The 103,206-nt window shown below is 70.2% G+C and carries 82 protein-coding genes and 2 riboswitches (2 of these 84 only partly in view); of the genes, 36 read left to right on the forward strand and 46 right to left on the reverse strand.

Annotated elements, in window-relative coordinates; all coding sequences use genetic code 11:
- Positions 1-1,357 carry the 5' portion of a magnesium-protoporphyrin IX monomethyl ester anaerobic oxidative cyclase gene (gene bchE, locus RC1_RS01325; RefSeq protein ID WP_012565523.1) on the reverse strand. It extends 416 nt beyond the left edge of the window, so 1,357 of the gene's 1,773 nt are visible here — the first part of the coding sequence; its start codon is at positions 1,355-1,357; its stop codon lies beyond the left edge, outside the window.
- 159 nt (positions 1,358-1,516) lie between these two features.
- Between bchE and RC1_RS01330 the strand changes: the two genes are divergently transcribed.
- Together RC1_RS01330 and RC1_RS01335 are read left to right on the forward strand one after the other, a co-directional pair.
- The gene (locus RC1_RS01330; RefSeq protein ID WP_234703816.1) at positions 1,517-1,951 is read left to right on the forward strand and encodes a CopG family transcriptional regulator; all 435 of its coding nucleotides are present in this window, start codon (positions 1,517-1,519) and stop codon (positions 1,949-1,951) included.
- A 25-nt stretch (positions 1,952-1,976) separates the two neighbouring features.
- A complete protein-coding gene (locus RC1_RS01335) occupies positions 1,977-3,095 on the forward strand; it encodes an extracellular catalytic domain type 1 short-chain-length polyhydroxyalkanoate depolymerase (protein ID WP_012565525.1) in 1,119 nt (372 codons plus the stop codon).
- Here the strand turns inward: RC1_RS01335 and RC1_RS01340 are convergent.
- The 3 genes from RC1_RS01340 to RC1_RS01350 form a co-directional block, all read right to left on the reverse strand.
- The gene (locus RC1_RS01340; RefSeq protein WP_012565526.1) at positions 3,086-4,093 is read right to left on the reverse strand and encodes a cytochrome d ubiquinol oxidase subunit II; all 1,008 of its coding nucleotides are present in this window, start codon (positions 4,091-4,093) and stop codon (positions 3,086-3,088) included. The genes RC1_RS01335 and RC1_RS01340 overlap by 10 nt on opposite strands.
- 8 nt (positions 4,094-4,101) lie before the next feature.
- The gene (locus tag RC1_RS01345) at positions 4,102-5,448 is read right to left on the reverse strand and encodes a cytochrome ubiquinol oxidase subunit I (RefSeq protein ID WP_012565527.1); all 1,347 of its coding nucleotides are present in this window, start codon (positions 5,446-5,448) and stop codon (positions 4,102-4,104) included.
- A 210-nt stretch (positions 5,449-5,658) separates the two neighbouring features.
- Positions 5,659-5,973, reverse strand: a complete 315-nt coding sequence (locus tag RC1_RS01350) for a hypothetical protein (protein WP_041785058.1) — start codon at positions 5,971-5,973, stop codon at positions 5,659-5,661.
- Positions 5,974-6,148: 175 nt separating this feature from the next.
- Here RC1_RS01350 and RC1_RS01355 point away from each other — a divergent pair, with 175 nt between their 5' ends.
- On the forward strand, positions 6,149-7,282 hold the full coding sequence (locus RC1_RS01355; RefSeq protein WP_012565529.1) for a glycerophosphodiester phosphodiesterase: 1,134 nt from the start codon (positions 6,149-6,151) through the stop codon (positions 7,280-7,282).
- Between the two features lie 28 nt (positions 7,283-7,310).
- Here RC1_RS01355 and RC1_RS01360 read toward each other — a convergent pair whose 3' ends face one another.
- Positions 7,311-9,413: an alkaline phosphatase D family protein gene (locus RC1_RS01360; protein ID WP_012565530.1), complete on the reverse strand. Its 2,103-nt coding sequence runs from the start codon at positions 9,411-9,413 to the stop codon at positions 7,311-7,313.
- Positions 9,414-9,426: 13 nt separating this feature from the next.
- The gene (locus tag RC1_RS01365; RefSeq protein WP_012565531.1) at positions 9,427-11,700 is read right to left on the reverse strand and encodes a TonB-dependent receptor; all 2,274 of its coding nucleotides are present in this window, start codon (positions 11,698-11,700) and stop codon (positions 9,427-9,429) included.
- Positions 11,701-12,093: 393 nt separating this feature from the next.
- Between RC1_RS01365 and RC1_RS01370 the strand changes: the two genes are divergently transcribed.
- The 3 genes from RC1_RS01370 to RC1_RS01380 all read left to right on the forward strand — a co-directional run bounded on the left by RC1_RS01370 (position 12,094) and on the right by RC1_RS01380 (position 18,138).
- Positions 12,094-14,373 carry a TonB-dependent receptor plug domain-containing protein gene (locus tag RC1_RS01370; RefSeq protein ID WP_012565533.1) on the forward strand — a complete coding sequence of 760 codons (2,280 nt, stop codon included), beginning with the start codon at positions 12,094-12,096 and terminating at the stop codon, positions 14,371-14,373.
- A gap of 31 nt (positions 14,374-14,404) precedes the next feature.
- Positions 14,405-15,754 carry a phytase gene (locus tag RC1_RS01375; RefSeq protein ID WP_012565534.1) on the forward strand — a complete coding sequence of 450 codons (1,350 nt, stop codon included), beginning with the start codon at positions 14,405-14,407 and terminating at the stop codon, positions 15,752-15,754.
- A gap of 386 nt (positions 15,755-16,140) precedes the next feature.
- Positions 16,141-18,138, forward strand: coding sequence for a cache domain-containing protein (locus RC1_RS01380; RefSeq protein ID WP_012565535.1), 1,998 nt, complete (start codon positions 16,141-16,143; stop codon positions 18,136-18,138).
- A 63-nt stretch (positions 18,139-18,201) separates the two neighbouring features.
- Here RC1_RS01380 and RC1_RS01385 read toward each other — a convergent pair whose 3' ends face one another.
- On the reverse strand, positions 18,202-18,645 hold the full coding sequence (locus RC1_RS01385) for a cache domain-containing protein (RefSeq protein ID WP_012565536.1): 444 nt from the start codon (positions 18,643-18,645) through the stop codon (positions 18,202-18,204).
- Positions 18,646-19,179: 534 nt separating this feature from the next.
- Between RC1_RS01385 and RC1_RS01390 the strand changes: the two genes are divergently transcribed.
- The 5 genes from RC1_RS01390 to RC1_RS01410 all read left to right on the forward strand — a co-directional run bounded on the left by RC1_RS01390 (position 19,180) and on the right by RC1_RS01410 (position 29,049).
- Positions 19,180-20,853 carry a methyl-accepting chemotaxis protein gene (locus tag RC1_RS01390; RefSeq protein ID WP_041785060.1) on the forward strand — a complete coding sequence of 558 codons (1,674 nt, stop codon included), beginning with the start codon at positions 19,180-19,182 and terminating at the stop codon, positions 20,851-20,853.
- A 129-nt stretch (positions 20,854-20,982) separates the two neighbouring features.
- Positions 20,983-23,619, forward strand: coding sequence for a bifunctional lysylphosphatidylglycerol flippase/synthetase MprF (gene mprF, locus RC1_RS01395; RefSeq protein WP_012565538.1), 2,637 nt, complete (start codon positions 20,983-20,985; stop codon positions 23,617-23,619).
- 13 nt (positions 23,620-23,632) lie between these two features.
- Positions 23,633-24,994, forward strand: a complete 1,362-nt coding sequence (locus tag RC1_RS01400; protein ID WP_049766620.1) for an AcvB/VirJ family lysyl-phosphatidylglycerol hydrolase — start codon at positions 23,633-23,635, stop codon at positions 24,992-24,994.
- A 79-nt stretch (positions 24,995-25,073) separates the two neighbouring features.
- Positions 25,074-27,689 carry a cation-translocating P-type ATPase gene (locus tag RC1_RS01405; RefSeq protein WP_148213351.1) on the forward strand — a complete coding sequence of 872 codons (2,616 nt, stop codon included), beginning with the start codon at positions 25,074-25,076 and terminating at the stop codon, positions 27,687-27,689.
- A gap of 157 nt (positions 27,690-27,846) precedes the next feature.
- Positions 27,847-29,049, forward strand: coding sequence for an HD-GYP domain-containing protein (locus RC1_RS01410; RefSeq protein WP_012565541.1), 1,203 nt, complete (start codon positions 27,847-27,849; stop codon positions 29,047-29,049).
- Positions 29,050-29,073: 24 nt separating this feature from the next.
- Here RC1_RS01410 and RC1_RS01415 read toward each other — a convergent pair whose 3' ends face one another.
- From RC1_RS01415 to RC1_RS01445, 7 genes are all read right to left on the reverse strand, one after another.
- Positions 29,074-30,195: an ABC transporter permease gene (locus tag RC1_RS01415; RefSeq protein ID WP_012565542.1), complete on the reverse strand. Its 1,122-nt coding sequence runs from the start codon at positions 30,193-30,195 to the stop codon at positions 29,074-29,076.
- A gap of 3 nt (positions 30,196-30,198) precedes the next feature.
- Positions 30,199-32,961: a ribosome-associated ATPase/putative transporter RbbA gene (rbbA, locus tag RC1_RS01420; protein ID WP_012565543.1), complete on the reverse strand. Its 2,763-nt coding sequence runs from the start codon at positions 32,959-32,961 to the stop codon at positions 30,199-30,201.
- Complete coding sequence (locus tag RC1_RS01425; RefSeq protein ID WP_012565544.1) at positions 32,954-34,030, reverse strand: HlyD family secretion protein; 1,077 nt, start codon at positions 34,028-34,030, stop codon at positions 32,954-32,956. The genes rbbA and RC1_RS01425 overlap by 8 nt, the downstream gene beginning before the upstream one ends.
- Positions 34,027-34,686 (reverse strand): TetR family transcriptional regulator, encoded by a 660-nt coding sequence (locus RC1_RS01430; protein WP_012565545.1) that lies wholly within the window; start codon positions 34,684-34,686, stop codon positions 34,027-34,029. Before RC1_RS01430 ends, RC1_RS01425 begins: the two co-directional genes overlap by 4 nt.
- 178 nt (positions 34,687-34,864) lie before the next feature.
- Entirely contained in the window at positions 34,865-37,303 is a 2,439-nt protein-coding gene (locus tag RC1_RS01435; protein ID WP_041785792.1) for a TonB-dependent receptor, read from the reverse strand.
- A 244-nt stretch (positions 37,304-37,547) separates the two neighbouring features.
- On the reverse strand, positions 37,548-38,717 hold the full coding sequence (locus RC1_RS01440) for an SO2930 family diheme c-type cytochrome (protein WP_148213352.1): 1,170 nt from the start codon (positions 38,715-38,717) through the stop codon (positions 37,548-37,550).
- Positions 38,717-40,030: a parallel beta-helix domain-containing protein gene (locus RC1_RS01445; protein ID WP_049766621.1), complete on the reverse strand. Its 1,314-nt coding sequence runs from the start codon at positions 40,028-40,030 to the stop codon at positions 38,717-38,719. Before RC1_RS01445 ends, RC1_RS01440 begins: the two co-directional genes overlap by 1 nt.
- A 189-nt stretch (positions 40,031-40,219) precedes the next feature.
- Between RC1_RS01445 and RC1_RS19780 the strand changes: the two genes are divergently transcribed.
- The 3 genes from RC1_RS19780 (at position 40,220) to RC1_RS01460 (ending at position 43,848) form a co-directional block, all read left to right on the forward strand.
- Positions 40,220-40,939, forward strand: a complete 720-nt coding sequence (locus tag RC1_RS19780; RefSeq protein WP_012565549.1) for a TetR/AcrR family transcriptional regulator — start codon at positions 40,220-40,222, stop codon at positions 40,937-40,939.
- Between the two features lie 217 nt (positions 40,940-41,156).
- Complete coding sequence (locus RC1_RS01455; protein ID WP_012565550.1) at positions 41,157-42,665, forward strand: succinate CoA transferase; 1,509 nt, start codon at positions 41,157-41,159, stop codon at positions 42,663-42,665.
- 151 nt (positions 42,666-42,816) lie between these two features.
- Positions 42,817-43,848, forward strand: coding sequence for an aldo/keto reductase (locus RC1_RS01460; RefSeq protein ID WP_012565551.1), 1,032 nt, complete (start codon positions 42,817-42,819; stop codon positions 43,846-43,848).
- A 16-nt stretch (positions 43,849-43,864) separates the two neighbouring features.
- Here the strand turns inward: RC1_RS01460 and RC1_RS01465 are convergent, their stop codons facing one another.
- A complete protein-coding gene (locus RC1_RS01465) occupies positions 43,865-44,731 on the reverse strand; it encodes an ABC transporter substrate-binding protein (protein WP_012565552.1) in 867 nt (288 codons plus the stop codon).
- A gap of 226 nt (positions 44,732-44,957) precedes the next feature.
- Here RC1_RS01465 and RC1_RS01470 point away from each other — a divergent pair, with 226 nt between their 5' ends.
- Both RC1_RS01470 and RC1_RS01475 read left to right on the forward strand, forming a co-directional pair.
- On the forward strand, positions 44,958-46,034 hold the full coding sequence (locus RC1_RS01470; protein ID WP_012565553.1) for a FecCD family ABC transporter permease: 1,077 nt from the start codon (positions 44,958-44,960) through the stop codon (positions 46,032-46,034).
- 172 nt (positions 46,035-46,206) lie between these two features.
- Positions 46,207-46,998 (forward strand): ABC transporter ATP-binding protein, encoded by a 792-nt coding sequence (locus tag RC1_RS01475; protein WP_012565555.1) that lies wholly within the window; start codon positions 46,207-46,209, stop codon positions 46,996-46,998.
- Between the two features lie 22 nt (positions 46,999-47,020).
- On the opposite strand, the gene RC1_RS01480 is transcribed toward RC1_RS01475, so the two are convergent.
- The 4 genes from RC1_RS01480 to RC1_RS01495 form a co-directional block, all read right to left on the reverse strand.
- The gene (locus RC1_RS01480) at positions 47,021-47,767 is read right to left on the reverse strand and encodes an acyl-CoA thioesterase (protein WP_012565556.1); all 747 of its coding nucleotides are present in this window, start codon (positions 47,765-47,767) and stop codon (positions 47,021-47,023) included.
- Positions 47,746-48,399, reverse strand: coding sequence for an anaerobic ribonucleoside-triphosphate reductase activating protein (locus tag RC1_RS01485; RefSeq protein WP_012565557.1), 654 nt, complete (start codon positions 48,397-48,399; stop codon positions 47,746-47,748). The genes RC1_RS01480 and RC1_RS01485 overlap by 22 nt, the downstream gene beginning before the upstream one ends.
- A gap of 14 nt (positions 48,400-48,413) precedes the next feature.
- Positions 48,414-48,593, reverse strand: coding sequence for an anaerobic ribonucleoside-triphosphate reductase (gene nrdD / locus RC1_RS01490; RefSeq protein ID WP_041785068.1), 180 nt, complete (start codon positions 48,591-48,593; stop codon positions 48,414-48,416).
- Between the two features lie 68 nt (positions 48,594-48,661).
- Positions 48,662-50,689 (reverse strand): ribonucleoside triphosphate reductase, encoded by a 2,028-nt coding sequence (locus RC1_RS01495; protein ID WP_012565558.1) that lies wholly within the window; start codon positions 50,687-50,689, stop codon positions 48,662-48,664.
- Between the two features lie 90 nt (positions 50,690-50,779).
- Positions 50,780-50,989, reverse strand: a riboswitch (cobalamin riboswitch).
- Positions 50,990-51,101: 112 nt separating this feature from the next.
- Positions 51,102-51,315: riboswitch (cobalamin riboswitch) on the forward strand.
- Between the two features lie 114 nt (positions 51,316-51,429).
- Here RC1_RS01495 and RC1_RS01500 point away from each other — a divergent pair.
- The 4 genes from RC1_RS01500 (at position 51,430) to RC1_RS01515 (ending at position 55,180) form a co-directional block, all read left to right on the forward strand.
- The gene (locus RC1_RS01500; RefSeq protein ID WP_012565560.1) at positions 51,430-53,016 is read left to right on the forward strand and encodes a cobyric acid synthase; all 1,587 of its coding nucleotides are present in this window, start codon (positions 51,430-51,432) and stop codon (positions 53,014-53,016) included.
- Positions 53,017-53,064: 48 nt separating this feature from the next.
- Positions 53,065-53,976 carry an adenosylcobinamide-phosphate synthase CbiB gene (gene cbiB, locus RC1_RS01505; RefSeq protein ID WP_012565561.1) on the forward strand — a complete coding sequence of 304 codons (912 nt, stop codon included), beginning with the start codon at positions 53,065-53,067 and terminating at the stop codon, positions 53,974-53,976.
- 27 nt (positions 53,977-54,003) lie between these two features.
- A complete protein-coding gene (locus RC1_RS01510) occupies positions 54,004-54,522 on the forward strand; it encodes a bifunctional adenosylcobinamide kinase/adenosylcobinamide-phosphate guanylyltransferase (RefSeq protein ID WP_012565562.1) in 519 nt (172 codons plus the stop codon).
- 100 nt (positions 54,523-54,622) lie between these two features.
- Positions 54,623-55,180 carry a cob(I)yrinic acid a,c-diamide adenosyltransferase gene (locus RC1_RS01515; RefSeq protein ID WP_012565563.1) on the forward strand — a complete coding sequence of 186 codons (558 nt, stop codon included), beginning with the start codon at positions 54,623-54,625 and terminating at the stop codon, positions 55,178-55,180.
- Between the two features lie 55 nt (positions 55,181-55,235).
- Here RC1_RS01515 and RC1_RS01520 read toward each other — a convergent pair whose 3' ends face one another.
- Positions 55,236-56,543, reverse strand: a complete 1,308-nt coding sequence (locus tag RC1_RS01520) for an aminotransferase class V-fold PLP-dependent enzyme (protein ID WP_012565564.1) — start codon at positions 56,541-56,543, stop codon at positions 55,236-55,238.
- Positions 56,544-56,629: 86 nt separating this feature from the next.
- Positions 56,630-59,029, reverse strand: a complete 2,400-nt coding sequence (locus tag RC1_RS01525; protein WP_012565565.1) for a TonB-dependent receptor plug domain-containing protein — start codon at positions 59,027-59,029, stop codon at positions 56,630-56,632.
- Positions 59,030-59,505: 476 nt separating this feature from the next.
- Here RC1_RS01525 and RC1_RS01530 point away from each other — a divergent pair, with 476 nt between their 5' ends.
- Both RC1_RS01530 and RC1_RS01535 read left to right on the forward strand, forming a co-directional pair.
- Positions 59,506-60,990: a methyl-accepting chemotaxis protein gene (locus tag RC1_RS01530; RefSeq protein ID WP_012565566.1), complete on the forward strand. Its 1,485-nt coding sequence runs from the start codon at positions 59,506-59,508 to the stop codon at positions 60,988-60,990.
- 557 nt (positions 60,991-61,547) lie between these two features.
- Positions 61,548-61,964 carry a hypothetical protein gene (locus RC1_RS01535; protein WP_012565567.1) on the forward strand — a complete coding sequence of 139 codons (417 nt, stop codon included), beginning with the start codon at positions 61,548-61,550 and terminating at the stop codon, positions 61,962-61,964.
- Here the strand turns inward: RC1_RS01535 and RC1_RS01540 are convergent.
- The 25 genes from RC1_RS01540 to RC1_RS01660 all read right to left on the reverse strand — a co-directional run bounded on the left by RC1_RS01540 (position 61,916) and on the right by RC1_RS01660 (position 89,168).
- Positions 61,916-62,236 carry a DUF3325 domain-containing protein gene (locus RC1_RS01540; RefSeq protein WP_012565568.1) on the reverse strand — a complete coding sequence of 107 codons (321 nt, stop codon included), beginning with the start codon at positions 62,234-62,236 and terminating at the stop codon, positions 61,916-61,918. The genes RC1_RS01535 and RC1_RS01540 overlap by 49 nt on opposite strands.
- Before the next feature lie 9 nt (positions 62,237-62,245).
- On the reverse strand, positions 62,246-63,838 hold the full coding sequence (locus RC1_RS01545) for a PepSY-associated TM helix domain-containing protein (protein ID WP_012565569.1): 1,593 nt from the start codon (positions 63,836-63,838) through the stop codon (positions 62,246-62,248).
- Between the two features lie 6 nt (positions 63,839-63,844).
- Positions 63,845-64,171 carry a DUF3649 domain-containing protein gene (locus tag RC1_RS01550; protein ID WP_012565570.1) on the reverse strand — a complete coding sequence of 109 codons (327 nt, stop codon included), beginning with the start codon at positions 64,169-64,171 and terminating at the stop codon, positions 63,845-63,847.
- Positions 64,168-65,148, reverse strand: a complete 981-nt coding sequence (locus RC1_RS01555; protein WP_012565571.1) for an alpha/beta hydrolase — start codon at positions 65,146-65,148, stop codon at positions 64,168-64,170. The genes RC1_RS01550 and RC1_RS01555 overlap by 4 nt, the downstream gene beginning before the upstream one ends.
- A gap of 68 nt (positions 65,149-65,216) precedes the next feature.
- The gene (locus RC1_RS01560) at positions 65,217-67,454 is read right to left on the reverse strand and encodes a TonB-dependent siderophore receptor (RefSeq protein ID WP_012565572.1); all 2,238 of its coding nucleotides are present in this window, start codon (positions 67,452-67,454) and stop codon (positions 65,217-65,219) included.
- Between the two features lie 328 nt (positions 67,455-67,782).
- Complete coding sequence (locus RC1_RS19785) at positions 67,783-70,764, reverse strand: PAS domain S-box protein (RefSeq protein WP_148213353.1); 2,982 nt, start codon at positions 70,762-70,764, stop codon at positions 67,783-67,785.
- A gap of 121 nt (positions 70,765-70,885) precedes the next feature.
- Positions 70,886-71,086 carry a hypothetical protein gene (locus RC1_RS01570; RefSeq protein WP_041785073.1) on the reverse strand — a complete coding sequence of 67 codons (201 nt, stop codon included), beginning with the start codon at positions 71,084-71,086 and terminating at the stop codon, positions 70,886-70,888.
- 10 nt (positions 71,087-71,096) lie between these two features.
- Positions 71,097-73,730, reverse strand: a complete 2,634-nt coding sequence (locus tag RC1_RS01575) for a chemotaxis protein CheA (protein ID WP_012565576.1) — start codon at positions 73,728-73,730, stop codon at positions 71,097-71,099.
- The gene (locus tag RC1_RS01580) at positions 73,727-74,140 is read right to left on the reverse strand and encodes a response regulator (protein WP_012565577.1); all 414 of its coding nucleotides are present in this window, start codon (positions 74,138-74,140) and stop codon (positions 73,727-73,729) included. The genes RC1_RS01575 and RC1_RS01580 overlap by 4 nt, the downstream gene beginning before the upstream one ends.
- Complete coding sequence (locus RC1_RS01585) at positions 74,137-75,009, reverse strand: CheR family methyltransferase (protein ID WP_049766622.1); 873 nt, start codon at positions 75,007-75,009, stop codon at positions 74,137-74,139. Before RC1_RS01585 ends, RC1_RS01580 begins: the two co-directional genes overlap by 4 nt.
- A 52-nt stretch (positions 75,010-75,061) precedes the next feature.
- The gene (locus RC1_RS01590; RefSeq protein ID WP_012565579.1) at positions 75,062-75,676 is read right to left on the reverse strand and encodes a HEAT repeat domain-containing protein; all 615 of its coding nucleotides are present in this window, start codon (positions 75,674-75,676) and stop codon (positions 75,062-75,064) included.
- Position 75,677: 1 nt separating this feature from the next.
- Positions 75,678-76,733, reverse strand: a complete 1,056-nt coding sequence (gene cheB / locus RC1_RS01595) for a chemotaxis-specific protein-glutamate methyltransferase CheB (RefSeq protein ID WP_012565580.1) — start codon at positions 76,731-76,733, stop codon at positions 75,678-75,680.
- A gap of 25 nt (positions 76,734-76,758) precedes the next feature.
- Positions 76,759-78,294: a chemotaxis protein CheW gene (locus RC1_RS01600; RefSeq protein WP_012565581.1), complete on the reverse strand. Its 1,536-nt coding sequence runs from the start codon at positions 78,292-78,294 to the stop codon at positions 76,759-76,761.
- Between the two features lie 28 nt (positions 78,295-78,322).
- Positions 78,323-80,251, reverse strand: a complete 1,929-nt coding sequence (locus RC1_RS01605; protein ID WP_012565582.1) for a methyl-accepting chemotaxis protein — start codon at positions 80,249-80,251, stop codon at positions 78,323-78,325.
- Between the two features lie 89 nt (positions 80,252-80,340).
- Entirely contained in the window at positions 80,341-81,771 is a 1,431-nt protein-coding gene (locus RC1_RS01610; protein WP_148213354.1) for a PAS domain-containing protein, read from the reverse strand.
- Positions 81,772-81,818: 47 nt separating this feature from the next.
- Positions 81,819-82,925 carry an ATP-binding protein gene (locus RC1_RS01615; protein ID WP_049766623.1) on the reverse strand — a complete coding sequence of 369 codons (1,107 nt, stop codon included), beginning with the start codon at positions 82,923-82,925 and terminating at the stop codon, positions 81,819-81,821.
- Positions 82,925-83,344, reverse strand: coding sequence for an anti-sigma regulatory factor (locus tag RC1_RS01620; protein ID WP_202795560.1), 420 nt, complete (start codon positions 83,342-83,344; stop codon positions 82,925-82,927). Before RC1_RS01620 ends, RC1_RS01615 begins: the two co-directional genes overlap by 1 nt.
- Positions 83,341-83,706, reverse strand: a complete 366-nt coding sequence (locus RC1_RS01625; protein ID WP_012565584.1) for an STAS domain-containing protein — start codon at positions 83,704-83,706, stop codon at positions 83,341-83,343. The genes RC1_RS01620 and RC1_RS01625 overlap by 4 nt, the downstream gene beginning before the upstream one ends.
- Positions 83,707-83,709: 3 nt before the next feature.
- Positions 83,710-84,537 carry an STAS domain-containing protein gene (locus tag RC1_RS01630; RefSeq protein ID WP_012565585.1) on the reverse strand — a complete coding sequence of 276 codons (828 nt, stop codon included), beginning with the start codon at positions 84,535-84,537 and terminating at the stop codon, positions 83,710-83,712.
- A gap of 32 nt (positions 84,538-84,569) precedes the next feature.
- Positions 84,570-84,947, reverse strand: coding sequence for a response regulator (locus RC1_RS01635; protein WP_012565586.1), 378 nt, complete (start codon positions 84,945-84,947; stop codon positions 84,570-84,572).
- Positions 84,925-86,385, reverse strand: a complete 1,461-nt coding sequence (locus tag RC1_RS01640) for an ATP-binding protein (protein ID WP_041785076.1) — start codon at positions 86,383-86,385, stop codon at positions 84,925-84,927. Before RC1_RS01640 ends, RC1_RS01635 begins: the two co-directional genes overlap by 23 nt.
- 37 nt (positions 86,386-86,422) lie before the next feature.
- On the reverse strand, positions 86,423-86,794 hold the full coding sequence (locus RC1_RS01645) for a hypothetical protein (RefSeq protein WP_012565588.1): 372 nt from the start codon (positions 86,792-86,794) through the stop codon (positions 86,423-86,425).
- 9 nt (positions 86,795-86,803) lie between these two features.
- Positions 86,804-87,172, reverse strand: a complete 369-nt coding sequence (locus RC1_RS01650; RefSeq protein ID WP_012565589.1) for a response regulator — start codon at positions 87,170-87,172, stop codon at positions 86,804-86,806.
- Positions 87,163-88,473, reverse strand: a complete 1,311-nt coding sequence (locus tag RC1_RS01655; protein ID WP_012565590.1) for a methyl-accepting chemotaxis protein — start codon at positions 88,471-88,473, stop codon at positions 87,163-87,165. Before RC1_RS01655 ends, RC1_RS01650 begins: the two co-directional genes overlap by 10 nt.
- 65 nt (positions 88,474-88,538) lie before the next feature.
- On the reverse strand, positions 88,539-89,168 hold the full coding sequence (locus RC1_RS01660) for a response regulator transcription factor (RefSeq protein ID WP_012565591.1): 630 nt from the start codon (positions 89,166-89,168) through the stop codon (positions 88,539-88,541).
- Between the two features lie 862 nt (positions 89,169-90,030).
- Between RC1_RS01660 and RC1_RS01665 the strand changes: the two genes are divergently transcribed.
- The 14 genes from RC1_RS01665 to RC1_RS01730 all read left to right on the forward strand — a co-directional run.
- Positions 90,031-91,044 carry a glycosyltransferase family 2 protein gene (locus tag RC1_RS01665; protein WP_012565592.1) on the forward strand — a complete coding sequence of 338 codons (1,014 nt, stop codon included), beginning with the start codon at positions 90,031-90,033 and terminating at the stop codon, positions 91,042-91,044.
- 158 nt (positions 91,045-91,202) lie between these two features.
- On the forward strand, positions 91,203-92,930 hold the full coding sequence (locus tag RC1_RS01670) for a type I secretion system permease/ATPase (protein ID WP_012565593.1): 1,728 nt from the start codon (positions 91,203-91,205) through the stop codon (positions 92,928-92,930).
- Positions 92,927-94,288 (forward strand): HlyD family type I secretion periplasmic adaptor subunit, encoded by a 1,362-nt coding sequence (locus tag RC1_RS01675; protein WP_012565594.1) that lies wholly within the window; start codon positions 92,927-92,929, stop codon positions 94,286-94,288. The genes RC1_RS01670 and RC1_RS01675 overlap by 4 nt, the downstream gene beginning before the upstream one ends.
- A 154-nt stretch (positions 94,289-94,442) precedes the next feature.
- Positions 94,443-96,224, forward strand: a complete 1,782-nt coding sequence (locus RC1_RS01680; RefSeq protein ID WP_148213355.1) for a hypothetical protein — start codon at positions 94,443-94,445, stop codon at positions 96,222-96,224.
- Positions 96,225-96,355: 131 nt separating this feature from the next.
- Positions 96,356-97,150 carry a SapC family protein gene (locus RC1_RS20615; RefSeq protein WP_083759220.1) on the forward strand — a complete coding sequence of 265 codons (795 nt, stop codon included), beginning with the start codon at positions 96,356-96,358 and terminating at the stop codon, positions 97,148-97,150.
- 266 nt (positions 97,151-97,416) lie between these two features.
- Positions 97,417-98,880, forward strand: a complete 1,464-nt coding sequence (gene atpD / locus RC1_RS01690) for a F0F1 ATP synthase subunit beta (RefSeq protein WP_012565597.1) — start codon at positions 97,417-97,419, stop codon at positions 98,878-98,880.
- On the forward strand, positions 98,877-99,323 hold the full coding sequence (locus RC1_RS01695; protein WP_012565598.1) for a F0F1 ATP synthase subunit epsilon: 447 nt from the start codon (positions 98,877-98,879) through the stop codon (positions 99,321-99,323). The genes atpD and RC1_RS01695 overlap by 4 nt, the downstream gene beginning before the upstream one ends.
- On the forward strand, positions 99,320-99,610 hold the full coding sequence (locus RC1_RS01700) for an AtpZ/AtpI family protein (RefSeq protein ID WP_012565599.1): 291 nt from the start codon (positions 99,320-99,322) through the stop codon (positions 99,608-99,610). Before RC1_RS01695 ends, RC1_RS01700 begins: the two co-directional genes overlap by 4 nt.
- A complete protein-coding gene (locus tag RC1_RS01705; RefSeq protein ID WP_012565600.1) occupies positions 99,607-99,915 on the forward strand; it encodes an N-ATPase subunit AtpR in 309 nt (102 codons plus the stop codon). Before RC1_RS01700 ends, RC1_RS01705 begins: the two co-directional genes overlap by 4 nt.
- The gene (locus RC1_RS01710) at positions 99,912-100,583 is read left to right on the forward strand and encodes a F0F1 ATP synthase subunit A (protein WP_012565601.1); all 672 of its coding nucleotides are present in this window, start codon (positions 99,912-99,914) and stop codon (positions 100,581-100,583) included. Before RC1_RS01705 ends, RC1_RS01710 begins: the two co-directional genes overlap by 4 nt.
- A gap of 6 nt (positions 100,584-100,589) precedes the next feature.
- On the forward strand, positions 100,590-100,832 hold the full coding sequence (locus tag RC1_RS01715) for a F0F1 ATP synthase subunit C (RefSeq protein WP_012565602.1): 243 nt from the start codon (positions 100,590-100,592) through the stop codon (positions 100,830-100,832).
- Between the two features lie 3 nt (positions 100,833-100,835).
- Entirely contained in the window at positions 100,836-101,597 is a 762-nt protein-coding gene (locus tag RC1_RS01720) for a F0F1 ATP synthase subunit B family protein (protein WP_012565603.1), read from the forward strand.
- Complete coding sequence (locus RC1_RS01725; protein WP_012565604.1) at positions 101,572-103,134, forward strand: F0F1 ATP synthase subunit alpha; 1,563 nt, start codon at positions 101,572-101,574, stop codon at positions 103,132-103,134. Before RC1_RS01720 ends, RC1_RS01725 begins: the two co-directional genes overlap by 26 nt.
- Positions 103,131-103,206, forward strand: the beginning of a protein-coding gene (locus RC1_RS01730) for a F0F1 ATP synthase subunit gamma (RefSeq protein WP_012565605.1). 743 nt of this gene lie beyond the right edge of the window; only the first 76 of its 819 coding nucleotides appear in the window; its start codon is at positions 103,131-103,133; its stop codon lies off the right edge, out of view. The genes RC1_RS01725 and RC1_RS01730 overlap by 4 nt, the downstream gene beginning before the upstream one ends.

The raw sequence follows: 103,206 nt of genomic DNA on the forward strand, positions 1-103,206 counted from the left end.
TGAGGCAGCCGAGCATGTACTTGCGCTTCACCTTGTCCCTGATCCACGGATAATGGAACAGGCTCTTGCGCATGTAGAAGCGGCGGTAGTTGTTCATCACGCGGTCGAGCAGCTCGGCGCGGTCCATGGCGGCCGGCTTGATGATCGGCGTGACGAAATTGTACTTCTCGAAGTCGTAGATCTCGACCTTGTCGCCCAGATCGCGGAACAGGTCGGAGAACGGCCAGGGCGTGTACATGGCCCAGTTGGCCATGTCCGGACCCCAGTCCATCGCCATCTGGTAGGTCTGCTCCAGCGTCTCGGCGGTCTCGTTCTCCAGGCCGACGATGAACTGCGCCTCGGCGACGATGCCGTTCTTCTGGAGAAGCTCGATCGCCTTCTTGTTCTGGGCGATCGTGGTCTCCTTGTTGAACAGGTCCAGCTTGAGCTGGGCCGCAGCCTCGGTGCCGAGCGAGACGTGGACGAGGCCGGCGCGGCGGTACAGCGGCAGCAGTTCCTCGTCGCGCAGGATGTCGGTCACACGGGTGTTGATGCCCCACAGCACCGGCAGCTTGCGCCGCTCCATCTCCTCGCAGAACTGGATGAACTTCTTGCGGTGGATGGTCGGCTCCTCGTCCGCGAGGATGAAGAAACCGACCTTGTGGTCGCGCACCAGCGTCTCGATCTCATCGACCACCTTCTTGGGGTCGCGGACGCGGTAGTTACGCCAGAACTTCCACTGCGAGCAGAAGGAGCAGGTGAAGGGGCAGCCGCGGGCCATGTTCGGGATGGCGACGCGCACGCCCATCGGGATGTAGATGTACTTGTCCCACTCCAGGATCGACCAGTCGGGATTGATCGTATCGACATCCGCGATCGGCGGTTCAGCCGGGGTGGCGACGATCTTGCCGTCCTCGATGAAGGCGATGCCCTTGATCGACTTGCGGTCGGTCGCCCAGGTGCCGTCCTCGATGGCGCGGCAGAGATTGACCAGGATCGCCTCACCCTCGCCGCGGGCGATGGCGTCGACCCAGGGGGCCTCGCTCAGCACCTGCTGATACATGAAGGTGGCGTGGATGCCGCCCAGGATGGTGACGATGTTCGGGTTCACCTCCTTGGCGATCTGCAGCAGGCGCTCGGCCTTGTAGATCGACGGGGTGATGGACGTCGCGCCGACGAGATCGGGCTTCTCCTTCTCGAAGATGGCCCGCACCTCATCCTCGGAGAGGTTGTTGGTCATCGCATCGACGAAGATGAAGTCCGTGTAGCCCGCCTGCTTGAGGGCGCCGGCCAGGTACGCCGCCCATGCCGGCGGCCAGTTGCCGGCGATCTCGGCGCCGCCAGAGTGGTAGTTGGGATGGATAAGCAGGACGCGCATGGGAACCTTCCTGGCGTTCGGGTTTCCGCCAAGCTGACGTGAACTTTGGCGGACGTATTTGACGCAAATCAAAGTCCGGGCACATGAGGCATCTGCGCGCGCCCCCACCCCTTGGAAACCCTACGGTTCGTGTCCACTTTCCATCCATGTGGATGGTGGATGGATGGTAGCGCCATGGTGGAAACGGTTCATGAGCTGCGGCCCAAGGCAGCGGAGAGCGAGAAGATCACGATCAACCTCGGGTTCGTGGATCTGGGCCACATCGATCTGCTTGTGGCGGAGGGGTTCTATTCCAACCGCACCGACTTCATCCGAACGGCAATCCGGAATCAGATCGAACGGCACGGCGAGGCCGTCCGCCAGTCCGTGAAGCGCAAGGCGGTGGATCTGGGCCTGCGCCACTACACCCGGCAGGACCTGGAAGCGGCGCGCGATGCCGGCAGCCCCCTGCGCATCCAGGTGCTGGGCCTTGCCAGCATCGCCACCGACGTGACGCCCGAGCTGGCGCGCGCCGCCATCGCCTCCGTCTCCGTCCTGGGCGCGCTGCATGCCAGCCCCGCCGTGAAGGCAGCCCTGGCCGACCGGATCCGCTGATCCCCCCGTGAAAGGACCTCCCCCCGTGAAACTCGACGATCTGATGCCCGGCATGTCCGAGGCGACGCGGCTGACCCGGTCGGGCCGGCTGGCGGAGGCGACCGCCCTGATCCAGCGCCTGCTGGGACGGCAGTCCGGAAACCGCACTCCCTCGCCACCGCCGGCCGATGCCCGCGTGCTGGACCCGCCCACCCTGGATCTGGCCGCCGAGTCCGTGCGGGTGGCCGAACCGGAACGCCCGCCCCCGGAGCCGGGGGACGGCCGCATGACCGCGCACCGCTTCGCCAACGCCGCCGGCGCCCGCGATTACCGGCTGTTCGTCCCCGCCGGGACGCCGGAGCGGCCGCGGCCGCTGATCGTGATGCTGCACGGCTGCACCCAGACGCCCGAGGACTTCGCCGCCGGAACCCGGATGAACCTGCTGGCACAGCAGCATGGCTGCATCGTGGTCTGGCCGGCCCAGACGAGTGGCGCCAACCCGTCGGGCTGCTGGAACTGGTTCCGGCCGGAGGACCAGGGCCGCGACCGCGGGGAACCCGCGATCATCGCCGGCATCACGCGCGAGATCATGCGCGCCCACGACGCGGACCCGGCGCGGGTCTACGTCGCCGGGCTGTCCGCCGGCGGGGCCAAGGCGGCCATCCTGGCGCTGGCCTATCCGGAGCTGTTCGCCGCGGTCGGCGTGCATTCGGGGCTGGCCTGCGGTGCCGCCCGCGACCTGCCGGGCGCCTTCACGGCGATGCGCCAGGGCGCGGCGCCCGGCCGCCCCGTCCACCACGGCAGCCACGGGCGGCCGGTGCCGGCCATCGTCTTTCACGGCGACCGGGACAGCACCGTCAACCCCAGGAACGGCGAGGCGGTGGTGACGCAGTTCTCCGGCACCGTCGTCACCGGGACGCCGCGGGTGGAGCGCGGCCGGGCACAGGGCGGCCGCTCCTTCACGCGCGCGCTGCACGCCGGCCGTGACGGCCGGGTGCTGGTGGAGCACTGGACCATCCACGGGGCGGGACACGCCTGGGCCGGCGGCAGCGCCGAGGGCAGCTACACCGACCCGCGCGGCCCCGACGCCTCCCGCGAGATGCTGCGCTTCTTCCTGGAGCACCCGCACCCCGCCGCCGGCCGGGCGGCGGGCGGTCAGTCGTAACGCAGTTCCGTCGCCTTGCCGCGGAACACCCGGTAGACGAACAGCGTGTAGGCGGCGATCAGCGGCAGCACGACCGCCGCCCCGACGAGGATGATCATCAGGCTTTCCGGGGCGCTCGCCGCCTCCCAGACGGTGAGGCGCTCCGGCACGACATAGGGGAAGAAGGAATAGGCCAGCCCGTGGAAGCCCAGCACGAAGATGCCCACGGCTCCGGCGAACGGCACCCATGACCAGCGGTCGTCGGCGCGGGGCAGCCCGCGCAGGGCCAGGGCCACGATGCCGAACAGCAACGCCGCCATCAGCGGCACCGGGGCGAGCAGGAACAGCTCGGGCAGCGCGAACCAGCGCTCCGCGATCCGTCCGCTGGCCAGCGGCGTGGCGACCGACACGGCGACCATGCCCAGCGCGGCCAGCCCCAGCGTCCGCCGCGCCCAGACGACGGCCTTCGCCTGCAGCGGACCGTCCGTCTTCAGGATCAGCCAGGCAGCGCCGATGAAGGCGTAGCCGGCCGCGAGGCAGAGCCCCGTCAGCATGCCGAACGCCATGGCGGCCGGTCCCTGCGGCAGACCCAGCACGTAGAGCCCCAGCATATAGCCCTGGGCCAGCGCCGCCAGCAGGGACCCGGCGATGAACGCCTGGTTCCACCAGCGGCGCTGCACGCCCTCCGTCTTGGCCCGGAACTCGAAGGAGACGCCGCGCAGGATCAGCCCCAGCAGCATCGCCGCCACGGGCAGGTAGAGCGCGCCCAGGATCATTCCATGCGCCACCGGGAAGGCGACCAGCAGCAGTCCCACGGCCAGGACCAGCCAGGTCTCGTTGGCGTCCCAGAAGGGGCCGATGCTGGCCACCATGCGGTCGCGCTGGGCGTCGTCGGCATCGGCCATCAGGATGCCGACGCCGAGGTCGTAGCCGTCCAGCACGACATAGGCGAGCACGGCCACCCCCATCAGGACCGTGAAGGCGACGGGCAGCCAGTGCCCGGAGTCCATCATCTCCATGGTGTCCCTCACCCGACCGCAGGGACGGGCAGCGGTGCCGCCACGGGGCGGTGTCCGACGGCGCCGCCCGCTTTCGCCGCCAGTCTGAAGAGAACGGCGACATAGGCCGCCAGCAGCCCGGCATAGAGGATCAGGTACATCGCCAGGGTCATGCCGATGGAGGCCGCCGGGACGGCGCCGGCCGCGTCCCGCGTCAGCAGCAGGCCCGACACGAGCCAGGGCTGGCGCCCGATCTCCGTCACGTACCAGCCGGCCACCGTCGCCACCCAGCCGGAGAAGGTCATCCCGACCAGGGCCAGGAGCAGCCAGGGCCGCGGCTCCCGCCCGCCGCGGAGCTGCCAGAGCGCGGCCCAGGAGACCAGCAGCATCAGCAGCCCGACTCCGACCATGATGCGGAAACCGTAGAACACGGGCGCCACCGGCGGGTGCTGGCCGACGAAATCGTCCAGGCCCGGCACAACCCCGGCCGTGTCGTGCTTCAGGATCAGGCTCGCCCCGCCGGGCACGGCGATCTCGAAGCGGTTGGTCCGCGTCTCCTCGTCGGGCACGGCGAACAGCAGCAGCGGCACGTTCGGGCGGGTCTGCCAGTTCCCCTCCATGGCCGCGACCTTCGCCGGCTGATGCTCCAGCGTGTTCAGCCCGTGCAGGTCGCCGGCGACGATCTGAAGGGGGATCAGCACGGCCGCCACGGCGACGCCCGTGCGCAGCGCCGCCAGCACCCCGGGCGAGCGGTCGCCCCGCCGCCAGCGCCAGGCGGACAGGCCGGCCACCAGGAAGGCCGCGGTCAGGCCGGAGGCCAGCAGCATGTGGACGAGCCGGTAGGGCATGGACGGGTTGAAGATGATCGCCAGCCAGTCGGTGGCATGCGCCACGCCGTCCCGCATCTCGAAGCCGGCCGGCGTGTGCATCCAGCTGTTCAGCACCAGAATCCAGAACGCCGACAGGGTGGTGCCGACAGCCACCAGCAGCGTCGCCCCGGTGTGGACCCAGTCCGGCACCCTGCGGAAACCGAACAGCATGATGGCGACGAAGGTCGCCTCCAGGAAGAAGGCGGTCAGCACCTCGTAGGCCAGCAGCGGGCCGGCGATGTTGCCGACCGTCTCCATGAAGCCGGGCCAGTTGGTGCCGAACTGGAAGCTCATGGTGATGCCGGAAACGACCCCGAGCGCGAAGCTGAGGGCGAACACCTTCACCCAGAAGCCGTAGGCCTCCATCCAGCGCGACTCGCCCGTGGCCCGGAAGCGCAGCTTGAAGAACAGCAGCAGCCAGCCGAGCGCGATGGTGATGGTGGGGAACAGGATGTGGAAGGTGATGTTGGCCGCGAACTGGAGGCGGGCCAGGGTCAACGCTTCCATGGCCTGCCTCCTCCGGGGCGGTTGCCAGGGGGCCGGTGCTGCTGCGCGGGCGTCATGGTCTTTCCTCGTCCGCTCATGGTTCCTGCGGTGTGGCGCAGGATGTGAGGGCGGGCGACGGAACCGGAAGTGCGTTTCCCTGTCGCACCATTCGCCGGCGAAGCCGTTCGGACTACGATCTATTCCCTACGGACCGGAGGGGCTTCCGGCGGATCAGCCGGCGGCGTCCAGCGTGCTGCGGAACGGGGACATCGCCCAGGGATTGCCGTAGGGATCGGGTTCGGGGGCACCCGCGACGGCGCGCAGCCTGGCGATCATCAGGCCCTGGCGGGCGATCTCCCGCCGCACGCGCCCGGGCAGACTGTTGAACGACCCCTCCACCGCCGCCATCGTCTTCGCCTCCGGACGCGCGCGCAGGGCGAAGGCGATGCGCCGCGCATCGGCGGTACGGTCGCCGATCCCGTCCATCGCGTCCGCCAGGATCTCCACGCTTTCCGCAAAGACCGGATCGGCCCAGTCGACAGCCATGCCCACGCCTCCCCTCCCTGGGAATATAACTGTATTTGTTCTAATTCTTACACATTCGGATAAATTTGTTAATCCGAAATCGCACACCCGTCATCCGTGTGGTCTTCCGCGATTGGATCTGTAACGGAAGGCCCCGATCCTGCCCCCTTTCGCCCGAGAGAGGTCCGGAGGAGAGATGATGGGAGTGCGACGGGCAGGACTGGCGGTCCTGGCCCTGGCGGCGACGCTGGGCAGCGCCGTTCCGGGAACGGACGGCAGGGCGGCGGAGCCGGGGAACGCGGAGACGGCAGCCAGACCCGTCCTGGTCATCGCCCACCGGGGCGCCAGCGGGGAGCGGCCGGAGCACACGCTGATGGCCTATGAGCGGGCGATCGACCAGGGGGCCGACTTCATCGAGCCCGATCTCGTCGCCACGCGCGACGGCGTGCTGGTCGCCCGCCACGAGAACGAAATCTCCGGCACCACCGACGTGGCCGACCGACCCGAGTTCGCCGGGCGTCGCACGACGAAGCGGATCGACGGGGCGGAGGTCAGCGGCTGGTTCACGGAGGACTTCACCCTGGCCGAGCTGAAGACCCTGCGGGCGCGCGAACGGCTGCCGCAGCTCCGCCCCGGCAACACCGCCTTCGACGGGCAGGAGACGGTGCCGACCCTGGCGGAGGTGATCGCGCTGGTCCGCCGCAAGGAGGCGGAGACGGGGCGGCGCATCGGTCTCTATCCCGAGACCAAGCATCCGGGCCATTTCCGCGCCCTGGGGCTGGCGCTGGAGCCGCGGCTGGTGGAGGCGCTGCACGCCGCGGGCTACCGGGGACGCACCGCCCCCGTCTTCATCCAGTCCTTCGAGGTCGGGAACCTGAAGGAACTGCGGGGGATGACGGACCTGCCCCTGGTCCAGCTTGTCGCCGCCGACGGCGCGCCGGCCGATCTGGCGGCGGCCGGCGACAGCAGGAGCTATGCCGACCTGCTGACGGAGACGGGCCTGACGGAGATCGCCCGCTACGCCGACGGCATCGGGGCCGAGAAGGTGCTGGTGATCCCGCGGGACGCCGAGGCGCGGTCGCTGCCGGCCACGGATCTGGTGCGGCGGGCGCATGCGGCCGGGCTGGCCGTGCATGTCTGGACCCTGCGGTCCGAGAATTACTTCCTGCCGGCGGAGCTGCGCCGGGGCGACAGCTCCGACCCGCGCTTCCCGGCCCTGAAGGGCGATGCCGGGGCGGAGGCCGCGGCGTTTGCGGCGGCGGGGGTGGACGGGGTGTTCGCCGACTTCCCCGCCGATGCGCTGGCGGCCCTGCGCCCGGCGAGGAAGTGACGCTGACGGGAGGGACGTTCCCGCCGGCTCAGGCCAGCGGGAACGGCTTCTCCCCCTCGATGGCCGGCTCGTCCAGCACCGCCGGCGCGCCCTCGCCCCAGGGGGCGATGTCGAAGCGGGCGGTGCGCAGCACCGGCGCCCCGTCCGGCCCGTAGGACCGGCGCGCGGGTGCCACGGTCACCAGCTCCACGCGGGTGCCCCTGGCGTCCACCGTGACAAGGCCGAAGCCGTTGGAGTTGCTGTCCACATAGCGCAGGTGCGGGTTCTGCGCCGGGTTGCGCGCGGCCAGCCCCTGGGCCAGATCGCCCGTCTTCACGGCCGTCACGGAGGCAAGCGTGCCGTAGCGCAGCGTCATGTTCAGCATCTCCGCCACCGTGCCGGGACGGCCGAAGACGGCGCCGTCCGCCACGATCAGCGGCTTCAGCGGGTTCTCGTCCTTCGACACGGCGGCGGCGAAGGCCTGGAACACGGGGGTGCTGGCGACGCCGGTGATGCTGAACTCCATCGACACCGGCACGGGCTCCGCCGCCTCGTAGTCGTCATAGATCAGGCCGGCGAAGCTCTGGTGATGATCGCCGCTGAGGCTGACCACGTTGCCGACGCCCCGGCTGCGCAGGAAGCCCATCAGTTCCCGCCGCTCGGCCAGATAGCCGTCCCAGGCGTCCGCCGTCAGCACCAGGGTCTGGGCCTTCGGGTCGATCCGGGCCATGTCCACGCGCATCGGCAGGAACGGCACGGAGGTCGCCAGCAGCTTCCAGGTCGCGTCGCTGCGGACCAGGGTCTCCTTCAGCCACGTCTTCTGCGGCCCGCCCAGCAGCGTGCCGGCCGGGCTGTCCTTGCGCGGGTTCGGCACCTGCTTGTCGCCCAGCGTCAGCACGGCCGGCGGGTTGCCCCCGTTGGCCGTGCGGCCGGCATCCATCACCGCGACCAGCGGCAGCGGCAGCATGTAGGTGGCCTGACCGCTGACGGCGATGCCCAGCTCGTCCGGCACGGCATGGTCGGAGCGGTAGCTGCGCGTGTCGGTCAGCACCAGTTCCACATGCCGGCCGAAGCGCAGGCTGCGGTAGATGGTCAGGCTGCCGATGGCGGCGAGGTTGTTCGGCTCCTGCAACAGGTTGTCGTCATCGACCGGCGCATGGGTGGCGTCCACGTCGGTGACGCTGACCGGCTGGAAGTCCTTCGCGGCCGGCGCCACACCCGGCACGCCGACGGTGCCGGTGAGCAGAGCCGGGATGTACTCGAACCACGCCTGGTTGGCTGCGGCCTTGGTGGTCGGCGCCGACTTGCCGGCCGGCGTGTAGGTGATGACCGACTGCCAGTAGTCGTTGACGAACTCGTGGTCGTCCCAGATCGAGATGAAGGGGAAGCGGGCCCGCGCCTCCCGGTAGTCCGGATCGGACAGGTAGGTCCGGTAGAGGTAGCGGAAATCCTCCAGCGTCAGGGCGTTGCGGGCCGCCCCCCACTTCGTCTCGCCACCGCCGCTGGGCAGCGGCGGGATGGTGCGGGCATGGCCGCCGCCCACCGTCTCGTAGATCTGGTCGCCCAGATGCAGCACGAAGTCGATGCCGTCCGCCCCGGCCGCCGCATCCTGCTTCAGCAGGGTGCGGTAGGCGCCGTAGAAGCCGTCCTCGAAATTCTGGCAGGAGACGAAGGCCAGCCGCACCGTGCGGTCCGCATCGGGTGCCGGCGCCGTCCGGGTGCGGCCGGTGAACTCCGGCACCGCCCCGTCGGGGGCCACGAAGCGGTAATGATAGACGCGGTCCGGCCGCAGCCCGTCCACCAGGACGCGGACGGTGTGGTCGTGCTCCGGCCGCGCCGCGACCGTGCGCTCGACCACCACCGTGGCGAAGTCCGGCGTCTCCGAGACATGCAGGGTGAGGTCCACCGGCCGCGCCGCGGCGGCGGGGTCCTTCGCCTCGACACGGGTCCACAGCACCACCCGGTCCGGCATCGGGTCGCCCGAGGCGAGGCCCTGCGGGAAGTGGAAGCTCTCCCCCGCCGCGGCCAGCGCCGTGCGCAGGCCGGGCACGAGGCCCGCCCCGGCCGTCACGGCGGTCATGGCGCCGGCGGCGAGCATGAGGTCAAGGAAGGACCGGCGGCTGATGCCGCCGGTCTTGGTCTGGCTGGTCATGGTGCGGGTTCCCTTAGAACCGGGCGGAGACTTCGACGCCGTAGAAGCGCGGCGTGCCGGCGATGAAGGTCGGCAGGCCGAAGGAGCCGCCGGTGTTGCCGGCGTCGATGATGTACTCGCGGTCCAGCGCGTTCTCGACGAAGGCCGTCAGGGTCCAGACGCCATCGGCCGACTGCACGCCGCCACGCAGGTTCAGCAGGCCGTAGGCGCCCTGCTCGATGCCCGGCGTGTTGGCATCCTCGAAGTAGACCCGCGACTTGAAGGTGAAGGACGGGGTGAAGAAGACCTCTAGATTGTCGGCCACAGCATAGACCGCGTTGGCGCCGACGGAGGCCGCGTGCTTCGGCGTCAGGCGGAAGGTGTTGCCGCCCAGCTCCTGCTGCTGGCCGTTGGAGTCCTCGTCGTCGATGCGGGCGTTGATGTAGCCGTAGGTGGCGAACAGGGTCAGCCACTCCGTCGCCTGGGCGTTGAGCGCCACCTCGAAGCCGTAGGAGCGCGCCTCGCCGGCATCGTCCACCCGGACCAGGGCCGAGTTGGGGACCCGGACGGACGTCTGGAAGTTGGAGTAGTCGTACCAGAAGGCCGAAGCCTCGGCCGTCAGCCGGTCGTCCAGCAGGCTCAGCTTGCTGCCGGCCTCGTAGCTCCAGACGATCTCGTTCTTCAGCACCTCGCGGTTGGTCGCATCGACCTGCACGACGGCGGGACGGCGCCCGCGGGAGACGCTGGCGTAGAACAGGCTGTCGGGGGTCGGCTGGTAGCTGGCGACCAGACGGCCGACGACGCTGTCGAAGTCCTCGGACAGCTCGCGCCGGGGCACGTTCGGGAACAGGGCCGGCAAGAGGATGGCGGTCGGGCTGACCGACTGCTGGAAGGCCGACTCCTGCTCCTCATGCGTGAAGCGGATGCCGCCGGTCAGCGAGAATTCCTCGGTGACATGGTAGGTCGCGTCGGCGAAGGCCTCATAGGCCTTGTTGGTGCCGAAGTTGGTGAACTCGCCCGTCGCCAGCGCGGGCAGCGGGAAGGGCAGCGGGTTACCGGCCGAGCGCGGCAGGCCGAGCAGCGCCACCAGCGGGTTCAGCGTACCGGCCGGGGTGATGATCGGGCCGAGATTCGGGAACGGCAGCGCACCGCCCGGATTGAAGATGGCGAGCTGGCGCTCGTCGGTGCGCAGCGGCACGCGCTGGAAGCCGTCCTCGTAGAAGTAGCTGACGCCGGCGAAGCCTTCCAGCTTGTCGCCGATCTCATAGTTCAGCCGGAACTCCTGCGACCACTGCTTGCCCTGGGCGTCCTCCGCGAACTCCAGCAGGTAGGCCTGGGTGCCGTCGGCGTCGAACTCCTCCAGCGCGTTGAACTCGCGGTAGCCGGTGATGCTGGTCAGCATCAGGCTGTCGTTCAGCTCGTACTCGGCCGTCAGGGTCGCGTTGAACAGGCTGCGGTCGGTGCCCAGCTCGTCGCCGCGGTTGAGCTGCGCCGCCGTGAACGGGCTGGTGCTGCCGCCGGCCGGGGCGAAGCGCTTGTTCTTGAAGGCAGTGCCCGTGTAGTCGTCCTCCTGGTAGTTGACGACGCCGGTGATCGTCAGGTCGTCGTTCGGGACCAGGAGGAAGGAGCCGCGGGCGGCCTGCACGCCCACGCCCATCAGCGCCTTGCTGCCGGCGATGTTGTCGATGTAGCCGTCGCGGTCGCGGGTGGTGCCGGCCAGACGCACGGCCACGCGGTCGTTGACCGGCAGGTTCACCGCCGCCTCCAGCCGGCGCTGGCCGTAGTTGCCGACGCTGCCCTCGGCCTTCACCTCCACCTCGTCCAGGGTGGGCTTGGCGGTGATGATGCTGACGGCGCCGATCTGCGCCCCGCGGCCGAACAGGGTGCCCTGGGGACCCTTCAGCACCTCGACCCGCTCCAGGTCGAACATCTCCACCACGGCGCCGCGGGCGCGGCTGGCCGGCACGCCGTCCACGAACACGGAGACGCGCGCCTCCTGCTGCGAGGAGCCGCTGTCGGAGGTGATGCCGCGGATCACGAAGCCGGGATTGTTCGGGCTCTGCAACTGGATCTGCAGGCCGGGCACGTAGTCCGACAGCTTGTCGAGCTGGTCGATGCCGAGACGGTCGAGGAACTCACCCGAATAGGCGGTCAGCGCGATCGGCACGTCCTGCGCGCTCTGGGCGCGCTTCTGCGCGGTGACGATGATCTCCTCGATCTCCTGCGCACCGGCCGCGGCGGGAACCGCGGCAGCGACAAGGGCGGCACCCAGGAACGGGAGGACACGGGAAACGACCGGTCGCGACATGGTTAAGGCCCCAGCGTGAAAGTGGTGATGACGACATTCGTCGGGTTGCCGGACCCTTCCCCGAATTCAGTGTCAGGACACCGACAGTCCAATGAACCTTTTGCGTTGCGGCGAAAGGGGGGCTTGCACTGCGCTTCCGGTGCCACAGGCCGGAAGACGGCCGGATACGGTGAGAGCCACCCTGGCGGCCGCCGCTGTGCGGACCGGGCGTCACCACGCCGCGGACGGCGGGGGCGCCCGTCACCGAACCTTCACGCGGGTTACACGCGGCCGACATGGCCGCCCTCTAGATCGGGCCGCATCCGACCCGGCGGGTCTTCTCCCCGGCCCCGGTATTCCTCGATCCGCCCCCGCCGGCCGCCGCGGACGGCCCTCCCAGACAGGCTTACGACCATGACGTCCTGGCACCGCCCGCGGCTGACGGCCGCCCTGCTGCTTTCCGCCCTGTCCCTGCCCGCCCTCACCGCCCCCGCCCTGGCCCAGGAAGCCCCAGCGCCGCAGGGCGGTACGGCCGGTGGTACGGCCGGGACGGCAGCCGGCAAGGCGGCTGTCCGCCAGGAGATCGAGGAGATCATCATCACGGGGACGATCGCCTTCCGGAACCGGACCAGCGATCCCAACCCCGTGCTGGCCTACGACCTGGAGTACTTCCAGCGTTTCGAGCCGGTCTCGGTCGGCGAGATGCTGAAGCGGGTGCCGGGCGTCACCTTCACCTCGGACGTGCTGGAGTACGACGCCGTGCAGATGCGCGGCCTGCCGGCGGGATACACCCAGGTTCTCATCAACGGCCGCACCGCACCGGGCGGTGAGGCCGACCGCAGCTTCTTCGTGGACCGCATTCCGGCCGAACTGGTGGAGCGGGTGGAGATCGTCCGCGCCCCGCGCGCCGATCAGCCCAGCGAGGGCGTGGCCGGCACGCTGAACGTCATCACCAAGGACAGCGCCAGATTCGCGGGCGGCTTCGCCAAGATCGGCGGGCTGATCAACGATGACGGCAAGATCCGCCCGTCGGCCGCCGTGGCCTATGCCGATACCCTGCGCAGCGGCGACACCTCCTACTGGGTGGCGCTGAACTACCAGGGGCGGCGCAATCCGAAGGAGAAGGTCACGGACTTCTACGACGGCGACTTCGAGGAGTTCACCGGCCGCGAGCTGCAGTCCGACACCCGTGACGGCGTCGATATCTCCGCCAACGGCGAGCTGACGACGACGCTGGGCGGTGGCTCGCTGCGGCTGTTCGGTCTGGTCGTGGACACCGACCGCGACGAGGACGAAACCTCCCTGACCTATGAAGGCGACAGCCCGGCGGCGCTGGAACTGGACGAGGTGGAGATCCAGCGCGAGCGCATCGGCCAGCGCACCTATGCCCTGGGGGCCGAGGCCACCCTGCCGCTGGGTGCGGGGGACCTGGGGCTGGCAGCCGGCTGGTCGGGTTTCCGCGAGGATACGACGGCCGAGACCGACGAAGGCGACACCGTCGCGGAGGCCGGGCTGGTCGAGCGGGAGACCCTGGACACCGACGATGACGAGGTCACCGGCACCGTCAGCTACCGTTTCGGTCCGGAGGGCTTCCGCACCAAGCTGGGCGTCGACCTGCTGCACAAGAAGCGGGACAACGCCGAACGCACCTTCGAGATCGACGGCGGCGACGTCGAGGAGGAGACCCCGCCGGGGGCCATCTACACGATCAAGGAGACGCGCATCGACCCCTATGCCCGCCTGTCGCTGGATCTGACCGACCGCGTCATGCTGGACCTGGGTGCCCGCTACGAGATGACCGACCGTGAGGTGGACAGCGACGGCGAGGACGGCTCGCACGATTCGAAGAACCTGAACCCGTCGGCGCATCTGCGCTACAACCCGACGGCATCCGACCACTTCCTGCTGTCGGTCGCCCGCACCGTCCGCCGGCCCGACTACGACCTGCTGGCGCCCTACCGCCAGGAGGAGGAACCGGCGGACGATGACGAGCTGATCGGCAATCCGTCGCTGGCGAACGAGATGGCCTGGGGCATCGACGTCGGCTACGAGCGCCAGATCGGCCGCCGCGGCATCTTCGGCGTCAACGTCTTCTACCGCGATGTCACCGATGTCATCGAACTGGTCAATACCGGCGAGGAGGCGGAGGCCGGCGGCAGCGTCTATCAGGCGCGCAACATCGGTGACGGTGAAACCTGGGGGGTGGAGGCGGACCTGTCGCTGCCGCTGGATTTCGCGGGCCTGCCGGACACGGGCGTGTTCGCCAACTACACCTGGCTGGACAGCAGCATCACCGACCCCTTCACGGGCGAGGACCGCCGCTTCAACAACCAGCCCCGCCACGTCTACAATGTGGGCTTCATTCAGACGCTGCCGTCCTGGGACGTGAGCTTCGGTGCCTCGCTCTCCGGCCGCAGCGGCGCCGAGGAGTCCTCTCTGGACGAGACGATCGACCTGCGCTACGGCCAGGAACTGGAAGCCTTCATCGAGAAGCGGTTCGCAGAGCGCTTCGTGCTCCGGCTGACCGGCACCAACCTGCTGAACCGCAAGAAGAAGGAGGATTTCCGCTTCTTCGACGGCGACTCCGTCGCGGAGATGCTGGAAGCCCGCCGCACCGGCGATGTGGACGAGGCCGAGAAGGAGCGGGAGGAATCCGGTGCGCTGTTCCAGGTCACCCTGCGCGCCGCCTTCTGAGATGTCCCGCCAGAGAGGACCGGAACCGACAATGACGCGCCTGCCCTTCCCCGCCGCCCCCGTCCTGGCCCTGCTGCTTCTGGCCGGGGTCGCCTGCGCCGCCCCGGTGGCGCCGGTCGCCACCGTGCAGCCGTCCCTGGAAACCGCGCCCGGGCTGCCGGACACGCCCGACGAGGCGGATGCGGACGACCCCGCCGTCTGGCTGCACCCGACCGACCCGGCCCGCAGCCTGATCATCACGGCCGTGAAGGATGCGGGGCTGCGGGTCTACGATCTGCAGGGCCGGCTGGTACAGCGCGTCGAGGCGGCCAGGGCGGGCGCCGACGGGCTGCCCGGCCGCTACAACAACGTGGATGTGGCCTATGGTCTGGCGCTGCCCGGGGGCGGCGTCATGGACGTGGCCGTGGCCAGCGACCGCGGCCGCGACCGGATCATGGTCTGGCGCATTGATCCGAACTCGGCGGCGACGCCGCTGGCCGACGTCACCGACCCGGAGCAGCCGCGGGTGTTCCCGACCCGGCGCGCCCCCGACGGCAGCGGCGAGATCGCCAATCCCGCCGCCGACCAGCGCAGCGCCTATGGCCTGACCACCTGGAAGGGGCCGGACGGGCACCGGGTCATCGTCGCCCAGCGCAAGGAGGCCCGGCTGGTCGAGCACCGGCTGGTCGTCAACCCCGACGGCACGGTGGGCCATGTCCGTCTGCGCCACTGGGACTTCCCCTACAGCCACCGTGGTCAGTCCCTGACCGCCGAGGACGACCACGACCCGGCCCGGGACTGGCAGCCGCAGTTCGAGGGACTGGTCGTCGATCAGGAGCGCGGCATCCTGTTCGCCGGGCAGGAGGATGTCGGGCTCTGGCGCGTGAACCTGACGACGGGCACGGCCGACGCCGCCCCGTTCCATGAGACCCGCGGTTCGACCCGCTCCCCGTTCGACAACCGCGCCAGCCGGGTGGCGCGGGACGTCGAGGGGTTGGCGCTCTATTACGGGCCGGAGGGCACCGGCTATCTGGTAGCCTCCAGCCAGGGCGATGCCCACGGCGACGAAAAGGCGCCGGACCCGGAGGGTCTGGACGACACCTTCGCCGTGTTCGAGCGCGGCGGGGACAACCGCTACCTGGGGTCCTTCCGTATCGTCGCCGGCGGCGGCGTGGACGGCGTGCAGGAGTGCGACGGTGCAGAGATCGTCAGCTACGCCCTGCCGGGGTTCCCCAACGGGCTGATGGTCGTGCAGGACGGCTACAACGATGACCTGAACGGCCTGTCCGGCGAACCGGAGGCCACCAACTTCAAGTATGTGGACTGGAAGGCCATCGCCGGCAGCTTCGACCCGGCCCTGATGGTGACGCCGCAGGCCTGGACCCCGCGCCCCACCCCCTGACACCAGCCGGGGCACCGCAGGACCGAGGGTCCCCCGCCCGCCGCACAATACCAGCCTGCAAGGCCCGGTCTCCGCAAGGAGGCCGGGCCTTTCGCGTTCCGGGACCGGCCCGGAGCGGCCCCCGCCCCGTGCCGACCGCACCCCGCTTTCGGTCAGGTTGAAGACCCCGTCACGGCGGATAGTTCATGCCGGGGCCAACCCGTTCCAAGTGATTGTGCTGCGTGTGCCCCGTCCGCGGTCAGCGTGGCGAGGTTTCATAGCCGAACTTATCAAGTTTTTTAACCATATACCTATACCAAATAGAAACATCTTCTGGTCGGGGCACGCTCATACTAGATAGCACGCGGTTTCCGCCGAGCCGTCAGCGCCGTAATCAAGGGATCAGCATGGACAAGTATCTTTCTCGCGTCACCGTCGGCCAGCGCCTCGTTCTCCTGATCGCCGTGCTGGTCGTGGCGCTGGCGGGCATGACGACGGCGGACCTCCTGGCCTCGCGCCGCTCGGCCTTCGACAGTCGCAAGGATCTGGTCCGCTCCATGGCGGAGTCCGCCCGCAGCATCGTCGCCAGCTTCCATGCCGCCGCCAAGCGGGGCGAGGCCACAGAGGCGGAGGCGAAGGCCGCCGCTCTGGCGGCGCTGGGCGCCATGCGCTACGGCGACGGCGATTACGTCTGGGTCAACGACCGTCAGCCGCAGATGGTCATGCACCCGATCAAGCCCGAGATGATCGGCACCGACCTGTCCGGCACGAAGGACGCCGAAGGCAAGCTGCTGTTCATGAACATGCTGGCGGCGACCGAGGGCGGAAAATCCGGCTTCGTGGACTATCTCTGGCCGAAGCCGGGCCAGAGCGAGCCTGCGGCCAAGATCTCCTTCGTCACCCCGTTCGAGCCCTGGGGCTGGGTGGTCGGCACCGGCCTCTATGTCGATGACGTGCAGGCCCGGTTCATCGCCGATGCCAAGGCGGCCGGCCTGCTGACGGCGCTGATCCTGCTGATCGCCGGCTGTGCCGGCTATATCCTGATCCGCTCCATCCGGCAGCCGCTGGACCGGACGACCGCGGCCGTGCGCCGGCTCGCCGAGGGCGACCTCGACGTGCAGATCGTCGATTCCGACCGCAAGGACGAGATGGGCGAGATCGCCCGGGCCCTGGAGGTCTTCCGCCGCAATGCCCGCGAGGCGCGGCGGCTGGAGAGCGCGGCGGCGACCGAGCGCGCCATCCGCGAACGCCGCCGGGCCGCCCTGGAGCAGCATACGGCCGACCTGAACGCCGCCGTCTCCGGCGTGCTCCAGGGACTGTCGGGCGCTGCCACCGACATGCAGGGCACCGCCCGCAGCATGTCGGACACGGCGGGCCGGACCCGTGATCAGGCCAGCGACGTGACGAGCAATGCCGCCCAGAGCGCCGAGAATCTGACCACCGTCGCCGCCGCGACGGAGGAGATGCTGTCGTCGATCCAGGAGATCGGCCGGCAGGTCGAGGAGGCCCGCCGCGTGGCGAACGAGGCGGTGGACGAGACCGGGCGTACCGACACCATCATGCGCGGGCTGGTGGATGCCGCGGCCCAGATCGGCGACGTGCTGAAGCTGATCACCGAGATCGCCGCCCGCACCAACCTGCTGGCACTGAACGCGACGATCGAGGCCGCCCGCGCCGGCGAGGCCGGCAAGGGCTTCGCGGTCGTCGCCGGCGAGGTCAAGACCCTGGCCAACCAGACCGCCCGGGCGACGGAGGAGATCACGGCCAAGATCCAGGCCGTGCAGGCCGCGACGGGACAGGCCTCCGGCTCCCTGACCCACATCTCGGGGATCATCGGCCGCATGGACCAGATCTCCTCCTCCATCGCCGCCGCCATCGACGAGCAGTCGGCGACGACCCAGGAGATCGTGCGCAACGTCCAGAACGCCAGCGGATCGACCGCCCAGGTCACCGCCCTGATCGGTGACGTGTCGCGGGCCGCCCGGGAAACCGGCACGGCTTCCGAACAGGTCCTGAGCGCGACCGGCGACCTGGCACGGCAGGCCGAGAGCCTGCGCCACGAGGTCGAGAGCTTCATGCAGCAGATGGAAGGGGCCGGCGACCAGCGCAACTACGAACGGGTGCCCTGCGCCCTGGAGATCGGCATCGCGTGCGGCGAGCGGACGGTGTCCACGAAGACGCTGTACCTCTCCATCGGCGGGCTGGCGACGCCCGACGTGCTGCCCGGCGCACAGCCGGGGCTGGGCGTCACCATCGGCTTCGGCCAGCGGCGTGTCGCGGCGCGCATCGCGCGGGTCGAGGCCGGGACCATCGCCTACACCTTCTCGCTGGCCGGCGACGCGGACGGACAGGCCTTCATCGACGCCCTGGTCGAGCGCCAGCGCGGCAACCGCACGGCGGCCTGAACCGGGGCCCACCGGACGATGGTGCCCGGACGGGGTGGAGTGTCCACCCCGTCCGGTCCTGGCTCACTTGTAGTATCCGACGGCGCAGACCTGATCGTCGGCCTTGGTCACGTAGGTGATCTTCTGCACCGGCTCCGTCTCACCCGGGCGCGGCCACATGTAGCTGACTTCGGAGATCTTGCCCTCGGTAGCCGTAGCATAGATCTCTTCCCCCAGCGCCTTGCCGGTCTTGTCCTTCAGGTCGCGCAGGCTCTTGCCGGTAAGGGTCGGGTGGGCCGTGAACATGCCGTCCGGCCCGCCGCAGAAGGGATAGAGGTCGCGGTCCTTGAACCCGCCCTCGCCTGCGGCGAACTGGCGGAGCGCCTTGTCCTTGTCCTGCTGGATCGCCGTGACGGCACGCTCCAGCATCGCCTTGGCCTCGTCCGCGGTGCCGAAGTCGGCCGCATGGGCGCCGACCGCCGCGAACAGCAGGGTGATTACCAGTCCGATACGCATGGGCACTTTCATCGGGGCCTCCCGGTGGCCGTTGTTCTGAGGGTGTGAATGCCTGAGTGCGTCAGGCCCTCTTGGACAGGCTCTGGTGACGCAACCGTGGACCGCATGCTGCTGCGCAGCGCTCCACGACCGAAAGCCGGTGCCCCCGGTCCGGCCCGCCCGGACCAACCCCGAACGCAACCGGGGCGGGTGGACGGCGGGCCTGTCGGCGGACATCGGGGCAGACTTCCGGCCCGGGAATCGACCCATGCGGCCCCCATCGCTGTCAATAAAAAACCCACGCAACCGGCAGGGACTCAAGGAGGAATCTCCCTTCCGCGGCCGGCAGCCCACCGACCGGACTCCCGATTCCTCCTTCCGGATGGTTCGCGGAGGGATTGCCGGAATATTAATGTTCGTTCCGCAATAGTGGGCTACTCATGCCGGAGGCCGCCAAGGCTGCTTTCACCATACCCGCGTAACGCGGCCCGCCCACCGGCCGCACCAGAGATGCCCTCCGCCTTCCCCGGTTCCACAGCACGGACCACCCGATCCAGGATCCCGCCCATGACGCTGACCCAGAAAATCCTCGCCCCGGTCGCCATCCTGTCGCTCGTCGCCGCCATCATCGCCGGATCGGCGTTCCTGAGCCTGGACCGGATCGGTGAGGCGGTGACGCAGATGAAGGCGCAGAGCAATCGGGTGATCGCCGCCTCGGAACTGCGCAGCACCAGCCGCGCCCTGCAACGCGATGCGCTGAACCTGGTGTTCGAGCCGGCGGAGAACCGACAGGCCATCGCCGAGCGCTTCAACAGGCGTCTCGCCTCCATGTCCGCCCAGATCGTGGCCATCGAGCCGAAGCTGACCACGGCGGAGGCGCGGTTCACGCCCCTGCAGCGGGACGTGGTCGCCGCCCTGACCCAGGTCCGCGACGCGGCCCTGTCAGGCGACACCGCGGGCGCGCACGATCTCTTCAAGACGAAGGTCCGGACGGCGGAGCGGGCCGCCTCCGAGCTGACCGACCCGATGATCGAGGACGGTATCAAGCGGGTCGCCGAACTGGAGACATCGCTGGCCGAAACCAGCGCCATGGAAACCTGGATCATGGGCGCCGTCGCGCTGGTGGGCATTCTGGCCGGGCTGGCCGTGTCGCTGCTGGTGGCGCAGCGCGGCGTCATCCGGCCGGTGGACCGGGTGACCGAGGCCATGACCAAGCTTCAGGCCAAGGACTATGGTTTCGAGCTGCCCGACCACGGCCGCAGCGATGCCATCGGCGGCATGGCCCGGGCCGTCATGGTGTTCCGGGACGCGATGCGCCGGGCCGACGCGCTGGAGGCCGAGCAGCGCCGCGAGCAGGAGCGGCGGAACCGGCAGGCCGCCCGGCTCACCGCCCAGGTCAAGGATTTCGTGGACGGCATGAACGCCATCACCGACGAACTGGCGCGGGAATCAGGGATGCTGAAGGCCGACGCGGATTCGCTGGCCGCCGCCGCAGGCCGCACCGCGCAGATGACGGAGGAGGCGACGACGGCGACCGAGCGCACGGCCAGCAACGTGCAGACGGTGGCCGCGGCGACGGAGGAACTGTCCGCCTCCATCCATGAGATCAGCGCCCGCGCCGGGGAGACGGCCGCCCGCTCCACCGAGGGCGCCACCCAGGCGAAGGAGACGGCGGAGCGCGTGGCCCGGCTGCGCGACACGGTGGCCGAGATCGGTCAGGTGGTGGACATCATCAACGGAATCGCTGCCCAGACCAACCTGCTGGCGCTGAACGCCACGATCGAGGCCGCCCGCGCCGGGGAGGCGGGCAAGGGCTTCGCCGTCGTGGCGCACGAGGTCAAGTCGCTGGCCACCCAGACCGCCAAGGCGACGGAGGAGATCCGAGCCCAGGTGGAAGGGGTGCAGGGCGCCACGGTGGACGCCGCCGCCGCCATCGAGCGGATCGTCGGCCTGATCGGTGACATCAGTGCCATGACCGGCGCCATCGCCGCCGCGGTCGAGGAACAGTCAGCCGTCACCAACGAGATCACCCGCAGCATCCAGGGGGCCGCCAGCGGCACGGAGACGATCCGGGTCGAGGTCCACCAGCTCCACGCCACGGCCAGCGACACGGGCAGCGTCGCCGGCCGGGTGAACGGGGCCGCGTCCGATCTGGCCGGCCGCTCCGACCAGGTGCGCAGCCGCGTCCGTGCCTTCGTCACGGAGCTGTCGGCGGACACCGGCGACCGGGCGGCGGGGTAACGGAACCGCCCGGCGGGTCCGGCGGCGGCCGCGCGGCCGGACCTGTCAGGAAATTCATGTGGCGGACAGACCGGCGTCGCGCGGGCGGTCGCAGGGTGCCCTTCCCGGTCGCCGGAAGGCTTCCCCGCCATGCCGCACAGTGCTGATACCACGCTCCCCGCCGCCCCCGTTGACAGGGGCGCGGGCCCCCTCCCCTTCCTCTCCCTGCTCCGCCGCCTGCTGCCCTGGGCCGTCGCCGTCCTGGTGGCCTCTCTGGCGGTCGTTGCCGCGGGCCGGCTGCGCGCGGAGTTCGACCTCGCCGCTCTGGGCCGGGAGGTGGCGACCCTGCCGGCCGCGGCCCTGGCCGGCTGCGTCCTGTTCACGCTCGCCAGCTACACCGCCCTGGTCGGCTACGACCTGTCCGCGCTGCGCTGGATCGGGGCGCGGCTGCCGCTGGCGCGCGCCGCGATGGGCAGCTTCGTCGGATTCGCCTTCAGCAACACGCTGAGCTTCACCGCCTTCAGCGGCGGCGCCATCCGCTATCGTCTCTACACCTCCGCCGGGCTGTCGGGCATGCAGGTGGCCAAGGCGGTGTTCTTCCTCAGCACCGCCTTCATGGTCGGGATCAGCCTCGTCGGCAGCGTCGGGCTGTGGCTGGCGCCGGAGCGCGCGGCATCGGTGCTGCACCTGCCGCCGGGGGCTGTCCGGTCCCTGGCCGTGACCGTCGCGCTGACGGTTCCGCTTCTGCTGCTGGCAGCCGCCCTGCGGCGCCGGCCGCTGGTGCTGCTCGGCCGCGAGATCACGCTGCCGGGGGCGAAGCTGCTGCTGATGCAGCTCGTCATCTCCACGGCCGACATCGCCTTTTCCGCGGGGGCGCTCTATGTGCTGCTGCCGGCCGACGCGCCTGTCGGCTTCGCCGCCTTCGCCGGTGTCTACTGCGCCGCCATCGTGCTGGGGCTGCTGAGCCATCTGCCCGGCGGCATCGGCGTGTTCGACGGCATCATGATGCTGGCCCTGGCCGACGCCGTACCGGCGGAGCGCATGGGGGCCGCACTGCTGGTCTACCGCGCCGTCTATTACCTGCTGCCGCTGCTGGCGGCGGTGGCGCTGCTGGCCGGGCATGAGGGCCGCGCCCTGCGCGGCCGCCTGCCGCTCGCGGATCTGCACCGCCGGGCTGCGGACGCGCTGCGGCTGGGACGGGGGGCGCTGCCGGCGGCCGCTGCCGCGGTGGCCGTGACGGCCGGGATCGTGCTGCTGGTCTCAGGCGCGCTGCCGGCGGTGCCGGGCCGCGTGCATGCGGCGGCGGCGCTGGTCTCCCTGCCCGTGGTGGAGGTGTCGCACATCCTGAACAGCGTCGTCGGGCTGGGTCTGGTCCTGATCGGACGGGGGCTCTACCAGCGGCTGGACAGCGCCTGGACCCTCACCATGGGGCTCCTGGGGGCCGGCGTCGTGCTGAACCTGCTGAAGGGCCTGGACTGGGAGGAGGCGGTGATCCTGGCCGGCTGCGCCGCGATCCTGTGGGCAGCGCGGGAGGAGTTCTACCGCCGCGGCTCCCTGACCGAGGTGCGGCTGACCCCCGGCTGGGTGCTGGGCAGCGCCGGGCTGGTGGCGGGGGCCGTGGTGCTGACCCTGTTCGCCTTCGAGCATGTCGAGTACCGCGATGCGCTGTGGTGGCAGGTCGCCACCACGGCCGACGCGCCGCGCAGCATGCGCGCCCTGGTGGCGACGGGCGTGGCGCTGCTGGGCCTGTCCCTGCACACCCTGCTGCGGCCCGCCCCGCGGACGACGCCGCGTCCCGATGCGACGACGGTGGAGCGCGCCGCGGCCCTGCTGCCGGCCTCGCCCCGCACCGAGGGCAATCTCGTGCTGCTGGGCGACAAGGCCGTCCTGTTCAACGAGGCCGGCACCGGCTTCCTGATGTACGGGGTGCGGGGGCGGAGCTGGATCGCCATGGGCGACCCGGTCGGCCCGGTAGAGACCTGGCCCGATCTCGTCTGGTCGTTCCGCCAGATGGTCCACCGCCACGGCGGACAGGCCGCCTTCTACCAGGTCCGTCCCGAATCCCTGCCGCTCTACCTGGACGCCGGGCTGCTGCCCGTGAAGATCGGGGAGGAGGCGCGCGTGCCGCTGGCCGGCTTCGACCTGGAGGGGCCGGAGCGGCGCGATCTGCGCTATGCCGTGCGCAAGGGCGGGCGCGACGGGCTGAGCTTCGCCCTGGTCGGACGCGACGAGGTGCCGGCGATCCTGGACGAGCTGCGCACCGTGTCGGACGGCTGGCTGGCCGGGCGAAAGGTGCGGGAGAAGGGATTCTCCGTCGGCTGGTTCGACCCGGACTATCTGAGCCGCTTCGACCATGCCGTGGTGCGCCACGAAGGACGGATCGTCGCCTTCGCCAACATCTGGGCCGGGGCGCCGGGCGGCGAGCTGAGCGTGGACCTGATGCGGCACCGGCCGGACGCCCATCCCCTGACCATGGATTTCCTCTTCGCCCACCTGATGCTCTGGGGGACCGGAGCCGGCTTTTCCTGGTTCAATCTGGGGATGGCGCCGCTCTCCGGCCTGACGGGGCGGCCGCTGGCGCCGCTCTGGCACCGGCTGGGGGCCTTCGTCTTCAAACGCGGCGAGCCCTTCTACGGGTTCCGCGGGCTGCGCCAGTACAAGGAGAAGTTCCGTCCGCGCTGGGAGCCCCGCTACCTCTGCTCCCCCGGCGGGCTGGCCCCGGCCACCATCCTGGCCGACGTGGCGGCCCTGGTGGCGGGCGGGCTGGACGGTACCATCGGGAAGTGACGGGCGCACGGTGATGGGACGAAGACTGCGGACCGCGGTCCTGCTGACGGGAACCCTGCTGGCGTTGGGCGCCGCCCTCGCGTTGGTCATCGGCCCGAAGGACCCTGCGCCGCGCCGGCTGGACGGCGGTGAGGCGGGCACGCTCCGCCTCTACGGGCCGGCGGGCGCCGTCGGCCGGGTCGTCGTCGCCCTGTCGGACGGGACCGGCTGGGCCGATGCGGACGACCGGGTGGCGCGGGCGCTGGCCGGGGACGACGCCCTTGTGGCGGGCATCGACCTGCGGGAGATGGCGGCCGCGCTGAACCACCAGACCGACGGCTGCCACTGGATTTCCGGGAAGCTGGAGGCGGTGAGCCGGCTCGTGCAGCAGCACGAAGGGCTGCCGCGCTATCTGACGCCCGTGCTGCTGGGCCGGGGGGCCGGCGGCATGGTGGCCTACGGGGCGGCGGTGCAGGGGCTGGGCGGCATGTTCGCCGGTGCCCTCGCCCTCCGCCCGGGGGCGACGATGCCCTTCGTGGCGCCGATCTGCCTGGGCGTGGAGAGCGTGGCCGTGCCGGGCGGCCGGCGTTATCCCCCGCTCGACCGGCAGGAGACGCCGGTGACCCTGCTGGATGCAGGGGCGGAGAGCGTCGCCGGCAGCGGCATCGAGCGGGTGGAGGGAGCCGCGGACCTGGCCGACCTGCGCCGCCGGGTCGTAGCCCTGGCCCCGGCGCAGGAGGACGGTGCTGCCGCCGAGGATCTGCCGGTGGTGGAACTGCCGGCGGAGCGGCCGGGCGACACGCTGGTGCTGTTCTGGTCGGGCGACGGCGGCTGGCGCGACATCGACGCGACCATCGGGGAAGCCCTGGCAGCGGCCGGGGTGCCGGTGCTGGGCATCGACAGCTTCAGCTATTTCTGGCACCGCCGCAGCCCCGCCGAGGTCGCGCGCGACATGGACGCGCTGATCCAACGGCAGAGCGCGCGCTGGGGCACGCGGCGCGTGATCCTGATCGGGTTCAGCTTCGGCGCGGCCATCCTGCCGGCCGCGGTCAACGCCCTGCCGGCGGAGAGCCGTGCGCAGGTCGCCGCCCTCTGGCTGCTGTCGCCCGACCGCAAGGCGGACTGGGAGATCAACGTGGCCGCCTATCTGGGCGGGGACGGCGACGGCGCCTCCCCCGTCGCACCCGAGCTGGCGGGCTTGCGCGGTCTGCCGGTCCACTGCGTCCATGGCAGTGCGGAGTCGGCGGACAGTCTCTGCACCGATCCCGCGGCGACGGGGCTGATCCGCCTGGAACTGCCCGGCGACCACCATTTCGACGGCGACTATGACCGCGTGGTGCGGGCGATTCTGGCGTCCCTGCACAGCCGGCCGCACGCGCCCGTCGGCGCAGGATGAAGACCGGACTGGAAGCGCCTGTCTTCCGGCGGGAAGATGGAAACGGCCGGATGGCGGCGGAAACGTGATGATGGGCGCGATGAGAGTGACAGGAACCGAAGCCCCCTGCTGGTCGGAGCCGGCCGATGCGGTGGCCGAGAGGGCGGGCAGCGGGCGGGACGGGCTGACGACCGCGGAAGCCGCGGCCCGCCTTGCTGCCACCCGGCGGCGGGGAAGCGGCGACAGTGCGCTGCTCGCGGCGGTGCGGCTGTTCCTGCGCCAGATCCTCAGCCCCCTGGTGCTGATCCTGCTGTTCGGCGCCGGCGTTTCCGCCGTGCTGGGCGACTGGATGGATACCGGCATCATCCTGACCATCGTGCTGGGCAGCGCGCTGCTGAGCTTCACGCAGGAGTTCCGGGCCTCGGCCGCCGTGGCGGAACTGCGCCAGCGCCTCTCGCTCAAGGCGACCGTCCTGCGCGACGGCCAGCCTGTCAGGATCGACGCGACGGAGGTGGTGGCGGGCGACGTGGTGCTGCTGTCCGCCGGCAACCTGGTTCCGGCCGACGGCATCCTGCTGGAAGCCAAGGACCTGCTGGTGGCGGAGGCGGCGCTGACCGGCGAGTCCTTCCCGGTGGAGAAGCAGCCCGGCGTGCTGCCGGCGGCGACCGAACTGGGTGCCCGGAGCAACTGCCTGTTCCAGGGCACCTCCGTCCGCTCCGGCACCGGCCGCCTGCTGGTCGTCGCCACGGGCGACGCCACGGAACTGGGGCGGATCGGCTTCCGGCTGCGTACCGCCCCGCCGGAGACGGACTTCGCCCGCGGCCTGCGCCGTTTCGGCATCATGCTGACGCAGGTGATGCTGGTCATCGTCGTGCTGGTGCTGACGATGAACCTGCTGCGCGACCGGCCGCTCGCGGAGACGCTGCTGTTCGCCGTGGCGCTGGCCGTGGGGCTGTCGCCCGAGCTGCTGCCGGCCATCGTATCGGTGACGCTGTCGGCCGGTGCCCGCGCCCTGGCCCGCACCGGGGTCATCGTCCGCCGCCTGGAGGCGATCGAGAACCTGGGCAGCATGGACATCCTCTGCACCGACAAGACGGGGACCCTCACCCAGGGCATCGCCCGCCTGGACCGGACGCTGGACCCGGACGGCGCCCCGTCGGACGAGGTGCTCCGCCTCGCCTTCCTGAACGCGGCCTTCGAAACGGGGATCGAGAACCCGCTGGACGCCGCGATCACGGAGGCCGGCAGAGCGCGGGGGCTGGATACCGCCGGCTGGCGCAAGATCGACGAGATCCCCTACGACTTCGTGCGGCGGCGCCTGACGGTGGTCGTGGCCGGGGGCGGCCCGGGCAACCTTCCGCCGGGCAACCTTCCGCCGGACAGTCATCTGCCCGACAGCCACCTGCCCGACAGCCACCTGCCCGACAGCCACCTGATCGTCACCAAGGGAGCGGTCGAGCCGGTGCTGGACTGCTGCACCGTCCTCGGCCTGGAGGCGCCGCGGCCGCTGGACAAGGACGCCCGCGCGGCGATCCTGGAGCGGTTCCAGCGCCTGGGCGGAGACGGGTACAGGGTGCTGGCGCTGGCCGCGCGGCGGGTCCCGGCCAGGGCCGCCTACGGCCACGGGGACGAGGCGGAGATGGCCTTCCTGGGCTTCCTGCTGCTGCGCGACCCACCGAAGCCCGATGCGGCGGCAACGCTGGACGATCTGCACCGGCTGGGCGTGCGGACCAAGATCATCACCGGCGACAACCGCCACGTCGCGGCCAGTCTGGCACGGGAGGTCGGGCTGGACCCGGCGGCGCTGCTGACCGGCGCCGATCTGGACCGTCTCTCCGACGATGCCCTGTGGCACCGGGCGCCGCGTACCGACCTGTTCGCGGAAGTCGATCCGCAGCAGAAGGAGCGGATCATCCGGGCCCTGCGGCGGGCCGGCCATGTCGTCGGCTACATGGGCGACGGCGTGAACGACGCGCCGGCGCTGCACGCCGCCGACATCGGCATCTCCGTCGAAGGGGCCGTGGACGTGGCGCGGGAGAGCGCCGACATCGTGCTGCTGCGGCCGGACCTGGGGGTGCTGCGCCAGGGCATCGAAGACGGGCGCCGCACCTTCGCCAACACCCAGAAGTACATCGCCATCACCGTCAGCGCCAATTTCGGCAACATGCTGAGCATGGCCGTGGCGTCGCTGGTGCTGCCGTTCCTGCCCATGCTGGCGAAGCAGATCCTGCTGAACAACTTCCTGTCGGATTTTCCCTCGGTCGCCATCTCCACCGACCGCGTGGATCCTGAGTCGATCCGCCGACCGCCGCGGTGGAGCATCCGGGAAATCCGGCGCTTCATGCTGGTCTTCGGCATCGTCAGCAGCCTGTTCGATGTCCTGACGTTCGCCCTGCTGCTGCTGGTCTTCGACGCCTCCGAGCCGTTGTTCCAGACCTCCTGGTTCTTCGTCTCGCTGCTGACGGAACTGATGGTGGTGCTTGTGCTGCGCACCCGCCGTCCGGCCTTCGGAAGCCGGCCGGGCCTGTTGCTGCTGGCCTCCACCCTTGCGGTCGCCGGGCTGGCGGTCGCCATCCCCTATGCCGGCTGGCTGGCCGGCCCGCTGGGCTTCGTCCCGCTGCCACCGGCACTGCTGGCCACGCTGCTGGGCGTGGTGGCCCTCTATGTGGCGGCGACGGAACTGGCCAAGCGCCGCTTCTACCGGGCGGCTCCCTGACAGCGCGGGATGCGACATTCCGACGCTTCAGACTGTAACAAATCCCGTTTACCTACGGGTAACACACCTCTCATACCTTAGCATTCAAGGACTGCCGACGCGCCGGGACCCCGCTCCTGGGCGCCGGGGCTGAGACCGTAGACTTCCGGTGACCTGAATGGGCACAGCTCATGCGTCGTCGTTCGTGATGGCGGACGACCCCTGGGTCGGACTGAACGGCGGGCTGGAGGCCCAGCTCGCCGGACTGCACCGGGAGATCAGGGAGACGCCGGAACTGGCGGCGATCGACCGCATCGCCGTGGCGGTCCATGATCCCGCGTCGGGGCGGCTGCGGACCTTCGTCGAGTCCAACATCGGCTCCCGGCCGTTCGACCGCTTTTCCGACCGGCTGGAACTGCACCCCACCCTGGCCGCCGTCGCCACGACCGGCATCCCCTTCATCAACAACGCGATCGGCACCGGCGCCGCGGTCGGGGCTGACGGGCTGAACGACCGGCTGCTGGCACTCGGCCTGCGCTCCCGCTACATCGTCCGCATCCACCGTGCGGGCACGCTCTACGGCTTCATCTTCTTCAACTCCGGCCGGCCCGGCTTCTTCACCGAGGCGACGGTGGCGGCGCTCACCCCCTACCGCCGTCTGATCGACGTGCTGGTGGTCGGCACGCTGACCAGCCAGCGCACCATGCTGGCCGCCGTCCGCTCGGCGCTCCAGGTCAGCCACTACCGCAACGAGGAGACGGGCGCCCACCTGGACCGGATGAGCCGTTATGCCGAGCTGATCGCCCAGACCCTGGCTACCCGCTATCTGCTGTCCGACGAGTTCGTGGAGTACGTGCTCCAGTACGCGCCGCTGCACGATATCGGCAAGGTCGCCGTGCCCGACCACATCCTGCTGAAGCGGGGCAAGCTGCTGCCTGACGAATACGAGGTGATGAAGACCCATGTCGCCAAGGGCGTGGAGATCATCGACGCCATGATCCACGACCACGGGCTGGAAGCGCTGCCGTACCGCGACCTGCTGCGCAACGTCGTGGCCCATCACCATGAATGCTATGACGGCAGCGGCTACCCGCACGGGCTGGCGGGTGAGGCCATCTCGCTGGAGGGCCGGATCGTCGCCGTGGCCGACGTGTTCGACGCCCTGACCTCGCAGCGCCCCTACAAGGACGCCTGGAGCAACGACACGGCGGCCGCCTTCCTGCGGGCCCAGGCGGGCCGCCGGTTCGACCCGGCCTGCGTGGAGGCGCTGCTGGCCGATCCGGGCGCGATCCGGGACATCCAGCAGCGCTTCCGCGAGACCCCCGGCGGCTTCGGGCTGGCCGCGCTGCGGCAGCGGGCGGCGCAGGCCGCCGCCTGCTGAGGCCCCCCGCCGCAGGTCGGCCCGTCACGCCATCTGGGCGATGGTGCTGCGGAAGCGGCGGAGCGCGATGCCGAACAGGGTGGTCCCGATCCCGGCCAGGGTCAGGAACTGCGGCCACACCACGTCCAGCCCCGCACCGCGGAACAGCACCGCCTGCGCCAGCATGATGAAATGCGTGGTCGGCGCGGCCAGCATGATCGTCTGCACGGCTTCGGGCATGCTCTCCCGCGGGGTGTCGCCGCCCGAGAGCATCTGGAGCGGCAGCAGCACCAGGATCAGCAGCAGGCCGAACTGCGGCATCGAGCGGGCCACCGTTGCCAGCAGGATGCCCATGGAGGTGGTGGCGAAGAGGTGCAGCACCGCCCCGGCCAGGAACAGCGCGACGGAGCCCTGGACGGGCACCTCCAGCGCCCCCCGCACGACGAACAGCAAGGAGACGGTGCAGGCCAGCAGCACGACCAGTCCCATGGACCAGACCTTGGCCGCCATGATCTCGAACGGGGTCACCGGCATGACCAGCAGATGTTCCACCGTGCCATGCTCGCGCTCGCGGATCAGGGCCGCCCCGGTGAGCACGATGGACAGCATGGTGATGTTGTTGATCACCTCCATGATCGAGCCGAACCAGGTCCGGTTCAGCTCCGGATTGAAACGCAGCCGCAGGGCCAGATCGACGGGCATCTCCGCCACCTCCCGGTAGCGCTTGGCGAAGGCCGTCACCTCGTCGCTGATGATGGTCTGGATGTAGCCGTTGCCGGTGAAGGCCTGGCTCATCCGGGTGGCATCCACGTTGAGCTGGATCGTCGGCCGGCGCCCGGCCAGCAGGTCGCTCTGGAAGTCGGGCGGAATGCCCAGCGCGAAGGTGTCCAGACCCGCATCCATGCGGGCATCCATCTCCGCCTGGGTGATCAGGGCGGGCGGCAGGAAGTAGGGCGGGAAGAAGGCGCTGGCGATGCGGCTGGACAGGGGCGAACGGTCCTCGTCCACGATGGCGATGGGAGCGAGGTTGAGCGTGTCCGGCAGCGCCTTCGCCGCCGTGTAGATGGAGAGGGTGAAGGCGTAGGCGATCAGGACCAGCATCACCGGATCGCGCAGCAGGCTGCGCAGTTCCTTGACGCCGAGCTGGAGCACGTTGCCGGGGCGCATGGCTCAGCCCTCCTGTTTCTTCAGCAGCAGGGCGGCCAGGGCCACCAGGACGATGTTCGCCACGATCAGCGGCAGGAAGGACGCCTGCAGGTCGGCGAAGCCCAGCGCCTTGGAGAAGGTGCCGCGGGCGATGGTGAGGAAATGCGTCGTCGGGAACACCTCGCCCACCAGCCGGCCCGCCCCCTCCAGCGAGGAGACCGGGTTGGTCAGGCCGGAGAAGCTGACGGCCGGCAGGATGGTCAGGATGGAGGTGGCGAAGACGGCGGCGATCTGGCTCCGGATGAAGCTGGAGACGAGCAGGCCGAGCGCCGTGGCTGTCCCGACATAGAGCAGCCCGCCGGCGAGGAACGCCCAGAAACTGCCGGTGAAGGGCACCCCGAACAGGGTCACGGCGAGCAGCGTCAGCAGCAGCAGGCTGACGGTGGACAGCGCGACGTAGGGCATCTGCTTGCCCAGCAGGAACTCCAGCCGCGTCGTCGGCGTGACGTAGAAATTGACGATGGAGCCCAGTTCCTTCTCCCGCACCACGGCCAGCGTGGCGAGCATGGCCGGGATCATGATGAGCAGAAGCGGGATGACCGCCGGCACCATGGCGACCAGACTGCGCACATCGGGATTGTAGCGGTAGCGCGTCTCGATGTTCACGAGCCCCGCCGCCTCCGCTGCGCGGCCGGCCTCCGCCGCCTTGCCGGCCAGCCACTGGGCATGCATGCCCTGGACGTAGCCGCGCACCGTCTCCGCCCGCATCGGCATGGAGCCGTCAACCCAGGCCCCGACGGCGACCGGGCGGCCGCGGGCGATGTCGCGGCCGAAGCCGGACGGGATCTCGATGGCCAGGGTGATCTGGCCGGCCCGCATGCGCCGGTCCAGGTCCTGGTAGTCCGTCAACGGCGGCTGTTCGATGAAGTAGCGGGAGCCGGAGAGGTTGAGGGCGTAGTTCTGGCTGATGGCGGTCTGGTCGCGGTCCAGCACGGCGAAGGTCAGGTCTTCCACATCCATGCTGATGCCGTACCCCATCACCAGCATGAGGATGACGCTGCCCAGCAGCGCCAGGGTCAGCCGGATCGGATCGCGGCGCAGCTCCAGCGCCTCGCGCCGGGCGAAGCTGAGGGTGCGGCCCGGATCGAAGCCCTGCCGCACCACCGTGGCGCGGGCGGGCGCCGCGGCGTCGGCTTCCGCATCCTTTTCCACGCCGGCGGCGGGCGCGGCCTCCGGCCCGGCCGCCTCCTCCAGGTAGCCGATGAAGGTGTCCTCCAGGCTGGCGGCGCCGCGGGCGGCCACCAGTTCGGCCGGGGCGCCGGTGACGAGCACCCGCCCGGCATGCATGAGCGAGATGCGGTCGCAGCGCTCCGCCTCGTTCATGAAGTGGGTGGAGATGAAGATCGTCACCCGGTCGCGCCGCGACAGCTCCACCAGGATGCGCCAGAAGCCGTCGCGCGCCACCGGATCGACGCCGGAGGTCGGTTCGTCCAGGATCAGCATCTCCGGCTTGTGGATCATCGCCACCGCCAGCGACAGGCGCTGGCGCATGCCCAGCGGCAGCGCCTCGGGCAAGGCGTCGGCCACGTCGCGCAGACCGAACCGCTCCAGCATCTCCGCCACGCGGCCGGGCACCTCGGCCACGGGCACGCGGAACAGGCGGGCGTGCAGGTCCAGGTTCTGCCGCACCGTCAGTTCGGTGTAGAGCGAGAAGGCCTGGGACATGTAGCCGACGCGGCTGCGGGTCGCCAGGTCGTCGGGGGCGACCGGCCTGCCGAACAGCCAGGCCCGCCCCCCGCTGGGCGCCAGCAGGCCGGTCAGCATCTTCATGGTGGTGGTCTTGCCGCAGCCGTTGGAGCCGAGGAACCCGAAGATCTCGCCCCGGCGGATGCGGAAGTTCACCCGGTCCACGGCCGTGAAGGCGCCGAAGCGCATGGTCAGGTCCTGCGCCTCGATGGCGATCCCGTCCTCGCCGTCCCCGTCGGTCCGCGGCGGGATCACGACCGCGGCATGGCCGCGCCGCTTCTCTTCCGGCAGCAGGTGGACGAAGGCGGCCTCCAGCGTCTCGCTGCCGGTGCGGGCCAAGAGCTCCGCCGGTGTCCCCGTCGCCAGCACGCGGCCGGCATCCATCGCCACCAGCCAGTCGAAGCGCGCCGCCTCCTCCATGTAGGCGGTGGCGACCAGCACGCTCATGCCCGGCCGGTCGCGCCGGATGCGGTCGATCAGGTCCCAGAACTGCCGCCGGGAGAGCGGATCGACGCCCGTGGTGGGTTCGTCCAGGATCAGCAGGTCGGGGTCGTGGATCAGCGCACCGCAGAGCCCCAGCTTCTGCTTCATGCCGCCCGAGAGCTTGCCGGCGGGCCGGTCCAGGAAGGGGGCAAGGCCGGTGCTGCGGGTCAGGTCCAGGATGCGCCGGCGGCATTCGGCGGCATCGTGCCCGAACAGCCGGCCGAAGAACTCCAGGTTCTCGGCGACCGACAGGGTGGGATAGAGGTTCTTGCCCAGGCCCTGGGGCATGAAGGCGATGCGCGGACAGACCAGCCGCCGGTGCCCGGCCGAGGCCATGTCCCCGCCCAGCACCTCCACCCGGCCGCCGCGGATGACGCGGGCGCCCGCGATCAGGGACAGCAGCGTGGACTTGCCCACGCCGTCCGGCCCGATCAGCCCGATCATGCACCCGGCCGGGATGTCGAGGTCGATCCCGTCCAGCGCCGCCACCCTGCCGAAGCGCTGGGTGACGCCGCGGAGCCGCACGACCGGCGCCTCCGGGTCGGGGCGGTCAGCCATTGGGCAGCCTCACCTGAAGCTCGGCGGGCCAGTCGGCGCCAGGATCCAGGCGGACATAGGTCATGCCCGGCAGGCCCGTCTTCACGCTGGTGATGTGGCGCTTCAGCAGGTCAGCGGGGATGCGGGCCTTGACGCGGAACATCAGCTTCTGCCGCTCCTCCGCCGTCTCCACCGTCTTCGGGGTGAACTGGGCGACATCGGCCACGAAGGAGATCGAGGCCGGGATGACGAGGTTCGGGGCCGCATCCAGCACGATCCGCGCCTCCCCGCCCAGGGCCACCCGGCCGGCGTCGGCGGTGGGCAGGAAGAAGGTCATGTAGACATCGGCGAGATCGACCATGTTCAGCACGGCCCCGCCGGCCGACAGCACCTCGCCGGGCTGGGCCACGCGGTACTGCACCCGGCCGTCGCGCGGGGCGCGCAGGGTGCTGTCGTCAATGTCGGCCTGGATGCGCTGGAGGGTGGCGCGGGTCGCCTCCACCTGCGCTTCCGCCCCGACCACCTGGGAGGTGGCGGAGCCGATCGCCGCGTCGGCCGCCGCGAGGTTGGCCTTCGCCGCAGCGACGGCGGCCTTGGTGCTCTGGAACTCGGCGCGGTCGTCGTCGATCTGCTGCGGCGAGATGTTGCCGCGGGTGCCGAGGTCCTGGCTGCGGGCAAGACGCTTCTGCGCCGCCACCAGCTCGGCCTCGCGCTGCGCCACGACGGCGACCGCCGCCTCCCGCTCGGCCTGCCGCTGGGTGACCAGGGAGCGGGCCGTCTCCACGGCGATCTCAACCTGACGGAGCTGCGCCTGCGCCTCCTTGAGCTGGGCGTCGAGCACGGCCGTGTCCATCACCGCCAGCACCTGGCCCGCGGTGACGAAATCGCCCTCGTTCACCAGGATGTCCTTCACACGGCCGGCGATCTTGGCGGCGGCGTCGATCTCCACCGCCTCGATCCGGCCGTTGCCGGCGGCGAAGCCTTCCGGAAGCGCGTCGGGCTGCAAGGAGCGCCAGAGCGGCACGCCCACGGCGGCGACGATGGCCACCACCCCCAGGCGCAGCCCCCAGGACTTCAATGTAGCGTTCATGGCAAAACCCCAGAGGTTGCGACCCCGCCGGGCGGGGCTTCCCCGCGCCGTGGCGCGAAGATGGTAAAGAAGTACCGGACCTGCGCCAGGGCATGGTCAGGTGTCGGGAAGTGGGCAGGAAAGCGCAGCACGTCGCTGAAGAGGCCCAGCATGAAGGCATGCAGGGCCGACGCCTGCACCTCCGGCACGCCGGGAGCGATGAGACCGCGGTCCTGAAGACGGGCGAAGAAACGGGCCAGGGACGTCAGGAACTTCTGCCGCTGGGCCTGCTCATGCTCCAGGATGGCCGCCATCTCCTCCGTCTGCTCGCATTTCAGCAGCACGATGGTCATGACCCGCCGGGTCCGGTCGTCCTGGTAGAGCCGGAGAATGACGTCGCTGGCCTGCGCCTCCACGCGCGCGAGCGCGTCTGGCGGATCGTCGTCGATCATGCGGTAGAGCAGGTCCGTCAGCGGCTGGCGGACGCGCTGGTGGACGGCCTCCAGCAAGGTGGCCTTGCTGTCGAAATGCCAGTAGATGGCGCCCCGGGTAACGCCCGCGGCGTGCGCCACCTGCTCCAGCGTCGTGCGGGCGACGCCGCGGTCGTAGAACACGGTCTCGGCCGCATCGAGGATGCGTTCGCGTGTCCGTTCCGCGTCTTCCTTGGTGCGGCGCATGGTGGCGCTCCCCGGCGGGCAACGCCACAAACATACACGAATGTTTGTATAAGCCAAGCCCGAACCGGCCGCAGCCCGGCAGCGCCGGTCAGGCGGGGGCGGCAGGGACGCCCCGCCCCCCGGGTGACAGGCACCCGGAGGGGCGGATGGTCAGAAGCGCATGGTCAGAAGCGCACGCTCAGAAGCGGACGGCGAAATCGACGCCGAGCATGCGCGGTTCGGACAGGGCCGAGAACACCGTGCCCAGCGTGTCGGCCGTCAGCCGGTTGAGCGAGGTGACATAGCGGTTGTCGAACACGTTGTTGGCGAAAGCCGCCACCGTGTAGGCGCCGCTGGCGCTGGTCCAGGCGACGCGCAGGTCGGTGCGGTGGTAAGGCCCGCCGACATCGAAGGGCAGGATGTCGCCGCAGGTGCCGACAGCCAGTGACTCCGTGTTGCAGCGCGGGGCGCCGCGGTAGGCGTGCTGCACGGCGACCTGCACCGTGGCCCCGTCGCCCAGCGGCTGCGTCCACGCCGCCCCGCCGGAGAGCGTCCAGCGCGGCTCCCCCGTCGGCTGGCCGGACAGGTCCAGCCCCTCCCGCGTCACCTTGCTGTCGATCTCCGCATCGATCCAGGAGACGGCCAGATTGATCTCCAGCGGGTCGATCGGGCGCCAGAGGGCGTCGAGGTCGATACCCACCGCCTTGTCGTCGCTGGTCTCCACGATGTACTGCGGCACGCTGGAGCCGGAGGTCTCCTGCACCAGCCGGACCCGCTGCTTGTCGTCGTAGAAGTATTTGTAGCCGGCGACGTTGACCTGAAGTCCGGTCTCCGGGAAGCTGGTCTTCACGCCGATCTCGTAGTTGCGGACCTTCTCGTTGTCGAAGCGGGACAGCGGTTCCACGCTGTTGAAGCCGCCGGCCTTGTAGCCCTGGGTGTAGGAGGCATAGGCCATGACGCTGTCCGTCAGGGCGTAGTCCAGCACGACGCGGGGGCTGAAGTCGGTCCAACTGTCCGACAGTTCCACCTTGCGCCCTTCCAGCGCGCCGACATCGAACACCACGTCGAAGCGCAGCGCCTCCGGCGGGACGCCGGCGAGGTCGAGCACGCCGAGGTCCGCCAGCGTCCGGATCGTCTCGTCCAGTTCCGGCGCCAGACGCGGGCCGTTGAACCAGGAGAAGGTCTTCTTGTCATAGGTCAGGCGGCCGCCGAGCGTCAGGTTCAGCCGGTCGGTGACGTGCCAGATGGCATCGCCATAGACGGCATAGGCCTTGAAGGTGCCCTCGTTCGCCATCGTCTCGTTCCAGCTGTTGCCGAGCAGCCGGAACGGGATGCCGAAGGGGATCAGGACGAAGTTGTCCAGGTCGGAGAAGGGCGTGCCGACACCGATATTGCCCAGCACGGCGTTGATGGAGTCGGTCGTGGCGCTGGTGCTGGCCTGCTGCTCCGCCTTCTCGTGCCAGAAACTGGCGCCGGCGACCCAGTCCACCGGCCCGGCCGCGCCCGACAGCTTGAATTCCTGGTAGAAGCTCGTGTTGTCCTCGATGTTGTTGGTGTCGAAATAGAGGTCGCGCCGGTTGGTGCCGTCCTCGTCCTCGCGGTTCTCCGTCTCGAAGTGGCGGAACGCCGTCAGCGAGGCCAGCTCGCCCCAGCTCAGCGGGTGGGTCAGGGTCAGGGTGACGCTGTCCAGCTCCCGCGTCTCATGGTTGTCGATGACGTCGTTCAGCACCGGCCCGTCGCGCGGGTCGATGAAGGTCGCGGGATTGTAGGGCAGCGACGGGCGCCCCGGGAACGGCGGCACGTCGATGACACTGATCGCCGGCCGCGCGTCCTGGTCCAGTTCCTCATGCTCCCAGGTCAGGATCGCGTTGGTCCCGGCCGTGGGCCCCCAGCGCAGGGCGGCGCGGGTGGCCCAGTTGTCCTCCCGCGACAGGCCCTCCCCGGTGGCGTCGTCCTTCAGCCAGCCGTCGCGCTGGTTGAACACGGCATTGACGCGCAGCGCCAGATCGTCGCCGGCCGGCAGGTTCATCATCGCCTCGGCCCGGCGCTTGTCGTAGCTGCCGACGCGGAAGAGGAAGCGCCCCTCCGCCTCGTCCGACGGCTTGCGGGTGATGATGGAGACGGCGCCGGCGGCGGAGTTGCGGCCGAACAGGGTGCCCTGCGGCCCCTTCAGCACCTCGATCCGCTCGACATCGTTGAAGGCCAGCAGCGAGGCGCCGGAGCGGGCCGAATAGAAGCCGTCCACATAGATGCCGACGGCCGGGTCCGTGCCGACGCCGAAATCGTCGGTGACGACGCCGCGGATCGTGTATTTCGGCTGGGTCGGGCTGTCCGCCTTGACCTGGAGGCCGGGCACGAAAGCGGCGAGGTCGCCCATGTCCTGCGCGGCCACCCGCTCGATGCGGGCGGAGTCCACGACCTGGAGGCTGATCGGCACATCCTGCGCCGACTGCTGCCGGCGCTGCGCGGTGACGACGATTTCCTCCACGGCGGCCCGCCGCTGGGGACCCTCCACCGCGGCGCGGGGCTCCGGCGCCGTCTGCGCCAGGGCCGTTGCCATGCCCGCCGTCTGGATGAGCGCGACCGGCGCCACGAGGCCAGCCAGCCCGGCGCGCACCGCCGGATGACGCCGCGGCACGGCGGGCGCGGCGGTGGATGGACACGCAACCGACCCCGGCGCGCAGGTTTCCCGTCTCTTCTCCATGCTCCCCCCTTTTCCGGCCCGCGGTCCCCCCCGCGCCGGGAGGGCCGGCCGGAGGGGCAGCGGGCACCTTGTTGCTGTTGTGCTCGGCAGTGTTCTTGTCCTGTGAAGGCTCTTGTCCTGCGGGCGCCCCTTCGTCCTCTGCCCGCGTCTCCCCTCCGCCCTCTCCCGCGGGTATGCCTCAGTCGCAGCGGCCCGCCATGGCAGCAACCCAGTCGCGGATCAGGGCGACACCCTGGTCGTGCGCCAGCGTCCGCCCCAGCTCCGGCATCATGGCACCGGGCTTCACCGAGGCCAGACGGTAGACCAGAATGGACTCGTCCGGCCGGCCCGGCACGATGTCGAAGCGGTGCCCGCCGGTGCCCTGCCCGGCCGCCACCGGCGGCTTGCAGAAGCCCAGTTCGCGCGCGTCCGTCACCTCCGGCCCGAGATGCAGGCCGGAGGTCTTCGCCGCCCCCGCCGGGTTGTGGCAGTGGCCGCAGTTGATGTCGAGATAGGCCCGCGCCCGCGCCTCCAGCGGCTGCGCCGGGTCGCGCCAGTCGGCGCTGCGCGGGGCGGCCGCCGGTTCCGGCGTGCCGGTCAGGTAGCCGGCCGCCGCCAGATGGCGGAGCTGGTTCTCCCGGCCGCCGGGATAGTCGAACTCGATGTTCAGGTGGCGCGCCTTGGGACCGATCGGCTGGAAGGCCCGGCTGGCCAGATTGTCCACATGGCAGCCGGCGCACTGGTTGGCGTTCGGCATCACGTAGGCGAAGCGTTCCCGGCCGCCGTCCTCCCGTGCCAGCGTGAGCGGGATGACGGCGCCCGTCCGGTGCAGGCGGGCGTCCTTCTGGTCGGCATCCCAGAGATAGGGCAGCGCCGCCCAGCCGCTCTCCCGCCGGACCAGGACCCGCGTCTCGATCAGCCGGACCCGCGACAGGTCCAGCCCAAACCCGCCCTGACTGGCCCCGCCCTGGCCGGCGGCCCGGTCGCCGGGCGCGACGAGTCCCTCCTCCGCCCCGGCCCGGGGATAGTAGAAGGTCTTGGTGATGACGGTGCCGACGGGGAAGTCGAAGGTTGCCGTCGCGTCGTAGCGGGCGGAGGTGCCGGCCGGCATCCAGATCGTGCGCAGCTTGCCGGCATGATCGGTGAAGAGCGGCGTCGCCAGATCGTAGGGCACGACGCCCCCCGCCAGGGTCAGCCGCCCGCCGGCAACCGGCAGCACGCCCCAGTCGCTCAGGCGTTCAGGGTTGTCCCCGGCATGGAAGACGACGGCGGACGGGCCGGCCGGCGCCGACGTTCCGTCCCCCCCGTCGCACCCGGTCGCCGCCAGCAGGGCGGCGGCGAGCGCGATCCCGCGGACCCGCGCGCGCATCACGCCCCCTTCTTCGTCAGCTGGTCCAGCGGGGGCGCCAGTTCCACCGGCGCGCGCCTGGGCAGGGTGCAGTCATGCGCGGCCATGTCCACGCCCGGGTTCCTGTTGCCGTCGGGTCCGTCCACGTTCAGCATCTGTGCCTCGCCGTTGGCGACGCAGATCGCCAGCTCCGGCGGCAGCTTTCCGTCCACCAGCTTCTTCGGATCGACCCAGCCGTCCCAGAGGATGTCCGGAAACCGCCCGAACGGGCCGTAGAGCAGCGTCTTCAGGGTCTTCAGCTCGATCCCGTCAGGCGAGCCGCCGCCGCCGGAGAAGCGGTTGTCGTAGATGAAGATGCGTTCGGGATAGGGGTCGAAGTTCTCCGCCACGCCGTACTGGTTCATGTAGCCGGTGGAGAAGTAGCTGGAGATGATGATGTTCGCCGTATCGTTGTCGGCGACCTCGTTGGCGAAGATCTCCACCTCGTCGTTGGAGTTCACGATGATGCCCGTGCCGGCGGGCACCGAGGCGACGGCGGCGCCCTTGGCGGCGAAGTTGCCGGTGTTGTTGGCGAAGACCCGGTTGTTGAAGACCCGCGTGCCATGCCCGGCCACCGGCAGGTTCGGCATGTTGAAGACCAGGATGCCGCCGGTGTTGCGGGTCGCCACGTTCTCGTAGACGTCGGCGTTCACCGTGTTCTCGATCTCGATGCCGGCGACGTTCAGTTCGGCCCGGTTGCGCCGCACCACCACGTCGCGCGACTGGCCGACATAGATGCCGGCATCCGACGCACCGATGGCGACGCTGTCCTCCACCAGCACGTTCGTCGTCTGCACCGGATAGATGCCGTAGGCGCCGTTCTCCGTATCGGGGCCGTTCGTCCATTCCGTGCGGATGCGGCGGATGACGATGTTGCGCCCGTCATTGATCTTCAGCGCATCGCCCTTGGTATCCTCGATCGCCAGATCCTCGATGGTGAAGTCGCTGGCGTTGACCAGCAGCCCCTCCGCCCCGGCGATCTGGCCCTTGAAGCTGAGCACGCTCCGGTCCATGCCCTCGCCGCGCAGGGTCACCCCGTCCACCGTCAGGCTGAGGGAGCGGTCGAAGGCATGCCGACCGGCGGGCACCAGGATCACATCGCCCGGCTTCGCATCCAGGAGCTTCTGCTGAAGCGTGTCCTGGAAGCCGGCGGCCCCGGCGCCCGGATCGCCCGAGGCCGTCGGACCGGGCGGCGCGGCCTGCGGCGCCTGGGCCTGTTTCTGATCGGACTGGTCGCAGGCCGCCAGTTGTGTGGCGGCCAGCATGGCGCACAGCGCCAGCGTCATCCTGCGCATCACCCTCCCCCGTTCTTCGCGCCGGGTCGATGCCCGGTCGGACCTTTTGTCGCAGCGTGACACGCCTCCGGACGGCCCGCAACAGAGACTTGAATCGTTCTCAGTTTCGTCCTCAGGACGGACAGACCCGCTTGCAACGCCTGCGTGCCGGACCACCTAAGCGGGGGGATCGGGAGGGTGGAACGGAGCATGGGAACGGGGCGGATCGGGACCTCCGGGAAGCGGGCGGGGCGGCCGGCTGCCGGGGAGCGGCCGGGAGGGAGGGAGGCGGCGGGCGCGGTCGATCTGGGCAGCCGCACCATCCCGCAGCAGCGCCGGGCCCTGATGCGGCGCGACGCCATCCTGGACGCCACGCTGGCGCTGCTGATGGAGCGCGAGGCGGGGGAGATCACGACCACCCTGATCGCCGCCCGGGCCGGCGTGCCCGTCGGGCTTGTCTACCGCTACTTTCCCAACAAGTTCGCCATCCTGTCGGAACTGGCGCGGCGCTCCATGGACCGGGTTGACACCCGGCTGGAGGCCCTGATGGCCGGCGGCATGGAGCCGCAGGCCATCGTCCGCGCCGTGGACGAGGGCATCGAGACCATCATCGAAACCTACCGGCGGGAGCCGGGGCCGCGGCGCCTGTTCCGGGCGGTGCGGACGGTGCCGGAACTGGCGGCCGTGCTCGCCACCTCCAACGCCCGCATGGTGGCGGCCCTGCGCCGGACGCTCGCGGCGCTGCGGCCCGACGCCTCCGCCCCGGAGGTGGAGGCGGTGGCCCGGACGACCGTGCAGGTCTACACCCACCTGGAAGCCCTGGCGATCGAGTGCGACGATCCCGAGCTGTTCCCGCTGCTGCTGGCGGAATGGAAGCGGCTGGCGGCCGGCTACCTGACCCGTTTCGCCACCGGGCCTGGGGCGGAATGAAGGTCGCTGCGCCGATCGGTCGCTGAAAGCATGGCACGCCCGCCGAAAATCCTGATGTTTCAAACATTCCAGTTGGCTAGGTTGGCTTACGCCATCGGCGCCCCGGTTCCGGCAACATCAGGGAAGTCCTGACCGCCGGACCGGACCGGCGATCCGTCCTAGCCGGGGGGACCACCCGCGGCAGCGGACCTGTGTGCCGACAACAACGAGGAAGGGAATGCCCCGGGACCGCATCCGCCTGAAGTCGCTCTGGGACCGCATCACTGACGCCGAGGAGGCAGCCCTGCATGTCCGCGACGGCATGACCGTCGGGATGAGCGGGTTCACCAGGGCCGGCGACGCCAAGGCCGTGCCTGCCGCCATCGCTGCCCGTGCCCTGCACGACCCGCTGAAGATCACGCTGATGACCGGCGCCTCGCTGGGCGGCAACGTGGACCGGGAGCTGACGGAGGCGAAGGCCCTGGCCCGCCGCCTGCCTTTCCAGGCGGACCCGACGCTGCGCAGCGCCATCAACCGCGGCGAGGTGATGTTCATCGACCAGCACCTGTCGGAGACGGTGGAACTGCTGCGCTCCCGCCAGATGGGGCCGGTTGATGTCGCCATCGTCGAAGCGGCGGCGATCACCGAGGAGGGCGGCATCATCCCGACCACCAGCGTCGGCAACACCGCCACCTTCGCCATCCTGGCGGAGAAGGTGATCGTGGAGCTGAACCTGTCGCAGCCGGCGGCGCTGGAGGGGCTGCACGACATCTACATCCCGACCCGGCGGCCGCACCGCGATCCGATCCCCGTGCTGCAACCCGAAAGCCGGCCGGGCGTGCCCTACATCCCGGTCGATCCGGCGAAGATCGCCGCCATCGTCGTCACCGACCGCACCGACAGCGCCGCCAGCATCCTGCCCGGCGATGCGGACACGACCGCCATCGCCGGTCATCTGACGGAATTCCTCCAGTCGGAGGTGCGCAAGGGCCGGCTCGGCCCGTCGCTCTCCCCGCTCCAGGCCGGCATCGGCAGCATCGCCAACGCCGTGATGCAGGGGCTGGCGGACGGCCCGTTCTCGGGCCTCACCATGTACAGCGAGGTCCTGCAGGACAGCACCTTCGACCTGTTCGACGCCGGCTGCCTGCGCTTCGCCTCGGGTTCCTCCATCACGCTGGGGCCGGAACGGCAGCGCGACGTGCTGAACCGGCTCGAACACTACAAGCCGAAGCTGGTGCTGCGCCCGCAGGAGGTCTCGAACCACCCCGAGGTGGTGCGGCGGCTGGGCGTCATCGCCGTCAACACGGCGCTGGAGTTCGACATCTACGGGAACGTCAACTCCACCCATGTCGGCGGCACCCACATGATGAACGGCGTCGGCGGCTCGGGCGACTTCGCCCGCAACGCCTACATGTCGATCTTCGTCACCAAGTCGCTGGCCAAGGGCGGCACCATCTCCAGCGTCGTGCCCATGGTCAGCCATGTGGACCATTGCGAGCATGACGTGGACATCCTGGTGACGGAGGTCGGGCTGGCCGACCTGCGCGGGCTGGCGCCGCGGGAACGGGCGGCGACGATCATCCGCAACTGCGTCCACCCCACCTACCGCGAGCTGGCCTCCGACTACTTCAAGGCGGCCTCGGCCCGGGGCGGCCACACCCCGCACCTGCTGGAGGAGGCGTTCTCCTGGCACCTGCGGCTGCGGGAGACGGGAAGCATGCTGCCGCGGCAGACGGTCCTGGCCTGAGGCGGGCCGGCGGCGCCCCCCGGGACCGGGGAGCCGCATCCGGGGGATGGTACGGGCGGAACGGCGGACATATCTGTTCGCCAGGGGCAAGCGGAGGCGGGCGGCGGTGCCGTCTTCCTCCCGCCCGCCCGTCACCCATCATGAGGGTCCCATGGAACATCGCCAGCTCGGCCGCTCCGGCCTGAAGGTGCCCGTCCTCAGCCTCGGCACCGGCACCTTCGGCGGCGGCAACGCCTTCTTCGAGCGCTGGGGCAGGACCGACGTGGCGGAAGCCACCCGCCTCGTCGATATCTGCCTGGAGGCAGGCGTCAATTTCTTCGACACGGCGGACGTCTATTCCGGCGGCGCCTCGGAGGAGATCCTGGGCCAGGCCCTCAAGGGCCGGCGCGACAAGGTGCTGATCTCCAGCAAGGCGACCTTCGCCATGGGGGAGGGTCCGAACCAGGTCGGCTCCTCCCGCCACCACCTGATCCGGTCCTGCGAGGACAGCCTGCGCCGGTTGGGCACGGACCATATCGACCTCTACTTCATGCACGCCTTCGACGCCCTGACCCCGGTGGAGGAGACGCTGCGGGCGCTGGACGACCTGATCCGGGCCGGCAAGATCGGCTATATCGGCGCTTCCAACTTCTCCGGCTGGCAGTTGATGAAGTCGCTGGCCGTGTCGGAGAAGTACGGGCTCGGCCGCTACGTCGTGTACCAGGCCTATTATTCGCTGATCGGCCGCGACTACGAATGGGAGCTGATGCCGCTCGGCCTGGACCAGGGCGTCGGCCTGATGATCTGGAGCCCCCTGGGCTGGGGCCGGCTGACCGGCAAGATCCGCCGCGGCCGGCCGGCGACGGAGGGGCGCATCGCCATGGGCGGCGCCGTCGGCGGCCCGGAGGTGGAGGACGAGTACCTCTATACCGTCGTCGATGCCCTGGAGGCAGTGGCGGAAGAGGTCGGCAGGAGCATCCCGCAGGTCGCCCTGAACTGGCTGCTGACCCGGCCGACCGTGTGCAATGTCGTCATCGGCGCCCGCAACGAGGAGCAGCTCCGCCAGAACCTGGGGGCTGTGGGCTGGAGCCTGAGCCCGGAGCAGGTGGCCCGGCTGGAGGCGGCGAGCCAGCGCACGCCGGCCTATCCCTACTGGCACCAGCGCGGCTTCGACGACCGCAATCCCAAGCCTACACGCTGGTAGCGGCGTTCCTGACCCGTCAGGGGGTGGGCGCCGCCCGCCCCCGCCCGAGCTGGGCCATCAGGCTGGCGACCGCCTCCGGATAGGCGGGGCCGCCGCACATGGCGACGGCTTCGGGCAGTTCCAGCCGCCGTTCCGGCCCGTAGAGCCCGGACAGCACCGGGTGCTCCAGCATGTCGCTGCCCAGGTCGGGGCTCTCGACCGGGGCGGTGGTCAGCAGCAGATACTCCGGCGCCGTCGTCACGATCCGTTCCAGCGGCACGCGGACGACGAAGGCGCCGTCCAGGGACCGGGCCATGTTGACCAGCCCGGCCCGCCCCATGATCTCGTCCATCAGCGTCTCGCCGCCGCTGACGAAGCCGCGGCGCTGGTAGTGGACCGCGACCGGCCGCGTCTCCGCCGGCGCCGGCAGGGCATCGAGCACGGCCCGCATCCGGGCCACCAGCGCCTCCCCCCGCTCCGGATGGCCGACCGCCGCGGCGATGGTGCGCGCCTGCGCCACGATCTCCTCGAAGGTGCGCGCCGTCCCCAGTTCCAGCACCTTGATCTGGAACCCGGCCAGCAGCGCGCGCGTCTCCTGCCGGCGCAGGCGGCTGGCGATGATGAGGTCAGGCTTCAGGGCCAGCACCTCTTCCGCCGTGCCGCGGCCGACCGGCCAGGAGCGGGCACGCTCCGCGATGCTGGAGAGGATCGGATCGCGCGCATATTCCGACAGCGCCAGCACCTGGTCGCGGTCCGCCAGATCCACCAGGAACTGGTCGGCGCAGAGATTCATGGAGACGATCCGCCGCGGCGGCGCCTCCTGGGCCACGGCCGCGGGCGGGAACAGCAGGACCGGCAGCAGCAGAAGCGCAGCCGGCAGAAGTCGGGGCAGCAGTCGGAACATGGTGGATCACCGTCGGGCCGGGCGGACGTCCCCGGCTTCTCTTCCCTACACATCCGGGATTCAGCCCGGCTTGTCCATCCCGGGCCGGCTTTCCGGCCACCGCGCGGACTGTGCGGCCCCCGACTTCTGGACGAAGGACTTGCACCCACGGCGGGCGGCGGCTATCGAGCGACGCGCCCGGACGCGATCCGGTCCGTCCCGACCGCTGAAGCCAGGGGCCCGCCCCATGACGCCTGCTCCCGACCTGCACCGCGCCGGCGCCCCGCCCCGGACCGCGGCCCCCGCCGCCCCTCTGCCGGCGACCGTGCGCCCGCCGGCGGGCCGGCCCGGATTCGTGCCGCTGCTGGCAGTGGCCCTTCTGGCCGCGGCGCTCCTGTCGCTGCTGGCCGGGCCGGCGGACATCGCCGCCGGCGACGCGCTGGCCGGACTGGTCGGCCAGGGCGATCCGCTGGTCGTGGCGGTGATGCAGAAGCTGCGCCTGCCGCGCCTGCTGGTCGGGCTGGGCGCGGGCGCCATGCTGGGGCTGGCCGGGGCCTCGCTCCAGGGCTATCTGCGCAACCCGCTGGCCGAGCCGTCGGTGCTGGGCGTCTCCAACGCCGCCGCCCTGGGGGCCGTGGTCGCGCTCTACAACGGGTTCGCCGCCACCATGCCGCTGGCGCTGCCGCTGATGGCGATCGGTGCGGCCATGGCGGCCATCGCCGGCGTCATGCTGCTGGCGGCGCGGGCGGAGAGCGCGCTCTCCGTCGTGCTGGCGGGGCTGGCCGTGGGCACGCTCTGCGGCGCCCTGATCTCCCTGACGCTGAACCTCGCCCCCTCCCCCTTCGCGGCGGCAGAGATCAGTTTCTGGCTGCTGGGCTCGCTGGAGGACCGCAGCATGACCCATGTGGTCCTGGCCCTGCCGCTGATCGGGGTGGGGGCGGTGCTGCTGCTCTGGGACGGGCGCGCCCTGGACGCCCTGACCCTGGGGGAGGAGGCTGCGCGGTCGCTGGGCTGCAACCTTGCCCGCGTGCGGGTCCGGCTGATGCTGGGCGTCGCCATCGGCGTGGGCGCCGCGGTGGCGGTCAGCGGCGCCATCGGCTTCGTCGGGCTGGTGATCCCGCACATGGTCCGGGCCGTGGTCGGGCAGCGCCCGTCGCGCCTGCTGCTGCCCTCGGCCCTGGCCGGGGCGCTGCTGCTGGTGCTGGCGGACCTGCTGGTGCGGATGCTGCCGACGGCGAACGAGATCCGGCTGGGGGTGGTGACGGCGCTGCTGGGCGTGCCGATCTTCCTGAGCCAGCTTCTCAAGGCACGGCGCTCCTGGTAGGCCCCCCTGCCCCCCTCTGCCCTCTGTTGTCGCCTGCATCGCATGACCCGGCTGCGGCGATGGGAGGTGCATGCCGGGGCCGTCCCGGCTACCCTCCCGTCCGCCGACGGAGACCTCTGATGGACGCCTGTTCCACGCCGCCCCTTTCCCGCCCCGCCACGGACGCGATGCCATGACGATCCTGCATGTCGAGGGGGCCGGCGTCCGCCTGGGCGGCCGGCCGATCCTGGAGGCGATCGGGCTGTCGGCCGGCGCCGGCGAGGTGGTCGGACTGATCGGGCCGAACGGCGCCGGCAAGTCCACGCTGGTCCGCGCCATCGCCGGCCTGCTGCCGCTGGAGTCCGGGCAGGTGCGGATCGCCGGCCGGCCGCTTTCCGCCTATTCCCGGCGGGAGCTGGCGAACACCGTCGCCTATCTGCCGCAGGGCCACACGGTCCACTGGCCGCTGGACGCCTACCATGTCGTCGCCCTGGGGCGGCTGCCGCATCTTGGCCCCCTGGGGCGGCCGACGCCGGAGGACGAGGCCGCCATCGCCCGCGCGATGGAGACGGCGGACGCCGCCGCCTTCGCCCCCCGCACCATCACCTCGCTCTCCGGCGGGGAGCGGGCGCGGGTGATGCTGGCCCGTGCGCTGGCGGTGGAGGCGCCGATCCTGCTGGCGGACGAGCCGGTGGCGGCGCTGGACCCCTACCACCAGCTTCAGGTCATGGAGCTGCTGCGCGGCATCGCCGCCACGGGACGGCTGGTGGTCGCCGTGCTGCACGACCTGCCGCTGGCCGCGCGCTTCTGCGACCGGCTGGTGCTGCTGGGCAGCGGACGGGTGGTGGCGGACGGGGAGCCGGAGGCGGTGCTGGCCCGCCCGAACCTGGAAGCGGCCTACCGCGTCCAGGGCCTCTACGGCAGCGAGGGCGAGGAACGCTACGTGCTGCCCTGGCGCCGGCTGGCGGCCGATCCCGTCTCCTGACCGGGCGGCCGGCGGGTCCCGGTCAGAGCGGACGGACCGGCGTCGGCCGCTGGTCCGCGTCCAGGGCGACCATGACGAAGACGCCCTCGGCCGCCTTGCGACGCTCGCCGGTCTTCAGGTTCTCCCCCCAGAGATCGACCGTCACCTGCATGGAGCTGGTCCCGGTGCCGGTGACGGCGGCCTCGATCTCCATGATCTCCCCCACCTTCACGGGGCTGGTGAAGTCCAGCCGCTTCGAGGCGGCGAGCACGACGGCGCGGCGGCAGTGGCGGGTCGCGGCGACGAAGGCCGCCTTGCCCATCTGCGCCATGGCATGGCCGCCGAACAGGATGTGGTTGTGGCTGGCCTGGTCGGGGAAGACCAGTTCCACCATGCGGACACCGACCGCCTGCGGTTCCTCCGCCGCTTCCTCCAGCGGCGGCACCGCCGCGTCCCGGTCCACCGAGACCATGTTGAAGCGGCCGCGGGTGCAGAGCCGCCGCTCCCCGGTCAGCAGCGCCTCGGCCACGAGATCGACCTCCACCGTCAGGGAGCGCCGGCCGACGCGGGCGATGCGGCCCGTGACCTCCACGATCTCGCCCAGTTGCGCCGGGGCGGCGAAGTCGATCCGCTCGCAGGACGCCGTGACGAAATCGACATGCGCGTGCCGGGTGGCGGCGATGAAGGCCACCTTGTCCATGTGCGCCAGCGCGGCGCCGCCGAACAGGGTGCCGTGGTGGTTGGTATCGCCCGGGAAGATCAGGTCGATCAGGCTGGTCTCGCGGCGCACGGCGCATCTCCTGAGAGGCGGGCAAGCTGGTCGGGCCGGCAGCCCGTGGCCCGGAAGGGCTGCAGGCGGTGCTGCCGGACGCCCAGCGCGTCGAGATCGGCGCGCAGCCGCTCCAGCGCCGCCGCGTCCAGCAGGCGCGGATGCACGGTGGTGCGGACATCGCAGGCGATGCCGGCGTCCAGCAGCAGGCGCAGGCTCTCGCGCGCCCGCTCCCCGCTGCCGGAGGCGCCGGTGATCCGCTCGTACTCCGCAAAGGGGGCCTTCACGTCGAAGCCCACCCAGTCCAGGAGCGGCAGCAGGTCCGCCAGCCGCTCGGGATAGGGACCGCCCGTGTGCAGGCCGATGCGGAAGCCCATCCCCCGCACCGTCCGCATGGCATCGGGCAGCGCGGCCTGGAGCGTCGCCTCCCCGCCGGAGAAGACGACGCCGTCCAGCAGGCCGCGGCGCCCCTCCAGGAAGGCCAGCACCTGCTCCCACGCCAGTTCCCGCTGCCCGCGGGCGGGCAGCAGGTCCGGGTTGTGGCAGTAGGGGCAGGCCCAGGGGCAGCCCTGGCAGAAGACGGTGGCGACCAGTTCGCCCGGCCAGTCGCAGGTGGACAGTCGGGACAGGCCGCCGACGCGGAGGTCGGCCACCGGATGCGCTTTCGTCAGGCCCCGAGGTCCGCCTTCGCCTCGGCGAAGTAGCGGCGTTCGGCGAACTCGCCCTTCTTGCCGAAATTGAAGGAGGAGACCGGGCGGTGATAGCCCATCACGCGGGTCCAGATCTCGCAGGGCTGGCGCTCCTCGTCCTTCAGGACGATCTCGGCGGTCTCGGTCATGCAGCTCATGGGTCGGGTCCTCTTGTCCGGGGGTCGGGGGATCGGGCCGGTGTTCCGGCGATGCGGTGCCGCGGCGCTCACTCGGCCGCGGCGCAGGTCTGCCGCTTGCGGGCGATCAGCTCGGCGTCGCACTTGGGGCAGAAGGCGTGCTCGCCCTCGATATAGCCGTGCTTGGGGCAGATCGAGAAGGTGGGCGTCACGGTGATGTAGGGCAGGCGGAAATTCTCCAGCGCGCGCCGCACCAGCTTGCGGCAGGCGTCGGCCGAGGACACCCGCTCGCCCATGTAGAGGTGCAGGACGGTGCCGCCGGTGTACTTGCGCTGCAACTCCTCCTGCCGCTCCAGCGCCTCGAACGGATCGTCCGTGAAGCCGACGGGAAGCTGGCTGGAATTGGTGTAGTAGGGCTGGTCCGCCGTGCCGGCCTGGAGGATGCCGGGGAAGCGCTTCTGGTCCTCCTTGGCGAAACGGTAGGTCGTGCCCTCCGCCGGGGTGGCCTCCAGGTTGTACATGTTGCCCGTCTCTTCCTGGAACTGCACGATGCGGGCGCGCACATGGTCCAGGAAGCGGACGGCGAAGGCGTAGCCCCGCTCGGTCGTCACGTCCTCGGCATCGTCCGTGAAGTTGCGGATCATCTCGTTGATGCCGTTCACGCCCAGCGTCGAGAAATGGTTCCGCAGCGTGCCCAGGTAGCGCTTGGTGTACGGGAACAGCCCGTTGTCCATGTGGTGCTGGATCACCTTGCGCTTGATCTCCAGGCTGGTGCGGCTGACGTCCAGCATCTCGTCCAGGGCGCGGAACAGGGCCGCCTCGTCGCCCTTGTGCAGATAGCCCAGGCGCGCGCAGTTGACCGTCACCACGCCCAGCGAGCCGGTCTGCTCGGCGCTGCCGAACAGGCCGTTGCCGCGCTTCAGCAGCTCGCTGAGATCGAGCTGGAGCCGGCAGCACATGGAGCGGACCATGTTCGGCTTCAGCTCGGAATTGACGAAGTTCTGGAAATAGGGAAGCCCGTACTTGGCCGTCATCTCGAACAGCCGGTCGGCGTTCTCGCTCTGCCAGGGGAAGTCGGGCGTGATGTTGTAGGTCGGGATCGGGAAGGTGAAGACCCGCCCCTTGCTGTCGCCCCGGGTCATCACCTCCATGTAGGCGCGGTTGATCAGGTCCATCTCGGCCTGAAGCTCGCCGTAGGTGAAGTCCATCTCCTCGCCGCCGATCACCGGCACCTGGTCGCGCAGGTCCTCCGGGCAGGTCCAGTCGAAGGTCAGGTTCGTGAAGGGGGTCTGCGTGCCCCAGCGGGAGGGCACGTTGAGATTGTAGACAAGCTCCTGGATGCACTGGAGCACCTGCTCGTAGGGCAGGTTGTCCTTGCGGATGAAGGGGGCGAGATAGGTGTCGAAGGAACTGAACGCCTGCGCGCCGGCCCATTCGTTCTGCAAGGTGCCCAGGAAGTTGACGATCTGGCCGACGGCGCTGGACAGGTGCTTCGGCGGCGCCGCCTCGACCTTGCCGGGCACGCCGTTCAGCCCTTCCGTCAGCAGGGTGCGCAGGGACCAGCCGGCGCAGTAGCCTGCCAGCATGTCCAGGTCATGGATGTGGATGTCGCCCTCGCGGTGGGCGCGGCCCACCTCCGCCGGGTAGACGTGCGACAGCCAGTAGTTCGCCACCACCTTGCCGGAGATGTTCAGGATCAGGCCACCCAGCGAATAGCCCTGGTTGGCATTGGCGTTGACGCGCCAGTCGGCCCGGTTCAGGTACTCGTTGATCGAGGTCTCGACATCCACCACCGTCTTGCGGTCGCGCCGCAGACGGGCGCGCTGCTCGCGGTAGACGATGTAGGCGCGGGCCGTGGCGAAATGGTTGGCGGAGATCAGGACCTGTTCGACCACGTCCTGGATCTGCTCGATGTGCGGCGCGTCGGTATGGAAGCGATGGCCGATCACCTTGATCGCCTGGATCGCCAGGAGATGCGCCTCGGCCCCGTCGAACTCGCCGGTCGCCTTGCCGGCGCGCTCGATGGCGGAGCGGATCTTGTCGCCGTTGAAGGCGGACACTTCACCGCTACGCTTGATCACGGACTTCGGCAGCGTGGCAAGGGCATGAACGGGCATGCGGGTCTTTCCCCTTCCGGCACGCGGACAGGGGTCGGGAACCGCCCGGCGCGGCGCCGGCGGGTTCCCTTCGGATCACCCCGTCCGAAGATGGTAGACTGGGTTACGGCAGGTCTCCTGGCTTGCGGGTCCGCGCCACCGTCCGGTCTTCCCGGTGCCGGTCGGCACCAGTGACATGAAAGGTCGGCAGCTCGCCGCTGACAGTTGCGGGGGCAGCGCCGGAATTGCACCGGCTTCCCTCTTAGCCCCCGGATAACTACATATTGTGTTGTCCGGAGGACCGTAACGCTAAATACCGTAAATGCAGGTTCTGCTTAAGTCAAGCTCCGGCGGCGCAGGAGGGGCATGACGGATCGCCATGCGGTCCGTCCACAGCCGTGCAGGCGGGCGTTGACAGGGGGATGGCCGTCTCCTAAAGCTCAGCCGTCACGGTTCTTCCGCTCCTCCCGGGTGCGGAAGCTAAGAGGGAATCCGGTGCGCCGTCCGCGGCAAGGCCGGAGCTGCCCCCGCAACTGTCGGCGGTGAGCCTCTCCCGTTCGCGCCACTGGACCCGCAAGGGTTCCGGGAAGGCCGGGCCGAGGCGACGACCCGCGAGCCAGGAGACCTGCCGCGACGCATCATGGTCCACGGGCGGGGTGTCCCGGCGGAACGACCGCGATCCGGCCGCCCCGGTGGGGATGACGGGACGTCACGGTCTTCCCCATGCCCATGCCCTTCACGTCTGAAGGGGCTTCCAGTCCATGTCCGATTCCGCGACGACGCCCGGCGACGGCCTCGCCCCGATCATCTACACGCCGCGCAGCACGGACGCTCCGCGCCGCGCCCGCGCGCTGATGATCCAGGGCACCAGTTCCGATGTCGGCAAGAGCATGCTGGTGGCCGGGCTCTGTCGCGCCTTCACCCGCCGCGGTCTGGTGGTGCGCCCGTTCAAGGCGCAGAACATGAGCAACAACGCCGCCGTGGTGCCCGACGCCGACGCCCCGCCGGAAGCGGACGGCACGCCGGCACGCGGCGAGATCGGCCGCGCCCAGGCGCTCCAGGCCCGCGCCTGCAAGGTGGCGCCGTCCATCCACATGAACCCGGTACTGCTGAAGCCGCAGACGAACATCGGCTCGCAGGTGGTGCTGCGCGGCCGGGTGCTGGGCAACTGCCCGGCGCGCACCTATCACCGGATGCGCAAGGGCCTGATGCCGCCGATCATGGACAGCTTCGAGCGGCTGGCCGCGGAGGCGGATCTGGTGATCGTGGAAGGCGCCGGCAGCGGGGCGGAGATCTATCTCCGCGCCTCGGACATCACGAACATGCATCTGGCGGAGCGGCTGGGCCTGCCGGTCGTCGTGCTGGGCGATTTGGACCGTGGCGGCACCATGGCCGCCCTGGTCGGCACCCACGCCCTGCTGGACGAGGCCGACCGGGCCCGCGTCGTCGGCTACATCGTCAACAAGTTCCGCGGCGACTTCTCCCTGTTCGAGCCGGCCTGCGGCACGATCACGGCGATGACCAACTGGCCCTTCCTGGGCGTGGTCCGCTGGTTCGAGGAGGCCGACCGCCTGCCGGCGGAGGATTCGCTGGCGCTGGAGCGGCCGGCCACCGGCGTGGGCAGCGGCCTGAAGGTGGCGGTGCCGCGGCTGTCCCGCGTCGCCAACTTCGACGATCTGGACCCGCTGGCGGCCGAGCCGGGCGTGGACCTGCGCTGGGTATCCCCGGGTCATCCGATCCCCGCCGATACGGACGTGGTGGTGCTGCCCGGCTCCAAGACCACCCGCGCCGACCTGGACGTGCTGCGGCAGCAGGGCTGGGACGTGGACATCCTGGCCCATGTCCGCCACGGCGGCCGGGTCGTCGGCCTGTGCGCCGGGTTCCAGATGCTGGGCCGGGTGGTGCGCGATCCCGCCGGGATCGAGGGACCGGCCGGCGAGACGCCGGGCCTGGGCCTGCTGGACATCGAGACGGAGATCGGCGGCGACAAGCGGCTGGTCGAGATCGACAGGCTGGACCGCAACAGCGGCCGCCGCGTCACCGGCTATGAGATGCACATGGGCCGCACGACCGGGCCGGGCCTGGAGCGGCCCTGGATGATGCTGGATGCGGGCGACGGCTCGGCCCCGCGGGCCGAAGGGGCGGTATCCGCCGACGGGCGGGTGACGGGCAGCTACATTCACGGCCTGTTCGGGTCGGACGGGTTCCGCTCCGCCTGGCTGGAGCGGGTGGGGGCGCAGGCCTCGGCGCTCGATTTCGAGGCACGGACCGAGGCGGCCCTGGAGGCCCTGGCCGACCATGTGGAGGCCAATCTGGACCTCGACGCGCTGCTGGCCCTGGCGCGGTGACGGCCCCCCGGTGACGCACGCCCTTCCCCTCCGCGGCAGCGCCCGGCCATGACCATCCTGCTGGCCCTGCTGATCGACCGCTTCCTGGGCGAGCCGCCGGCGCGGCTGCATCCGGTGATCTGGATGGGCCAGTACCTGGAGCACGCTGGCCGCCGGCTGCCCGATCTGCCGCCCTGGCTGGCACTGCCGGCCGGCGCCGTCGCCTGGGCCGTCGGAGCGGCGGCCACGGTGGCGGGGGCGGGGGCAGCGACGTGGCTCGTCTCCGACCTGCCGGCCTGGCTGGAACTGGTGCTGCTGGCGTTCCTGCTGAAGCCGATGTTCGCCCTGACCCTGCTCCTGTCGGAGGTCGCCGCCACGGAGACGGCCCTGCGCGAGGGTCTGGCGGCCGGCCGCGCCCGTCTGGGCTCTCTGGTCAGCCGCGACACCGCGGAGCTGGAACCGGAGCAGGTGCGCGAGGCTGCCATCGAATCCCTGGCGGAGAACCTGTCGGACTCCCTGGTGGCGCCGCTGTTCTGGTTCCTGGTGGCCGGTCTGCCCGGAGCCGCGCTCTACCGGTTCGCCAATACGGCGGATGCCATGTGGGGTTACCGCGGTCGCTGGGAATGGGCGGGCAAGGTCGCCGCCCGCGCCGACGACCTGCTGAACCTGATCCCGGCGCGGCTGACGGCGCTGGCGCTGCTGGGTGCGGATGCGCTGCGCCGCGACCGGCGGACGGTCCTGGCGGCGGAGGCCCGGCGCACCGCTTCGCCCAACAGCGGCTGGCCGATGGCGGCCATGGCGATGGCCCTGGGGCTGCGCCTGGGCAAGCCGGGCCACTATGTCCTCAACGAAGGGGGGACCGCCCCCGGCCCGGAGGACCTGCCCCGCGCCCTGGAGCGCGCCCGGCGGGCGGGTCTGGGCCTCGCCCTGCTGGCCGCCGTGGTGCAGGTGGCCATGGCGGAGGTGATCATCCATGTCTGACGTGCAGACCGGAACGGAGGCGATGCCATGGGAACGGTGACTTTCCTGACCGGCCCGGTGCGCAGCGGCAAGAGCGCCCGCGCCGTGGAGATCGCCCGCGGCTGGGGCGGGAACGTGGTCTTCGCCGCCACCTACCGCGTCGATCCCGCCGATGCGGAGATGCTCGCGCGCGTGCGCCGGCACCAGGAGGAACGGCCGGAGGGCTGGCGCACGCTGGAGGCGCCGGACGACCTGACGGCCGCGCTGGACGCGCTCGATCCGCCGCCGTCCGGACTGATCCTGGACAGCATCGTGATCTGGGCCGCCATGCGCTTCGACCGTGACGACAGCACGATCCTGACCGAGTGGAGCGCGGTCCTGGAGCATCTGCGCGCCGCCCCGTGGCCCACGGTCATCGTCGGTGACGAGATCGGCTGGAGTCCGGTGCCGATGGAAGCCGAGCTGCGCCGCTTCCGCGATCTGGTGGGCTGGCTGGGCCAGCGCACTGCCGCGGCGGCCGACGAGGCCTGGCTGATGGTGGCCGGATGCCCGGTGCGCCTTAAATGAGGGGGCGGACCGCCGCACCGTCCCCGCCGCTGCGCCCGCCGGGTGCCGCGGCCCGCCGTCCCGCGGCGACACCCGAGAGAGACCGGAAAGGGAGAGAACGATGAGCAAGACCAAAGTGGTGACGCGCACCGGCGACGGCGGCGAAACTTCCCTCGGCCGCGGCGTGCGCGTGCCGAAATGCTCCGACCGCGTGGAGGCCTACGGCTCGGTGGACGAGGTCGGCGCCATGATCGGCGTGCTGCGCTCCATGCTGGAGGACAACGCCGCAGTGGATGCGCGGCTGCGCGCCATCCAGATCGACCTCTACAACATCTGCGCCGACCTGCACATGCCGGGCGAGGCCGGAGCCGCCCTGCGCATCGACGGCAGCGGTCTGGAGCGGATCGAGGCGGAACTGGGGGAGATGAACGAGGGGCTGCCGCGTCTGGCGAACTTCGTCCTGGCCGGCGGCACCCGCGCCGCCGCCTTCGCCCATCTGACCCGCACCGTGACCCGCCGGGCCGAGCGCCGGGTCGTGGCCCTGGCCCGCGCGGAAGAGGTCAATCCCGAGGTGCTGCGCTACATGAACCGGCTGTCCGACTACCTGTTCATCCTGGCCCGGACGCTGAACGAGAACGGCGCCAAGGACGATCTCTGGGCGCCGCGCGGGGTCCGCTGACCCCGCCCGCGCCGCCGGGCCCCCGCGCTTGCCCGCCCCGCGCTGCCCGCCGGCCTCAGCCGCCGGCGAGCAGCCGGAGCGCCGCCGTCAGTTTCCGGATGTCCTCCTCACGGGTGAAGAGGGCCGGCGTCACCCGCACGCAGGCCCCCTTCGCCACGCCCGTGCGGTGGACGGTGAAGATGCCGAAGCGCTCCAGCAACTGCCCAGCGACGGCCGCGTTCTCCTCGGCCGATGCCTTGCCCGCGAGACGGAACGAGGTGATGCCGGCCGTGAGCCGCGGGTCCTCCGGCGTCAGGATCTCGATGCCGGGATGGCCACGCAGCGTCTCCGCCCAGAGGTCGCGCAGATGGCGCAGCCGCGCGGCGATGGCAGGCGTGCCGATCCGCTGCTGGAAGTCGATCGCCGCCGGCACGGCCAGCAGCGTGGCGAAATCCGTGGTGCCGGTGTGGATGCGGGCGCGGATGCCCTGCGCCCCCTCCGGCTCGCCCATGTGGGGCTCGATGGCGTCCAGCCGGTCGCGCCGGATGTACATGACCCCGACGCCGAGCGGGGCACCGATCCATTTGTGCAGGTTGTAGCCGACGAAGTCGGCGCCGAGCCCGGCCGCGTCGAACGGCACCTGACCCAGCGAGTGCGCGGCGTCCACGATCACGTCCACGCCGCGCGCCCGCGCCATGGCCACGATCTCCGCCACCGGCAGCACCAGCCCGGTGCGGTGGCTGAGATGGGTCAGCAGCATCAGCCGGACCCGCGGATTGGCCGTCAGCGCCCGCTCATAGGCGTCGATCAGCCCCTGGTGGGTCGCCGGCTCCGGCAGGGCGATGCGGACGACCTCCACCCCGCGGCGCCGGCGCAGGGACTCCAGGCCCGCCTGCATGCTGTCATAGTCGAGATCGGCATGAAGGACGGCATCGCCCGGCCCGAGCCGGTGGTAGCCGGCGATCAGGGTGAGCAGCGCCTCCGTGGCGCCGCGGGTCAGGGCGATCTCGTCCTCCCCCGCCCCCAGCAGGGCGGCGACGCGGCGCACCACCTCCCGCGCGTCGCGGCCGAACTCCCGCCGCGTGTAGTAGGAGGTCTCCCGGTTCACCCGGTCCTGGTGCCGGCGATAGGCCTGCAGCACGGGCCGGGCCATCATGCCCCAGTTGCCGTTCTCCAGATGGACCACGGCGCGGGTGGCGTCGTACTGGCCGGCCACCGCCTCCCAGAAGCCCGTGTCGCGCGCCAGCGCCGACGGCGCCAGGGCCGGCACCGGCGGCAGATCGGGCACCGCCGCTCCGGCGCCGTTCCAGGCAGCCGGAACCGTCATGCCGGCCGCCAGCCCGGCCCCGCCCGCCCGCAGCAGGTCCCGTCGCGTCACACCCATGTCCGTTCTCCCCTCACAGTTCCGGGATGCCCGCGAACGGAAACGGGGCGGCCGGAGCCGCCCCGTCCCGTCCGGCCCTCCGCCGGTCAGTAGCGCACGTCCAGGCGGACATAGTACTGGCCGCCGTCGGTGTCGTAGGGCGCGTTGCGCGAGTAGATCAGGCCGCGGTTGGACTGGTAGGTCGCCTCTCCGGGGTAGTTGTCGAAGACGTTCTCCGCCCCCACCCGCAGCGAGAAGGCATCCGTGATGTCCCAGGTCACGGCCATGTCCACGAAGCTCTCCGCCCCGAAGGTCTGGAAGATGTCGCCCGTGGCGTTGCCCGAGCTGTCGGTCCACTCGCCGTAATAGCGCAGCCGCGCCATCAGGTTGACCGGGCCGAGACGGTAGTCGGCGCTGAGCGTGGCGTTGTGCTGCGGCAGTCCCTCCTCGAACAGCAGGGCCTGGGTCGGGTTGCTGGCGAGCGACCCGCCGGTGACCTCGGTCTTGTTATAGTTGTAGGCCGCCGACAGGGTCAGGTGGCCGGGGCCGGCATCCGTCGCATAGCTGCCGACGATGTCGATGCCGCGGGTGCGGGTGTCGAAGTCGTTGGTGAAGAAGCTGACGCTGGTGAAGGTGTTGGCCCCGGGCACGCCCTGCGCGATGAGCTGCTGCCGGATCGTGTCGGTCACGGTGAAGCTGGAGGACTGGCTGAAGCGGTCCGTGACCTTGATCTGGTAGACGTCCACGGTGGCCGAGAAGCCGGTGTCGGTCTGGAAGGCGAGGCCGGCGCTGAGATTGACCGATTCCTCCGGCTTCAGCGGCTTGGCGCCGAAATACTGCGCGACCGGGTTGGACGGCTCCAGACGGCCGGAGGTGAAGGTGTTCAGCGTGACCGTATCCAGCCCCTGCGAGGTGCGGGTGCTGTAGGCCTGACCGGGCGTCGGCGCGCGGAAGCCGGTGGAAGCGGAGCCGCGCAGCGCGAGGTTCGGCAGCACCTCGACACGGGTGGAGATCTTGCCGTCGGTGGTGGAGCCGAACTCCGAGAAATCCTCGTAGCGGCCGGCAAGGCCGATCGTCCAGATGTCCGTCACCGGCACCTCGACGTCCACATAGCCTGCGTAGCTCTCCTGATCGAAGCTGCCGGCCTGGGCATCGCCATAGCCGGGGAAGCCGTTGGAGCCCGTGGCGAGGCCGGCCGACGCACCGGGGCCGACGACCCACGACGCCTCGTCCCCGGCGACGATCTTGTACGTCTCCTCGCGCCGCTCGCCGCCGAAGGCGACGTTGACCGGAGCCTCCAGCAGGCCGGTATGCAGGCTGTAGACGAAGTCCAGGTTGAGGTTGAACTCCTCCTGGATCAGCGAACCGTCGTCGAAGCTGGTCGGGCTGTCGGGGCCGAGCGAGGCGTTGATGGTCTCGCGCATCTTGTAGTCGATGCGGTTGCGGCCGTAGGAGCCGCTGAGATCCCAGGTCAGGTCGTCGGTCACGTCGCCGCGCACGCCGCCGACGATGGAATAGTCCTGGTCCTCCTGACCGAAGCGGGGCGTGAAGCCGGTGGGATAGAGCGAGCGGGCATCCCAGCCGGGGAAGATCGGCGTGGTCTTGTAGACGTTGCTGGTGCTGTCGGGATTGCGCCAGTTGAAGTCCGTCCAGCCGTCGCCCTCGCCATAGGTGCCGAACAGGTAGGCCTGCACGCTCTCGCCCAGCGGCAGCTCGCCGTTGACGGCGAGGCGGACGGTCTCCAGGTCCGGCTGGCCCCAGCGCTGCACCGGGTTCGGCACGCTGAGGTTCGGGTTCGCCGCCTGGAAGGCGATGGCGTCGGGACGCTGCCGGGTGCGGGAGGTGGCGTTCTGGTCCGACCACTCGGCCGTGGCGGTCAGGAAACCACCGTTGCCGATCTCCCAGCCGCCCTGGGCGCCGAACTGGTAGTTCTCCCCGTCACCCTCGTAGTACTGCGAGGCCTGGGTGAAGAAGCGGTAGCCGGGCTGGTCGTCCAGAATGATGTTGATGACGCCGGCGATGGCGTCGGAACCGTACTGGGCCGCCGCACCGTCGCGCAGCACCTCGATCCGCTTGATGGCGAAGGACGGGATCTGCGCCAGATCCGGCCCCTGCGACCCGCGCGAGCCGAGCAGCGCCGAGCGGTGCCGCCGCTTGCCGTTGACCAGCACCAGCGTCTGGTCGGGCGAGAGGCCGCGCAGGCGCGCCGGCCGGACGAAGGCCAGACCGTCGTTGGCGGGCAGGCGCTGTACGTTGAAGGACGGGATCGTCTGCGCCAGCGAGTCCACCAGTTCGCTCGACACGGTGCTGTCGATGGTGTCGCCCGAGATGACATCGACCGGCGACAGCGTCTCGTAGAGCGTGCGCTGGGTGCCGCGGGTGCCGGTGACGATGATCTCCTCAAGGGCCTCCTGCCCGGCGGTGACGCCTCCCTGCTGCGCCCCGGCGGGCAGGGCGGCGGTGGTCAGCGCAAGCGCCACCAGGGCGGTGCTGGTACGGAATCGCATGTCGGTCTCGCTCGATCGGCTGCTGGCGGGTCTGCCGCCCGGAAAGGGGCGTGCCGACCGGCGCGCCCGCGCCGCTGCGATCTACGGACATCACATGTCGGTTTCGAGAAACATTGATTGCATATGGATGATTCTTTCTTTCGGGTCGGGTGCGCGACAGGACTGCATCAGAAAATCGCAGGAGCACGAAGAAAACCTTAAGACACACCCTGCAGCCCCGGACATCTCCCGGGTGAAGCCGCAGACCGACGCTGACGCCGCGGTTGTCAGCCTCCCGGTCCTGCCGCGGCCGACACGCAGACCCGGCCCGCGGAGTTCCGCCCAGGACGGACAACTCCTACGCATACATGGACAACCCCATATTGCGTAGGGCAGCCTTACAGAAATCCACCCTCAGAATGAGGGACTGGCAGCCTAATTGAGCAGCGCAGAGGAGATGCCCTCCGGCGCTCCCCCGTGTGACATGGAAGGCAAGAATGCTGGATCTTTTCCGGTCGAGGACCATCGGCGTCATGCAGGCACAGCTAGCGGCCCTGGACCGGTCGCTGGCCGTGATCGAGTTCACGATGGACGGCAAAGTCCTGACGGCCAACGCGAATTTCCTGAAACTGATGGGCTATTCGCTGGCCGAGATCCAGGGACGGGAGCACACCCTGTTCGTCGATCCGCGGGAGCGGAGCAGTGCTGCCTACCGGGACTTCTGGGCGAAGCTGGGGCGCGGCGAATACCATTCCGGCGAATTCAAGCGGATCGCCAAGGGCGGCCGCGAAGTCTGGATCGAAGGCACCTACAACCCGGTCCTGGATCCGGACGGCAGGCCGGTGAAGGTGGTGAAGTACGCCGCCGACATCACGGCGCAGAAGATGGAGTTTGCCAACCTTCTGGGGCAGGTGAACGCCATCACCCGCTCGCAGGCGGTGATCGAGTTCGGCCTTGACGGCACCGTGCTGACGGCCAACGAGAACTTCCTGAAGCTGATGGGCTATACGCTGCAGGAGATCGTCGGCCGGCCGCATGCGCAGTTCGTGGAAGCGGCGGCACGCGACAGCGAGGAATACCGCACCTTCTGGCAGACGCTGCGCAGTGGCCGCTTTCTGAACGGCCAGTACAAGCGGATCGCCAAGGGCGGCCGCGAAGTCTGGATCGAGGGGTCCTACAACCCGGTTCTCGACCTCAACGGCAAGCCCTGCAAGATCGTCAAGTTCGCCACCGACATCACCGCCCAGATGGAACTGCTGGGCAATCTCAAGACCCTGATCGACCGCAACTTCGGTGAGATAGACTCGGCCCTGGACGTCTCGGAGCGGCAGGCCGGCCGGGCGTCGGAGGCCGCCGGCGACACCCTGGCGAACGTCCAGATGGTGGCGTCCAGCGCCGAGGAACTGGCCGCCTCCATCCGCGAGATCTCGCAGAACATGCAGCGGTCGCGCGACGCCACGGATCAGGCCGTGGAGCGGGCCGGCGCCGCCGACCAGGCGACGCAGCGGCTGACGGACGCCGCCACGGCGATGACCGGGATCGTCGATCTGATCCGGACCATCGCCGGGCAGATCAACCTGCTGGCGCTGAACGCCACCATCGAAGCCGCCCGCGCCGGGGAGGCCGGGCGCGGCTTCGCCGTCGTGGCGACGGAGGTGAAGAACCTGGCGAACCAGGCGGCCCAGGCGACCAGCCAGATCACCCGCGAGATCGAGGGCGTGCAGTCCGTCTCGGGCGAGGTGGTCGGCACCCTGCGCGAAATCCGCGAGGCCATCGGCATGGTGCGGGAGCATGTGGCCGGAACCGCCAGCGCCATCGAGGAACAGAGCGCCGTCACCCGCGACATGTCGCAGACCATGCAGACGACGGCGCAGGACGTGGGCAGCGCCACCCGCAGCCTGGGGGAGATCGGTGCGGCCCTGCAGCAGGTCGGTCAGGCCATTGCCCGGACCAAGGAGGCCGCCCAGGTCCTGGCGCGCTGATCCGAGCGGCTGCGGGAAGCGGCGCATCGCCGCCCCTTCCCGCGGCGGGCCGGACGCTCCCGCGGCCATCGTGACCGACCGGAGGGGGAAGCGTCCGGGCATATTCTACGGGATAATTATGGTATATATGGAAAATAACCCACTGACTTTGATATTCCAATTGACAGGACGGTCGCCCACGGTGAAATGTTGAGGTGACCCTGGAGCCGGAAGACCGGACATCCCCGGGTCCGCGGGAATTTGACGGAGCAGCTTGCGCCGCGACACCAAACGCTAAAGCGCCACGAAGGCCCTTCGTGGTTCTCCGGACCTGACGCAAGGGTATAGCCATGACCGCCGCTCCCGTCCCTGCCCCGCTCGTCTCCCGCCGGCCCTCCCCCAGGGTGACCGGCCGGTCCTGCTGCTGTAGCGGCTGCCGGCACGCCTGACCCGCACAGGGCCGGGCCGTTCCGGAGCGTCCGTCCCGCGCCCTCCGGCGCCGGACCGACGCCGCATCCCGACATCACCAGCACAGATGCGCCCGACCCGCAGGCATGCGGGCCGGCATGGGGGGTCTCATGGCAGACGCCGTCGTCATCCAGTTCGACCACATCACGGTCGGCATCGCCGTCGCCGAGGGCGAGGGCTTCCGCTTCTTCGCTTCGGACGTGCGCTATTACGGTCTGGAGAACCGCTTCTTCCCGGACACCCAGGCCATCAGCCGGGCCTGCCGTGCGATCCGGTCGCCGGCGGCGGCACGGTCCGCGGCAGCCCCGGCCGACCGCCCGGTCCGGTCCACGCCATCCCAGGGAAGGGCCCGGCAACCGGCGCCCGGTTCCGAAGAAGCGGCCCTGCCATCCCGCATCGGCCTCCGGCAGGAGACCGGTGGCCCGCTGCCGTCGCGGGGGCGGTCGCCCCTGCCCCGGCTGCCCGACGGGCGCTCCGGTCAGGCGAGCAGGGCCAGCAGCGCCACGGGCGCCAGCGCCGCCCCGTAGAGGGCGAGCCGGGGCCGGTAGGCCAGGACTCCGGCCAGGACCGTGGCCGCGATGGCGGCGCTGCCCGACCAGAGGGTCAGACCCGTGCCCCAGCCCCAGCCCTCCACCCCGATGGCGGCGGAGAGGAGCAGCAGAGCCGATCCCGCGAGGGTCCCGGGGCGGTGCAGCCGGCGGGGCAGCGGCCGGGTCAGGAGCTGCGCCCCGTGGCGGTCCATGGTCAGGGCCAGCAGCACGAAGCCGGCGAAGGCGGTCAGCAGCAGGGCGATGAACATGGGCTCCTCCTACTCCGCCGCCACCGGGGCGGGCTGGTCTTCCCGCCGCGCCGGCCCGGCCCGGCCAGCCTTCCGCGTCGGGTCGTGGCGGTGCATCTTCCAGGCGGCGACGGCGAACAGGGCCGCCAGTCCCAGCATGGTCAGGTCGAACCCGGCCAGGAGCCAGCGCCCGGCGGCCAGGGTGTCGATCAGGGTGAAGGGTGTGGTCAGGGCATTCAGCACCGGCAGCAGGGCCAGCAGCGCGGCGGCGGCGGCCAACTGCTCCACCCAGGCCCGCTTCAGCGGGCGCAGCAGCGGGTGCAGGAAGGTCAGCAGCCAGACCAGGAAGAAGACGTTGATCTCCCACCCGGCACGGTCGGGCAGATCCACCGGCAGCAGCCGGTTGGCCCAGAAATGCGCGGCGATCGCCACCGGCATGCCGGCCACGGCACCGACATTCAGATTTGCCACCAGCCGGTGACCGAACGGGGCGGGGGCGTCACGCCTCTGCGCCGCCCGCTTCACCGACCACAGGACCAGCCCCGTCGCCACCATCAGGGTGCCGCCGACCCCGGCCAGGAAATAGACCCAGCGCAGCAGCGGATCGGCGAAACGCCCGCGGTGCAGGCTGTTCAGCGAGGCGGCGACGGCGCGCGCGGCACTGCGCTCCGGCGTGCCCACCGATTCCAGCAGGGTCCCGCTGCGGGCATCGAAGCGCATCCGCGTGGCACCCCCGCCGCCGCCTTCCAGCAGGCTTGGATTGTAGCGTGGCGCCAGTTCCAGCACGGGCCGCGGCCCGGCCGGGTCGCTCACGACGAAACGGCCGACCGGCTGGCCCCAGGCCACTTCCGCCGCCGCCAGCATCGGCGCCAGCGGGGCGAAGCGGGAACCGGGTTCCACCTCCGGCGCGGGTCCGGCGGCCACCGTGGCGGGCTGACCGCCGCGCCCCTGCACCCCGGCCGCCAGATTGCCCCAGGGCATCAGCGTGCCGGCCAGCAGCACGAGACCCGAGAAGGTGATCATGACATGGAAGGGCAGCGACAGCACCGCCGTCACATTGTGGGCATCGAGCCAGGAACGCTGCCCCTTGCCGGGGCGGAAGGTGAAGAAGTCGGTGAAGATCTTCTTGTGCGTGATGACGCCGGAAACGATGGCGACGAACATCGCCATGGTGGCGATGCCGACGATCCAGCGTCCCCAGGTCCGGGGCATGGCGTACAGCTCGAAATGGAAATGGTAGAGGAATTCCCCGCCCGAGGTCTCACGCGGGGTCAGCAGCGCCCCCGTTCCGGCATCCATGTGGCGGCCGGACATGCGGCGGCCGCGCATCTCCCCCTGCCCGGCCTCCCGCCAGAGCAGGCGCACGGACTCCGTCCGGTCGGACGGCAGGATCACGGACCAGAGGGCGGCGGTGGGGGCAAGCTCGGCGACCTTGGCCAGCGCCCGCTCGGGAGTCTCCGCATCCGGGATCGACCCGTGCAGCTCCGGCTGCATCCACCAGGTGATCTCGTCCCGGAAGAAGGAATAGGTGCCGGTCAGGAAGACGGCATAGAGCAGCCAGCCGAGGATCAGGCCGGACCAGCCATGCAGCCAGGAATTGACCTGGCGGAAACCCGGAACCATGGCGCCTCACCGCAGCAGGAGGAAAAGAGCCAGCAACAGGGCCGCCGGCAGCAGGATGCCCACCCAGGCCCGGCGCGGGCTGGCGGCGGCGAAGGCCCAGATGATGGCGGCCGTATAGACCAGGAAGGAGAGCATGGTGGCAGCCAGGGCCGCGTCCGCCTTCTCCCCCGGCAGCAGCACGGCGAGACAGGCCGCCGACGCGGCGGCCAGCCCGTAGCCGGCCAGGATGCCGGCCACGCTGCGCGACAGCACCTCAAGGCGCGAGCGCCCCCCGAAGCCGGGCTTCCGCCGACCCGGCGCCGGCGTTGACGTCGTCGTCGTCCGGGCCGTCATTTCACCCCTCCGGCAAAGCCGGCGGCGAAGCGCAGGGCCGGCGGCAGGGAGGCCGCGAGCGCCTCGCCATGCGACAGGCCGGGGAACTCGATGACATCCACCGACAGGTCCGGCAGGGCCCGCAGCCGCGCCGCCATCTGCGGCAGCGCGTCGGCCGGGAAGCCCTCCCGTCCCGGTGGTGGCGCCTGCCGCACGGCATCGGCGCCCCCGTCGGGACGCGGTCCCTCCCTTCTGCGCCCCTCCCTTCTGAGCCCTTCTGCCCCGCCGCGGGTCAGCAGCAGGCGGGCGGGGGCGCCCGTGAAGCGCGCCTCTTCGGAGAGGATGAACCCGTCCTGCCACCAGAGCGACGGACTGGCGGCGATGTAGGTGGAGAACCGGTCGGGCCGGGTGAACAGGCAGTGCAGCGTGAAAAGACCCCCATAGGAATGGCCCCAGAGGGCCTGGCGCGCCGGATCGACGGCCGCGAGGGCGCCTACCCGGGGCTTGATCTCCGCCTCGATCAGGTCGAGGAAGGCGTCGGCCCCGCCGCCCCGGCGGCCGCGCTCGCGGTTCTCCCAGGTCTCCCCGGACAGCGAGGTCGGCGGGGTGTAGTCGAAGGCCCGCGCCACCACGTCGAAGCGCCGGTCGGTCTCGTAGCCGATGGCGACCAGCACGGGCGGGCCGCCACGGTCGAGGTCCTCCAGCAGCGGCTCCGTGAGCACCCCCAGGGCCGCGTTCCCGTCCAGCATGTGCAGCACCGGATACCCAGCCGCCGGCGCGGGACGCCGGGGCACGCCCACGGTGACGCGGTAGCGCCGCCCGCCGTCGCGGGAGACGAGGCCGATCCTCTCGAAACGGTAGAAGGTCGAGCCCCGGTCGGCGATCGTCGGGTCCATCGGCCGGCTGAGGTCGGGCTGGGCGATGGCGGGACCCGCGGCCAGCAGGGCGGCGAGGCCCCCCAGCACGCTCCGCCGGTCGGGAAGGGATGCGATGTCCATGAAGGGAAGCCTTCGGGAGAACAGGAACCGCGGCCCCGGCCGGACGACCGGGGGCCGCGGCAGGCGGATCAGAACGACGCGGTCAGGCTGAGCGTATAGGCCCGGCCCGGTTCGTTGTAGGTGTTGGCGCCGGCCGCCGACTGGGTGTCCTGACGGTACAGCCGACGGTCGAACAGGTTGCTGATGCCGGCGGCCAGCCGGTAGCTGTCGTTGAACTCGTAGCTGGCATTGACCCCGAACAGGGTATAGGCGCCGCGCTCGTCCAGTTCCGCGCCGGTCGCGGCCCCGCCGAGGGAGTTGAGCCGCCGCGGCTCCTGCTTGCCGTAGTGGGTCATGGAGAGCAGCAGGGTGAGCTGGTCGGTGGCCTGCCAGTCCAGCGTGGAGTTGATGGTGTATTCCGGGATGATCGACAGCGGTTCCCCGGTATCCTTGTTCTTGCTCTCCGTCATGTAGGTGAAGTTCGTGTTGAAGGAGAGCGTCTCCAGCACCGGCACCAGGACGTTGCCTTCCCAGCCGGCGACGACGGCCTTGGGCACGTTCTCCCACTTGAAGATCCGCGCCCGCGTGGACGGGATCAGCCCGACCGGCACCATGCCGGCCTGGATGCGGTCCTCGTAGTCGTTGTGGAAGTAGGTGGCGCTCGCCGCCCAGCCATCCATGTTGTAGACGAGCCCGATCTCCTTGTTCAGGCTGGTCTCCGCATCCAGGGCGTCGTTGCCCTGGATGTAGCAGCCGCCGCCCAGGCTCTGATAGGCCAGCGGGCAGCCGTTGCCACGGGTGTAGTAGAGATAGTTCGGATTGGACTGGTACAGGTTCGGCGCCTTGAAGGCGCGGGCGATGCCGCCCTTGACCTGCAACCCGTCGAAGATGTCATAGGACGCATTCAGCGACGGGCTCCAGTTGTCGCCGAACTGCGTGTGGTGGTCGAAGCGCACACCCGGCGTCAGCATCAGCCTGTCGGTGACGGCGATGTTCGCCTCTGCGAAGACGGCGGAGGTGTCGGCATCGGCCTTGCCGCTGCGGCCCGTATTGTCGATGCCCGGAATGCTGCCCGAGCTGACAGCCTGGCTCATCGAGAAGGGATCGTTCAGCTCCTCCCGGCGCCATTCCACGCCCGTCGTCAGCATCATGTCCACAGGCACCGTCAGCGGAATGTTCAGCTCGCCGGTGGCGATGTAGTTCTTCAGCTTCGAGGTGACGAAGTTGGCCGTGGTGTTGATGTTGCCTTCACCACCACCGGCCAGCCCCTCCTGGAGGCGGGTGTTGTCGGTGTGCTCGTACTGGAACATCAGCCGCGAGGTTGCCCGCTCCCAGTCGCCCTTGTGGGTCAGGGAGGCGGTGGTGCGCTTCATGACATTGGTCTCGGCCCCTTTCTTCGCGAGGTCGGAGATGATGGGGGAGGTGGTCCCCCCCAGCGCGCGGTCGCCGGCATAGATGTTGCCCTGGCGCGAGTATCCGGCTTCGGCCTCCAGCACCTGGGCCGGCGTCATCTGCCAGCGCAGCAGCCCGTCGATGTCCTTGTTCTCCACGCCTTCGCGGCCGGCCGGGGGATTGGTCCCGGCGGCGGCGCCCGACGCATCCCGGTTGATGTCGGGATCGTCGCCGTCGGTCTTGTTGTAGTTGCCGTACAGGCGGAAGGAGAGCGCGTCCATCAGCGGCCCGCTGAGGCTGAAGCCGATTCGCCGGCTGTCCCCCTCGTCACCGCTCTCCGGCTGGTTGGTGAACAGCGTGACGGAGCCGGCCAGCGTGTCGGTGGGCGGGCGGGTGATGATGTTCACCACGCCGCCGCTGGCGCCGGAGCCGTAGCGCGCCGCGGCAGGGCCGCGGATCACCTCGATCCGCTCCACCTGCTCGGCCGGAACCCAGTTGCTGTCGCCGCGGGTGTTGCGCTCGCCGCTGCGCCCGAACCGGACGGAGTTGCGCGACGCGACGGGCTTGCCGTCGATCAGGATCAGGGTGTTCTCCGGCCCCATGCCGCGCAGGTCGATCTGGCGGTTGTTGCCGTACTGGCCCGACGAGCTGTTGCCGGTCAGGTTCACGCCCGGCATGCGCCGGATCACCTCGGACAGGTCGTTGGCGGGCGGGCGCTTGGCGATGTCCTCGGCGGTGATGAGCGAGACACCGGGGGCCTGTTTCAGCTCCTGCTCGGCGGTATCGACAACCTTCACGGTCGGCAGCACAAGGGCGGTTCCGTCGGTCTTCTCCGTCGCCGGCGCCGTTTCCTGCGCCAAGGCTGCATAAGGGGTGGCGGCCAGTACCAGACCGATGGCCGTTGCGGTACGGCAGATCGTCAACCGGGCGTTCATTATCGCCTTCCTTCGTCCTTCCAATTGCGATGTCCCACCGCGCCGGCGGGGAGCGGCATGCCGAACGGTCCCGTTGCGCCGGACCGACCGATCCGGCACGGGAAAAGATATGCGAATACGACGCAATCTCATTTCTGTATCCGGAACGACCCTCGGGCCGACCCGGCACATCCCCCTTCGGACATACCGCCAGCACTGCCATCTATCCGAACCGGGATCATAATGCGAGTCATTCTTATTACGACGCCGGCATGATACGACACGGGTCCGCAGACCCTGCGGACCCGGCGGTGCGGCAGCCGGTCGCAGCCCGGCCCGGCGGATCGGATCAGGAAGAGCGGCCCAGCAGACCGCCCACGGCGCGGACCAGCGCGTCCGCCTCCATGGGCTTTGGCAGCAGCGGCACGTCGCGCAGCGCCGTCGGCAGCCCGGCGAGGCTGGCATAGCCGCTGCACAGCAGGAACGGCACGCCCATGGCCCCCAGCACGGCCGCGACAGGCGTGACGAACGCTCCGAACAGGCGGGCGTCCAGCACCGCCGCGTCGATCCGGCGCTGCCCGACCAGGACCAGCGCGTCCGGCACCCGGGCGGCAGGCCCGATCACGGTATAGCCGGCGCCTTCCAGATGGCGGCGGATCATCATGGCTGTCAGCGGCTCATCCTCCACCACCAGGATGGCGGCCCGCCCCTGCGGGACCGGCACGGGGTCCGTCAGCGGGCTCCCCGGACGGGCATCGTCAACCCCCGCCGATGCGCCGGACAGCCAGCAGTCCGCCGGCAGCCGGATGCGGCAGGTCAGGCCCTCGGCGTCCCAGAAGCGGTCCAGCCGGCCGCCGAGCTGTCCGGCGACGGTGCTGTCCAGCAGATCGGTGCCGAAGCCGCGGCGCGTCGGCGGACCCTGGACCGCGGGCCCACCGCGCTCCTGCCAACGCAGGTCGAGCCAGCCGTCACGCTCCTCCCAGGAGAGCCGGAGTCGCCCGGCCGGAACGGACAGGGCGCCGTACTTGGCGGCGTTGGTGGCCAGTTCGTGCAGGGCCAGCGACACCGGCTGCGCCGCTTCCGCCCGCAGCCGCACCGGCGTTCCGGTCACGGCGATGCGGTCACCGTCCTCCCAGGCGGCCAGTTCGTCGGCGACCAGCCGGCCCAGATCCACCCCGCTCCAGCCCCCGACGGCAAGCAGGGAATGCGCGCGCGCCATGGCGCCGATCCGCCCCTCCACCGCCGCCGCGAACTCCTCCGGCGTGGCCGCCTCGGTCAGGCGGACGACGGCCTGGACCACCGCCAGCACGTTCTTCGCCCGGTGGTCCACCTCGCGCATCAGCAGGCGCAGCCGCGCCTCCGCCTCGCGCCGGGCCGTGAGGTCGGCCGCCATGCTGACGGCAAGCCGGCGGCCGCGGGCATCCACTCCGACCGGCGCCGACCGGAAGGACCAGAGGAGATGGCGCCCGTCGGCCGTGCGCACCTCCTGGTCGCCGTCGTCGCGCGGCCCGTCCAGGTCGTAGAGCGCGTCGAAGGCGGCGCACGGGCCCGGCGGCTCCGTGCCATGGGCAAGCCGGGTCCAGTCCGCCAGCGTTCCGATCTCCTCCGGCTCGTAGCCGGTGAGGGAGAGCCACGCCTGGCTGACATGGACGACGGTGCCGTCCTCGGCATGCACCATGACCGGGAAGGGTGCCCCCTCCACCACCCGGCGCAGCACGGAGTCGGCGACCATGCGCTCGGTCACGTCCTGCTCGACGACGACGCCGGCGACGATCTGCCCGGCGGCGTTGCGGACGGGGGCCGCGTTGTTCAGGTAGAAGCGCCGCCGCCCGCTGCCGAACTGGGCGCATTCCACCAGCTCGCCCCGCACCGTCTCGCCTGTGCGCAGGGCGCGCGCCATGCCCCATTCGTGCGCCTTGATCCGCTCCCCCGTCTGGGGCCACCAGCCGACCCAGTCGGCGTAGCCCTCCCAGGAGGCCGTCTCCGGCGGAAGACCCCAGATCTCCCGGTTGGCCGCGTTGTCGCGCACGATGCGGCCCTCCGCATCGGCGATGATGACGCCGACCGGCAGAGCATCGAGAACGGCGCTCAGCAGCGCCTCGCGCTCGGCCAGCTCCGTCCCCGTCGCCACCCGTTCGGTGATGTCCATGCCCGAACTGATGACGCCGGTGATCCGCCCTGCCCCGTCCCGCAGGGTTGTGTTGCGCCAGGCGATCAGCCGTTCGCTGCCGTCCGGACGGCACACCGGGTTCTCGAACCGCTCCGGCAGGTCGATGTCGCTCTGGATGCTGGCCTCGAACAGCCGCCGCAGTTCGGCACGGTGCGACGGCGGCACCGCGAGCGCCATCCAGTCCCGCCCGGCGAGGTCGGCATCCGGCGGATGGCCCAGCAGCTCGCGGCCGGCCCGGTTGATCGTCTCGATCCGGCCCTGCCGGTCCAGCACCAGCAGGATGACCTGGGCGCTGTGCAGGTAGAGCCCCGCCCGGTCACGCTCGGCCCGGAGCCGGGCCTCCGTCCGGCTCAGGGCTCCCGCATGCCGGAAGATCGCCGTGGAGAGCACGGCGATGGAAGCGAACGCGATCAGGGCGAGCCCGAACTCGTTGCTGTAGAACCCGGCCCGGACACCGAGGCTCAGCACCCAGGTCGTGGCCAGCGGCGCCAGGATCGCCCAGGGCAGCAACGAGCGCGCCGTGCGCGCGCCCGCATCGTCCCCCGTCAGGGCACCGAGCCAGCCGCGCTCCGGCAGCAGCGCCAGCGTGCCCATGCCGAGCGCCAGCAGCGCCACCGCCGTGGTCGCCGCCATGCCGGCGACCACGCCCAGGCCTTCAAGCGGGTCCTGCCCGAACAGATAGCGGATCATCGCCAGTCCGGGGGCGAGCAGGCCCGCCGTGGCGAGCGCGGGAACCCAGGCCTGGAAACGCCCGCGGCCGGCCAGCAGCAAAGCCAGGGCCACCGGCAGCAGGCCGAGCGTCGTGCCGGGGGCCATCCGGCCGGACACGACCGTGTCGGTCTGCATCGCCACGGCGTCAGCGAAGAACAGGTGGTCGAGCGGCAGCGGCAGGTCGAAGGCGTAGGCAGCCGCCGTCCATGCGGTGACGGCGACGACCAGTCCAGCCGTCAGGTCCGCCGCGCGCCTGGCACCCCGCGGGCGGCAGAGCCTTAGCAGAAGCGCCGCTGCGCCGGCCATGATTCCGACGGCGGCGACCGGCTGCATCGCCGGTCCCCCCAGCAGGCGGGCGGGGGCCGTATCCCCCAGGCTCCAGCCGGTCAGGGCCAGGGCGGCCAGACCGAAGGCGAACAGTCCGCCGGACAGGGCGAGACGGAAAGGCATGTCCAGACGCATCCGGCCGGTCCGTCGTTCCGGAGAGGGCTCAGGAATGAACAACACCCCTGAAAGCCGGACGTTTCATCCGCCGGGACAGGGATGCCCCCTTCAAACGGGCGGACTCCCGTCAAGGTGCGGAGAGCAGACCGGCCAGCAGCGCATCCGCCGGCAGCGCGACCACGGGCACGCCCGAGGCGCGGACGAGCTGCAGCACGGCCGTGTGCATGCCCTGGCAGCGGCCGAGGTCGAGCATGGTCACCGCCTCGTCCTGCATCGCCTCCAGAAGCGTCTCGGCCTCCTCCACGGCGCAGTGGCCCTCAAGGCGCACGACGGCCCCGTCATGAACGACATCGCACGATCTCCTTCAGGTTCAGCACCAGCAGCACCCGCCCGTCGCCGAGCAGCGCCGTTCCCAGATAGTCGGGCGTATCCGCCAGCACGCCTTCCAGCGGACGCACGATCACCTCCATGCTCTCGCCGAAGGCGTCGATGGCGAGGCCGACGGTCTGCGCGTCCACCTGCACGACCAGCACGGCCACCTCCTCGGCCTGGGGCCGGGGCGGCAGGTCCAGCAGCCGGTCCAGGTGGACCAGGGGAATGATGCCGTTGCGCAGGACGAAGACCTCGCGGTCCTTGATGGAGGCGATGTCGGAGCGGCGGATGCGGACCGTCTCGTTGATCTGGTCCATGGGGATGCCGAACTGCCGCCCGGACACCCCGACCGTCATCACCCGCGTGACCGCCATGCTGAGCGGCAGGAAGAGGCTGATGGCCGTGCCCTGACCGACCCGGCTGGAAACGTCGATGCGGCCGCCGGATTTCTCCACCGTGGTCCGCACGGCGTCCATCCCGACGCCGCGGCCGGACACGTCGGTGACCTCGGCGGCGGTGGAGAAGCCGGCGGCGAAGATCAGCCGCACCGCCTCGTCGTCGCCCATGCGCGCCGCGGCGTCGGCATCGATCAGGCCCTTCTCGACCGCCTTGCGCCGCATCAGCGCGGGGTCGATGCCGCGCCCGTCATCCTCGACCCGGATCACGACCTGGTCGTTGTCCTGCCGCGCGGCCAGAGTCAGCGTGGCCGTCCCGGGCTTGCCCGCGGCCGTGCGGTCGGCCTCGATGCCGTGGTCCAGCGCGTTGCGCACGAGATGCAGCAGCGGCTCGAACAGGTTCTCGATCACCGTCTTGTCGGCCTGGGTGTCCTCGCCCTCGATCACCAGCTCGACCTGTTTGCCGAGCTTGCGAGAAAGGTCCCGGACCAGCCGCGGGAAGCGCTGGAAGACCGTGGAGACCGGCAGCATCCGCACCTGCATGATCGCGTTGCGCAGGTCCAGGGCGATGCGGTCGATCACCGCGTACTGTTCCTTCACCTCCCGCGCCAGCTCCCGCGAGCCGAACACGTCCTCGGCCCGGCGGGCCAGGAAAGGCAGGCCGTTCTTGGCCACCACCAGCTCGCCGATCAGGTTCATCATGGCGTCGATGCGGGTCTGATCGACCCGCAGGACGGTGGCGGCCCGATCGTGCCCTTCCTCCCCGGCGGGGCCGGCGCGCTCCGGACGGCGGGGCTTCTCCGGCCCGGCGGACAGCGGCGCGACCGACGCCCCGGCGGCTGTTCCGGCAGCGGTCAGGGGGGACGACGGTCCGTCAAGGAGCCGTTCCAGGGCGGCGCGCAGGGGCGCGGGATCGGCGGCGGCCAGGGCCTGCCGGCCGGCGGCGGCGACCGCCCCGGCGGGTTCGAAACGGCCGTCGTGGCGCAGGGCGCCGGCGGCGACCTTGGCGGCGGACCCGATGCGGCCGGCCCGCTCGGCCAGATCGCAGGGCTGCGCCAGCATGGCCGCCTGTTCGCGCAGGAGCAGGGCCACGGCGGGGGAGAAGGCCGCCGCCGCAGGCGCCCCCGGAACGGCATCCGTCCCCGCGGCCGGCATGATCGTGGCCGGATCGGGCGTGGTGCCGGTGGCAAGCGCCGTGACCAGCACCGCCGCCAGGGACGCCACCACCTCCCCGGCCGCACCGGGCACGTCGCACAGCCGGGCCAGCCAGCGGACCGGACCGGGGTCGCAGCCCCGGGCTTCCAGCGCCTCGGCGGCGGCGAGCGCCGCCTCGCGGACGCCGGTCACGTCGCCCAGGCGGAGCAGCGCCCCGGCCTCCCTGGCGAGATCGCGGACCAGCGGGTCGTCGGGCGGCGGCGGGGCGAAGCGCAGCAGGTCCGCGGCCTCGACCTCCGTCACCTCCGCCTGGTCGGCGACGTAGCGCAGCAGGTGCAGCAGTTCGGACCGCGGCGCGCCGGAGATCACCCGGAAGCCGATGCCGCAGGAGAAGGGATCGTAGTCGGCAAGGTCGGGCCAGCTCTCCGGCTCCTCCAGCCCCACCGACAGGGCCTCGGGCACCTGCCGCACCAGCGCCAGGGGATCGTCCCCCTTGAAGAAGCACTGCGGCTCCGGCCGGTAGCACAGGACGGAGAGCGGGACTCCGTGCGACAGGCCATACAGGAACGCCGCCTGCAGGGCCGGCTCCGGCACCGTGGCGAGCCAGCCGGGCGGCGCCACCGCTTCGGCCGGGGCGGCGGCGGGAGCGGCGGCCGGCGTCGCGGGGCCACCCAGCCAGGAGCGCAGGGCCGCGACAGCCGGCGCGGCCTCGGCGGCGGCGGTGTCGGGCAGCCGGCCCGTGTCCTCGACCGCGTCCAGCCAGCCCGACACGAGGTCCAGCGCCCCGAGGATCTGGTCCATCATGGCCGGAACCAGGGTCAGCCGGCGGTCGCGCAGGGTGACCAGCAGATCCTCGGCCGCGTGCAGCGTGGCCGTCAGGGCCGGCAGGTCGAACAGGCCCGACGAGCCTTTCAGCGTGTGGACCGAGCGGAAGACCCCGTTCAGCAGATCGGCGTCGGCCGTATCGCGTTCCAGGGCGAGCAGCCCGTCGGTCGTCGCCGCGATCTGTTCGCGGCCTTCGACCAGGAACTGGGCAAGAAGCGGGTTCATGGGTTCTCGGCCCCCGTCATGATGCCGGCATAGAGGCGCAGGTCGGCGGTGGAGATCGGCTTGACGAGGTAGAGGTTCACCCCGGCCGCGCGGGCGGCGGCGAAATCGGCCTCCTGATCCCGCGTGCTGGTCATCATGACCGGCAGGCAGGCCCCCTCCTCCGTCGCGCGCAGCCTGCGCACGAAGGTCAGCCCGTCCATCTTCGGCATGTTCACGTCCACGATCGCCAGATCGAAGGGGGCGGTCAGCACCTTCTCCAGCGCCTCGATGCCGTTGAACGCCTCTTCGACACCATAACCCTCCGGCTCCAGCGCCTGGCGGTAGTAGGCGCGCACGATGGCGGCATCGTCGATGACGAGCAGGCGCCGGCCGGCCCCGGGCCGGAAGGGGGAAGCGGTCTCATCCATCATCGGAAGGGCCTCTGGTAGACGATGGCGTCGTCGAAGCGGCGCACATCGAAGAGGGAGGAGATGCGGCTCATCGACTCCGAATGGCCCAGGCAGACATAGCCCCCCGGCGTCAGGCAGGAGAACATCGCCTCGGCTGCCTCGCGCCGCGAGACATCGTCGAAGTAGATCAGCATGTTGCGGCAGAAGATGACGTCCACGTCGCGGAAGCCCGCCATCTGGTCGCGGTCGGAGACGTTGACGCGGGAGAACTCGATGGAGCCGCGCAGCGCGTCGAGGATCTGCCAGCGGTCGTCGGGCAGGCGCGTGAAGTAGCGACCCAGCACCGAATGGGACAGGCGCTGCACCGACCGGGCGTCGAAGATGCCGGCACGGGCCGCCTCCAGCACCCGGGTGTCGATGTCCGACGCCAGGATTTCCACGTCCCAGTGATCGACCTCCGGCCAGTTCTCCAGCAGCCAGAGGGCGATGGAATAGGGTTCCTCCCCCGTCGAACAGGGCAGCGACCAGATGCGCAGCCGGTCCCCCCGCCGTTTGCGCGCCAGGATGTCGGGCAGGATGGAGCGGGTCAGGCAGGCGAACTGGTGCTCCTCCCGCCAGAAATAGGTCTCGTTGACCGTCAGGGCGTTGACGATCAGCTCCAGCTCCCGCCCCGTCGTGTCGAAGCGCAGCAGCGACAGGTAGGACTGCACGCTGGGGGACTCCGTCTGCGCCACGCGCTCCAGCAGCCGGTGGTCCACGAAGTAGCGCTTGGTTTCGCCATAGGACATGCCGGTGCGGCGGTAGATCAGATCGCAGAACTTGCGGAACTCGTCGTCGCTGACCGTGGTCACGGCCGAGCGCGAACCGGGGCGGGTGGCGGTCTTCAGCATGGCCTTCGGGGCTTTTCCGGGGGGGCCGGGGGCCGGCATGCGCGCGCCCTCCTCACTCGGTCGGCAGCAGGGCCAGGGCGGCATCCACCGTGAAGCGCACATAGGGCTTGCCGGGATGCCGGGCCGCGAAGTCGTGCAGCACCGCCGCCGTGGCCGCCGTGCCGATCTCCGACAGCACGTCGATGAAGGCACAGGCGACGTTGATCTCCTCCTCCCCCGGCAGCAGGGCCTCCAGGGTCGCCGCCGCGGTGCGGCCGAGCGGACCGCGGGCGATCTCCGCCGCCATGATGCGGACCTGGGGATCATGGTCGCGGATCAGCGCCTCGAAGAAGGGCAGTGCCTCGTCCCCCGCATCGCGCAGCGCCTCGGCCGCGGCGAAGCGGCGGGTGGCGTCCTCCGAGCGCAGCAGCGGCGCCAGCGCCGCCGCCGCATCCTCCCCGCCGATCTCGACGAGGGCGAGGATCATGCCTTCAGCCACGCTGGGATCTTCCTCGACTGCCAGTGCGGCGGCGATCAGCGCGACAGCGTCGGCACAGGCATGGGCGGCGTGGGCCGCGGCCCGACGCCGGGCCGGGTCGCCCCCGGCCAGCGCCGCGATGACCGACGCCCGGTCGGGAAAGGCGGGTGCTGCGGCACCGGCCGGGGTGTTGCCTTTGACGAGAGGCATGTCAGCGTACCCATCTTTCGAGTTGATCGGCGACGCTCTGGACGGGAAGGACCATGTCCGCGCCGCCGCGCCGGATCAGGTCCTGCGGCATGCCCCAGACCACGGCGGTCTCTTCCGCCTCCGCGATGGTGCGGCCGCCCTTCTGGCGCAGGGCCGCCATCGCCTCCGCCCCGTCGTTGCCCATGCCGGTCATCAGCACCCCGATCAGGCGCGACGGCTCCATGTGCTCCATGGCGCTGAAGACCATGCGGTCCACGCTGGGATGCCAGAGGTGGCGGGAGGAGGCCGGCGTGGGCAGCGCGATCAGCCCGGTGGGACGGGTCGCAATGAGCATGTCGGCATCACCCTTGGCGATGTAGGCACAGCCGGGCTGCAACGGCGTCGGTCCCGTCACCTCCACCACCCGGACGCGGCTGGCCGCATCCAGGCGGCGGGCCAGAACGCCCGTGAAGTTCGCCGGCATGTGCTGGCAGACCAGGACCGGCCAGCGGAAATCCTCCCGCAGCGGGGGCAGGACACAGTCCAGCGCCCCCGGCCCGCCGGTGGAGACGCCGATCAGGACCAGCCCGGCCACGGTCCCGCCCGCGGGTGCCGGCATCCGCTTCGGGGCCGGGGCCGCCTCCTCGGCGGCGCGGCCGCGCCGGGCCATGAGCCGGGTGCGCATCCGCACCTTCGCCGCCGCCCGGACCTTGGCGACCAGGTCCGCCTCGATCCGGTCGATGCTGAGCGAGACGGTGCCGTCGGGCTTCGGGATGAAGTCCACGGCCCCCAGCTCCAGCGCCTCCAGCGTCGCCATGGCGCCCTTGGTGGTGAGGGAGGAGACCATCACCACCGGCCGCGGGCTTTCCGTCATGATGTGGCTGAGGCAGGTCAGCCCGTCCATCTCCGGCATGTTGATGTCGAGCGTCACCACGTCGGGCTGCTGGTCGCGCACGGCGGCCAGGGCCTCGGCCCCGTTGCGGGCGAAGCTGACCTGGAAGTCGGGCAGTTCCTGGAAGATCCGGCCCAGATGGCGTCGCATCAGGGCCGAATCATCGACGACGAGGAGCTTGATCATGGCGGCTTCCGGTGCAGGCGGTCCGTCAGTGGACCGCTTCGACGACGGCCGTCATCTCGGCGGCGTCGAGCAGGTTCCCGACATCCAGCAGCAGGATCATCCGCTTGCTGGATTCCAGGTTGGCCACCCGGCCGATCAGGCGGGCCTGCTCGTCCGAGAGAGACGGGGTGGGCCGGATCGTGCCGCGGGCGATCTTCAGCACCTCCAGCACGCTGTCCACGATGAAGCCGGTGCGCACGCCGTTGATGGTGAACACCATGATCCGCTGGCGGTCGTTGCGCTCCAGCTCCGGCAGGTCGAAGCGGCGGCGCTGGTCGATCACCGGCAGCACCGAGCCGCGCAGATTGACCACGCCTTCGATGAAGGCGGCGGTCTTGGGCACCCGCGTCAGCACCTCCGGCACCCGGACGATCTCGTTCACGCTCTCGATCGGGGCGCCGTACTCCTCGTTGCCCAGACGGAAGACGACGAACTGCTCCTCCTCGTCCGCCACCGCGGCCGCACGGCCGCCCTCCGTGGCCTCGGCCATGCTCTCCTCCCTCCCGCTGGCGACAGCGACCGCGGAGCGGACCGCGTCGTGCCGGAACAACTGATCGGCCGACAGGATCGAAACCAGACGCCGGCCCCCGTTCAGACGGCAGATCGACCGGATCTCCCCCTGCCCGTCGCCCAGCATGCCCGGCAGCGGATCGACCGTGTCCTTGCGCACCCGCAGGACCTCGCGCACCGTGTCCATGACGATGCCGACCGAATTGGCCTCGTCCAGCGGGACGACGACGATCTTGCTGCGTTCGTCGATCTCCCGGTCGGGCAGGTTGAACATGGCGCGCAGGCTGACCAGCGGCAGCAGCCGGTTGCGCAGGGTCATGACGCCCAGGACATGCGCGTCGGTGCAGGGGATCCGGCTGACATTGTCCGGCACCTGCACGATCTCCTGCACGCTCTCGATGCCCAGCGCGTACTCCTGCCCGGCGACCTCGAAGCTGACCAGTTGCAGCTCGTCCGAGAGGCGCTCCTCCTCCGTCCCGCGGCTGCCGGCCGAGCCGGCGGCCACGCGGGAGGTTCCCTTGCGCCGGCCCTTCGGCTTCTCCGTGGACAGCAGGCGCGCCGGGTCCAGGATCATGATCATGGCGTGCCCTTCGACACCCTTGATCATGCCGCGCAGCAGGTCGGTGTCGATGGTGGCGCCGATCGCCTCGGCCGGTTCGATCCGGTCGGCATCGACGGTGACCACTGCCGCCATCCGGTCCACGACGAAGCCCACCGGCGCCCCCTGGTCGATGACGACGACACGGGTGGAATCGTCGTGCGGCACGTCGGGGAAGTGGAAGATGCGGCGCAGGCTGGTGACCGACAGCACCGTGCCACGGAGATTGGCGAGACCCTGCAGACTGGGCGGGCTCTTCGGGACGCCGACGATCTCCGGCATCCGGATGATCTCCTGCACCTCGGCCAGCGGTACGGCGAACATCTCGTTCTGCACGTAGAAGGTCACGTACTGCCGCGCATCGCCGGTTCCGGCGTCGCCACCGGGATCGGCGGCGGCGTTGGTCATGTTCATGGCTCAGCCCTCACGTTGTCGGGCCCGGTCAGTCGGCCGAGTTCTGCAGCTCATCCGCCAGACTGGCGATCTCCTCCACGGCGGCCGCCAGCTCCTCGGCGCCGCGGGCCTGCTGCTTCGCTGCGGCGGACGCCTCGGCGGCGGCGCGCGACGCTTCCTCGGCGGCAGCGGCGATCTGCTGCACGCCCTGCTTGGCGTCCTCCAGCGCGGCGAGGATGCCGTCGGCGCCCTTCAGGATCACGTCGTTGCCCTCCACCACGATGGCCATGTCGCGGGTGGCGCTGGCGATGTTGACGGTGATGGCCTTGTTCTTCTCCACCTCCGAGGCGGAGGCCTGGGCGATGAACTCCAGGTCGCGGCGGACGGCCACGATCTGGTCCTGGGTCGCCTTGACCACGTCCTTGATGCGCTCGGCGTTCTCGGCGCTGTCTCGGGCGAGGTTGCGGATGTCGGTGGAGACCACGGCGAAGCCCTTGCCGAACTCGCCGGCGCGCGCCGCCTCGATGGAGCCGTTGACGGCCAGCATGTTGGTCTGGATGGCGACGGTGGAGATGGCGTCCACGATCTTGTCGATGCGCCGGCTGACCAGCTCCAGCGCGGTGATCTGCTCGTTGCTCCGGCGCGTCTCGTCCAGCGCCTGGACGACGCCCTTGATCAGCCCCTCGACCGAGGCGCGGCTGCTGTCCAGCAGCTCGGCCATGCCGCGGGCGCGTTCCAGCGCCTGGCCGGCATTGCCCTGGGAGAGGCGGGCGCCGCGCTCGATCTGGTTGATCGCGGCGGAGGACTGCGCCGTCGCCGCCGATGCCTGCTGCGAACCGCGGCTGATCTGTTCGATGGCGGCCATGATCTGGGTGGCGGCGCCGGAGATCTCCTGCACGGCGGCGGACAGCTCCTCGGCGGCGGAGGCCACCTCCTCGGCGCTCTTGGTGATGTCGGTGGAGTTGCGCAGCTCCTCCGCGATGGTCTGCAGCTCGCCCGACGCGGTCTGCGACTGGTTGAGGGCGGCCGTCTGCTGATCGACCGTGCGCAGAGCCTCGTCGCAGGCCGACGACTGTTCCTCGGCGGCGGCGGCGACGCTCTCGGACCCCTTCTGCGCCTCCCGCGCCGCCCGTTCCGATTCCACGGCGGCGCTGGCGATGTCCGCGGCGCCCTTGACCAGCCCGGTCATGTCCTGCCGGATCTGGTCGAGCTGGACGCCGACCGTGCGGCCCTTCTCCATCTCGGAGCGGGCGGCATCGGCGCCGCGGTTGATGCCGTCGGCGATGACCTTCACCTCGGACTGGATCTGGCCGACCAGGTCCTGGATCTCGCGCGCCGACTTCTCGGAGGTTTCGGCCAGCGTCCGCACCTCGTCGGCGACGACAGCAAAGCCCTTGCCGTGCTGGCCGGCGCGCGCCGCCTCGATGGCGGCGTTCAGGGCCAGCAGGTTGGTCTGGTCGGCGATGCGGGCGACGGCCTTGACGATCTCGCCGATGTTGGCGGCCTGCTGCTCCAGCTCGATGATCATGGTGACAGAGGTCATCTGCCGCTCGGCATTGACACCGATGCTGCCGACCGAAGCAGTGATCTGGGCGCCGACCTCGGCCAGCAGGACCTGGAGCTGCTCGGACTTCTGGCGGCTGGCATCGGCCCGCCCGCGGGCTTCAAGGATGGCAGCGTTGATCCCGGTGATGGCGGTCAGGGACTGCTGTGCCGCACCGGCGGCCTGCTGCGCGCCAGCGGCGATCTGCTCCATGGACTTGCGGAGCTGTTCGGAAGCCGAGGCGGATTCGGAGATGCCGCTGGCCATCTGCGTGGTCGCCGACGCCACCCGTTCCGCCACCTTCTGCTGGCGGGCGAAGGTACGGGCCCGCTTGCGCTGGGCATCGGCGGCGGTGGAGGTGGCGCGCGTGCCGACCGGCGCGGCAGCGCTGGACGCCGACGCACGACCGACATCCATCTTCTTGACCAACGACATCTGGGGGGCTCCGTCTGAAATCCGCCTCCTCGGGGGGCGGCCGGCACGGTGGCACCGATGGACGGGCTCCGGAATCGGGGTGAACCCTATTAGGGAAAACCCTTACCGGCAGGGACGGCCGCGGCGGCGAGAGCCCCGGCGACAGCCGAAGACAGGTCGTCCGGCGAGAACGGCAGGCGCAGTACCGGCGCTTCTTCCGGCAGCAGGACGGCCGGCGCCGCGACGGCGGCGTCGCCCCCGGCGACCAGCACGATGGCAAGGTCGGGGAACAGGGGCCTGACCTCCCGGGCCAGCAGCGCCCCCGAAAGGCCGCCGGGCAGACGCGCGTCGCTCAGCAGCAGGTCGAAAGGCATCGCCTCCAGGCACTCCAGCGCCTGATAGCCGTCCGCCGCCGGGGTGACGGCATGACCACCGCCGGCCAGGGCATCGTCCAGGGTGCGGCAGAGGTCGGTGTCGGCCGCCACCCGCAGGATGCGCAACGGCGGCAGCGGCTCCGGGCGGACGGGCCACGGCGGGGGCGACGGCGGCATCAGGGAGGGCCCCCCCCCGGGCGGGCGGCCTGTGCCGCCGGCAACGGAGAGGAGACGCCCGGTCAGGGTGGCGCCGCGCCCGGCAGCCTCCCCGATCTCGCGCACGGCGTCGGCGAGGTCCGTGTCCGCGACATGATCGGACAGCAGCCCGGCATTGGCCTGGATGACCATGAGAAGATTGTTGAACTCATGGACGATGCGGCCGACCTGCCACTCGAAGCCCGGCGTCTCCGCCGCACCGTCGGACGGAGGGCCATCGTCGCCGCCCGGACCGGCCCCGGCATCCCTGATGAACAGGGTGCGGTAACGGACGGTGCCGCCGACCCAGCAGCCGGTGGCGATCTCGGCCTCGAACGGCCGCCCCCCGGCCGCCAGCGCCCGGGTCCGGACGAGGCCGCCGGTGGGAAGCTGCCCGGTCGTGTCCGGCAGCAGCAGAGAGAGCGGGCGGCCCAGCGTCTCCGCCAGGGAGCGGCCGAACCTGCGCTCCGCCGCCGGATTGATCCAGGCGATCCGCCCGGCCGCGTCCAGCGTGACGAAGCTGTCCTGCGCTGTCTCCAGGGCGGCATGGTAGCGGGCGCCGCGTTGCCGGCCGCGTCCCGGCCCGCCGCCGCGGGGCATGGCGGCCGACCCGTCGAAAAGCTGGACAAGGCAGCAGCCGGCCCCTTCCACCCGCAGCGGACGCACGATGGCGAGGCTGGCCGGCGGGCGCCCGTCCGCAGCGGAAGCGGCGGGGGCCGCTGACCCGGCGGCACCGGGATCGGGCGACAGCAGCACGGACAGCCCTGTCGCAAGCGCATCCGCCAGGGCACCGGCGAGGCGCCCGGGGCGCAGCTCCGGCAGCAGCGGCTCCAGCCGGATGCCCCGCACGCTCCGCGTGCCCGCACCGAAACGCCGCCGCACCCAGGCGTTGTCGCGCAGGATGCGGCCCTCGCCATCCACGATGACGACGCCCAGGTCCAGTCCTTCCAGATGCCGCAGCACCAGGGGCACGGTCCCGGCTTCCGGAATGCCGGGATCAGGGGGAAACGCGACCACGGTCAGGGGCCTCCCCCTTCCTGCCAGCCCTGCTGCCCGCGATCACCGTCCCGGACGGCACGGCGGTTGGCGAGAACGAGCACGCTCTGGTCGTCGATCCGACCGATGCCGTCGCGCAGCAGGATCGCCGCCGCCAGGACAGAATCGACATGCCGCAGCGGGCTGCCGGCGAACAGCGGCACCAGACCACTGCATCCGTCGCTGTGCAGGACGACATGATCCCCCGGTCCCCAGGGCAGGCTGGCCGTCGGCGGCGGCGCCGCATTGTAGCCGATCACCCCCCAGCGGCTGTTCAGGGCAGCGCTGCCGGTGCGGGTGACCAGGGCGGCCGTGATGTTCCCCACCGCGGCATAGTCCACCGCATCGGGACGCAGGCGCACGACGGTGGCCGCCGCCCCGCGGGTGCCGCGCAGGGCCGCGTGCAGGTCGGCCAGGGCCGCCTGCGGATCGCAGCCGGGGGGCAGGGCGGCGAAGACAGTCTCGGCGCGGCGCGCCACCACGCCCGCCGGCTCGCCATGGCCCAGCCCGTCCACCAGCAGCGCCAGCCCGTCCTGACGGACCATCCAGCCGTCGCCGCAGTCGTCGCAGCCGGCCATCGGCAGCATCACGGCACCGTGCTCGAAGGCCCCGGGATCGGCGGGCGGCGGGGGCTGTCCGCGGTCGCGCACCCGCGCCAGGACCACGGTCCCCTCCCCCGGACGCGACTGGATGGCGAAACGGTCGGCCAGCCGGCGCACGGCGCCGAGGCCGTAGCCCAGGCTGCGCCCCGGCCCGGGTTCCGGGTCGTGACGGTCGGCCAGGGCGCCGTCCAGGTCGGCGATGCCGGGGCCGCGGTCCAGCGACAGGCATTCGATGCCACACCCGCCAGCCGCCGCGCCGGGTCCCGATCCCGGCGACACCGGCGGAACCGTGCAGCGGAGCAGCAGGGTCCCGCCGCCGGCGTGGCGGATCAGGTTGCTGCCCAGCTCGGCGACGATCAGGTGCAGCCGCCCCGCCGCCTCTGCGTCCAGATCGCCGCGTGCCAGCAGCGCGGCGCAGACGCCCCGGGCCGCAGCGAGGTCGGCCGGTCCGTCGATGCGCACGCGGTGATGGCAGTGCAGGGGCAGCATCAGCGTTTCCAGAGGGTGAAGACCACCCGGGTGCCGGCCTCGGGGGTGGAGGTGATGGCGAATTCGTGGGCCAGCCGCTTGGTGCCGGGCAGCCCCAGCCCCATGCCGGCCCCGGTGCTGTAGCCGTCGCGCATGGCCCGTTCCAGGTCGGGGATCCCCGGTCCCCGGTCGTCGAACACCAGCCGCAGCCCGCTGCGGCCCAGACGCTCCAGCGGTTCCAGGGTGACGCTGCCGCCCTGGGCGTAGAGGACGATGTTGCGCGCCAGTTCGCTGGCCGCCGTCATCAGCTTGGTCTGGTCCACCAGCCCGAAGCCGACGCGGCGTCCCGCCTCCTCCACGGCGCGGCGGACGGCCGGCAGCGAGTCCTCACCGGCGATGGGCAGGATCAGGGGGGGCGGCGTGGCGCGGCCCTGGGTCACGATCGGCCGCCCGCTCGCTCCCGCAGACGGGCGAGGCCGTGCTCCAGCGACAGGGCGGTGGCGATCCCGCCCAGGGTCATGCCCAGCTCGATCAGGGTGATCGCCACCTCCGGCCGCATGCCGGTGAGCATCGGCTCCACCCCCATGAGACGCGCGGTCCGCGCCATCTGCTCCAGCACCCGCCCCATGAAGCTGTCGATCAGGCGCGCGTTGCTGACGTCGATCACGACGGCGCGGGCGCGATGTTCCACCAGCCGGCCGGCCACCTCCTCGACCAGGCGCTCGGCCATGCGGTCGTCGGTCACGCCGGGCAGGGTGACGACGAGAACGCCCTCGACGGTGAGGATATGCACGCCCTCCATGGATCAGGCTCCTGGAACGACCGTCAGGCGCATCCTGGTGAAACAGTGACGCAACCCTTCCGCCAGGGAGAAGCGCGTCTCGATGTTGGAAAGGTCGATGCCGAGCGCCACCATGACCTGGGCGATGGCCGGCCGGATGCCGGTGATGATGCACTCCGCCCCCATCAGGCGCGCCGCGCCGGCCGTCTTCGCCAGATGCTGCGCCGTCTGGGTGTCCACGGTGGGCACGCCGCTGATGTCCAGAATGGCGTAGCGCGAGCCGGTGCGGGCGATCTCGAACAGCAGCTTCTCCGTGATCGCCTGCGCCCGCACGGAATCCAGGGTCCCGATGATGGGCAGCGACAGCACGCCTTCCCAGAGCGGCACCACCGGCACGGACAGTTCCAGCAGCTCCTGGCTCTGACGGCGGATGATCTGCTCCCGCCGGGTGATCAGGGCATCCATGGAATGCAGGCCCATGGCATCCACCAGCAGATGGACGGATGTCATGGCCGGGGTGCCGTCACCGTAGCGTTCCTGGAGGACATGCTTGAGGCTGAAGACGAAGGTGGCCGTCTGCGAGGGGGAGACGCCCCGTTCCGCGAACTCGATCGACAGCGCCGACAGCAGCTCCCGCAGATCCTCCGACAGGACGACCGGCTGCCGCCCCAGCGCCTCGACCATGCCGTCGTAGAGTCCGGCGGAGAATTCCCGCAGCAGGCGCGCCTCGATCCCGTGTGTCTGGATCTCGCGCGACAGGTACGAGGCCCAGCCGTCCAGCACGGACAGGCGGTCGCGGCGGAGGCTCTCCGGCGTCGGACCGGCATCGGCAGCGGGGGCGGTGTCTTGCATCGGGGCTCTCCTTGTCGGTCGGAGCGGGCGGATCAGGCCGGCAGCAGGTGGCTGACGGCCTGGATCAGCTCGGCCCGCTGGAAAGGCTTGTAGAGAACCTGATCGGCGCCGAAGTCCGTCCCCTCGCGGCGCAGATCCTCCGCCGTGAAACTGCCGTTCGGCGCCCCGCCGGTGATGGCAAGGAAGCGCGTGCCCGGCGCCAGCCGGCGGCCCTCGCTGATGACGGCGGTGCCGGGCTGGCCGGGCATCCAGATGTCGGTGACCACCAGATCGATCCCCCCCTGCCGCAGCCGGCCCAGCCCTTCTTCGGCATTCGCCGCACCGACGACGGTATGCCCGCAGCCTTCGAGAACGATGCGCAAGGAGAGCATGACGGAGGGAACATCTTCAACGACGAGAATCGTGGCCATCTTCGAGTTTTCCTTGCACGGCGGGCAGCAGCACGATGGCGGTCGTGCCGCGGTCGGGCGTGCTCTCCAGAATGATCTCTCCCCCCATCTCCTTGACCAGACCGAAGGCGACGGACAGGCCGAGCCCGGTCCCCTGCCCCACGGGCTTGGTGGTGAAGAAGGGCTCGAAGGCGCGCTCCAGCAGCGCGCCGTCCATGCCGCAGCCGGTGTCGGCCACCGCGATGCGGACCTGTCCGCCGGCACCCCTGGGGGCCGGCCCGACGGAGAGCGTGACGTCGATCGTCCCCTCGCCGCCCATGGCTGCCGCCGCGTTGTTGGCGAGGTTCAGCAGGACCTGAATGAAGGCGGTGCGGTCGGCATGGATGTCGGCGGTGCCTCCGCCATCGTCGAAGCGGATCAGGATGCCGGGGCCGACGGCCTTGCGCACCAGCACCAGGGCATCGCGCAGCAGGGCGGCGGCGTCCACCACCTCCGTCTCGCGGCCGCCGGGGCGGGAGAAGGCCAGCAGGTCCCCGATGATCCGCCGCGCCGACAGCGCACAGTCCAGGATGGTGTGCAGGCAGGCCGTGTCGGCAGTGCTCCGCTGACGGCGCATCAGCTCTTCGGTCAGCAGCGTGACCGGCTGCAGCAGGTTGTTGATCTCATGCGCCACGCCGCCCATCATCCGCCCCAGCGCCTCGACGCGCTGACGCTGGCGGTCGATCTCCTCGCGGCGGGCTTCGTCGGTCACGTCCGACTGCAGCCCGATATAGGCCGACAGGGTTCCCGTCTCGTCGTGGATGGGCGCCAGGACCAGGTGGTTGAGGAAGGTCGAGCCGTCCTTGCGGTAGTTCAGCAGGCGGACATCGGCGCGGCTTCCCGTCCGGATCGCCTCGTGCAGGACCCCGACCGCGGCGTCATCCGTGCCCGGACCGTGCAGGAAGCGGCAGTTGCGCCCCATCACCTCGGCCCGGTCATAGCCGGTCAGGGTCTGGAAGATGCGGTTGACGTAGATCAGCGGCGTGTCCGGCCGTCGGGCGTCTGCCACGGCGATGCTGATGGGACAGGCATCGATGACGGCCAGCAGCATCTCCCGCTCCCGCATGGCATCGTTCAGCAGCGCCTCGAAGTGGCGCAGGTCTGTGACGTCGTGCAGGGTGCCGAAGACGTGCGACGGCCGGCCTTCCCCCTGACCGCCGCAACAGATGTCGAAATGGACGAAACCGATCCGGCCGTCGCCATGGGCGATGCGGAACTCGCCGGCCCGGGAGGACTCGCCCCCCGGCAGAAAGATGTCCAGAAAGGCGGCCCTGTCCTCCGCCACCACGGCATCGGCAAGCACCCGGAGACCGGACTCCTCCAGCCCGCGGACACCGAACCGGGTGCCGACCCAGCGCAGCTCGCCGGCAAGATCATCCGGCCCCCGCCCCGGATCGGGCAGAAAATCGAAGAAGGCCATGCGCGCACTTCTGAACGCACGGTCCATCAGGGGGGCGCTAGCCGGCATCGCCCGTCTCCGACGGCGCCATCAGGGTCTGCCGGTGAACACGGTGCTGCGCCTCGGAGATGTAGAGGGCGGCGAGACCCTCGACATCGATGTCGTCGGGCAGCAGCGCCAGGGCCTGCGCCACCACCTCCATCATCTGCCGGATCAGATCGTGCTCCTGCGCCTGGGAGAAGAGGATGTCGTCGACCAGGTTCCGCAGCCGTCCCGCATCCTCCTTGCCCTCGCCAGTGACGACGGCGCCGTCCAGACGGTCGAGTGTGGCGATCAGCTCACCGCTGGATTTCTCGAAGCGGGCCTGCACCTCGGCGAGCTGGGCGGCCAGCACGCGGCAGACCCGGACGCAGTCCTTGTGCGTCTGCATCGAGCGGCCTCACGCGGGCAGGAGTTGCCGGATCGTGGCGATCAGGTCGTCGGGCTGGGTCGGCTTGGTCAGCCAGCCCGAGGCACCGGCGGAGCGGGCCTCGCTCTGCTTGGTCGCCACCGATTCCGTGGTCAGCACGACAATGGGCGTGAACCGGGTGGGCGCGTGCTTGCGCGCCTCCTTGATGAAGGTGATGCCGTCCATCTCCGGCATGTTGATGTCGGTCAGGATCAGGTTGGGCTTCATGCCCCCCTTCAGCCGCTTCAGCCCGTCCTGCCCGTTGGTCGCGGTTTCGACGGAGTAGCCGTACTTGGCCAGGATGCGGGAGAGGCTCATCACCATGGTGGGCGAGTCATCGATGACGAAGATCAGCGACATTCGGTAACATCCTTCTGATGGGGCGCGACCTGCACAGGCGCCGCGGCCAAGGGGCCGGCGTCGGGGTCGGCCTGTGCCGGAATCATGCCGGCGCCGACGGTGCGGAGCTGGTCGCGCAGGTTGATCATCAGGCCATCGACCTGGTTGGCGGTGTCGAGGACCAGATCGGAGAGCATGCCGCTGTTGGCGGCGATCTGGGCGGCCTCGCGGATTTCCCGCGACAGGCCGAAGACGGATTCACGCATCTGGCCGAGGCTGCCCGACACTTCCGTCGCCAGCGTCTCCTGGTCGTGCAGGGCGGTGGCGATGCGGCCGCTGGCGGTGTCGGTCATGGCGATCGTATCGACCAGGACGCGCAGGGCCGCGACGGTGGACTGGGTCGTCTCCCGCATCGAGGCGATACGGGCGGAAATGGTGTCGGTGGCGACCGCCGTCTGGTGCGCGAGCTGCTTGATCTCGGAAGCGACGACGGCGAAGCCGCGCCCCGCGTCGCCGGCACGCACCGCCTCGATCGTGGCGTTCAGGGCCAGCATGCGGGTCTGGCGGGCGATGTCGTTGATCAGCCCGATGGTTTCGGCGACGTCCTCGGCCAGGGCGGCCATGGTGTCCACCCGCTCGCTGGTGGCTGCCGCCCGGCTGGTCGCCGTCTTGACGACATCCAGCGTGCTCTCGACCTCCTTGCCGATGACGCCGATGGCGGCGAACAGCCCTTCGCCCACGGTGCTCAGACGCTCGATGCAGGTCTCGGTGTCGCTGGCCCCGGTCATGGAGCGCCGGAACTGCTCGTTCGCCTGCTGGGCGGCGGTGGACATCTCTTCCGCCATCTCCCGCATCTGCAGGTTCTCCTTGACCACGGCGGTGACCGAGGTCTCGACCTGCTCCATGATGACGGAGCCGAACAGGCCCATGGCCGTCTGCAGGTCGTTGCTGGTGCCCCCGGCGGGACCGGGCTCGAACCGTGCCGCGGGCACCGGCCCCCCTGTCGGCCCCAGGACCGGAACCAGGGGCCGGCCGGGGAGGGACAGGTCGGGCAGGGACGGGGCGGAAGACGAAGGCGGCTGTATCCTGGCCGACGGAGCAGGGACCGCACCGTCCGGACGGCGGGCGCGCAAGGCCGGGACCAGCGCCGCGACACAGAGCAGGGCAGAGACGATGCCGAGCGCCCGCACGACGGACGGATGCCCGGCCGCCAGCACCACGGCAAGCGACGCCACGGCAGCAGCGGCGACGAGAACAGACAGGACAGGGCCGGCGGAAGCGAAGCGCCGCCCCGCCGTGCCGTGTCGTTCCATAGGCGTCATCAGAAGGCTCCAAAGACCGGGGCAACGGTGCCAAGGACCGTCCGCGGCGTAAATCAGGGTAAACCCTACAGGGCTGCGCAGGGGCCGGCCGTGTCCCAGAGGCGGGTCAGATCCACCAGAGAGAGGGCGCCGGTCTTCTCCATGATGCGGGCGCGGTGCGCCTCGACCGTCTTGATGCTGATGCCCAGCACGTCGCCGATGGCCCGGTTGGTCCGGCCCTCGATCACCTGGCCCAGCACCTCGACCTCCCGTTCCGACAGCGCGGCGAGCTTCTCCGCGGCGGCACGGCGGCGCGCCGTCTCGGACGCGCGCAGACGCGCGATGGCAAGGCAGGCCCGGACCTTGCCGACCAGTTCCGCCTTCTCGAACGGCTTGGTGAGGAAATCGGTGGCCCCCGCCTTCATCGCCTCCACCGCCACCTCGACGCTGGCATAGCCGGTGATGACGAGGACGGGGTTGCGCTGGCCGCGGGCCCGGAGAGTGAGCAGCAGATCAATGCCGGTCATGTCATGGAGCTGCACATCGGCGATCACGCAGTCGCGCTCCCCGACCCCGGCCGCGAGGAACGGCCCACCATCCTCATAGGTCCGGCAGGTGTACCCGTCGGCTTCGAGAAGCGTCCGCAGCGCCTTCAGGACCGTGGGCTCGTCGTCCACGATGTGGACGACCACACCGGCAGCGCCATCATACGGCATCGCTCACACCCAGGTCGTTGGGACGCTGAAGGCATCCGGGAAAAGGCGGCGTCCGGCCGCGTGCGCCACACGGACCGGACGGGCAGGATTCCCCACCGGAGACGGCCAGCCCGGGCCGGTGGTCGGCAAGGGACAGACATCGCCCTGCTGACAATATCCGGGTGGGGAAGCCGGTTGGGTATCTAGACCGAGGAATAGGATTGGTCCCGAAGACAGCGGCCCATCAAGAAGAACCGCTCCGGGTTCGTCTTCCTGCGCCCGAAAGCCGCGCCTTTTTTACTGACATCTCGAAGCATGCTAATTTCATTCCACGGCATGGGGTTGATCCTGACTCCCGTTCAGCCGGCCGCGCCATATCCGGTTGAACGGTCCTGACGGGAAGTCCCGATGCGGGCGAAGACAGTTCCGTTCCGGTGAGTGGCCCTTCGGAGGATGCCCCCCGCGCTCATGCCGGCCAGACCGGCCCCGGCTGCCATGGATCCGGACCGGAATCGTCCTGGGCTGTATCGCGGTGCCCTTTCGCGGACACGATGGCTGCACAGGACCGGAGCGTCTCCGCCGTCGGCGCGGGCGCTGGTCGGGTTCGTCCACGGCATCACGCAAGGGGCTGTGAAGGAATGCGGAGCTGGGAAAGCTGCCGGAACGTGCCGCTCTGTCGGGACGGGAGCATCGGAACCGGGGCCGTCCCTACGCTCTCCGGGGCATTGCAGCGGAGTGTTCCTTTGCCGGAGCGGCGCGATATCATGGCGACAGGCCCGGCTTCCTGAGGTCATCCTTCATGCCCACCGCGTTCATGTCCGCCGCCCGGACAGCGCCAGTTCCCGAAAAACCCGCTCCCGGCAGAGCGGGAAAGTAACACCGCATGACGCATTCCTCCTCCCGTGCCGTGCGGCCGGATGACGGTTCCATGCTGCCTGGGAGCCGCACGGCCCCCACGATCGATGTCATCATCGTCAATTTCCGTTCAGAGGCCCTGATCCGGGCGTGTGTCGGATCGCTTCGCCGGTATCCGCCGGCAACCTGCGCGGTGGGGCGGATCCTTGTCGTGGACAACTCTTCCGACATGTCGGAAGCCAGCCTGGACGAGAAGGTCGAAATCCTGCGTCCGGGGCGGAATCTCGGCTTCGGAGCCGCCTGCAATCTCGCAGCGCAACGCTCGGCTGCCGACCTGCTGCTTTTCCTGAACCCGGATGCGGAAATCCTGGAGGGAACGCTCGACAGGGCGCTGGCCGCCCTGGGAGAGCCCATCCCAGGAGACACCGGCAGCGGCCCGTTCCCCGTCGGGATTGTCGGTGTACAGCTTGTCGACGGCTGCGGCAGGGTCCAGCGCACCTGCTCTCGCTTTCCCCGGCCCGTCACACTTCTGGGGCAGGCTCTTGGCCTGCATCTCCTCGCGCCCGGCCGGTTCGGTCCTTTCATGACCGACTGGGATCATTCGGAGACACGGGCCGTCGATCAGGTGATGGGAGCGGTGATGCTCATGCGTCGCTCCACTTTCCTTGACCTCGACGGCTTCGACCCCCGGTTCTTCCTTTACTACGAAGATCTGGATCTCTGTCTCCGGGTCAAGGCAGCAGGACAGCAAGTTCTCTACATCGCCGATGCGCAGGCCCGTCATATCGGCCAAGGCAGCAGCCGGACGGCGGTGGCCTTGCGCCTGCATCAGTTCCTGCGCAGCCGGGTCCTCTATACGCGAAAACATTTTGGAGTCATTCCAGCGCTCGCCCTTGCCATCGCCAGTGCAACCGTGGAACCTGTGCTGCGACTGGCTCAGGCAGCCGCACGCCGCGAAAGCCCCGGCCCGGTGGTGCTTGGTTTCCTTGGATTCTGGCGTGATCTGCCGACGCTCTTCCGGAGCCGGGACACCGCGCCCTGATGAGAAGAGGCAAGGCGGGTCGGTGGCCTGGAGCGGCCCCGGCGTGGGCCTTGTCATTGCACAAACCCGTGGTTCAACCGGACACTCAGCCGTGATATGCAACGGGAGTTCGGGGCGCTCCGCTGGCGCGTTGGCGGCGGCGAAAAGGAAGACATGGAATGAGGACTAAGCCTAAAACCGAGCTGACCCTCGCCTTGAAGGCTTGTGGTGGCGGTTTCGCCATGGCCGGCGTGTTCAGTTTCTTCATCAACATGCTGATGCTGGTGTCGCCGCTCTATATGCTCCAGGTCTATGACCGCGTCCTGGGCTCGCGCAGCGAAGCCACGCTGCTCATGCTGACGATTGTCATCATCGGGCTTCTCGGTGTCATGGGAGCCTTGGAGCTTCTCCGTTCCCGTGTCCTGGTCCGGATCAGCAACAGGATCGACACCCGTCTCGCCGAGCGTCTTTTCGAAATTGTCTATGAGCGCGCGCTGCGCATGCCACAGGCCAGCCGCAGCCAGCCGCTCTCGGACCTGCTTACGCTGCGCCAGTTTCTTACGGGACAGGGGCTTTTTGCTTTTTTCGATGCCCCGTGGGCGCCCCTCTACATGCTCGTCGTATTCCTGCTGCATCCTTTGCTGGGGATCATCGCGGTATGCGGCGCCGTGATCCTGGTCGCCCTTGCCGTCGCCACGGAGATGCTGACCCGCAAACCCCTCGCCCAGGCCAACCAGGAACAGATGCTGGGCGGCCAGTTCGCCGAGACGAACCTGCGGAACGCCGAGGTGCTGGAGGCCATGGGCATGCTGCCGGGCATCCGGCGCCGCTGGTATGACCGGCACCGCAAGATGCTGACCTTGCAGGCGGTTGCGAGCGACAGGGCCGGCGCCATCTCATCCATCACGAAGTTCGTGCGCATATCGCTGCAGAGCCTGATCCTGGGCGCCGGCGCATGGCTCGCCATCCGTCACGAGATCACGCCCGGTGTGATGATCGCGGCGTCGATCATCGTCGGGCGGGCTCTCGCCCCTGTCGAGCAGGCGATCGGCACATGGAAGCTGCTGCTGCAGGCCCGCAGCTCCTACGAGCGCCTGACCGAGATGTTCCAGAAGGTTCCGCCGCGTCCGCAGCCCATGCCGCTGCCCGCCCCGACCGGCGCCCTGGCGGTCGAGGGGCTGGTCGCCGTCCCGCCTGGCAGCACGGTTCCTGCCCTGCGGGGGATCAGCTTCCAGGTGGAGGCAGGAGAAGCCGTCGGGATCATCGGGCCGAGCGCGGCAGGAAAATCCACGCTTGTGCGCATGCTCGTCGGCGTCTGGCCTGCCTATGCAGGGAAGATCCGTCTTGATGGCGCCGACATCGGTCAATGGGACCGGACCCAGCTTGGCCCCCACATCGGCTATCTCCCGCAGGATGTCGAGCTGTTTTCAGGGACCATCGCGGAGAACATCGCCCGTTTCGGTGAGGTCGATGCCGACAAGGTCGTCACGGCGGCCCGGATGGCGGGCGTGCATGACCTGATCGTCCGCTTGCCGCAAGGATACGATACGCAGATCGGCGAGGGAGGCAGCGTCCTGTCCGGCGGTCAGAGACAGCGCGTCGCCCTGGCCCGTGCCTTGTATGGAGATCCGGTTCTGGTGATCCTGGATGAACCGAACTCCAATCTGGACGATGAAGGTGAAGCTGCACTTGTCAGGGCCATGGCGCAACTCCGTGACCGTGGTGCGACAGTGCTCATCGTGGCGCACCGCCCGAGTGTTCTTGGCGGCGTTGACAAGATCCTTGTCCTTCGGGATGGAGCGGTACAGATGTTCGGCCCGAGGGCAGATGTCATGGCGCGTTTTGCACGCCCCGCCACCGCGGTCCAGACCGAGAATGTGACCCAGTTGAAGTCGGGAGTCGCATGATGACGATGATCGACCTCGTTCCGACCCAACGGGCGGCAACCACCATCGACAACCGGCTCCCGGAAGCGCCGGTTCCGACCAGCTTCAAAGGGGTTGCGATCAGCGGCCTTCTCCTGCTCGGCATTACCTTCGGCGGTGTCGGAACATGGGCCGCGGTAGCGCCGCTGAGCAGTGCGGCCATCGCCACCGGCGTGTTGACCGTTGCCTCCAACAACAAGATGATTCAGCATCTTGAGGGGGGAATCGTCAAAGAGATCAGGGTCAAGGAAGGCGACATGGTCGCTGCCGGCGCCACCCTCGTGGTGCTGGACCCGACCCGGGCGGAAGCGCAGGTGGACATCGTGCGCGGCCAGCTTGACGCGACCCTGGCTCTGGAGGCGCGCCTCCTGGCGGAGCGCTCAGGCGCCGATGCCGTGCGCTTTCCGGACAGCCTGGTGAAGAACACCTCGGATCCGGACGTTGCCGCCATCATCGACAGCCAGAAGAAGCTGTTCGAGGCCCGCAGGCTTTCCCTGGAAGGGCAGGTCACCATCCTGCGCAAACGTATCGTTCAGGCGCGGGAACAGATCGGCGGCCTTGAAGCGCAGCGTGACAGCAACGACAGGCAGATCACCCTGATCGAGGATGAACTGAAAGGTCTGCGCGAGCTTTACGAGAAGGGCTATGCACCCCGCACCCGCATTCTTGCACTGGAGCGCGAAGCCTCCAGGCTTCTGGGCGAGCGCGGCCAGTACGGGGGGGAGGTTTCCCGCGTCCAGCAGGTGATCGGCGAAACCGAACTGCAGATCATCCAGGTCCGCAAGAACTTCCAGGAAGAAGTAGCCAAGCAGCTCCAGGAAACGCAGAATCAGATATTCGATCTGCGGGAGCGGCTCAGGGCGGCAGAGGATGTTCTGGCCCGCACGGTCATCACCTCACCGGAGGCCGGCAAGGTGACAGGTCTGAAGGTCCACACCGTGGGGGGCGTCGTCCCGCCCGGGGATGTCATGCTTCAGATCGTTCCCGACAATGACGACCTGATCATCGAGGCCCAGCTTCAGGTGACGGATGTGGACAATGTCCATGTCGGTCAGCAGGCGGATGTCCATCTTACCGCCTTCAGCCAGAGGATCACTCCTGTCGTCACCGGCACCGTGGAGAATGTCTCGGGCGATCGTTTCCAGGATCAGAGGACGGGGCTTCCCTATTACACCGTCCGTATCGTCGTGTCAGAGGAAGAGAGAGTAAAACTGGGCGATCTGCAGTTGCTCCCTGGCATGCCGGCGGACGCCTACATCAAGACCGGGGAGAAGACTCCGCTCCGTTACCTGTTCGACCCGCTGATACAGGTCATAAACCGGTCCTTCCGGGAGAACTGATCGACAGGAGGGGCGGACGTGACACAGCCGGGACAATTCCGGCCCGCCCCTTCCTATCTGCTTGCGGAACGGGCAGGAGATACTTACACATTAACACTATCGGGAATCGGATGGTTGGCCGTCCAGAGGCTGCTCCTGCGATAGGATGGAAGGCGTGGTCAGTTCCGTGGTCATCCCGCTCAGGCGGCCGGTTCAACACCAAACCAAGTCCTGGGCAAATCAGGAACTGGCGGAATTCTACCGTGTCGTCGAAATCCTGAACCGCGCAGGGCTCGCTGTCTCCATCGACAGCGGGTGGAGCGACGAGGGCGATCCCTGGCTCGTGTTCCTGCGGGACGATTCCAGCGAGGTCATCGCCCACTTCGCAAAGATCGACGGGCGGCTTGTCGCGTCCAACGGGGCCACCGGAGACACGATCCGCGGCAGCAACTTCCGCGATCTGCTCAATGCGCTTGTCCGGATGCAGCCGTTGGTGCTGCCGCCGGCGTCGCCCGCCACGGCCAAGCTCTACCTCCATCCCAGCGTCATTCTGAGCGCCTTTGTCGCAGCGGCACTGATGCTCCTGTCCGATGCCAGTCCGGCAGAGGCATCCGAGGCATCCGCCGACCCGGGTCCGGGGGGAGACGACGCAGCGCAGGTGCGGGAGGCGACCCCGGATCCGGAAACGATGATCCGTCCCGTTTCCGGGCATGTCATCCCTGCCGTCCGTGCATTCGACGGGCAAAGACAGTGGGAGGCGCTGCGCTCCCCCACGTCCAAGGCCGACAGCATATTTACCCAGGCCCAGTTCGCGGCCCTGACCGCGGTTCTTGGCACGGCCATGATGCTGCTTGACCAGGCCGGGGATGTCGCCGGACTCCCGAAAACGGAAGCAGAAACGGCGGCGGCAAGCACCGGCCCGTCTCAGCAGACGGGCGCAGAGGCAGCGCCGACGGAATGGGCTGTGGCAGCCCTCGGCCACGATGAGCCGCAGAAGCCGATTCTGACAGAGACATCCAGCGCCCCTGAGGCAGCCCCGGCGACCGCCTCTGACAGTGCCCATGCTTTGTCTGCGGCATCGCTTTCATCATTCCTTGAACAGGAAACCGCAGGGGACGTCTACAGGTCTGGCATTGACAGCGTGCGGATCAGTGACGACACCATCGTCGTCAGTCACGACCTGCTGAACGTCGAGGGCGTGGCGTTCAGGGCGCACGATGGAGTCGCAACGGAGCCTCCTGTCACTCTGGAGACGGCTCCTGCGATCGTCTTCCTGACCCAAGGCGGCCTGATCGAGGTGAGGATTGTTCCGGTCCTTGCTGAAATCCTGCTCCTGAATCCCGGAAAAGCGGTCGAGGTCGAGTTCGACATTCTCCTGGATACGGTGGCGGCATCCGCCGATGTGGCGCCGCCCCCTGCATCGCCGGATGCAGCACGGGAAAGGCCCGTTTCCTCTCCCGGGGCGGCTCCGGAGGAGATGAATTCAGACAGATCAGATGATGCGGGGGCGAAGAAGGTCGCCGATACACCTGCCGCTCAGACACCAGACCAGCCCGGCTCGCCTGTTCCCACCCCCCCGTCCGACAGCAGCTCCCCCTCTCCGCCGGCCGATTCAGGACATCCCACGACGCAACCGGGCCACCCTCTGCCCGAAGCACCGCAGGCAACGGTGCCGCATGCGCCGGAGCTTGCCGCATTCGGAAAGATCATCCTTGCGGACGGGAGTTCCGATTATCTTCTGACGGCCGGTCGGGAGACCATCGTGTTTACGGGGGGGCAGGTCACTCTCTTTAATTTCCAGTTCGGCACGGACAGACTGATCATAGAAACAAGCAACATCAACCCATCCTCGATGGAAATCACGTGGTCTGATCAAGGCTCCCTGATCATGACTTTCGATGACAACTCGAAGCTGACCTTTGTCGGGATAACGGGTTGGGAAAATCCCGGCGGCTGATGGATTGCCGCAGATCCGCTCCCGCATCGCAAAAAAGGCGTACTGGCTGAGAGTGATCCTGCCTCCAACCGAATACCTCGTCGTTGACCGGAAGCATTGCCGTCACGGGACGGCAATCTGGAAATTGTGGGATGGGCGCCGAAATGGATAACAGTATTGTCGCGGTCTCTGCTGACGCCCACGGCCGGAAGCGTCTTAAACCCGTCACTGATTATTCCTTTGCAGCGACACTCACGGCGTTCCCGCTGACTGTTCCTGAGGTCATGGTTGCAGCCGCAGAGTATCCTATCGCGTTCACCAAGAATGCCGACAGCTTGGAGCCGAGTGCTCTTCTCAGCCTGGGCAGCAGCCGCAATCTATTCGTTGATGCGAATGGACGTTGGCTCGGAAACTATATTCCAGCCATAATCCGCCGCTACCCCTTCGTAATCGGACAGGTGCCGGAAGAGAACAATCTGGCGCTTTGTATCGATGAGAGTTCAGGGCTTCTGTCAGAAACAGAGGGTGAGCCTCTGTTCACGGACGATCTGAAGCCTTCGCAGACACTCGCCAAGGCCATCCAGTTCTGCAATGAAATGGAATCGGCCCGGGGGGCAACTCTTTCCGCGACAGCCGCCATTGCGGAGGCCGGGCTGATCCAGCCCTGGCCCTTGAAGATTCAACAGGGAAGTTCTGTCCGCGAAATCAGCGGCCTGTTCAAGATCGAAAAGTCGGCGTTCTTTTCCCTTCCCGACGACATCATTCTCAGACTACGCGCCAACGGCGGGCTGACCCTGATATACGCGCACCTGGTTTCGGTGAACAGATTGCAGGCATTGGCCAAGATGGTGCCCGCGCCGGTATCGTCGTTCCCGGCTCCTGCTCCCGCGAAACCGGCACCTGACCTTCCGCGGGGGCCGTCCGAGGAACTCGTCTTCCGGTTCTGATCTGACCCGGGATCGAAGAACGTTCCTGATACGGTTCAGCCGAAGCACTGATCCAGGTCGGAGATGTCGGAACGCCGCGGCTCCGCGATCCGATCGCCGGTCGTGACGGGGTGAAGTGCGCGCGAAGAGCCCAGGAAGGCTCTCCGCCCAGGCCGTGATCCTCCGGCAGCGGGGGTAATTTCAGCTGTTTGTGATCTGGATCACGGGGTTAGCGCTGGAGCTGTGGCAGCTTTGCTGCACTGCCCGCAAGGACTTGGCCTGCCGCGATGCCGGACATGCTTACCCAGTCCCCCGACGGCCGTGTCATCTCCGTCAGGGGATCGGTCGTCGATCTGGCCTTCCCCCAGGAAGCCCTGCCCGCCCTGAACGAGGCGGTGGAGGTCCTATGGGATGCCGGCGAGCCCCTGATCTGCGAGGTGCATGCGCACCTTGATCCCGGCACGGTCCGGACCCTGGCGCTGGCCGCCACGGGCGGGCTGGCCCGGGGCACGCCGGCCCGGCGCACGGGTGCGCCGCTGTCGGTGCCGGTGGGGGAGCCCCTGCTCGGCCGGCTGGTGGACGTGCTGGGCCGGCCCGGCGACGCCGGAGAGCCCATAACGGCAGAGGCGCCGCGCTGGCCGATCCACCGCCCCGCCCCGCCACTGGCCGGCCAGACGCCGCGGCGCGACGTGTTCGAAACGGGGATCAAGGTCATCGACCTGCTGGCCCCGCTGGCGCGCGGCGGCAAGGGCGGCATGTTCGGCGGCGCCGGCGTGGGCAAGACCGTGCTGGTGACGGAACTGATCCACAACATGGTGGCGCAGCAGACCGGCCTGTCCGTCTTCGCCGGGATCGGCGAGCGCTCCCGCGAGGGCCAGGAACTGCTGGAGGAGATGCGCCGGTCCGGCGTGCTGGAGCGCACGGCGCTTGTCTTCGGGCAGATGAACGAGCCGCCGGGTGCGCGCTGGCGGGTCGGGCTGACGGCGCTGACCATCGCCGAGTGGTTCCGCGACGAGGCCCGCCGCGACGTGCTGCTGCTGATGGACAACGTCTTCCGCTTCGTGCAGGCGGGGGCGGAGGTCTCCGGCCTGCTGGGCCGGCTGCCGTCGCGCGTCGGCTATCAGCCGACGCTCATCACCGAGATCGCGGAACTGGAGGAGCGCATCGCCTCCGTCCCCGGCGCCACGGTGACGGCCATCCAGGCCGTCTATGTTCCCGCCGACGATTTCACCGATCCCGCGGTGGCCGAGCTGTTCGGCCATCTGGACAGCGCCATCGTGCTGTCCCGGTCCATGGCGGCGGAGGGGCTCTATCCCGCCGTCGATCCGCTCGCCTCCTCCTCCGCCCTGCTCGATCCGCTGGTCGTGGGGGAAGAGCACTACCGGACGGCGGAGGATGTGCGGGCCCTGCTGGCGCATTACCGCGAGCTTCAGGACATCATCGCGCTGCTGGGCATCGAGGAGCTGAGCCCGGCCGACCGGCTGGCCGTGAAGCGGGCGCGGCGGCTGCAACGGTTCCTGACCCAGCCCTTCGCCGTGACCGAGGCCTTCACCGGCCGCAAGGGCGGCAGTGTGGCGAGGGTGGAGACGCTGGCCGGCTGCCGTGCCATCCTGGACGGGCAGACGGACGACTGGGCCGAATCCTCCCTCTACATGGTCGGCACCCTGGCCGAAGCGCGGGCGAAGGAAGCGGCCGACAGCAGGCCCGCGGGTTCCGCCACGTCCGGCGGGACCACCGGGAGTACGGGATGATGCGCCTGACCATCACCACCCCCACCGCCGTCGCCGTGGACGTGGCGGACGCGGTGCAGGTGCGGGCGGAGGACTTCTCCGGCGGCTTCGGCATCCGTACCGGCCATGCCGACTTCCTGACCGCGCTGGTGCCGTCCGTCGTGATCTGGCGCCGGGAGGACGGGAGCGAGGGCTACTGCGCCGTGCGCGGCGGGGTACTGACCGTCAGCGGCGGCCGCACGGTCGCCGTCGCCACGCGCGAGGCCGTTCCGGGCGATGATCTGGACCGGCTGGAGCACGAGGTGCGCGACAGCTTCATCGTGCGCCAGCGGGAGGAACAGGAGGCCCGGAGCGGCGCCCGGATATTGCAGGTCTCGGCCCTGCGGCACATGCTGGGCTATCTTCGTCCCGATGGCGGCGGGCCGTCCCGGCGGGCGCCGCGCGAGGAGGGGGCGGAAGGATGAGCGGTCCGGACGGCAACCACGGCAACGAGCATCTGGGACGCGACGTCCGCCGCCGCCGCGAGCGGCGCGAACGCTGGCAGCGGGAGGGGGAGCGGCCGCTGGGGCGCAACCTCGCCCTGGTCGGGTCGTTGGGCTGGGCCATCGTGCTGCCCGGTGTCGGCGGGCTGTTCCTGGGACGCTGGCTGGACGGCGGCGTCGGCGCCTTCTGGACCATCTCCCTGCTGGTCGGCGGGCTGGGTGCCGGCTGCTGGATGGCCTGGGAACGCATCCGGCAGGAGGAGCGATGACCATGCTGCTGGCACATCCCTGGATGCCCACGGCCCTGGCGGCGCTGGCCGCGCTCGCGGCCGGTCTCGCGGGGGGCGTCATCTATTTCCGCGCGCTGCGGTTGAACGCCCGGCTCTGGCTGGCCGGCCGCGGGGTCGCCCTGCCCCTGCTGCTGCATGCCGGCCGGCTGCTGCTGGCGGGTGGCCTGTTCGTGCTGGCCGCACAGGCGGGGGCGGCGGCACTGCTGGCCGGCTTCGCCGGCTTCCTGGCGGCGCGGCGCCTGACGGTGCGGCCCGGAACGGCGGAACCGGAAGGTGTGGCATGACCGAATCCCCGCTGCTGACGCCCGTGCTGTTCAGCATCGGCCCGGTGCCGGTGGCGCTGCCGGTGGTGACGACCTGGGGCCTGATGGCGTTCCTCGCCATCGGATCGGCCCTGGCGACCCGGCGACTGGCGCTGCGCCCCGGCACCGCCCAGTCCCTGGTCGAACTGGTGGTGACGACGATCGAGCAGCAGCTTGATGAGACGATGCAGACCAGTTCCCGGCCCTATCTGCCACTGCTGGGCACGCTCTTCCTCTATCTGGTGGTGGCGAACCTCTCCGGTATCGTGCCGGGGATGAAGGCGCCGACGGCGGCGCTGGAGACGGCGGCGGCGCTGGCGCTGATCACCTTCCTGTCCGTGCAGGTCTGGGGCGTGCTGCGGCGCGGCCCCGGCGGCTATCTTGCCAGCTTTGCGAAACCGACCGTGCTGATGCTGCCGCTGAATCTGCTGGCGGAGGTCACGCGGGCCTTCTCCCTGATGGTCCGCCTGTTCGGCAACGTCATGAGCGGCGAGTTCGTCATCGCCATGATCCTGGCGCTGGCCGGGCTGTTCGTCCCGGTGCCGCTGATGGCGCTGGAGATCCTGCTGGGGCTGATCCAGGCCTACATCTTCACCATCCTGGCCGCCGTCTTCATCGGCGGGGCGGTCGGCAGTATCGAGAAAGGCTGAGACTTCATGACCATCGAGATGATCAGCATCCTGGCCGCCGCCTTCGCGGTCGGCCTGGGCGCCATCGGCCCGGCCCTGGCCGAAGGCAAGGCCGTGGCGGCGGCCATGGACGCCATCGCCCGCCAGCCGGAGGCGGCCAACGTGCTCTCCCGCACCCTGTTCGTCGGCCTCGCCATGATCGAGACGATGGCGATCTACTGCCTGGTCGTGGCGCTTCTGGTCCTGTTCGCCAATCCCTTCGTGGGCTAGGCCATGGCGATCGACGGCTGGACGGTCGCGCTGCAGGCCGTCAACTTCCTGATCCTGGTCCTGCTGCTGCGGCATTTCCTGTACCGCCCGGTGCTGGCCATGATCGACCGGCGCAAGGCGGAAGCGACCCGCCTGCTCGACGACGCGGCCCTGCGGGTCGAAGCGGCGAAGGCGGAACGGCAGAAGGCGGAAACCCTGCGCGCCGATCTGGAGGCGCAGGCCGATGCGCTGCTGGCGGACTCGCGCGCCCGCGCCGGCAAGGAACTGGAGGAACTGCGCACCCGTGCCCGGCGGGAGGCCGACGGCATCCTGGCCGAAGGTCGCAAGGCCCTGGCCGAGGAGCGCCGGGCCGCCGAGGCGGACCTGCGCGGCAAGGCTGCCGGGCTGGCGGTGGAGATCGCCGGCCGGCTGCTGGCGGCGGCGACCCCGGGCGCGCGGGTGGAGCCCTTCCTGGACCGGGTCTGCACCCGCCTGACCGCCCTTCCGGAACCGGAGCGGCAGGTCCTGGCGGGGCAGGCGGCGGACGGCGGCATCCGCATCGTCACCGCTGTCCCGCTGGACGAGGCCGGCCGCGCCCATTGCCGCGACCGTGCCCACACCCTGCTGGGGCCGGATATCGCCCTCACCTTCGCCGACGATCCCGAGTTGCTGGCGGGGGTGGAACTGCACTTCGCCCACACCGTGATCCGGGACAGCTGGCGGGACCTGCTGGGCCGCATCGGACTGGAGCTGGACGGACATGACGACGCTCACCGGATCGCTTGACCGCTGGCTGCCGGAGGCATCGCAGCGCGCCGGCACCGTGCCCGCCGGTCCCCGGGTGGAGGAGACCGGCCGGATCGAACGGGTCGGCGACGGTGTCGCCCTGGTCTCCGGCCTGCCCGGCGCCCGGGCGGACGAGATCCTGGTGCTGCCGGGCGGGGTGCCGGGGCTGGCGATGACCCTGGACCGCGACACCATCGGCTGCGTGCTGCTGGGCGACGGCGCCCGGCTTTCCGCCGGCGGCACCGTCCATGGCAGCGGCGCCATCGTGCGCGTGCCGGTCGGACCGGGACTGCTGGGCCGGGTGCTGGACCCGCTCGGCCGGCCGCTGGACGGCGGGCCGCCGCCCCACGCCAGCCGCCTGAATCCGGTGGAACGGCCGGCCCCGGCCATCGCCGAGCGGGCGGAGGTGACGCAGCCCCTGCACACCGGCCTGACGGTTGTGGACGCCATGTTCCCCATCGGCCGCGGCCAGCGGGAGCTGATCATCGGCGACCGCGCCACCGGCAAGACGGCGCTGGCCCTGGACGCGATGCTGGCCCAGCGCGACGGCGACGTGGTCTGCATCTATGCCGCGATCGCACAGAAGGCGTCGTCCGTGCGCGAGGTGGTGGAGGCGTTGCGCGCCGGCGGCATGCTGGAGCGCAGCATCGTCGTCGTCGCCTCCCCCGACGCGCCGCCGGGGCTGCAATGGCTGGCCCCCTACGCCGCCATGACGATGGCGGAGTTCTTCCGCGATTCCGGCGGCCATGCCCTGGTCGTGCTGGACGATCTGACCAAGCACGCCGCCATCCATCGCCAGATCGCCCTGTTGCTGCGCCAGCCGCCGGGACGCGAGGCGTTTCCGGGCGACGTCTTCTATCTGCATTCACGGCTGCTGGAGCGGTCGGCCAAGCTCTCCGACGCGCAGGGCGGCGGCTCGCTGACGGCGCTTCCGGTGGCCGAGACGCTGGCCGGCAACCTCTCGGCCTACATCCCGACCAACCTGATCTCCATCACCGACGGCCAGATCGTGCTGGACACCAAGCTGTTCCACCAGGGTCAGAAACCCGCCGTGGATGTCGGCCGCAGCGTCAGCCGGGTCGGGGGCAAGACCCAGTCGCGCTCGCTGCGGCCGCTGGCGGAAAGCCTGCGGCTGGACTATGCGCAGTTCGCGGAGCTGGAGGCTTTCACCCGCTTCGGAGGCATGACAGACGAGCGCACGCGCCGGGCGGTGGAGCACGGCCGCCGCCTGCGGTCGCTGCTGGCCCAGCCGCGGCTGGCGCCCCTGCCCCTGGTCGCGCAGGTGGCGCTGCTGCTGGCCCTGGCCGAAGGGCTGCTCGATCCGCTGCCGCTGGACCGCATCCCGCGCTTCCGCGCCGACGCCCTGGCGGCGCTGGCCGACCATGGCGCCATCGCGGCCCGGCTGGCGACGGGGGAGGCGCTGGACGACACCACCCGCGCCGCGCTGCTGGCCGCGATGCGCCGCCTGCTCCCCGCCGCGCCCCCTGCCGCCCCCTCTGCCACCCCCTCTGCCGCTGCCGGGAGAACGGGAGGGTGAGCGAACGGCTGGAGGAGGTCGAGACCCGGCTGGCCGCCATCGGCGATCTGGGGAGCGTGGTGGATGCCATGC

The sequence above is a fragment of the Rhodospirillum centenum SW genome, from assembly GCF_000016185.1.
GTDB classification, from domain to species: Bacteria; Pseudomonadota; Alphaproteobacteria; order Azospirillales; family Azospirillaceae; genus Rhodocista; species Rhodocista centena.

Coding starts and splice junctions, on each gene's coding strand:
- RC1_RS01330 (WP_234703816.1), top strand. CDS start 1,517: ATGGATGGTAGCGCCATGGTGGAAACGGTTCATGAGCTGCGGCCCAAG.
- RC1_RS01340 (WP_012565526.1), bottom strand. CDS start 4,093: ATGGAGATGATGGACTCCGGGCACTGGCTGCCCGTCGCCTTCACGGTC.
- RC1_RS01345 (WP_012565527.1), bottom strand. CDS start 5,448: ATGGAAGCGTTGACCCTGGCCCGCCTCCAGTTCGCGGCCAACATCACC.
- RC1_RS01350 (WP_041785058.1), bottom strand. CDS start 5,973: ATGGCTGTCGACTGGGCCGATCCGGTCTTTGCGGAAAGCGTGGAGATC.
- RC1_RS01355 (WP_012565529.1), top strand. CDS start 6,149: ATGATGGGAGTGCGACGGGCAGGACTGGCGGTCCTGGCCCTGGCGGCG.
- RC1_RS01360 (WP_012565530.1), bottom strand. CDS start 9,413: ATGACCAGCCAGACCAAGACCGGCGGCATCAGCCGCCGGTCCTTCCTT.
- RC1_RS01365 (WP_012565531.1), bottom strand. CDS start 11,700: ATGTCGCGACCGGTCGTTTCCCGTGTCCTCCCGTTCCTGGGTGCCGCC.
- RC1_RS01370 (WP_012565533.1), top strand. CDS start 12,094: ATGACGTCCTGGCACCGCCCGCGGCTGACGGCCGCCCTGCTGCTTTCC.
- RC1_RS01375 (WP_012565534.1), top strand. CDS start 14,405: ATGACGCGCCTGCCCTTCCCCGCCGCCCCCGTCCTGGCCCTGCTGCTT.
- RC1_RS01380 (WP_012565535.1), top strand. CDS start 16,141: ATGGACAAGTATCTTTCTCGCGTCACCGTCGGCCAGCGCCTCGTTCTC.
- RC1_RS01385 (WP_012565536.1), bottom strand. CDS start 18,645: ATGAAAGTGCCCATGCGTATCGGACTGGTAATCACCCTGCTGTTCGCG.
- RC1_RS01390 (WP_041785060.1), top strand. CDS start 19,180: ATGACGCTGACCCAGAAAATCCTCGCCCCGGTCGCCATCCTGTCGCTC.
- mprF (WP_012565538.1), top strand. CDS start 20,983: ATGCCGCACAGTGCTGATACCACGCTCCCCGCCGCCCCCGTTGACAGG.
- RC1_RS01400 (WP_049766620.1), top strand. CDS start 23,633: ATGGGACGAAGACTGCGGACCGCGGTCCTGCTGACGGGAACCCTGCTG.
- RC1_RS01405 (WP_148213351.1), top strand. CDS start 25,074: ATGAGAGTGACAGGAACCGAAGCCCCCTGCTGGTCGGAGCCGGCCGAT.
- RC1_RS01410 (WP_012565541.1), top strand. CDS start 27,847: ATGGGCACAGCTCATGCGTCGTCGTTCGTGATGGCGGACGACCCCTGG.
- RC1_RS01415 (WP_012565542.1), bottom strand. CDS start 30,195: ATGCGCCCCGGCAACGTGCTCCAGCTCGGCGTCAAGGAACTGCGCAGC.
- rbbA (WP_012565543.1), bottom strand. CDS start 32,961: ATGGCTGACCGCCCCGACCCGGAGGCGCCGGTCGTGCGGCTCCGCGGC.
- RC1_RS01425 (WP_012565544.1), bottom strand. CDS start 34,030: ATGAACGCTACATTGAAGTCCTGGGGGCTGCGCCTGGGGGTGGTGGCC.
- RC1_RS01430 (WP_012565545.1), bottom strand. CDS start 34,686: ATGCGCCGCACCAAGGAAGACGCGGAACGGACACGCGAACGCATCCTC.
- RC1_RS01440 (WP_148213352.1), bottom strand. CDS start 38,717: ATGCGCGCGCGGGTCCGCGGGATCGCGCTCGCCGCCGCCCTGCTGGCG.
- RC1_RS01445 (WP_049766621.1), bottom strand. CDS start 40,030: ATGCGCAGGATGACGCTGGCGCTGTGCGCCATGCTGGCCGCCACACAA.
- RC1_RS19780 (WP_012565549.1), top strand. CDS start 40,220: ATGGGAACGGGGCGGATCGGGACCTCCGGGAAGCGGGCGGGGCGGCCG.
- RC1_RS01455 (WP_012565550.1), top strand. CDS start 41,157: ATGCCCCGGGACCGCATCCGCCTGAAGTCGCTCTGGGACCGCATCACT.
- RC1_RS01460 (WP_012565551.1), top strand. CDS start 42,817: ATGGAACATCGCCAGCTCGGCCGCTCCGGCCTGAAGGTGCCCGTCCTC.
- RC1_RS01465 (WP_012565552.1), bottom strand. CDS start 44,731: ATGTTCCGACTGCTGCCCCGACTTCTGCCGGCTGCGCTTCTGCTGCTG.
- RC1_RS01470 (WP_012565553.1), top strand. CDS start 44,958: ATGACGCCTGCTCCCGACCTGCACCGCGCCGGCGCCCCGCCCCGGACC.
- RC1_RS01475 (WP_012565555.1), top strand. CDS start 46,207: ATGACGATCCTGCATGTCGAGGGGGCCGGCGTCCGCCTGGGCGGCCGG.
- nrdD (WP_041785068.1), bottom strand. CDS start 48,593: ATGAGCTGCATGACCGAGACCGCCGAGATCGTCCTGAAGGACGAGGAG.
- RC1_RS01495 (WP_012565558.1), bottom strand. CDS start 50,689: ATGCCCGTTCATGCCCTTGCCACGCTGCCGAAGTCCGTGATCAAGCGT.
- RC1_RS01500 (WP_012565560.1), top strand. CDS start 51,430: ATGTCCGATTCCGCGACGACGCCCGGCGACGGCCTCGCCCCGATCATC.
- cbiB (WP_012565561.1), top strand. CDS start 53,065: ATGACCATCCTGCTGGCCCTGCTGATCGACCGCTTCCTGGGCGAGCCG.
- RC1_RS01510 (WP_012565562.1), top strand. CDS start 54,004: ATGGGAACGGTGACTTTCCTGACCGGCCCGGTGCGCAGCGGCAAGAGC.
- RC1_RS01515 (WP_012565563.1), top strand. CDS start 54,623: ATGAGCAAGACCAAAGTGGTGACGCGCACCGGCGACGGCGGCGAAACT.
- RC1_RS01520 (WP_012565564.1), bottom strand. CDS start 56,543: ATGGGTGTGACGCGACGGGACCTGCTGCGGGCGGGCGGGGCCGGGCTG.
- RC1_RS01525 (WP_012565565.1), bottom strand. CDS start 59,029: ATGCGATTCCGTACCAGCACCGCCCTGGTGGCGCTTGCGCTGACCACC.
- RC1_RS01530 (WP_012565566.1), top strand. CDS start 59,506: ATGCTGGATCTTTTCCGGTCGAGGACCATCGGCGTCATGCAGGCACAG.
- RC1_RS01535 (WP_012565567.1), top strand. CDS start 61,548: ATGGCAGACGCCGTCGTCATCCAGTTCGACCACATCACGGTCGGCATC.
- RC1_RS01540 (WP_012565568.1), bottom strand. CDS start 62,236: ATGTTCATCGCCCTGCTGCTGACCGCCTTCGCCGGCTTCGTGCTGCTG.
- RC1_RS01545 (WP_012565569.1), bottom strand. CDS start 63,838: ATGGTTCCGGGTTTCCGCCAGGTCAATTCCTGGCTGCATGGCTGGTCC.
- RC1_RS01550 (WP_012565570.1), bottom strand. CDS start 64,171: ATGACGGCCCGGACGACGACGACGTCAACGCCGGCGCCGGGTCGGCGG.
- RC1_RS01555 (WP_012565571.1), bottom strand. CDS start 65,148: ATGGACATCGCATCCCTTCCCGACCGGCGGAGCGTGCTGGGGGGCCTC.
- RC1_RS01560 (WP_012565572.1), bottom strand. CDS start 67,454: ATGAACGCCCGGTTGACGATCTGCCGTACCGCAACGGCCATCGGTCTG.
- RC1_RS19785 (WP_148213353.1), bottom strand. CDS start 70,764: ATGCCTTTCCGTCTCGCCCTGTCCGGCGGACTGTTCGCCTTCGGTCTG.
- RC1_RS01575 (WP_012565576.1), bottom strand. CDS start 73,730: ATGAACCCGCTTCTTGCCCAGTTCCTGGTCGAAGGCCGCGAACAGATC.
- RC1_RS01580 (WP_012565577.1), bottom strand. CDS start 74,140: ATGATGGATGAGACCGCTTCCCCCTTCCGGCCCGGGGCCGGCCGGCGC.
- RC1_RS01585 (WP_049766622.1), bottom strand. CDS start 75,009: ATGCTGAAGACCGCCACCCGCCCCGGTTCGCGCTCGGCCGTGACCACG.
- RC1_RS01590 (WP_012565579.1), bottom strand. CDS start 75,676: ATGCCTCTCGTCAAAGGCAACACCCCGGCCGGTGCCGCAGCACCCGCC.
- cheB (WP_012565580.1), bottom strand. CDS start 76,733: ATGATCAAGCTCCTCGTCGTCGATGATTCGGCCCTGATGCGACGCCAT.
- RC1_RS01600 (WP_012565581.1), bottom strand. CDS start 78,294: ATGAACATGACCAACGCCGCCGCCGATCCCGGTGGCGACGCCGGAACC.
- RC1_RS01605 (WP_012565582.1), bottom strand. CDS start 80,251: ATGTCGTTGGTCAAGAAGATGGATGTCGGTCGTGCGTCGGCGTCCAGC.
- RC1_RS01615 (WP_049766623.1), bottom strand. CDS start 82,925: ATGCTGCCCCTGCACTGCCATCACCGCGTGCGCATCGACGGACCGGCC.
- RC1_RS01625 (WP_012565584.1), bottom strand. CDS start 83,706: ATGGAGGGCGTGCATATCCTCACCGTCGAGGGCGTTCTCGTCGTCACC.
- RC1_RS01630 (WP_012565585.1), bottom strand. CDS start 84,537: ATGCAAGACACCGCCCCCGCTGCCGATGCCGGTCCGACGCCGGAGAGC.
- RC1_RS01635 (WP_012565586.1), bottom strand. CDS start 84,947: ATGGCCACGATTCTCGTCGTTGAAGATGTTCCCTCCGTCATGCTCTCC.
- RC1_RS01640 (WP_041785076.1), bottom strand. CDS start 86,385: ATGGCCTTCTTCGATTTTCTGCCCGATCCGGGGCGGGGGCCGGATGAT.
- RC1_RS01645 (WP_012565588.1), bottom strand. CDS start 86,794: ATGCAGACGCACAAGGACTGCGTCCGGGTCTGCCGCGTGCTGGCCGCC.
- RC1_RS01650 (WP_012565589.1), bottom strand. CDS start 87,172: ATGTCGCTGATCTTCGTCATCGATGACTCGCCCACCATGGTGATGAGC.
- RC1_RS01655 (WP_012565590.1), bottom strand. CDS start 88,473: ATGACGCCTATGGAACGACACGGCACGGCGGGGCGGCGCTTCGCTTCC.
- RC1_RS01660 (WP_012565591.1), bottom strand. CDS start 89,168: ATGCCGTATGATGGCGCTGCCGGTGTGGTCGTCCACATCGTGGACGAC.
- RC1_RS01665 (WP_012565592.1), top strand. CDS start 90,031: ATGACGCATTCCTCCTCCCGTGCCGTGCGGCCGGATGACGGTTCCATG.
- RC1_RS01670 (WP_012565593.1), top strand. CDS start 91,203: ATGAGGACTAAGCCTAAAACCGAGCTGACCCTCGCCTTGAAGGCTTGT.
- RC1_RS01675 (WP_012565594.1), top strand. CDS start 92,927: ATGATGACGATGATCGACCTCGTTCCGACCCAACGGGCGGCAACCACC.
- RC1_RS20615 (WP_083759220.1), top strand. CDS start 96,356: ATGGGCGCCGAAATGGATAACAGTATTGTCGCGGTCTCTGCTGACGCC.
- atpD (WP_012565597.1), top strand. CDS start 97,417: ATGCCGGACATGCTTACCCAGTCCCCCGACGGCCGTGTCATCTCCGTC.
- RC1_RS01695 (WP_012565598.1), top strand. CDS start 98,877: ATGATGCGCCTGACCATCACCACCCCCACCGCCGTCGCCGTGGACGTG.
- RC1_RS01700 (WP_012565599.1), top strand. CDS start 99,320: ATGAGCGGTCCGGACGGCAACCACGGCAACGAGCATCTGGGACGCGAC.
- RC1_RS01705 (WP_012565600.1), top strand. CDS start 99,607: ATGACCATGCTGCTGGCACATCCCTGGATGCCCACGGCCCTGGCGGCG.
- RC1_RS01710 (WP_012565601.1), top strand. CDS start 99,912: ATGACCGAATCCCCGCTGCTGACGCCCGTGCTGTTCAGCATCGGCCCG.
- RC1_RS01715 (WP_012565602.1), top strand. CDS start 100,590: ATGACCATCGAGATGATCAGCATCCTGGCCGCCGCCTTCGCGGTCGGC.
- RC1_RS01720 (WP_012565603.1), top strand. CDS start 100,836: ATGGCGATCGACGGCTGGACGGTCGCGCTGCAGGCCGTCAACTTCCTG.
- RC1_RS01725 (WP_012565604.1), top strand. CDS start 101,572: ATGACGACGCTCACCGGATCGCTTGACCGCTGGCTGCCGGAGGCATCG.